Origin of the sequence: Streptomyces sp. NPDC049915 (assembly GCF_040656475.1) — a bacterium.
GTDB lineage: Bacteria > Actinomycetota > Actinomycetes > Streptomycetales > Streptomycetaceae > Streptomyces.
In genome coordinates, this window is sequence record NZ_JBFAMH010000025.1 from 1 (window position 1) to 111729 (window position 111729).

114 protein-coding genes, 3 tRNA genes, 1 pseudogene and 1 riboswitch (1 of these 119 only partly in view) are annotated in these 111729 nt (G+C 70.6%); of the genes and pseudogenes, 46 read left to right on the forward strand and 72 right to left on the reverse strand.

Going from position 1 to position 111729, the window contains the following annotated elements:
* Positions 1-235: 235 nt before the first annotated feature.
* The 7 genes from AB0J12_RS31205 to AB0J12_RS31235 all read right to left on the reverse strand — a co-directional run bounded on the left by AB0J12_RS31205 (position 236) and on the right by AB0J12_RS31235 (position 3850).
* The gene (locus AB0J12_RS31205; protein ID WP_363268037.1) at positions 236-1630 is read right to left on the reverse strand and encodes a DHA2 family efflux MFS transporter permease subunit; all 1395 of its coding nucleotides are present in this window, start codon (positions 1628-1630) and stop codon (positions 236-238) included.
* A gap of 49 nt (positions 1631-1679) precedes the next feature.
* Positions 1680-2240 carry a helix-turn-helix domain-containing protein gene (locus AB0J12_RS31210; protein ID WP_363267914.1) on the reverse strand — a complete coding sequence of 187 codons (561 nt, stop codon included), beginning with the start codon at positions 2238-2240 and terminating at the stop codon, positions 1680-1682.
* Positions 2241-2392: 152 nt separating this feature from the next.
* A complete protein-coding gene (locus tag AB0J12_RS31215) occupies positions 2393-2821 on the reverse strand; it encodes a MaoC family dehydratase (protein WP_363267915.1) in 429 nt (142 codons plus the stop codon).
* An 8-nt stretch (positions 2822-2829) separates the two neighbouring features.
* Entirely contained in the window at positions 2830-3282 is a 453-nt protein-coding gene (locus tag AB0J12_RS31220; RefSeq protein ID WP_363267916.1) for a MaoC family dehydratase N-terminal domain-containing protein, read from the reverse strand.
* 120 nt (positions 3283-3402) lie between these two features.
* Positions 3403-3567, reverse strand: coding sequence for a 50S ribosomal protein L33 (gene rpmG, locus AB0J12_RS31225; protein WP_003948671.1), 165 nt, complete (start codon positions 3565-3567; stop codon positions 3403-3405).
* Between the two features lie 91 nt (positions 3568-3658).
* Positions 3659-3731: transfer RNA gene (locus AB0J12_RS31230), tRNA-Met, on the reverse strand.
* A gap of 46 nt (positions 3732-3777) precedes the next feature.
* A tRNA-Thr gene (locus tag AB0J12_RS31235) sits at positions 3778-3850 on the reverse strand.
* A gap of 212 nt (positions 3851-4062) precedes the next feature.
* On the opposite strand from AB0J12_RS31235, the gene AB0J12_RS31240 reads away from it, so the two are divergent.
* Together AB0J12_RS31240 and AB0J12_RS31245 are read left to right on the forward strand one after the other, a co-directional pair.
* On the forward strand, positions 4063-5304 hold the full coding sequence (locus AB0J12_RS31240) for an amidohydrolase family protein (protein ID WP_363267917.1): 1242 nt from the start codon (positions 4063-4065) through the stop codon (positions 5302-5304).
* Positions 5305-5383: 79 nt separating this feature from the next.
* Complete coding sequence (locus AB0J12_RS31245; protein WP_363267918.1) at positions 5384-6040, forward strand: SDR family oxidoreductase; 657 nt, start codon at positions 5384-5386, stop codon at positions 6038-6040.
* Positions 6041-6076: 36 nt separating this feature from the next.
* On the opposite strand, the gene AB0J12_RS31250 is transcribed toward AB0J12_RS31245, so the two are convergent.
* Positions 6077-6289: a hypothetical protein gene (locus AB0J12_RS31250; protein WP_363267919.1), complete on the reverse strand. Its 213-nt coding sequence runs from the start codon at positions 6287-6289 to the stop codon at positions 6077-6079.
* Between the two features lie 94 nt (positions 6290-6383).
* Here AB0J12_RS31250 and AB0J12_RS31255 point away from each other — a divergent pair, with 94 nt between their 5' ends.
* On the forward strand, positions 6384-6662 hold the full coding sequence (locus AB0J12_RS31255; protein ID WP_363267920.1) for a hypothetical protein: 279 nt from the start codon (positions 6384-6386) through the stop codon (positions 6660-6662).
* 138 nt (positions 6663-6800) lie between these two features.
* On the opposite strand, the gene AB0J12_RS31260 is transcribed toward AB0J12_RS31255, so the two are convergent.
* Positions 6801-6882, reverse strand: a tRNA-Tyr gene (locus AB0J12_RS31260).
* 224 nt (positions 6883-7106) lie between these two features.
* Here AB0J12_RS31260 and AB0J12_RS31265 point away from each other — a divergent pair.
* Positions 7107-7595 carry a YajQ family cyclic di-GMP-binding protein gene (locus AB0J12_RS31265; protein WP_363267921.1) on the forward strand — a complete coding sequence of 163 codons (489 nt, stop codon included), beginning with the start codon at positions 7107-7109 and terminating at the stop codon, positions 7593-7595.
* An 81-nt stretch (positions 7596-7676) separates the two neighbouring features.
* Here AB0J12_RS31265 and AB0J12_RS31270 read toward each other — a convergent pair whose 3' ends face one another.
* The gene (locus AB0J12_RS31270) at positions 7677-7943 is read right to left on the reverse strand and encodes a GlsB/YeaQ/YmgE family stress response membrane protein (protein ID WP_363267922.1); all 267 of its coding nucleotides are present in this window, start codon (positions 7941-7943) and stop codon (positions 7677-7679) included.
* A 150-nt stretch (positions 7944-8093) separates the two neighbouring features.
* Here AB0J12_RS31270 and AB0J12_RS31275 point away from each other — a divergent pair, with 150 nt between their 5' ends.
* Complete coding sequence (locus AB0J12_RS31275; RefSeq protein ID WP_363267923.1) at positions 8094-9368, forward strand: APC family permease; 1275 nt, start codon at positions 8094-8096, stop codon at positions 9366-9368.
* 31 nt (positions 9369-9399) lie between these two features.
* Here the strand turns inward: AB0J12_RS31275 and AB0J12_RS31280 are convergent, their stop codons facing one another.
* The 12 genes from AB0J12_RS31280 to AB0J12_RS31335 form a co-directional block, all read right to left on the reverse strand.
* Positions 9400-9792: a YccF domain-containing protein gene (locus tag AB0J12_RS31280; RefSeq protein ID WP_363267924.1), complete on the reverse strand. Its 393-nt coding sequence runs from the start codon at positions 9790-9792 to the stop codon at positions 9400-9402.
* On the reverse strand, positions 9789-10652 hold the full coding sequence (htpX, locus tag AB0J12_RS31285) for a zinc metalloprotease HtpX (protein ID WP_363267925.1): 864 nt from the start codon (positions 10650-10652) through the stop codon (positions 9789-9791). Before htpX ends, AB0J12_RS31280 begins: the two co-directional genes overlap by 4 nt.
* 184 nt (positions 10653-10836) lie before the next feature.
* Positions 10837-12372 carry an NADH-quinone oxidoreductase subunit N gene (locus AB0J12_RS31290; protein WP_363267927.1) on the reverse strand — a complete coding sequence of 512 codons (1536 nt, stop codon included), beginning with the start codon at positions 12370-12372 and terminating at the stop codon, positions 10837-10839.
* Positions 12369-13943, reverse strand: a complete 1575-nt coding sequence (locus tag AB0J12_RS31295; RefSeq protein WP_363267929.1) for an NADH-quinone oxidoreductase subunit M — start codon at positions 13941-13943, stop codon at positions 12369-12371. Before AB0J12_RS31295 ends, AB0J12_RS31290 begins: the two co-directional genes overlap by 4 nt.
* Positions 13944-13949: 6 nt before the next feature.
* Positions 13950-15944: an NADH-quinone oxidoreductase subunit L gene (locus AB0J12_RS31300; protein WP_363267930.1), complete on the reverse strand. Its 1995-nt coding sequence runs from the start codon at positions 15942-15944 to the stop codon at positions 13950-13952.
* Complete coding sequence (nuoK, locus tag AB0J12_RS31305; protein WP_363267931.1) at positions 15941-16330, reverse strand: NADH-quinone oxidoreductase subunit NuoK; 390 nt, start codon at positions 16328-16330, stop codon at positions 15941-15943. The genes AB0J12_RS31300 and nuoK (AB0J12_RS31305) overlap by 4 nt, the downstream gene beginning before the upstream one ends.
* Positions 16330-16962, reverse strand: coding sequence for an NADH-quinone oxidoreductase subunit J (locus AB0J12_RS31310; RefSeq protein WP_363267932.1), 633 nt, complete (start codon positions 16960-16962; stop codon positions 16330-16332). The genes nuoK (AB0J12_RS31305) and AB0J12_RS31310 overlap by 1 nt, the downstream gene beginning before the upstream one ends.
* Positions 16959-17504 carry an NADH-quinone oxidoreductase subunit I gene (locus AB0J12_RS31315; RefSeq protein ID WP_363267933.1) on the reverse strand — a complete coding sequence of 182 codons (546 nt, stop codon included), beginning with the start codon at positions 17502-17504 and terminating at the stop codon, positions 16959-16961. The genes AB0J12_RS31310 and AB0J12_RS31315 overlap by 4 nt, the downstream gene beginning before the upstream one ends.
* A gap of 2 nt (positions 17505-17506) precedes the next feature.
* Complete coding sequence (locus AB0J12_RS31320; RefSeq protein ID WP_363267934.1) at positions 17507-18475, reverse strand: complex I subunit 1 family protein; 969 nt, start codon at positions 18473-18475, stop codon at positions 17507-17509.
* Positions 18472-19950 (reverse strand): NADH-quinone oxidoreductase subunit C, encoded by a 1479-nt coding sequence (locus AB0J12_RS31325; RefSeq protein WP_363267935.1) that lies wholly within the window; start codon positions 19948-19950, stop codon positions 18472-18474. Before AB0J12_RS31325 ends, AB0J12_RS31320 begins: the two co-directional genes overlap by 4 nt.
* Positions 19947-20570, reverse strand: a complete 624-nt coding sequence (locus tag AB0J12_RS31330) for an NADH-quinone oxidoreductase subunit B family protein (protein ID WP_363267936.1) — start codon at positions 20568-20570, stop codon at positions 19947-19949. The genes AB0J12_RS31325 and AB0J12_RS31330 overlap by 4 nt, the downstream gene beginning before the upstream one ends.
* Entirely contained in the window at positions 20561-20956 is a 396-nt protein-coding gene (locus tag AB0J12_RS31335; protein WP_363267937.1) for an NADH-quinone oxidoreductase subunit A, read from the reverse strand. Before AB0J12_RS31335 ends, AB0J12_RS31330 begins: the two co-directional genes overlap by 10 nt.
* A gap of 240 nt (positions 20957-21196) precedes the next feature.
* On the opposite strand from AB0J12_RS31335, the gene AB0J12_RS31340 reads away from it, so the two are divergent.
* From AB0J12_RS31340 to AB0J12_RS31360, 5 genes are all read left to right on the forward strand, one after another.
* A complete protein-coding gene (locus AB0J12_RS31340) occupies positions 21197-22417 on the forward strand; it encodes a sensor domain-containing protein (protein ID WP_363267938.1) in 1221 nt (406 codons plus the stop codon).
* Positions 22418-22587: 170 nt separating this feature from the next.
* Positions 22588-23925 carry a sensor domain-containing protein gene (locus AB0J12_RS31345; RefSeq protein ID WP_363267940.1) on the forward strand — a complete coding sequence of 446 codons (1338 nt, stop codon included), beginning with the start codon at positions 22588-22590 and terminating at the stop codon, positions 23923-23925.
* 165 nt (positions 23926-24090) lie between these two features.
* On the forward strand, positions 24091-24804 hold the full coding sequence (locus tag AB0J12_RS31350; protein ID WP_363267942.1) for a response regulator transcription factor: 714 nt from the start codon (positions 24091-24093) through the stop codon (positions 24802-24804).
* 197 nt (positions 24805-25001) lie between these two features.
* The gene (locus tag AB0J12_RS31355) at positions 25002-26930 is read left to right on the forward strand and encodes a 2-oxoacid:acceptor oxidoreductase subunit alpha (RefSeq protein WP_363267944.1); all 1929 of its coding nucleotides are present in this window, start codon (positions 25002-25004) and stop codon (positions 26928-26930) included.
* Positions 26923-27981, forward strand: coding sequence for a 2-oxoacid:ferredoxin oxidoreductase subunit beta (locus AB0J12_RS31360; RefSeq protein ID WP_363267945.1), 1059 nt, complete (start codon positions 26923-26925; stop codon positions 27979-27981). Before AB0J12_RS31355 ends, AB0J12_RS31360 begins: the two co-directional genes overlap by 8 nt.
* Positions 27982-27993: 12 nt before the next feature.
* Here AB0J12_RS31360 and AB0J12_RS31365 read toward each other — a convergent pair whose 3' ends face one another.
* The gene (locus AB0J12_RS31365; RefSeq protein ID WP_363267946.1) at positions 27994-28398 is read right to left on the reverse strand and encodes a helix-turn-helix domain-containing protein; all 405 of its coding nucleotides are present in this window, start codon (positions 28396-28398) and stop codon (positions 27994-27996) included.
* Between the two features lie 99 nt (positions 28399-28497).
* On the opposite strand from AB0J12_RS31365, the gene AB0J12_RS31370 reads away from it, so the two are divergent.
* Positions 28498-29352, forward strand: coding sequence for an SDR family oxidoreductase (locus AB0J12_RS31370; protein ID WP_363267947.1), 855 nt, complete (start codon positions 28498-28500; stop codon positions 29350-29352).
* A gap of 292 nt (positions 29353-29644) precedes the next feature.
* Positions 29645-30649 (forward strand): EamA family transporter RarD, encoded by a 1005-nt coding sequence (rarD, locus tag AB0J12_RS31375; protein ID WP_363267948.1) that lies wholly within the window; start codon positions 29645-29647, stop codon positions 30647-30649.
* 39 nt (positions 30650-30688) lie between these two features.
* Here the strand turns inward: rarD and AB0J12_RS31380 are convergent, their stop codons facing one another.
* Positions 30689-31330, reverse strand: a complete 642-nt coding sequence (locus tag AB0J12_RS31380) for a CGNR zinc finger domain-containing protein (RefSeq protein WP_363267949.1) — start codon at positions 31328-31330, stop codon at positions 30689-30691.
* 21 nt (positions 31331-31351) lie between these two features.
* Between AB0J12_RS31380 and AB0J12_RS31385 the strand changes: the two genes are divergently transcribed.
* Together AB0J12_RS31385 and AB0J12_RS31390 are read left to right on the forward strand one after the other, a co-directional pair.
* Positions 31352-31819 carry a VOC family protein gene (locus AB0J12_RS31385; protein WP_363267950.1) on the forward strand — a complete coding sequence of 156 codons (468 nt, stop codon included), beginning with the start codon at positions 31352-31354 and terminating at the stop codon, positions 31817-31819.
* A 135-nt stretch (positions 31820-31954) separates the two neighbouring features.
* Positions 31955-32902: a M28 family metallopeptidase gene (locus AB0J12_RS31390; RefSeq protein WP_363267951.1), complete on the forward strand. Its 948-nt coding sequence runs from the start codon at positions 31955-31957 to the stop codon at positions 32900-32902.
* A gap of 32 nt (positions 32903-32934) precedes the next feature.
* Here the strand turns inward: AB0J12_RS31390 and AB0J12_RS31395 are convergent, their stop codons facing one another.
* Positions 32935-33837: a hypothetical protein gene (locus AB0J12_RS31395; protein WP_363267952.1), complete on the reverse strand. Its 903-nt coding sequence runs from the start codon at positions 33835-33837 to the stop codon at positions 32935-32937.
* A 463-nt stretch (positions 33838-34300) separates the two neighbouring features.
* Between AB0J12_RS31395 and AB0J12_RS31400 the strand changes: the two genes are divergently transcribed.
* The gene (locus AB0J12_RS31400) at positions 34301-34840 is read left to right on the forward strand and encodes an NUDIX hydrolase (protein WP_363267953.1); all 540 of its coding nucleotides are present in this window, start codon (positions 34301-34303) and stop codon (positions 34838-34840) included.
* Between the two features lie 153 nt (positions 34841-34993).
* A complete protein-coding gene (locus AB0J12_RS31405; RefSeq protein ID WP_363267954.1) occupies positions 34994-35581 on the forward strand; it encodes an NAD(P)H-dependent oxidoreductase in 588 nt (195 codons plus the stop codon).
* Positions 35582-35585: 4 nt separating this feature from the next.
* Here AB0J12_RS31405 and AB0J12_RS31410 read toward each other — a convergent pair whose 3' ends face one another.
* The 4 genes from AB0J12_RS31410 to AB0J12_RS31425 all read right to left on the reverse strand — a co-directional run bounded on the left by AB0J12_RS31410 (position 35586) and on the right by AB0J12_RS31425 (position 40212).
* Positions 35586-36575 (reverse strand): ABC transporter permease, encoded by a 990-nt coding sequence (locus AB0J12_RS31410; protein WP_363267955.1) that lies wholly within the window; start codon positions 36573-36575, stop codon positions 35586-35588.
* Positions 36562-37536, reverse strand: coding sequence for an ABC transporter ATP-binding protein (locus AB0J12_RS31415; RefSeq protein ID WP_363267956.1), 975 nt, complete (start codon positions 37534-37536; stop codon positions 36562-36564). Before AB0J12_RS31415 ends, AB0J12_RS31410 begins: the two co-directional genes overlap by 14 nt.
* 44 nt (positions 37537-37580) lie before the next feature.
* Positions 37581-38852, reverse strand: coding sequence for a DUF2092 domain-containing protein (locus AB0J12_RS31420; RefSeq protein WP_363267957.1), 1272 nt, complete (start codon positions 38850-38852; stop codon positions 37581-37583).
* Between the two features lie 349 nt (positions 38853-39201).
* On the reverse strand, positions 39202-40212 hold the full coding sequence (locus tag AB0J12_RS31425) for a polyprenyl synthetase family protein (protein ID WP_363267958.1): 1011 nt from the start codon (positions 40210-40212) through the stop codon (positions 39202-39204).
* A gap of 577 nt (positions 40213-40789) precedes the next feature.
* Positions 40790-40972, forward strand: a riboswitch (cyclic di-AMP (ydaO/yuaA leader).
* A 5-nt stretch (positions 40973-40977) separates the two neighbouring features.
* Here AB0J12_RS31425 and AB0J12_RS31430 point away from each other — a divergent pair.
* Complete coding sequence (locus AB0J12_RS31430; RefSeq protein WP_363267959.1) at positions 40978-41472, forward strand: transglycosylase SLT domain-containing protein; 495 nt, start codon at positions 40978-40980, stop codon at positions 41470-41472.
* Positions 41473-41481: 9 nt separating this feature from the next.
* Here AB0J12_RS31430 and AB0J12_RS31435 read toward each other — a convergent pair whose 3' ends face one another.
* Both AB0J12_RS31435 and AB0J12_RS31440 read right to left on the reverse strand, forming a co-directional pair.
* A complete protein-coding gene (locus tag AB0J12_RS31435; RefSeq protein ID WP_363267960.1) occupies positions 41482-42288 on the reverse strand; it encodes an HAD family hydrolase in 807 nt (268 codons plus the stop codon).
* A 67-nt stretch (positions 42289-42355) separates the two neighbouring features.
* Positions 42356-42725, reverse strand: a pseudogene (locus tag AB0J12_RS31440) (ATP-grasp domain-containing protein); the annotation flags it as partial.
* Between the two features lie 240 nt (positions 42726-42965).
* Here AB0J12_RS31440 and fahA point away from each other — a divergent pair.
* The 8 genes from fahA (at position 42966) to AB0J12_RS31480 (ending at position 52559) form a co-directional block, all read left to right on the forward strand.
* Positions 42966-44180: a fumarylacetoacetase gene (gene fahA / locus AB0J12_RS31445; protein WP_363267961.1), complete on the forward strand. Its 1215-nt coding sequence runs from the start codon at positions 42966-42968 to the stop codon at positions 44178-44180.
* Positions 44181-44334: 154 nt separating this feature from the next.
* Positions 44335-45273 carry a M56 family metallopeptidase gene (locus tag AB0J12_RS31450; RefSeq protein WP_363267963.1) on the forward strand — a complete coding sequence of 313 codons (939 nt, stop codon included), beginning with the start codon at positions 44335-44337 and terminating at the stop codon, positions 45271-45273.
* Positions 45274-45540: 267 nt separating this feature from the next.
* Entirely contained in the window at positions 45541-46329 is a 789-nt protein-coding gene (locus AB0J12_RS31455; RefSeq protein WP_363267964.1) for a GntR family transcriptional regulator, read from the forward strand.
* A gap of 155 nt (positions 46330-46484) precedes the next feature.
* Positions 46485-46712 (forward strand): ferredoxin family protein, encoded by a 228-nt coding sequence (locus AB0J12_RS31460; RefSeq protein WP_053852588.1) that lies wholly within the window; start codon positions 46485-46487, stop codon positions 46710-46712.
* Positions 46713-46728: 16 nt separating this feature from the next.
* Complete coding sequence (locus tag AB0J12_RS31465) at positions 46729-48072, forward strand: ABC transporter substrate-binding protein (protein ID WP_363267965.1); 1344 nt, start codon at positions 46729-46731, stop codon at positions 48070-48072.
* Positions 48069-48950, forward strand: coding sequence for an ABC transporter permease (locus AB0J12_RS31470; protein ID WP_363267966.1), 882 nt, complete (start codon positions 48069-48071; stop codon positions 48948-48950). Before AB0J12_RS31465 ends, AB0J12_RS31470 begins: the two co-directional genes overlap by 4 nt.
* A complete protein-coding gene (locus tag AB0J12_RS31475) occupies positions 48934-49728 on the forward strand; it encodes an ABC transporter ATP-binding protein (RefSeq protein ID WP_363267967.1) in 795 nt (264 codons plus the stop codon). The genes AB0J12_RS31470 and AB0J12_RS31475 overlap by 17 nt, the downstream gene beginning before the upstream one ends.
* Positions 49729-49778: 50 nt before the next feature.
* On the forward strand, positions 49779-52559 hold the full coding sequence (locus AB0J12_RS31480; RefSeq protein WP_363268038.1) for a fumarate reductase/succinate dehydrogenase flavoprotein subunit: 2781 nt from the start codon (positions 49779-49781) through the stop codon (positions 52557-52559).
* Between the two features lie 63 nt (positions 52560-52622).
* Here AB0J12_RS31480 and recQ read toward each other — a convergent pair whose 3' ends face one another.
* Positions 52623-54629 (reverse strand): DNA helicase RecQ, encoded by a 2007-nt coding sequence (recQ, locus tag AB0J12_RS31485; protein ID WP_363268039.1) that lies wholly within the window; start codon positions 54627-54629, stop codon positions 52623-52625.
* Positions 54630-54882: 253 nt separating this feature from the next.
* Here recQ and AB0J12_RS31490 point away from each other — a divergent pair, with 253 nt between their 5' ends.
* Complete coding sequence (locus tag AB0J12_RS31490; protein ID WP_363267968.1) at positions 54883-55467, forward strand: hypothetical protein; 585 nt, start codon at positions 54883-54885, stop codon at positions 55465-55467.
* Positions 55468-55583: 116 nt separating this feature from the next.
* Here AB0J12_RS31490 and nuoN read toward each other — a convergent pair whose 3' ends face one another.
* The 14 genes from nuoN to AB0J12_RS31560 form a co-directional block, all read right to left on the reverse strand.
* Positions 55584-57233 carry an NADH-quinone oxidoreductase subunit NuoN gene (gene nuoN / locus AB0J12_RS31495; protein ID WP_363267970.1) on the reverse strand — a complete coding sequence of 550 codons (1650 nt, stop codon included), beginning with the start codon at positions 57231-57233 and terminating at the stop codon, positions 55584-55586.
* On the reverse strand, positions 57230-58801 hold the full coding sequence (locus AB0J12_RS31500) for an NADH-quinone oxidoreductase subunit M (RefSeq protein WP_363267971.1): 1572 nt from the start codon (positions 58799-58801) through the stop codon (positions 57230-57232). Before AB0J12_RS31500 ends, nuoN begins: the two co-directional genes overlap by 4 nt.
* A gap of 5 nt (positions 58802-58806) precedes the next feature.
* Positions 58807-60771, reverse strand: coding sequence for an NADH-quinone oxidoreductase subunit L (gene nuoL / locus AB0J12_RS31505; RefSeq protein WP_363267973.1), 1965 nt, complete (start codon positions 60769-60771; stop codon positions 58807-58809).
* A gap of 15 nt (positions 60772-60786) precedes the next feature.
* A complete protein-coding gene (gene nuoK, locus AB0J12_RS31510) occupies positions 60787-61086 on the reverse strand; it encodes an NADH-quinone oxidoreductase subunit NuoK (RefSeq protein WP_121405432.1) in 300 nt (99 codons plus the stop codon).
* A complete protein-coding gene (locus AB0J12_RS31515; RefSeq protein ID WP_363267974.1) occupies positions 61083-61925 on the reverse strand; it encodes an NADH-quinone oxidoreductase subunit J in 843 nt (280 codons plus the stop codon). The genes nuoK (AB0J12_RS31510) and AB0J12_RS31515 overlap by 4 nt, the downstream gene beginning before the upstream one ends.
* Entirely contained in the window at positions 61922-62563 is a 642-nt protein-coding gene (nuoI, locus tag AB0J12_RS31520; RefSeq protein ID WP_363267975.1) for an NADH-quinone oxidoreductase subunit NuoI, read from the reverse strand. The genes AB0J12_RS31515 and nuoI overlap by 4 nt, the downstream gene beginning before the upstream one ends.
* On the reverse strand, positions 62556-63920 hold the full coding sequence (gene nuoH / locus AB0J12_RS31525) for an NADH-quinone oxidoreductase subunit NuoH (RefSeq protein WP_363267976.1): 1365 nt from the start codon (positions 63918-63920) through the stop codon (positions 62556-62558). Before nuoH ends, nuoI begins: the two co-directional genes overlap by 8 nt.
* On the reverse strand, positions 63917-66421 hold the full coding sequence (locus AB0J12_RS31530) for an NADH-quinone oxidoreductase subunit G (RefSeq protein ID WP_363267978.1): 2505 nt from the start codon (positions 66419-66421) through the stop codon (positions 63917-63919). The genes nuoH and AB0J12_RS31530 overlap by 4 nt, the downstream gene beginning before the upstream one ends.
* Positions 66418-67767: an NADH-quinone oxidoreductase subunit NuoF gene (gene nuoF, locus AB0J12_RS31535; protein ID WP_363267980.1), complete on the reverse strand. Its 1350-nt coding sequence runs from the start codon at positions 67765-67767 to the stop codon at positions 66418-66420. The genes AB0J12_RS31530 and nuoF overlap by 4 nt, the downstream gene beginning before the upstream one ends.
* Entirely contained in the window at positions 67764-68627 is an 864-nt protein-coding gene (gene nuoE / locus AB0J12_RS31540) for an NADH-quinone oxidoreductase subunit NuoE (protein WP_363267982.1), read from the reverse strand. The genes nuoF and nuoE overlap by 4 nt, the downstream gene beginning before the upstream one ends.
* Positions 68624-69964 (reverse strand): NADH-quinone oxidoreductase subunit D, encoded by a 1341-nt coding sequence (locus AB0J12_RS31545; RefSeq protein ID WP_363267983.1) that lies wholly within the window; start codon positions 69962-69964, stop codon positions 68624-68626. Before AB0J12_RS31545 ends, nuoE begins: the two co-directional genes overlap by 4 nt.
* A complete protein-coding gene (locus AB0J12_RS31550; RefSeq protein WP_363268040.1) occupies positions 69961-70677 on the reverse strand; it encodes an NADH-quinone oxidoreductase subunit C in 717 nt (238 codons plus the stop codon). Before AB0J12_RS31550 ends, AB0J12_RS31545 begins: the two co-directional genes overlap by 4 nt.
* 110 nt (positions 70678-70787) lie before the next feature.
* Positions 70788-71342 carry an NADH-quinone oxidoreductase subunit B gene (locus AB0J12_RS31555; RefSeq protein ID WP_018528252.1) on the reverse strand — a complete coding sequence of 185 codons (555 nt, stop codon included), beginning with the start codon at positions 71340-71342 and terminating at the stop codon, positions 70788-70790.
* Between the two features lie 14 nt (positions 71343-71356).
* Entirely contained in the window at positions 71357-71716 is a 360-nt protein-coding gene (locus AB0J12_RS31560; RefSeq protein WP_003992243.1) for an NADH-quinone oxidoreductase subunit A, read from the reverse strand.
* 766 nt (positions 71717-72482) lie between these two features.
* Here AB0J12_RS31560 and AB0J12_RS31565 point away from each other — a divergent pair.
* Positions 72483-73310, forward strand: a complete 828-nt coding sequence (locus tag AB0J12_RS31565; RefSeq protein WP_363267984.1) for a C40 family peptidase — start codon at positions 72483-72485, stop codon at positions 73308-73310.
* 158 nt (positions 73311-73468) lie between these two features.
* Here AB0J12_RS31565 and AB0J12_RS31570 read toward each other — a convergent pair whose 3' ends face one another.
* On the reverse strand, positions 73469-74761 hold the full coding sequence (locus AB0J12_RS31570; RefSeq protein WP_363267985.1) for a geranylgeranyl reductase family protein: 1293 nt from the start codon (positions 74759-74761) through the stop codon (positions 73469-73471).
* A gap of 97 nt (positions 74762-74858) precedes the next feature.
* On the opposite strand from AB0J12_RS31570, the gene AB0J12_RS31575 reads away from it, so the two are divergent.
* Positions 74859-75365, forward strand: coding sequence for a GNAT family N-acetyltransferase (locus tag AB0J12_RS31575; protein WP_363267986.1), 507 nt, complete (start codon positions 74859-74861; stop codon positions 75363-75365).
* A gap of 93 nt (positions 75366-75458) precedes the next feature.
* Entirely contained in the window at positions 75459-75824 is a 366-nt protein-coding gene (locus tag AB0J12_RS31580; protein ID WP_363267987.1) for a PASTA domain-containing protein, read from the forward strand.
* 38 nt (positions 75825-75862) lie between these two features.
* On the opposite strand, the gene AB0J12_RS31585 is transcribed toward AB0J12_RS31580, so the two are convergent.
* The 19 genes from AB0J12_RS31585 to AB0J12_RS31675 form a co-directional block, all read right to left on the reverse strand.
* On the reverse strand, positions 75863-76558 hold the full coding sequence (locus AB0J12_RS31585) for a demethylmenaquinone methyltransferase (RefSeq protein ID WP_363267988.1): 696 nt from the start codon (positions 76556-76558) through the stop codon (positions 75863-75865).
* A gap of 92 nt (positions 76559-76650) precedes the next feature.
* Positions 76651-77256 (reverse strand): hypothetical protein, encoded by a 606-nt coding sequence (locus AB0J12_RS31590; protein ID WP_363267989.1) that lies wholly within the window; start codon positions 77254-77256, stop codon positions 76651-76653.
* 7 nt (positions 77257-77263) lie between these two features.
* On the reverse strand, positions 77264-78463 hold the full coding sequence (gene mqnC / locus AB0J12_RS31595; RefSeq protein WP_363267990.1) for a cyclic dehypoxanthinyl futalosine synthase: 1200 nt from the start codon (positions 78461-78463) through the stop codon (positions 77264-77266).
* Between the two features lie 102 nt (positions 78464-78565).
* Positions 78566-79324, reverse strand: a complete 759-nt coding sequence (locus tag AB0J12_RS31600) for an A24 family peptidase (protein ID WP_363267991.1) — start codon at positions 79322-79324, stop codon at positions 78566-78568.
* On the reverse strand, positions 79321-82311 hold the full coding sequence (locus AB0J12_RS31605) for a BTAD domain-containing putative transcriptional regulator (protein WP_363267992.1): 2991 nt from the start codon (positions 82309-82311) through the stop codon (positions 79321-79323). The genes AB0J12_RS31600 and AB0J12_RS31605 overlap by 4 nt, the downstream gene beginning before the upstream one ends.
* A 189-nt stretch (positions 82312-82500) precedes the next feature.
* Positions 82501-82956: a hypothetical protein gene (locus tag AB0J12_RS31610; RefSeq protein WP_363267993.1), complete on the reverse strand. Its 456-nt coding sequence runs from the start codon at positions 82954-82956 to the stop codon at positions 82501-82503.
* Between the two features lie 121 nt (positions 82957-83077).
* Positions 83078-83572 carry a hypothetical protein gene (locus tag AB0J12_RS31615; protein ID WP_363267994.1) on the reverse strand — a complete coding sequence of 165 codons (495 nt, stop codon included), beginning with the start codon at positions 83570-83572 and terminating at the stop codon, positions 83078-83080.
* A gap of 23 nt (positions 83573-83595) precedes the next feature.
* The gene (locus AB0J12_RS31620) at positions 83596-84624 is read right to left on the reverse strand and encodes a hypothetical protein (RefSeq protein ID WP_363267995.1); all 1029 of its coding nucleotides are present in this window, start codon (positions 84622-84624) and stop codon (positions 83596-83598) included.
* Positions 84621-85277, reverse strand: a complete 657-nt coding sequence (locus AB0J12_RS31625) for a hypothetical protein (RefSeq protein WP_363267996.1) — start codon at positions 85275-85277, stop codon at positions 84621-84623. Before AB0J12_RS31625 ends, AB0J12_RS31620 begins: the two co-directional genes overlap by 4 nt.
* A 62-nt stretch (positions 85278-85339) precedes the next feature.
* Positions 85340-85984 (reverse strand): hypothetical protein, encoded by a 645-nt coding sequence (locus AB0J12_RS31630; protein WP_363267997.1) that lies wholly within the window; start codon positions 85982-85984, stop codon positions 85340-85342.
* Positions 85985-86039: 55 nt separating this feature from the next.
* Positions 86040-86516 (reverse strand): pilus assembly protein TadG-related protein, encoded by a 477-nt coding sequence (locus tag AB0J12_RS31635; protein ID WP_363268041.1) that lies wholly within the window; start codon positions 86514-86516, stop codon positions 86040-86042.
* Between the two features lie 5 nt (positions 86517-86521).
* Positions 86522-86944 (reverse strand): TadE/TadG family type IV pilus assembly protein, encoded by a 423-nt coding sequence (locus AB0J12_RS31640; RefSeq protein WP_363267998.1) that lies wholly within the window; start codon positions 86942-86944, stop codon positions 86522-86524.
* The gene (locus AB0J12_RS31645) at positions 86945-87325 is read right to left on the reverse strand and encodes a TadE family protein (protein ID WP_363268043.1); all 381 of its coding nucleotides are present in this window, start codon (positions 87323-87325) and stop codon (positions 86945-86947) included.
* Positions 87326-87432: 107 nt separating this feature from the next.
* Positions 87433-87684: a hypothetical protein gene (locus tag AB0J12_RS31650; protein WP_103780267.1), complete on the reverse strand. Its 252-nt coding sequence runs from the start codon at positions 87682-87684 to the stop codon at positions 87433-87435.
* Positions 87685-87760: 76 nt separating this feature from the next.
* Positions 87761-88684: a type II secretion system F family protein gene (locus AB0J12_RS31655; RefSeq protein ID WP_363267999.1), complete on the reverse strand. Its 924-nt coding sequence runs from the start codon at positions 88682-88684 to the stop codon at positions 87761-87763.
* Complete coding sequence (locus AB0J12_RS31660; RefSeq protein WP_363268044.1) at positions 88681-89613, reverse strand: type II secretion system F family protein; 933 nt, start codon at positions 89611-89613, stop codon at positions 88681-88683. Before AB0J12_RS31660 ends, AB0J12_RS31655 begins: the two co-directional genes overlap by 4 nt.
* 41 nt (positions 89614-89654) lie before the next feature.
* Positions 89655-90962 carry an ATPase, T2SS/T4P/T4SS family gene (locus AB0J12_RS31665; protein ID WP_363268000.1) on the reverse strand — a complete coding sequence of 436 codons (1308 nt, stop codon included), beginning with the start codon at positions 90960-90962 and terminating at the stop codon, positions 89655-89657.
* Positions 90959-91807, reverse strand: a complete 849-nt coding sequence (locus tag AB0J12_RS31670) for a hypothetical protein (protein WP_363268001.1) — start codon at positions 91805-91807, stop codon at positions 90959-90961. Before AB0J12_RS31670 ends, AB0J12_RS31665 begins: the two co-directional genes overlap by 4 nt.
* A gap of 17 nt (positions 91808-91824) precedes the next feature.
* Positions 91825-92547 (reverse strand): hypothetical protein, encoded by a 723-nt coding sequence (locus AB0J12_RS31675; protein WP_363268003.1) that lies wholly within the window; start codon positions 92545-92547, stop codon positions 91825-91827.
* Between the two features lie 421 nt (positions 92548-92968).
* Here AB0J12_RS31675 and AB0J12_RS31680 point away from each other — a divergent pair, with 421 nt between their 5' ends.
* The 5 genes from AB0J12_RS31680 (at position 92969) to AB0J12_RS31700 (ending at position 96729) form a co-directional block, all read left to right on the forward strand.
* On the forward strand, positions 92969-93691 hold the full coding sequence (locus AB0J12_RS31680) for a hypothetical protein (protein ID WP_363268004.1): 723 nt from the start codon (positions 92969-92971) through the stop codon (positions 93689-93691).
* A gap of 229 nt (positions 93692-93920) precedes the next feature.
* On the forward strand, positions 93921-94565 hold the full coding sequence (locus AB0J12_RS31685; RefSeq protein ID WP_363268005.1) for a hypothetical protein: 645 nt from the start codon (positions 93921-93923) through the stop codon (positions 94563-94565).
* A gap of 29 nt (positions 94566-94594) precedes the next feature.
* Positions 94595-95608 carry a hypothetical protein gene (locus AB0J12_RS31690; protein ID WP_363268006.1) on the forward strand — a complete coding sequence of 338 codons (1014 nt, stop codon included), beginning with the start codon at positions 94595-94597 and terminating at the stop codon, positions 95606-95608.
* A gap of 55 nt (positions 95609-95663) precedes the next feature.
* Positions 95664-96128: a hypothetical protein gene (locus tag AB0J12_RS31695; protein WP_363268007.1), complete on the forward strand. Its 465-nt coding sequence runs from the start codon at positions 95664-95666 to the stop codon at positions 96126-96128.
* Between the two features lie 37 nt (positions 96129-96165).
* Positions 96166-96729, forward strand: a complete 564-nt coding sequence (locus AB0J12_RS31700) for a hypothetical protein (protein WP_363268008.1) — start codon at positions 96166-96168, stop codon at positions 96727-96729.
* 35 nt (positions 96730-96764) lie between these two features.
* Here AB0J12_RS31700 and AB0J12_RS31705 read toward each other — a convergent pair whose 3' ends face one another.
* Positions 96765-97010, reverse strand: coding sequence for a hypothetical protein (locus tag AB0J12_RS31705; RefSeq protein ID WP_363268009.1), 246 nt, complete (start codon positions 97008-97010; stop codon positions 96765-96767).
* A 114-nt stretch (positions 97011-97124) separates the two neighbouring features.
* On the opposite strand from AB0J12_RS31705, the gene AB0J12_RS31710 reads away from it, so the two are divergent.
* The 3 genes from AB0J12_RS31710 (at position 97125) to AB0J12_RS31720 (ending at position 100061) form a co-directional block, all read left to right on the forward strand.
* Positions 97125-99284, forward strand: coding sequence for an alpha/beta hydrolase (locus AB0J12_RS31710; RefSeq protein ID WP_363268010.1), 2160 nt, complete (start codon positions 97125-97127; stop codon positions 99282-99284).
* A gap of 22 nt (positions 99285-99306) precedes the next feature.
* Positions 99307-99657: a hypothetical protein gene (locus AB0J12_RS31715; RefSeq protein WP_363268011.1), complete on the forward strand. Its 351-nt coding sequence runs from the start codon at positions 99307-99309 to the stop codon at positions 99655-99657.
* A 71-nt stretch (positions 99658-99728) separates the two neighbouring features.
* Positions 99729-100061 carry a hypothetical protein gene (locus tag AB0J12_RS31720; RefSeq protein ID WP_363268012.1) on the forward strand — a complete coding sequence of 111 codons (333 nt, stop codon included), beginning with the start codon at positions 99729-99731 and terminating at the stop codon, positions 100059-100061.
* A 190-nt stretch (positions 100062-100251) separates the two neighbouring features.
* Here AB0J12_RS31720 and AB0J12_RS31725 read toward each other — a convergent pair whose 3' ends face one another.
* Positions 100252-100506, reverse strand: a complete 255-nt coding sequence (locus AB0J12_RS31725; RefSeq protein WP_363268013.1) for a hypothetical protein — start codon at positions 100504-100506, stop codon at positions 100252-100254.
* A 223-nt stretch (positions 100507-100729) separates the two neighbouring features.
* The gene (locus AB0J12_RS31730; RefSeq protein ID WP_363268014.1) at positions 100730-101032 is read right to left on the reverse strand and encodes a hypothetical protein; all 303 of its coding nucleotides are present in this window, start codon (positions 101030-101032) and stop codon (positions 100730-100732) included.
* 182 nt (positions 101033-101214) lie between these two features.
* Between AB0J12_RS31730 and AB0J12_RS31735 the strand changes: the two genes are divergently transcribed.
* The 9 genes from AB0J12_RS31735 to AB0J12_RS31775 all read left to right on the forward strand — a co-directional run bounded on the left by AB0J12_RS31735 (position 101215) and on the right by AB0J12_RS31775 (position 110189).
* A complete protein-coding gene (locus AB0J12_RS31735; RefSeq protein ID WP_363268016.1) occupies positions 101215-101547 on the forward strand; it encodes an SAV_915 family protein in 333 nt (110 codons plus the stop codon).
* On the forward strand, positions 101540-103003 hold the full coding sequence (locus AB0J12_RS31740) for a hypothetical protein (RefSeq protein WP_363268018.1): 1464 nt from the start codon (positions 101540-101542) through the stop codon (positions 103001-103003). The genes AB0J12_RS31735 and AB0J12_RS31740 overlap by 8 nt, the downstream gene beginning before the upstream one ends.
* A gap of 1373 nt (positions 103004-104376) precedes the next feature.
* Positions 104377-104796, forward strand: coding sequence for a hypothetical protein (locus tag AB0J12_RS31745; protein WP_363268019.1), 420 nt, complete (start codon positions 104377-104379; stop codon positions 104794-104796).
* A gap of 150 nt (positions 104797-104946) precedes the next feature.
* Positions 104947-105300 carry a hypothetical protein gene (locus AB0J12_RS31750; protein ID WP_363268020.1) on the forward strand — a complete coding sequence of 118 codons (354 nt, stop codon included), beginning with the start codon at positions 104947-104949 and terminating at the stop codon, positions 105298-105300.
* Positions 105300-106787, forward strand: coding sequence for a C2 family cysteine protease (locus AB0J12_RS31755; protein WP_363268021.1), 1488 nt, complete (start codon positions 105300-105302; stop codon positions 106785-106787). Before AB0J12_RS31750 ends, AB0J12_RS31755 begins: the two co-directional genes overlap by 1 nt.
* 10 nt (positions 106788-106797) lie before the next feature.
* Positions 106798-107106 (forward strand): hypothetical protein, encoded by a 309-nt coding sequence (locus tag AB0J12_RS31760; protein ID WP_363268022.1) that lies wholly within the window; start codon positions 106798-106800, stop codon positions 107104-107106.
* A gap of 10 nt (positions 107107-107116) precedes the next feature.
* A complete protein-coding gene (locus AB0J12_RS31765; protein WP_363268023.1) occupies positions 107117-107851 on the forward strand; it encodes a hypothetical protein in 735 nt (244 codons plus the stop codon).
* A 96-nt stretch (positions 107852-107947) separates the two neighbouring features.
* Positions 107948-108628, forward strand: coding sequence for a hypothetical protein (locus AB0J12_RS31770; RefSeq protein WP_363268024.1), 681 nt, complete (start codon positions 107948-107950; stop codon positions 108626-108628).
* Between the two features lie 124 nt (positions 108629-108752).
* Positions 108753-110189 (forward strand): PE-PGRS family protein, encoded by a 1437-nt coding sequence (locus AB0J12_RS31775; protein WP_363268025.1) that lies wholly within the window; start codon positions 108753-108755, stop codon positions 110187-110189.
* Positions 110190-110196: 7 nt separating this feature from the next.
* On the opposite strand, the gene AB0J12_RS31780 is transcribed toward AB0J12_RS31775, so the two are convergent.
* The 3 genes from AB0J12_RS31780 to AB0J12_RS31790 all read right to left on the reverse strand — a co-directional run.
* On the reverse strand, positions 110197-110775 hold the full coding sequence (locus AB0J12_RS31780; RefSeq protein ID WP_363268027.1) for a hypothetical protein: 579 nt from the start codon (positions 110773-110775) through the stop codon (positions 110197-110199).
* Between the two features lie 58 nt (positions 110776-110833).
* The gene (locus AB0J12_RS31785; RefSeq protein ID WP_363268029.1) at positions 110834-111364 is read right to left on the reverse strand and encodes a hypothetical protein; all 531 of its coding nucleotides are present in this window, start codon (positions 111362-111364) and stop codon (positions 110834-110836) included.
* Between the two features lie 81 nt (positions 111365-111445).
* A protein-coding gene (locus AB0J12_RS31790; protein WP_363268030.1) for a PE-PGRS family protein crosses the window boundary here: on the reverse strand, positions 111446-111729 show its 3' end. The gene runs 1162 nt beyond the window's last position; 284 of the gene's 1446 nt are visible here — the last part of the coding sequence; its start codon lies off the right edge, out of view; the stop codon is at positions 111446-111448.

Sequence of the window (111729 nt, forward strand, 5' to 3'; positions counted from 1 at the left end):
TCCTCGGTCCGGCCGCCCGTTTCCGACGAGGGGCGCCCTGTGCCGGTGCCGGCCGCTGCGGGCGGACACCCCCCACCCCGTCCCCTTCCCGCCGTCGGCGGGTACCGGCCGTCATCGCCTTAGCAGGGGGCTGGCACGCGGAAGCAGCTGCCAGGCGGCACGGGTGGGCGGGGGCGGCAACCCCGTCAGCGCCGGGCCACGCACCCAACCCCCGGCCGCCCGCCGTAGGCCGACGTCAGCGGGTCGACGTTTCCAATGTGCGGGGCTTGCCCAGGGCCGACGGCTCCGGCGTGGTGTGGCGGCGGCGAGGGATCATCAGCGTTGCCGCACCCGCCAGTGCAACGACCCCCGCCCCCGTGAACACCGCCGGCCGCAACCCGTCGACGAAGGCCTGCGCCGACTCGTAACCCCCCTGCGCCGAGAAGATGGACGACATCACCGCGACCCCGAGCGCGCCCCCGACCTCCCGCAGCGCGTTGTTCGCCCCGGAGGCGATCCCCTGCTCGGCCGCCCGGACGCTGGACATCACCAGATGCGATGCCGGGGCGAAGAAGAGGGCCATGCCGATACCGCTGAGGATCAGCCCCGGCAGCTGGGCGGCGTACGACGCGTGGGCCGTGGACGCGAAGGCCAGGTAGCCGAGCCCCGCGGCCTGGAGGAAGAGGCCCACCGCGACGACCGGCCGGCCGCCGATCCGGTCGGCCAGGATCCCGGCGACCGGCGCGACGAGCATCGGCATGCCGGTCCACGGCAGCATCCGCAGCCCCGCCTCGGTCGGCGAGTAACCGAGCACGCCCTGCATGTACTGGCTGAGCAGGAAGATCGACCCGAACATGCCCAGGAACATCAGCATGCTCGCCGCGTTGATCCCCGAGAACGCCCGCGAACGGAACAGCCGCATCGGCAGCATCGGATTCTTCGCCCGCGTGCCGTGCAGCACGAAACCGGCCAGCAGCGCTCCGCCCGCGATCAGACCGAGGAGGACGAGGGTGCTGGTCCAGCCGTCGGCGGGCCCGCGGACCAGGCCGTAGACGATCCCGAACAGGCCGCCGCTGGCGAGCAGCGTGCCGGGGAAGTCGAGCGGTGCCCCCGTGCCGTAGGACTCGGTGAGGCGCAGGCGGGCGAGGGGCAGCAGGGCGATGCCGAGGGGGACGTTCAGCCAGAAGATCCAGTGCCAGGAGATGTGCTCGGTCAGGCTGCCGCCGATCAGCGGCCCGGACGCGACGGCGAGGCCGTTCACCGCGCCCCAGATGCCGAACGCCATGCCGCGCTTGGCGGCGGGTACGGCGGCCGTGAGCAGGGTCAGGGTGAGCGGCATCATGATCGCCGCGCCCACGCCCTGGACCGCCCGGGCGGCGATCAGCGCGCCGATGCCCGGAGCCATGGCCGCGGCCGCGGAGGCGACGGTGAAGACGGTGATGCCCATCTGGAAGAGCTTGCGGCGCCCGAAGCGGTCACCGAGGGCCGCGCCGAACATCAGCAGGACGGCGAAGGTGAGTGTGTAGGCGCTGACCGTCCATTCGAGGTCGCCCAGCCCGCCGCCGAGGTCGTCGCGGATCGAGGGCAGCGCGGTGGTGACGACGAGGTTGTCGAGGGCCGCCATGAATCCGGCGACGCTGGTGATGACCAGGGCCCAGACGGTGCCCCGGGTGGGAAGCCGGCCTCCTTGGCCGCTTCCGTCAGCACGCCGTCCGGCCGCCGGGCAGCGCCAGTCCCGCCCACACGCGATGGTCGGCGGGGAAACCCATCGCCACGAGGCAGTTGATGAGCATGCCGTTCGCCATGAAGGCCGTCGTCTCGCCGGCGTCCGCGCCCAGAGGCAGGTGCACGGTGTCCCACAGCCGCATCCAGCCCTGCCGTACGGCCTCACCGAATTCGTGATCGCCGTCGGCCTCGGCGGCGGCGACCGCGAGGTACATCTGCATCTGCATCTGCATCCGCTCGGGATGATCGGCGATGACCTGCCGGTAGGCCCGGCCCATGGCAGCCACGGCCTCTTCGCCCTTCAGGCCCTCGGCCGCCTCCTCGAAGGTCCGGATGGTGTCCTCGACACAGCGCTCGGCCGCGGCGAGAAAGATCGCCCGCTTGCCGGGGAACAGCCGGAAGAGATACGGCTGCGACACCCCGACCCGCTTGGCGATCGCCTCCGTCGAGGTGCCGTGATACCCACCCCGGGCGAACTCGGCGGTCGCCGCCCGGATGACGCTCTCCCGACGCTCTTCTGCGCTCATCCTGACCATGCGACGTAAGTTAGTACTCAATCACTAACTAAGTCAAGGACCCGGTACGCATGCGCCCTCGTGCAGCATCGGCACCGTGGCCCTGGTGTCACAGACGCGCGTAAGGGGCGCTCCGCTGTGGAGAGCGCCCCTTACGTGAGTGGTGCATTGGCTCAGGCCAGGCGGACCACGGCGCGGGACATGCCGAGGACCTTCTGGCCTGCGCTGGTGGCCGTGAGGTCCACGCGCACGGTCTGGTCGTCGAGCCTGGCGGCGACCTTGGCGCTGACCTCGATCGTGGCGCCCTGCTCGTCGTTGGGCACGACGACCGGCTTGGTGAAGCGGACGCCGTACTCGACGACCGCGCCCGGGTCGCCGACCCAGTCGGTGACCACCCGGATCGCCTCGGCCATGGTGAACATGCCGTGTGCGATGACGTCCGGGAGGCCGACCTCCTTAGCGAACTTCTCGTTCCAGTGGATCGGGTTGAAGTCCCCGGAGGCGCCCGCGTACTGCACGAGCGTGGCGCGGGTCACGGGGAAGGTCTGGGCCGGCAGCTCGGTGCCGACCTCGACGTCGTCGTAAGCGATCTTCGCCGCCATGGCTCTCGTCACACCTCCTCGGCCGCGCGGGCCACGAGCTTGGTCCAGGCGGTCACGACGTGCTCCCCGGCCTCGTCGTGGACCTCGCCGCGGACGTCCAGGATGTCGTTGCCTGCCATCGACTTGATCGCCTCGATGGTCGAGGTGACCGTGAGCCGGTCACCGGCCCGCACCGGGCGCCGGTAGGCGAACTTCTGGTCCCCGTGCACCACCCGGCTGTAGTCCAGGCCGAGCTGCGGGTCGGCGACGACCTGCCCGGCGGCCTTGAAGGTGATGGCGAACACAAAGGTCGGCGGAGCGATCACATCCGGGTGACCGAGCGCCTTGGCGGCCTCCGGGTCGCTGTACGCCGGATTGGTGTCCCCCACCGCCTCCGCGAACTCCCGGATCTTCTCCCGGCCCACCTCATAGGGCTCGGTGGGCGGGTAGGTCCGCCCCACGAAGGACTGGTCGAGCGCCATGGCCCGGCACCTCCTGGTGTGAATCACTCCTGGTGTGAACAACGAACGTTCGCCGCAGTGACGAAACGACGCGAGGCCGCCCCCCAATGTCTCGGGGGCGGCCTCGTGTACGAGCCTGATTTATCGCGTTTCGCGGTGCGCGGTGTGCGCGTTGCAACGCGGGCAGTGCTTCTTCATCTCAAGACGGTCCGGGTTGTTACGCCGGTTCTTCTTGGTGATGTAGTTCCGCTCCTTGCACTCCACGCAGGCCAGCGTGATCTTCGGGCGGACGTCGGTGGCAGCCACAGGAGTGCTCCTTGACGAACGGGTGACTAGAAATTAATGCACATGAAGAGTAGCCGATCGACGGACCGACCCACCAATCGGCTACTTGGAGTAGCGGTGACCGGACTTGAACCGGTGACACAGCGATTATGAGCCGCTTGCTCTACCGACTGAGCTACACCGCTGCGGTGCGATCGATTCCCGCCTCGCGACGAGAACCTCTCTCACCAGAGCCCCAAAACGGAATCGAACCGTTGACCTTCTCCTTACCATGGAGACGCTCTGCCGACTGAGCTATTGGGGCGAGCGAGGAAGACATTACACGGTCGCCCGCCGTTCGCCCAAATCCGATTCCTCCGGCCCCCTCACGGGTCCCAGCAGCCCCTCCCGAGCGCGGACCACAGCCGGTACGACTATTGCGCTCCTCCCTGACGTGCGCGGGCCGCCGCCCTAGGCTCGACTCACTCTGTGTGATCTTGCGCCGCCGCGCGCGGTCCGACGAGCCCCTGGAGCGCGATGCCCGACAGCCAGCCGACGCAGTCGACCCCGTCCTCGGGACCTGCCGAGCAGGGCCTGCTGCTGTGCGGAGCACGGCTCACCGACGGGCGGCAGGTCGACGTACGACTGTGCGGCGGGCGCATCGAGGCCGTCGGCACCGCCGGGAGCCTCGCGGCGGAGACCCGGTGCCGGGGCACGCGCGTGGACCTGCGCGGCTACCTGCTGCTGCCGGCCCCGGCCGAGCCGCACATCCACGCCGACACCGCGATGTCGGCCGACGACGACGGCCCGGCCTCGTCCGACCCCGAGGACGTCCAGCGGCGCGCCACCGAGGCCGCGCTCCTCCAGCTCGGCCACGGCGCGACCGCGTTGCGCGCCCACGTGCGCGTGGGCGACGTGCAGGGGCTCGGCGCGCTGGGCGCGGTCCTCCAGGCACGCCGGGCGCTGCGCGGGCTCACCGAGCTGACCACCGTGGCCGTACCGCGCGTGCTGACGGGCCGGGCCGGGGCCGACGGGCTCGCCATGCTCCGCGACGCGATGAAGATGGGCGCCTCGGTCGTCGGCGGCTGCCCCGACCTCGACCCGGACCCCACGGGCTACGTGGAGGCCGTCCTGGAGGTGGCCTCCGAGCACGGCTGCCCGGTCGACCTGCACACCGACGCCGCCGACCCGGCACGCCTGGCCCGGCTCGCGGCCATGGCGGGCGGCCTGCGCCCCGGCGTCACCCTCGGCCCGTGCGGCGGCCTGGACCGGCTGCCCACCGAGGCGGCCGCCCGCACCGCGGACCAGCTCGCCGCGGCCGGCGTCGCCGTCGTCTGCCTGCCCCAGGGCGGCTGCCCGGGCGCCCAGGGGCGCGACACGGCGCCCGTACGCCTCCTGCGCGCCGCAGGCGTCCACGTGGCGGCCGGCAGCGGCGCGCTGCGGGACGTCTCCAACCCGGTCGGCCGCGGCGACCCGCTGGAGGCCGCCTACCTGCTGGCCTCACGCCACGGCCTGCGCCCCGAGGAGGCCTACGACGCCGTCAGCGCCGCCTCCCGCGCAGTGCTCGGCCTGCCCGGGGTACGCGTGGAGGCCGGCTTCCCGGCCGAACTCCTGGCCCTACGCGCAGACCGCCTCGCCTCGGCCCTGTCCCTGGCCTACAGCCGCATCGTGATCCACCGGGGCCGGGTGGTGTCGCGCACCAGCGCGGTCAGGGAGTTCTGCGACTCCACGGCAGCGGACCTGGACCTGCCCCGCCAGGGCCGCACGGAGCTGTCCTGACACCCGCCGCGCCGGGCGCGGCCACCGACGCGCCCGATGCCGCGGGCACCCGTCACCCACCAGGCGTACGGTCGAAGACATGCGCATTGTCATCGCTGGTGGTCATGGTCAGATCGCGCTGCGGCTGGAGCGGCTGCTCGCCGCGCGCGGGTACGAGGCCGCGGGACTGATCCGCAAGGCCGAACAGGGCGGCGATCTGCGGGCGGCGGGCGCCGAACCGGTCCTGCTGGACCTGGAGTCGGCGTCCGTGGAGCAGGTCGCGGACGCGCTGCGGGGCGCGGACGCGGCGGTGTTCGCCGCCGGCGCCGGCCCGGGCAGCGGGGCGGACCGCAAGGAAACGGTGGACAAGGGCGCGGCGGTGCTCTTCGCGGACGCCGCGGTCCGGGCGGGCGTACGACGGTTCGTGGTCGTGTCGTCGATGGGCGCGGACGCCCGGCACCAGGGCGACGAAGTGTTCGACGTCTACCTGCGCGCCAAGGGCGAGGCGGACGACCACGTGCGCGGCCTTGACGCCCTGGACTGGACGATCCTGCGCCCCGGTTCACTGACGAACGACGCCGGCACCGGCCTGGTCCGCCTGGAGGCACACACCGGCCGCGGCCCGGTCCCCCGCGACGACGTGGCCGCCGTACTGGCGGAGTTGGTGGACACCCCGGCGACGGCGGGCCTGACCCTGGAACTGGTGAGCGGATCGGCACCGGTGTCGGTGGCGGTGAAGTCGGTGGCGGGCAACTGAGGGACCGACAGCCGCCGTCGGAACGAGGGCAGCCGGTCAGAACAACGGCAGCTGGCCCGGGAACTCCGGGACGGCGTATCCGTCCAAGGTCGGCTGCGCCGCACCCAGTTGCGCCGGTCTGCGCGAGCCCGGGCACGAGACGAGCGCGCCGCTCTCCCGCGTGCCGGGCGGGTCGTGCCGGGCGTAGCGTCCCGCCACGACGGCGATCTCGCGACGGCACTCCGGGCAGTGTCTGCGACGGCTGGACATGCGACCAGTGTGCCGGGGACCACTGACAACGACGTTCCGCGCGGCGCGCCCGGCTCGGCGCGCAAAATCCCCGCCGTCTCCTTAGCCTTCGTACGTGGCACACAATTTCGGCGAGCTCGTGGAGAAACAACGCGCGGCCAACGAGGCGCACACGCGCGTGCTCGAGCTGCGCGAGGCCTACGGCCCGCCCACGGCGGCCCCGTGGACGCAGGAGCAGACCTCGACGTACGAGACGGCCTGGCGCGCCTGGCGGGACCTCGCGCGCGACGTGCAGGCATCGGTGTCCGAGTTCGCCAAGGACGAGGGCCGGATGCGCAACGAGGTCGAGGCGGAGGTGAAGAAGGCGTCGACCGAACCCACGGACGGCGGCTGAGCGCCACTCCAGGAGAAGGCGGGCCGCCCACGCGGTTCGCCCTCCCGAAGCTGACCCGGACGCCCCACCCGAGTCGCCGAAACGGCGAGACCCCCCTCGCGCTGCTTTTCAGCAGAACGAGGGGGGTCTCCCTCAGCGTGGCGGCGCCAGGATTCGAACCTGGGAAGGCTGAGCCGGCAGATTTACAGTCTGCTCCCTTTGGCCGCTCGGGCACACCGCCGGGTGATGCTGCCTTCGAGCCGCCTTTCGGCGCTGCTCCCCGGCAACGACGTAAACAATACCCGATGCACAGGGGTGCTTCGCCACCCGATTGATGACCACCCGCGCAGGGCGGGGTGACTAGGCTGGTCGGGATGCGGCCCGGGATCCACGCCGGGCTCGGCGGCAGCCCCACGGACGCCGACACGCACCCCTTTCGCACCCCGATACAAGGAGCCACAGGACATGGCCGACTCCAGTTTCGACATCGTCTCGAAGGTCGAGCGGCAGGAGGTCGACAACGCCCTCAACCAGGCCGCCAAGGAGATCTCGCAGCGCTACGACTTCAAGGGCGTGGGTGCCTCGATCTCGTGGTCCGGTGACAAGATCCTCATGGAGGCGAACTCCGAGGACCGGGTGAACGCTGTCCTCGACGTCTTCCAGTCCAAGCTGATCAAGCGCGGCATCTCGCTGAAGGCCCTGGAGGCGGGCGAGCCGCAGCTGTCCGGCAAGGAGTACAAGATCTTCGCGGAGATCCAGGAGGGCATCTCGCAGGACAACGCCAAGAAGGTGGCGAAGATCATCCGCGACGAGGGCCCGAAGGGCATCAAGGCGCAGGTCCAGGGGGACGAGCTGCGGGTCACCTCCAAGAGCCGTGACGACCTGCAGGCCGTCATCGCGCTGCTGAAGGGCAAGGACTTCGACTTCGCGCTGCAGTTCGTGAACTACCGGTAGGACCGCCGACGGCATGACAAAGGGTGGGCTCCCTCACGGCCCACCCTTCGCGCTGCCCGCCCTTCGCGCCGACGACGGGCGTCAGTCGCGCGAGTTGCCGAACAGGATGCGGTAGGCGATCAGCAGGACCAGCGAACCTCCGATGGCCGCCGCCCATGTGGCGCCGTCGTAGAAGTCCTTGGCGATCGGGTGGTCCAGCCAGCGGGCCGAGATCCAGCCGCCGATGAAGGCGCCCGCGACACCGATGAGGGTGGTGCCGACGAAGCCGCCCGGGTCGCGCCCCGGCAGCAGGAACTTGGCGATGGCTCCGGCCAGCAGGCCGAGGATGATCCAGCTGATGATTCCCATGCCGTGATCCTGCCCTTCCGCGCCGCGCCGGCCCTGTCCGGGTCCTGTGATCTTCGTCCTGACGGGCCTCGTGCGCGTGTTCGTGCGTCGTTGATGAACAGGACGTCACGCGGACGTCCGATGGTTGCGCCGATCAGTAGGGTGCGGGCCATGACACAGCCCGGACCGTCCGTCGGCGGCGAACTGCGGCGCACCCTCGGCGTCGGGGACGCCGTGGTCGTCGGGCTCGGCTCGATGATCGGGGCGGGCATCTTCGCCGCCCTCGGTCCCGCCGCGCGCGCCGCCGGATACGGCCTGCTGCTCGGTCTCGCCCTCGCCGCGGTCATCGCCTGCTGCAACGCCCTGTCCTCGGCGCGGCTGGCGGCCCGCTATCCGGCCTCGGGCGGCACGTACGTGTACGGCAGGGAGCGGCTGGGCGCGTTCTGGGGTTACCTCGCGGGCTGGTCGTTCGTGGTCGGCAAGACGGCGTCGTGCGCGGCGATGGCGCTGACCGTGGGCACATATGTGTGGCCCGGGCAGGCGCACGCCGTGGCGGTCGCGGCCGCCGTGGCGCTGACCGCCGTGAACTACGGCGGTGTGCAGAAGTCGGCGTGGCTGACCCGGGTGATCGTGGCGGTCGTCCTGGCCGTGCTGGCGTGTGTGGTCGTCGCCTGTCTGGGGTCGGAGGCCGCGGACGCGGGGCGGCTGGACGTCGGCGCCTCGGACGGGGCGGGCGGGGTGCTGCAGGCGGCCGGGCTGCTGTTCTTCGCCTTCGCCGGGTACGCCAGGATCGCCACCCTGGGTGAGGAGGTACGCGATCCGGCGCGCACCATTCCGCGGGCGATCCCGCTGGCGCTGGGCATCGCCCTGGCCGTCTACGCGTGCGTGGCGGTCGCCGTCCTGGCCGTACTGGGCGCGGACCGGCTGGGTGAGGCGGGCGCGCCGCTGGCCGACGCGGTGCGGGCGGCGGGCGTGCCGGGGCTGGCACCCGTGGTGCGGGCGGGGGCGGCCGTGGCGGCGCTGGGTTCGCTGCTCGCGCTGATCCTGGGTGTGTCGCGGACGACGCTGGCGATGGCCCGGGACCGCCATCTGCCGGGCGTGCTGGCGGCCGTCCATCCGCGCTTCCAGGTGCCGCACCGGGCGGAGCCGGCCGTGGGAGCGGTGGTGGCGGTGGGAGCGGTGGTGGCGATGCTGGCCGCCACGGTGGACGTACGCGGCGCGATCGGCTTCTCGTCGTTCGGCGTTCTCGCGTACTACGCGGTCGCCAATGCCTCGGCCTGGACGCTGACATCGGCGTGGCACACGCGCGTGGTGCCTGCCGTGGGTCTCGCGGGCTGCGCGACCCTGGCCTTCGCCCTGCCGGGCCTGTCCGTGGCCATCGGCGCGGGCGTCCTGGCGGTGGGTGCGGGGGCGTATGCGGTGCGGCGCCGGTCGCGCTGCGCGTGATCCGCGTACGGCCGGCCGTGCCCGGCCCTCGTCAGCGCGCGGCGAACGGCTCGTCCGTGCGGACGATGTCCCGGCCCAGCGGGAACAGGGAGACCGGGATCAGCTTGAAGTTGGCGACGCCGAACGGGATGCCGATGATCGTGACGCACAGGGCGATGCCCGTGACGATGTGTCCGATGGCCAGCCACCAGCCCGCGAGGATCAGCCACAGGACGTTGCCGACGCAGGAGGGCGCGCCCGCGTCACCGCGCTCCACGGTGGTGTAACCGAAGGGCCACAGCGCGTAGACGCCGATGCGGAAGGCCGCGATCCCGAACGGGATGCCGATGATCGTGATGCAGAGCAGCACGCCGGCGACGAGATAGGCGAGGAACAGCCAGAAGCCGCTCAGGACCAGCCAGATGACGTTCAGAATGGTTCTCACAGCGGGCGACCTGCCATCTTCTCGAGCCGGGCGATACGGTCCGCCATCGGCGGGTGGGTGGAGAACATCTTGGACAGTCCCTGACCTGCGCGGAAGGGATTCACGATCATCATGTGGCTCGCCGTCTCGAGGCGCGGCTCGGGCGGCAGCGGCAGTTGCTGGGTGCCCATCTCCAGTTTGCGCAGCGCGCCGGCGAGGGCAAGCGGGTCGCCGGTGAGGCGGGCGCCGGACGCGTCCGCCTCGTATTCCCGGGAGCGGCTGATGGCGAGCTGGATGAGGCCGGCGGCTATCGGGCCCAGGATCATGATCAGCAGCATGCCGAGCAGGCCGGGGCCCTCGTCGTCGTCCGAACGGCCGATGGGGATGAGCCAGGCGAAGTTCACCAGGAACATGATCACCGAGGCGAGCGCGCCGGCCACCGACGAGATCAGGATGTCGCGGTTGTAGACATGGCTGAGCTCGTGGCCGATGACGCCGCGCAGCTCTCTGTCGTCGAGCAGGCGCAGGATGCCCTCCGTGCAGCACACGGCGGCGTTGCGCGGGTTGCGGCCGGTCGCGAAGGCGTTGGGCGCCTCGGTGGGCGAGATGTAGAGGCGCGGCATGGGCTGGCGGGCCTGCGTGGACAGGTCGCGGACCATGCGGTAGAGCCCCGGCGCCTCGAACTCGCTGACCGGGCGGGCCCGCATCGCGCGCAGGGCCAGCTTGTCGCTGTTCCAGTACGCGTACGCGTTGGTGCCCAGTGCCACCACAACGGCCACGATCAGGCCCGTACGGCCGAAGAAGCTGCCGATGCCGATGATGAGTGCGGACAGCCCCCCGAGGAGTACTGCCGTCCTGAGCCCGTTGTGCCGGCGGTGCACGGTACACCCTCCAAGTGGTGCGGCAGGGGAACCCTTTGCCTTGCTGATCTGCGGTATCCACTGAGGTCGTGGTGTCACGTTCAGTGGACCCTCCCGCACTGGTCAACGCCAGGCGAGGGCCGCCAGTTCCCCGGTGATCGCGCGGGTCCCTGCGCCGCTCGGGTGAGGGACCCCCGCGGCACCGTCAGAAGAGCGCCGTGTCCGCGAAGTGCAGGACCAGCTGCGGTGCGCCGGAGAGCGCCACGGCGACGACCGCGGTGAGGGCGAGCGCCGCGGTGAGCGGGGCCGGAAGGCGGTGCCGGGCGGGCTCGCCCTCGGGGGCGCGGAACAGCAGGGCCGTCCACTGCAGGTAGTAGAACAGCGCGATCACCACGTTGACGGCCATGATCACCGCGAGCCAGCCGAGGCCGGCGTCGACGGCCGCGGAGAAGACGGTGACCTTGGCGAACAGGCCGATGATGCCCGGCGGGAGGCCGGCCAGGCACAGCAGGAAGAAGGCCAGCAGCAGGGCAGTGAGCGGATTGGTGGCGTACAGGCCGCGGTAGTCCGCGACGCGGTTCGACGCGCGCGTACGGCCCACGAGGGCGGCCACGGCGAAGGCGCCGAGGTTCACCGCGCCGTACATGAGGGCGTAGGCGACCGTGGAGCCGATCGAGTGCGCGGGGTCGTCCGTGTAGGCCGCCGCGGCGATCGGCACCAGCAGGTAGCCGGCCTGGCCGACGGAGGACCAGGCGAGCAGTCGTACGGCGCTGTACGCGCGCGTGGCCTGCTGGCGCAGGGCGCCGACATTGCCGACGGTCATGGTGAGAGCCGCGAGCACGGCCAGCGCCGGGCCCCAGGCGTCGGCGTACGACGGGAGGGCGACGACGGTGACGAGGATGAGGCCGGAGAAGCCGACGGCCTTGCCGACGACCGACAGATAGGCGGCGATCGGCAAGGGCGCGCCGACGTAGGTGTCGGGCACCCAGAAGTGGAAGGGGACGGCCGCGGTCTTGAACGCGAAGCCGACGAGGGTGAGGACGACGCCGGTCTGGGCGAGGGTGTGCAGCTGGCCGTCGACGTGCTGGATGCGGTCGGCGATCTGGGTGAGGTAGAGGGTGCCGGTCGTGGCGTACAGGAAGCTGACGCCCATGAGGCTGACGGCGGTGGCCGTGACCGACGACAGGAAGAACTTCAGGGCCGCTTCGGAGGACCGCTTGTCGCCGTGGCGCAGGCCGACGAGCGCGAAGGCGGGCAGGGAGGCGACCTCCAGGGCGACGATGAGGGTCGCGAGGTCACGGGAGGCGGGCAGCAGGGCGGCGCCCGCGGCGGAGGACAGCAGCAGGAACCAGTACTCGCCCTCGGGCATGTCCTTGCGGGCGTCCTTCAGGGCGGTGACCGACAGCAGCGCGGCCAGCAGGGCGCCGCCGAGGACGAGCAGCTGGATGACGAGGGTGAAGCGGTCCGCCGTGTAGCTGCACGCGTCCTGCCGGGTGGGCAGGCAGAAGGTGGACCGGTCACCGTCGAGGATCGGCAGCAGCAGGAGCGCGGAGGCGGCCAGTCCGGCCACGGAGATCCAGCCGAGGACGGCCTTCTTCGCGTCCGGCACGAACAGGTCGGCGACGAGGACGGCCAGCCCGACGACGGCCGTGAGGGTGGGCGGCGCGATCGCGAGCCAGTCGACGGACTGGACGACGGACTCCGCCAGGGGCTGGGCGAGCGGCTGGGCCGGGGAGCTCATCGGGTGCCTCCTGCGAGGAGCTGCTGCACGGCCGGGTCGGTCAGTCCGAGCAGGGCCTTGGGCCACAGGCCCGCGACGACGGTGAGGACGACGAGTGGGGTCCAGGCCGCGAACTCGTACGACGTGACGTCGGCGAGCTTCGGGGTGTCCTGGGGTACGGCGCCCATGCAGACGCGGCGGACCACGACGAGCATGTACGCGGCCGTCAGCAGGGTGCCGAACGCGCCGATCGCCATGAAGGTGAGGAAGGCGGGCCGGCTGAGGTCGGCGGCCGGCTTGAACGCGCCGAACAGCGAGAGCATCTCGCCCCAGAACCCGGCCAGGCCCGGCAGTCCGAGCGAGGCGACCGCGCCGAAGGCGAGCAGGCCGCCGAGGCGGGGGGCCTTGCCGTAGAGCGCGGCGCCGGTTCCCTCGGCCAGGGTGTCCAGGTCGGTGGTGCCGGTGCGGTCCTTCAACGCGCCGACCAGGAAGAAGAGCAGGCCGGTGATGAGGCCGTGGGCGATGTTGGCGAACAGGGCGCCGTTGACGCCGGTCGGGGTCATGGTGGCGATGCCGAGCAGGACGAAGCCCATGTGGCCGACGGAGGAGTAGGCGATCAGCCGCTTGAGGTCGCCCTTCGCACCCTGCTTGGCGAGGGCCAGGCAGGCGAGGGATCCGTAGATGATCCCGACGACGGCGAAGGCGGCGAGGTAGGGCGCGAAGGTGTGCATGCCGTCCGGGGCGATCGGCAACAGAATCCGGACGAACCCGTATGTACCCATCTTCAGCAGGACACCGGCCAGCAGGACCGAGCCGACGGTCGGCGCCGCAGTGTGCGCGTCGGGCAGCCAGCTGTGCAGCGGCCACATCGGCGTCTTCACGGCGAGCCCGATCCCGATCGCCAATACGGCGATGACCTGCACGGACGTGGTCAGTGACCGGCCGTTGTCAGTGGCGAGTGCCACCATGTCGAAGGTGCCCGCTCGCAGGCCGATCAGGAGCAGGCCGAGCAGCATGACCACCGAGCCGAGCAGCGTGTACAGGATGAACTTCCACGCCGCAGTGGCCCGGCCCTCGCCGCCCCAGCGGGCGATGAGGAAGTACATGGGGATCAGGACCATCTCGAAGGCGAGGAAGAACAGGATCAGGTCGAGGACGGCGAAGGTGGCGAGGGTGCCGGACTCCAGGACCAGGATCAGGGCGACGAAGGCCTTCGGGGACGGGCCCGCGGGCAGCTTGAAGTAGGAGTACAGCGCACTGAGGAAGGTCAGCAGCGCGGTCAGGACCAGAAGGGGGAGGGAAATGCCGTCGATGCCGAGGTGGATGCGCACGTCGAGTGCGGGGATCCAGCTGATGTCTGTGCCGGCCTGCATCTTCGACGGGTGGTCGTGGTCGAAGCCGAGCGCCAGGACGATCGCGGCGATGAGGACCACGCCGGTCACGGTCACACCGTGGCGGAGCACGGCCTGCTCCGGGGACTTCCCCTTCAGCCCGGGCGGGGCCGGCAGGAGAGCGGCGACGGCGCCGAGGAGCGGGCCGACGACGACGAATGCCAGAAGGAACTGCATCACGGACTCGTTGATATCGATCACGCCTGCTCACGCTCCCGTGGCGACGAGGACGGCGGCGACCGCGAGGACGACGGTGCCGGCGAGCAGCGCGCTCACATAGGTCTGCACATTGCCGGTCTGGGCGCGCCGCACGGCGGCCCCGAGCCAGCTGGGTAGGGCTCCCGCACCGCGCACGTAGGTGTCGACGACCTCCCGGTCGAGGAACCTGACGAGGCTCGCCCCGGCCTGCACCGGGCGCACGAACAGCGCGTGGTACACGGCGTCGAGGTGGAAGCCGCCGGCCGCGTGCCGGTGCAGCGGGCCGAGCAGCAGGCGTCCGGGGTCGGCCGGGTCGGGGGCGTGGGCGATGTCCCCGTAGGCCGGCGTGTGGGTGGCGATGGCCTCGGCCTCGACGAGACCGGCGTCGCCCTCGGGGTGGGCGGCGACCGCGCCGAGGGGGACGCGGGCGGCGCGTGCGGTGGTGTGGCGCCAGGCGGCGTAGGTGAGGAGGCCGCCGACCAGGGCCACGCCGGTGCCGAGGACGGAGGTGGTCAGGGCCGGGGCGAGGGAGAGTCCGTCGAACCAGTCGGGCAGCAGCCGGTAGGCGAGCCCGCCCAGCGCGAGGGAGGGCACGGCGAGCACCCACAGCACGACGGTCATGGTCAGCGGCTGGCGGCCGTGGTCCGGGGCCTCGGTGCCGTGGCCCCGGAAGGCCAGCAGCCACAGCCGCGTCGTGTAAGCGGCGGTGAGCAGGGCGGTGACCAGACCGGCGACGAGGACGATCCAGCCGGCGGCGCCGGGGGCGTGCTCGGTGTGGCCGGTGACCACGTGCTCGGCGGCGCCGAGGACCGTCTCCTTGGAGAAGAAGCCGCTGAAGGGCGGGATCGCGGCGAGCGCGAGGAGCGCCACGGTCATCGTCCAGTAGGCGTCGGGGACGCGGTCGCGCAGGTGGCCCATGCGGGACATGGCGGCCAGCGAGTTGGTGCCGGCGGCGTGGATGACCGCACCGGCGGCGAGGAACAGCAGCGCCTTGAACGCGCCGTGCGACAGGAGGTGGAAGACGGCGGCACCGCGGTCGCCGACGGCGAGGGCGCCGGTCATGTAACCGAGCTGGCCGATCGTCGAGTAGGCGAGGACGCGCTTGATGTCGTCCTGGGCGAGCGCGGCGAGGCCGGAGCCGGCCATCGTCACGGCGGCCATGACGGCGAGGACGACCATCGCGGCCTGGGAGGCTTCGAAGACCGGGAGGAGCCGGGCGATGAAGTAGACACCGGCGGCGACCATCGTCGCCGCGTGGATCAGCGCGGAGACGGGCGTGGGGCCCGCCATCGCGTCGGGAAGCCAGGTGTGCAGCGGGAACTGCGCCGACTTGCCCGCCACGCCGGCCAGGAGCAGCAGGGCGATCAGCGTGGGGTGGTCCAGGCCGCCGTGCGCGACCGCGCCGAGGATCCTGGTGATCCGGAAGGAGCCGGTGTCACCGGCGAGGACGAACAGGCCGATCAGGAAGGGGACATCGCCGAGCTTGGTGACCAGGAAGGCCTTGATCGAGGCAGCGCGCGCCTCGGGGGTCTCCCAGTAGTGGCCGACCAGGAAGTAGGAGCAGATGCCCATGACCTCCCAGCCGACCAGCAGCACGATCAGGTCGCCGGAGTAGACGACCAGCAGCATCGCGGAGGTGAACAGCGAGACCAGGGCGGCGTACGACGCGTAGCGCGGGTCGTCGCGCAGGTAGCCCGTGGAGTAGATCTGCACGCAGGTCGCGACGACGCCGACAAGGACGGCGACGAGCGCGGCGAAGCCGTCGATGTGCAGCGCGAGCTCGATCGGCACCGAGCCGGTCGGGGTCAGCTCGGTGGCGGCGTCGATCGCGGCGCCCCCGCCCTGCTCCGCGGCGACCGCGACGGCCAGCGCCAGGGCGGCGAGGGTCGGCAGGATCGCGAACGGGCGGACGAACCCGGGTGCGGTGCGGCCGAACAGCAGGCCGGCGGCGGCGCCGAGGAACGGCAGGAGGGGGACGAGGACGGCGAGGGAGGTCGTGGTCACGCGGTGGCCTCAGCCTTCTCGGTCGCGTCGGCCGTGAGGGCGTCGCCGCGGGTGCCGTCGGGCTCGGGGCCCTCGGCGGTGTCGCGGAGCCGGTCGATGTCGGAGGTGCCGCGGTTGCGGTGGACGGCCAGGACGATCGCCAGGCCGATGCCGATCTCGGCGGCGGCGATGGCGATGGTGAACAGGGTCAGGGCCTGCCCGGAGTGCAGGGTCTCCTCGGCGGCCTTGGACAGCCACACGTCGAAGGCGACCAGGTTGAGGTTGACGGCGTTGAGCATCAGCTCGACCGACATCAGCACCAGGATCGCGTTGCGGCGTGCGAGGACGCCGTACAGGCCGGTGCAGAAGAGGAGAGCGGACAGGACGGCGGGACAGGCGAGGTGCATCAGGCGCCTTCCTTCCCGGCAGCCGTGGCGCGGGAGGCATCGGTGCCGGCCTCCGCCGCCGCGTCCGCCACCGCCTCGGCGTTCGCCTTCGCCTTGCGGGACAGGACGATCGCTCCGACGAGTGCGGCGAGGAGGAGCACGGAGAGGGCTTCGAAGGGCAGCACCCAGTTCTGGAACAGACTCGCGCCGGTGACCTCGGTGGAGCCGGCGGCGGGGCCGTCCAGGTCGATCCAGGTGGTGCGGAAGGCGTCGACGACCACCCAGACCAGGGCGGCGGCGGCAGCCACGGCCACGGTCAGGGCGGCCCACCGGTTGCCGGAGTCGGCGTCCGGGGAGCGGCCGATGGGGGCCCTGGTGAGCATCAGACCGAAAAGCAGGAGGACGACGACGGAACCGACGTAGATCAGGACCTGCACCCAGGCGATGAACTCGGCCGTCAGCAGCAGGTACTCGACGGCGAGGCCGCCGAGGGTGACGACGAGCCACAGCGCGGCGTGCACGAGCTGCCGGGTGGTGACGGTGACGAGCGCGGCGCCGAAGGTGAACAGGCCGACCAGCACGAAGGCGATCTCCACGCCGGTCGGGGAGAGGAAACCGTGGGAAGCGGCGACCGCCTCGGCGGCGAGGATCACGACTCTCCCTCCTGCGTCTGCTGTGCGGCGGCCAGCTTCTCGGCGCTCTTGCGGGCGGCCGACAACTCCTTCGGCTCCTCGGCGCCCGGGTCCAGGGCGGGCGGGGCCGGGACGGTCCACATCCACTCGCGCAGCTTGTCGCGCTCGTGGGTGAGGTCGCGGATGTCGGTCTCGGCGTACTCGAACTCCGGGGACCAGAACAGCGCGTCGAAAGGGCACACCTCGATGCAGATACCGCAGTACATGCACAGGGAGAAGTCGATCGCGAACCGGTCGAGGACGTTGCGGCTGCGCTCGCGGCCGCCGGGGGTGGCCGGGGGGACCGTCTCCTTGTGGGAGTCGATGTAGATGCACCAGTCGGGGCACTCACGGGCGCAGAGCATGCAGACCGTGCAGTTCTCCTCGAACAGGCCGATCACGCCGCGGGTGCGCGGCGGCAGCTCGGGCTGGGCGTCCGGGTACTGCTCGGTGACGTGCTTCTTCGTCATCGTGCGCAGGGTGACGGCCAGGCCCTTTGCCAGGCCGCTGCCGGGAATAGCCATAGCTACTGGATCACCACCTTGACGATGCCGGTGAGGGCGATCTGAGCGAGGGAGAGGGGGACGAGGAGGGTCCAGGAGAACTTCTGGAGCTGGTCCTCGCGCAGCCGCGGATAGGTGACGCGCAGCCAGATCACGAGGAAGGCGAGAACCGCGGTCTTCAGCAGGGTCCACACCCAGCCCAGGCCGTCGGCGCCCCAGGGACCGTGCCAGCCGCCGAGGAAGAGGACGGTGGTCAGGCCGCACAGGACGATGATCCCGGCGTACTCGGCGAGCAGGAACAGGGCGAAGCGCAGGCCGGTGTACTCGGTGTACGCGCCGAAGATGATCTCCGAGTCGGCGATGGGCATGTCGAACGGGGGCCGCTGCAGCTCGGCGAGGCCGGCGACGAAGAAGACGATCGCGCCGACGATCTGCCAGGGCAGCCACCACCACTCGAACGCGTCGAGGATGCCGGGGATGGACACCGTGCCGGCCGCCATCGCCACGGAGGCGGCGGTGAGCAGCATCGGCAGTTCGTAGGCCAGCAGCTGGGCGGCGGTGCGCAGGCCGCCGAGCAGGGAGAACTTGTTCGCGCTGGCCCAGCCGGCCATGAGGGAGCCGAGCACGCCGACGCCCATCACGGCGAGGACGAAGAAGACACCGGCGTCCAGCGCCTGCCCGACCGCGCCCTCGCCCGGGCCGATCGGGATGGCCAGCAGGACGAGCAGATACGGCAGCAGGGCGACGGCCGGCGCGAGCTGGAAGATACGGCGGTCGGCGCCCGCGGGGACGACGTCCTCCTTCTGCGCGAACTTCACGCCGTCGGCGATCAGCTGCGCCCAGCCGTGGAAGCCGCCGGCGTACATCGGGCCGAGGCGGCCCTGCATGTGGGCCATGACCTTGTGTTCGGTCTGCCCCACGATGAGGGGGAAGGTGAGGAAGACGACGAAGACGACCACGAGTCGCAGGGCGACGTCGAGAGCGCCGTTCACTGCGGGCCTCCTGCGGGGTCGTGGGGGTCTTCGGTGTCGTGGGGGTCGCGGGCGTCTTGGGTGTCTTGGGGTTCGTCGGCGCCGCCGGTTTTACCGGCTTCGGCTCCGTCGCCGGTACCGGGGGCGGCTTTGCCGGCCGGGCCCGCGTCGTCGCCGGCCGGCTCGGTCGCCGGTTCGGGCTCGGGCGCCGGCTTGGGCTGGGTCTCCCGCTCGGGCTCGGGCGCCGACGCCGGCTGCGTCTCCGGCGCGCGCTGCGTCTCCGCTTCGTCGAAGGCCGGGCGGGCGTGGTGCCACGGGGCGTCCGAGCTCCGGCGGCCGGGCCGGACGGGGCTTTCAGGTGCCGTGGACTCTGTCGCCGTGGGCTCCTGCGGCGTGGGCTGCTCGGCCTCGGTCTGCTGGGAGGCCGAGCCCTGCGAGGCGCTGCGTGCCCGGCGCGGGCGGGCCGGTGCCCGGCCGGGCTCATGCGCCACCGAGGCCTCGGCGGCCGGGCCCTCCGCCGCCGCGCGGGAGGCGTCACCCTCGGCCGCGTCCTGCTTGCGCGTCGCCGCGTCCGCGGGCCCGGCGACGGCGTTGTCGCCGTCCTGCTCCGCCGGACGTGGCGCGGCCTGGCTCGCTGAGCCCTCGCTCGCGCTACGCGTCCGGCGCGGGCGGGCAGACGCTGCGGAGGCGGCTTCCGGGACGTCGGTCCCCGCCGTCTCCGGAGTACCTGCCGCGGCCTGGCTCGCCGAGCCCTCGGACGCCGTGCGCATGCGGCGCGCCGGCCGCTCCCCCGCCGCAGCCGCAGCACGGCCGGCACCGGCGGCACCCGCAGCGCGCCCCGCACCGGCCGAACCCGTACCCGTACCCGCACCCGCACCCGCGGCACGCCCCGTTCGGGCCGGGCGGGCTGGGGCCGGGGGGAGCTGGCCCTTGAGCGGGCCCCACTCGTTGGGGTCGGGGACGCCCGGCGGCAGCATCTGGCGGCGCTTGGGCCCGCCGTGCTCGGACTCCCCCGGCTCCTTGGCGCCGGGCCAGGCCTTGGCGACCCGGGCGGCCAGGACGAAGTCCTTGCGCAGCGGATGGCCTTCGAAGGTGTCGGGGAGCAGCAGGTGGTCGAGGTTCGGGTGGCCCTCGAAGCCGACGCCGAACATCTCGTGCGTCTCGCGTTCGTGCCAGGCGGCGCCCGCGTACACCGCGACGGCCGACGGCAGCACCGGGGCGTCGTGGGGCACGGTCGTGCGCACCAGCAGGCGCCGCACCGGGCCCAGCGCCGCCACGTGCACGGCGATACGGAAGCCGACCCCGGGCTCGTCGACCGCGCTCAGCCAGTCGAAGTAGGTGCAGCCCAGCCGGTCGCGGGCCGTCGTCAGCGCCGCGAGCCAGGACTCCGGCGGGACGTCGACGGTCAGAACGTCGTACGACTCCTCGGCCGTCGCCGCCGTACCGAAGAGCTCCTCGGCGTCGGCGGGCAGCCAGCCGACCGTGCCGGCGCTCATCGGTCCTCCTCCTGCGCGGACTGCGGCGGCCGCACCAGGCCGCTCTGCAGAGCCGCCGGCGAGGGACGGGAGGCGCCGTGGCCGTAGCGCTCGCCGAGGGACTCGCGGGCGATCTTCTCCTGGAGCTTGAGGATGCCCTGGAGCAGCGCCTCGGGCCGCGGCGGGCAGCCGGGGACGTACACGTCGACGGGGATGATCTGGTCGACGCCCTTGGTGACGGAGTAGGAGTCCCAGTACGGGCCGCCGCAGTTGGAGCAGGCGCCGAAGGAGATGACGTACTTCGGCTCGGGCATCTGCTCGTACAGGCGCTTGACCGCCGGGGCCATCTTGTCCGTGACCGTGCCGGAGACGACCATCAGGTCGGCCTGGCGGGGGCCCGGGGCGAACGGGATGACGCCGAGCCGGATGAAGTCGTGGCGGGACATCGACGCGGCGATGAACTCGATCGCGCAGCAGGCCAGGCCGAAGTTGAACACCCACAGGGAGTAGCGGCGGCCCCAGTTCAGGACCACCTTCATCGGCTCGGGGGCCAGGCGGGCGAGCGCGCCCAGCCTCTTCGGCTCGGGAAGCAGCACGGGCTCCGGGACAGCAGGCTCCGGGACAGCCGGGTTCACGTCCATGCCAGGACGCCCTTCTTGTACGCGTACAGCAGACCCACGGCGAGGAAACCGAGGAAGATGAACATCTCCACCAGGGTGGCCGCGCCGTAGCCGGGCGCGGCGAAGACCGTCGCCCAGGGGAAGAGGAAGATCGAGTCAACGGCGAAGATGACGTACAGGAACGCGTAGACGTAGTAGCGGACCTGGGTGTGCGCCCAGCCCTCGCCGACGGGGTCCACGCCGCACTCGTACGTCAGGAGTTTCTCGGGCGTGGGCACGACGGGCCGCAGCAGGCGGCCCGCCCCGAAGGCGACGGCGACGAAGAGCACGCCGACCACGGCGAGCAGTCCCACGACCGAATAGGAGTGGAAGTAGTCCGCCGCGACGACGACGGTGGTTTCCCGCACGTCCGTCTCCTCGCTCCCTGGCTTCGCGTTTCGCGTTTCTCGGCTTTCGACGACCGTCGGCAGTGGCCGACAGTGTTCGACGATCTGTACGCACGGGAGTCTAGGCCCTGATAAAGAGGCGGTAAGCAGCCCGTCACGTCTTGAGACGCGCGGCCCGCGGGGAGGGTGGGGTTTTCCCCACCGGAGCGAGGCCGGGCGACCTCATGGCGCGGCAGGGCGGCGCGCGGCACGCTGACCCATATGACCGCAACCGACCCCGCTCGCCGACCGGCCGACCCTGGCCGCCCGTCGGCCGACGACGACCGTCCGCCGCCGGCCCGCCTCGCCTATGACGCGCGCACCTGGAAGGAGATCGCCCATCTCCTGGCGAACCTCCCGCTGACGCTGATCGGCTTCGTCTATGTCATGACCGTGCTGCTGGTGAGCGGCACGCTGACGATCACCGTGATCGGCTTCCCGCTGCTGGCGCTGGCCCTGATGGGCGCGCGGCTGATGGGACGGTTCGAACGGGCCCGGGCGCGGGCGCTGCTGGGGGTGCGGGTGGAGGAGCCGAGCCGGCTGCCGCTGCACCGTGCGGACGGCTTCTTCGGCCGGATGTGGATGGTGCTGAAGGACTCGGTGGCCTGGCGGACGGCGCTGTACGACCTGGTCCGGCTGCCGTGGGGCATCGTCACGTTCACGGTGACGCTCACCTCGCTGTTCGTGCTGTGGCCGGTGCTGCCGTTCCTGGCGCGCGGGATGAGCAACGTGGACCGGGCGCTGGTGCGCGGGCTGCTGTCGCCCTCGGACGAGCTGGAGCGCCGTATCGCCGAGCTGGAGTCGGACCGCGGGGTGGTCGTGGACACGGCGGCGGCCGATCTGCGGCGCATCGAGCGCGATCTGCACGACGGGGCGCAGGCCCGGCTGGTGAACCTGGCCATGGGGCTCGGCCTGGCGAAGGAGAAACTGCTGGAGGGCCAGGCCGACGAGCACGTGGCCGCGATGGTCGACGAGGCGCACGGCGAGGTGAAGCTGGCGCTGCAGGAACTGCGGGACCTGGCGCGCGGCATCCATCCGGCGGTGCTGACCGACCGCGGGCTGGACGCGGCCCTGTCGTCCGTGGCGTCCCGGTGCACGGTGCCGGTGAAGGTGACCGCCGAGCTGCCGTCGCGGCCGGCCGCCGCGATCGAGGGCATCGCCTACTTCACGGTGTCCGAGCTGCTGCAGAACATCAGCAAGCACAGCGGGGCGAGGTCCGCGACCGTGGAGGTGTGGCGGTCCGACGACCGGCTGCTGATCCAGGTGTGGGACGACGGCCGCGGCGGCGCGTCGCCGGACCGCGGCAGTGGGATGCGGGGGCTGGCGGAGCGGCTGGACGCCGTGGACGGCCTGTTCGTCGTCGACTCCCCGCCCGGCGGTCCGACGACGGTCACGGCGGAGCTGCCGTGGCGCGACCGCACGGATGGTGACGGCCGCTCCTGAGGCGCACGCGCCGGTGAGGCGGGAGAACGCCCGCTCCCGAGGTGGGGAAAACCCCCCGGACAGGACGCCGACGGCCTCCATGGTCCGCCGACCTGCGGCGCAGCAGGCTGGAGGCAGGTGACAGGGCGTGCAGCCGGACGGCGGCCGCGAACAGGAACGGACGGACAGCGATGGCCATGGAGTACCGAGAGCGCTACCGGGCGGGGTACGACGACGGCACCCGGCGGCACCGGATGCCCGCGGCGCTGCGGGCGCCGTTCGAGAGGCGCAGCATGCGTGAGCTGGGGTATGTGCTGCTGGGCCTGCCGATCGGGATCGTGCTGTTCGTCTTCGCGGTCACGATGGTCTCCCTCGGGGCCGGCCTGCTGGTGACGTTCCTCGGCGTCCCGGTGCTGGCGGCGGCGCTCGCCGGCTGCCGGGGATTCGGCGCGCTGGAGCGGGCGCGGGCGCGCGGGCTGCTCGGTGTGGAGGTGGCCGACCCGGAGCCGCTGCGGCCCCGCAAGGACGGCCTGATGGGCTGGATGGGCGCGATCCTCAAGAGCGGCGCGTCCTGGCGGCACCTGCTGTACGCCGTGCTGCAGTTCCCCTGGGCGGTGTTCTCCTTCTGCGTGGCGCTGGCGTTCTGGGCGTACGGCTGGGCGATGCTGACGTACCCGCTGTGGTTCTGGGTCTTCCCGATGTACGCCGGGCAGGGCGGCCTGCAGCTGTACGGCGACGAGCACCACCGCGTCTACCTCGACAACCCCTTCGAGATCACCGTGACGGTGCTGGTGGGGGCGCTGTTCACGATGGCCACGCCGTGGATCGTGCGGGCGCTGACCACGGTGGACCGGCTGCTGGTGCACGGGCTGCTCGGCCCGTCGCGGCTGGGGGCGCGGGTGGTGGAGCTGGAGTCGGACCGCGGGATGGTCGTGGACACGGCGGCGGCCGATCTGCGGCGCATCGAGCGTGATCTGCACGACGGGGCGCAGGCCCGGCTGGTGAACCTGGCCATGGATCTGGGGCTGGCGAAGGAGAAGCTGCGGGAGGACCCGCGGGCGGCCGCGCGAATGGTGGACGAGGCGCACGGCGAGGTGAAGACGGCGCTGCAGGAACTGCGGGACCTGGCGCGCGGCATCCATCCGGCGGTGCTGACCGACCGCGGGCTGGACGCGGCGCTGTCCGCCGTGGCCTCCCGGTCCGCGGTGCCGGTGCGGGTGGAGGTGGACCTGCCGTCACGGCCGGCCCCCGCGATCGAGGGCATCGCCTACTTCACGGTCTGCGAGCTGCTGCAGAACATCGGCAAGCACAGCGGGGCGAGGTCCGCCACGGTCGATGTGTGGCGGGCGCAGGACCGGCTGATGCTCCAGGTCACGGACGACGGGGCCGGCGGCGCGGTCCCCACCCCCGGCTCCGGTCTCACCGGCCTGGCCGAACGTCTCGACGCGGTCGACGGCATCCTCGTCGTCGACTCCCCGCCCGGCGGCCCGACCCGCATCACGGCGGCACTCCCCTGGCGAACCCACTGAGCCCCCGACGGCCGTCAGGCCACCTCCCAGCCGGGCCGGTCCCGTACCTCTGAGCCCCGCCCGCCGGCACCCCGCCCCTTCGCGGCACCCGCCTCCCCGGCCGGAATCCGACACCCGTCCCCCCTCCGCGCCCTGCCGCGTCCGCGGTTCGCCGCCGTTGGTGGAATGCTGGGCCCTGTTGTCGCGCAGTGTGGGGGGAACGGCGTCGTGGAGGTCAGGGTGCGGGTGGTCATCGCCGAGGACTCGGTGCTGCTGCGGGAGGGGCTGACGCGGCTGCTCACCGACCGCGGGCACGACGTCGTCGCCGGTGTGGGGGACGCCGAGGCGCTGGTGAAGACCATCGCCGAGCTGTACGCGGAGGGCGCGCTGCCCGACGTCGTCGTCGCGGACGTACGGATGCCGCCCACCCACACCGACGAGGGCGTACGGGCCGCCGTACAGCTGCGCAAGGCGCATCCCGGGCTCGGGGTGCTGGTGCTGTCGCAGTACGTCGAGGAGCGGTACGCCACCGAGCTGCTGGCCGGTTCGAGCCGCGGCGTCGGCTATCTGCTCAAGGACCGCGTGGCCGAGGTGCGCGAGTTCGTGGACGCGGTGGTGCGCGTCGCCGACGGCGGTACGGCCCTCGATCCCGAGGTCGTCGCCCAGTTGCTGGGCCGCTCCCGCAAGCAGGACGTCCTCGCCGGGCTCACTCCGAGGGAGCGGGAGGTCCTCGGGCTGATGGCCGAGGGGCGTACGAATTCGGCCATCGCCAAGCAGCTGGTCGTCAGTGACGGCGCGGTGGAGAAGCACGTCAGCAACATCTTCCTCAAGCTCGGCCTGTCCCCGAGCCAGGGCGACCACCGCCGGGTGCTCGCCGTGCTGACGTATCTGAACTCCTGAGCACCGCCCGGGACAGCGCCACGGGTGGGGGAACCCGGAGCTGTGACGCGCACGGCCGGCGGCAGCGGCAGCAGGGCGGTCGGGTGACCACCATGCGAAAAGTCAAGGGAAGGCGACCCTTACAGACGTAGGGTTGATCCTGGGAAGGCCCGTGGGAGGGCCGCTCCCGACAGCCGCCTCGAGGGAGGTCCAGTTCAGTGACCAGTCAGGTCAGCAGCCCAGCGGAGCAGGCCGACGACACCGTCGCAGGAGAGCAGCGCAGACCGGCCGGGGGGAAGGACGTCCGCCGGCTGGACCGCGTGATCATCCGGTTCGCGGGGGACTCGGGTGACGGCATGCAGCTCACGGGCGACCGGTTCACCTCGGAGACCGCGTCGTTCGGCAACGACCTCTCCACCCTGCCGAACTTCCCGGCCGAGATCCGCGCGCCCGCCGGCACCCTGCCGGGTGTCTCCAGCTTCCAGTTGCACTTCGCCGACCACGACATCCTCACCCCGGGCGACGCGCCGAACGTTCTGGTGGCGATGAACCCGGCCGCCCTGAAGGCGAACATCGGCGACATGCCGCGCGGCGCGGAGATCATCGTCAACACCGACGAGTTCACCAAGCGGGCCATGCAGAAGGTCGGCTACGACTCCAACCCGCTGGAAGACGGCTCGCTGGACGGCTACAGCCTGCACCCGGTGCCGCTGACCACCCTCACGGTGGAAGCGCTGAAGGAGTTCGACCTCTCCCGCAAGGAGGCCGAGCGCAGCAAGAACATGTTCGCGCTGGGGCTGCTGTCGTGGATGTACCACCGCCCGACCGAGGGCACCGAGGCGTTCCTGCGCACGAAGTTCGCGAAGAAGCCTCAGATCGCCGAGGCCAACATCACCGCCTACCGGGCGGGCTGGAACTTCGGTGAGACGACCGAGGACTTCGCGGTCTCCTACGAGGTCGCGCCGGCGGCGAAGGCGTTCCCGCCCGGGCTGTACCGCAACATCTCCGGCAACCTGGCCCTCGCCTACGGTCTGATCACCGCCTCCCGCCAGGCCGACCTGCCGCTGTTCCTGGGCTCGTACCCGATCACACCGGCCTCGGACATCCTGCACGAGCTGAGCCGGCACAAGAACTTCGGCGTGCGCACCTTCCAGGCCGAGGACGAGATCGCCGGCATCGGTGCCGCACTGGGCGCGGCGTTCGGCGGCTCGCTGGCGGTCACGACGACCTCAGGGCCGGGGGTGGCGCTGAAGTCGGAGACGATCGGTCTGGCGGTCTCGCTGGAGCTGCCGCTGCTGATCGTGGACATCCAGCGCGGCGGCCCCTCCACCGGTCTGCCGACCAAGACCGAGCAGGCGGACCTGCTGCAGGCGATGTACGGCCGCAACGGCGAGGCCCCGGTGCCGGTCGTCGCGCCGAGGACGCCGGCGGACTGCTTCGACGCCGCGCTGGAGGCCGCGCGGATCGCGCTGCTCTACCGCACGCCGGTGTTCCTCCTCTCGGACGGCTATCTGGCCAACGGCAGCGAGCCGTGGCGCATCCCCGAGGTGGACGACCTGCCGGACCTGCGGGTGCAGTTCACGCAGGGCCCGAACCACACCCTGGACAACGGCACCGAGGTCTTCTGGCCCTACAAGCGCGACCCGCACACCCTGGCCAGGCCGTGGGCGGTGCCGGGCACGCCGGGTCTCGAGCACCGCATCGGCGGCATCGAGAAGCAGGACGGCACCGGCAACATCTCCTACGACCCGGCCAACCACGACTTCATGGTCCGCATCAGGCAGGCCAAGGTCGACGGCATCGAGGTGCCGGAGCTGGAGGTCGACGACCCGCAGCAGGCGCGCACGCTGGTGCTGGGCTGGGGCTCCACCTACGGACCGATCACGGCGGCGGTACGGCGGCTGCGGGCGGCCGGGGAGTCGATCGCGCAGGTACACCTGCGCCACCTCAACCCCTTCCCGCGCAACCTCGGTGAGGTCCTGAAGGCTTACGACAAGGTGGTGGTCCCCGAGATGAACCTCGGCCAGCTCGCCACCCTGATCCGGGCGAAGTACCTCGTCGACGCCCGTTCCCACACCCAGGTCAACGGCATGCCGTTCAAGGCGGAGAGGCTCGCCGCGGCTCTGAAGGAGGCCATCCATGACTGACGCCGACACGCTGCTTCAGCTGGTCCCCAAGGCCGAGGCCAAGCAGTCGATGAAGGACTTCAAGTCGGACCAGGAGGTGCGCTGGTGCCCGGGCTGCGGCGACTACGCGATCCTGGCCGCGGTGCAGGGCTTCATGCCCGAGCTGGGCCTGGCCCGCGAGAACATCGTCTTCGTCTCCGGCATCGGCTGCTCCTCCCGCTTCCCGTACTACATGAACACCTACGGGATGCACTCCATCCACGGCCGCGCCCCGGCCATCGCCACCGGCCTGGCGACCTCGCGCCGGGACCTGTCGGTGTGGGTGGTGACCGGCGACGGTGACGCCCTGTCCATCGGCGGCAACCACCTCATCCACGCCCTGCGCCGCAACGTCAACCTCAAGATCCTGCTGTTCAACAACCGGATCTACGGTCTGACCAAGGGCCAGTACAGCCCGACCTCCGAACTCGGCAAGATCACCAAGTCGACGCCGATGGGCTCCCTGGACGCCCCCTTCAACCCGGTGTCGCTGGCGCTCGGCGCGGAGGCCACCTTCGTCGCCCGCACGATCGACTCCGACCGCAAGCACCTCACCGAGGTCCTGCGGCAGGCGGCCGCCCACCCCGGCACCGCGCTGATCGAGATCTACCAGAACTGCAACATCTTCAACGACGGCGCCTTCGACGCCCTCAAGGACCAGCAGCAGGCCACCGAGGCCCTGATCCGCCTGGAGCACGGGCAGCCCATCCGCTTCGGCACCGACGGCGGCCGCGGGGTCGTGCGGGACGCGCGCACCGGTGATCTGCGGGTGGTCGATGTGACGCCGGAGAACGAGGCCGACGTCCTCGTCCACGACGCCCACGCCGCCTCCCCGACCACGGCCTTCGCGCTGTCCCGGCTCGCCGACCCGGACACCCTGCACCACACTCCGATCGGCGTGTTGCGCTCCGTGGACCGGCCGGTCTACGACACCCTCATGGCCGATCAGCTCGACACCGCGGTCGAACAGCGCGGCAAGGGCGACCTCGCCGCGCTCCTGGCCGGCGGCGACACGTGGACGGTCGTCGGCTGACGACGCCTTCCCTCACGAGGCCCGGGACGAGGACACGTCCCGGGCCTCGTCGTATGCCGTGCGGGCCCGTTCCACGTCGGGCATGCGCCGCTCGGTCCACAGGGTCAGTGCGCGGACCTGTTCGGCGGCCTCGCGGCCCAGTTCGGTCAGGGAGTAGTCGACGCGGGGCGGGATGACCGGCTTGGCGTCGCGGTGGACCAGGCCGTCGCGCTCCAGGGTCTGCAGGGTCTGGGTGAGCATCTTCTCGCTGACGGCCCGGCCGACGCGGCTCACCTCGCGGCGCAGCTCGCTGAACCGGTAGGAGCGCTCCAGCAGCGCGATCAGGACGAGCACGCCCCAGCGGCTGGTGACGTGCTCCAGGACGAGCCGGTAGGGGCACATCGCCTCGGCGTCGGAACCCACTGCACTTACTGCCATGTCAGTACCTTACTTCAAAGTGGGTACTTTCCAGAAGTTAGCGCCATCCGTAGGGTGGGTGTCAGACAACGGAGAACGGACACCCCCCGAGGAGATCGCATGAGCATCGTCGTCACAGGAGCCACCGGAAAGCTCGGCCGTCACGTCGTGGAGCAGTTGCTGGAGAAGGTCCCCGCCGACCAGGTCACCGCCGTCGTGCGCACCCCGGAGAAGGCCGCCGACCTCGCCGAGCGCGGCGTGCGCCTCGCGGTCGCCGACTACAACACCCCCGAGAGCTTCGAGGGCCTCTTCAAGGCCGGCGACAAGGTGCTGCTGATCTCCGGCAACGAGTTCGACAAGGGCCGCACGGGCCAGCACCAGGTCGTCATCGACGCCGCGAAGGCCGCGGGCGTCGCCCTCCTCGCCTACACCAGCGCACCCGGCAGCCTCACCGCCGCGCTCGCCGACGACCACCGGGCCACCGAGGAGGCACTGCTCGCCTCCGGCCTGCCCTACGTACTGCTGCGCAACGGCTGGTACCACGAGAACTACACGGAGAACCTGGCCCCGGTCCTGGAGCACCGCGCCGTCGTCGCGGCGGCCGGCAAGGGCCGCGTGTCCTCGGCCTCGCGCGCCGACTACGCGGCCGCCGCCGTCGCCGTACTGACCGGCGAGGGGCACGAGAACCGGACGTACGAGCTGGGCGGCGACACCGCGTGGAGCTTCGACGAGTACGCGGCCGAGCTGAGCCGGCAGACCGGCGAGGAGATCGCCTACAACCCGGTCACCCCGGAGGCGCTCACCGGCATCCTGACCGGCGCCGGGCTGCCCGAGCCGCTCGCCGCGGTCTTCGCCGGCGTGGACGTCTCCATCGAGAAGGGCGAGCTGGAGGTCACCTCCGGCGACCTGTCCCGCCTGGCCGGCCGCCCGACCACACCGCTCGCCGAGGCGATCGCCGCCGCACTGAAGGGCTGAGCGGTCTGCCGGAGGAGCCGAGCGGTCCGCCGGAGGGCTGAGCGGTCTGCCAGAGGGCGGATCAGTCCGCCGGAGGAGCCGAGCGGTCCGCCGGAGGGCTGAGCGGTCTGCCAGAGGGCTGATCAGTGCGCCGGAGGAGCCGAGCGGTCCGCAGGGGGGCTGAGCGGTCCGCGGGAGAGGCCGAGCGTCTCACCCGCCCGCACTGTCATGACCGTATGGCGATACGGACATGACAGCCGGGCGGCGCGGCGCTACCTTCGGGGAGGCATGTGGTGAGGTGAAGGAGGAGCCCGTGGGCGGGACGTCGAAGAGTGAGCAGCGCGTAGGCCTGCTGAACGGCTTCGCAGCGTATGGGATGTGGGGGCTGTTCCCGCTCTTCTTCCCCCTGCTGGAGCCCGCGGGCGCCGGCGAGGTGCTCGCCCACCGGATGATGTGGTCCTTCGTCGTCGTCGCCGCGGTGCTGCTCGTCATGCGGCGGTGGCGCTGGGCCGGTGAGCTGCTGCGGCAGCCGCGCCGGCTGGGCCTCGTCGCGGTCGCCGCGGGCGTCATCAGCATCAACTGGGGCGTCTACATCTGGGCCGTGAACAGCGGCCATGTCGTCGAGGCCTCGCTCGGCTACTTCATCAACCCGCTCGTCACCATCGCCATGGGCGTGCTGCTGCTGGGTGAGCGGTTGCGGCCCGCGCAGTGGGCCGCCGTCGGCGTCGGCCTGGCCGCCGTGGTCGTCCTGACCGTCGGCTACGGCCGCCCGCCGTGGATCTCCCTGATCCTCGCCTTCTCCTTCGCCACCTACGGTCTGATGAAGAAGAAGGTGAACCTCGGCGGCGTGGAGTCGCTGGCCGCCGAGACCGCGATCCAGTTCCTGCCCGCGCTCGGCTATCTGCTGTGGCTGACCGCGCAGGGACACTCGACGTTCACCACCGAGAGCCCGGGGCACACCGCGCTGCTCGCCTCCACCGGCGTGGTCACCGCGATCCCGCTGGTCTGCTTCGGCGCGGCCGCGATCCGCGTGCCGCTGTCCACGCTGGGGCTGCTGCAGTACCTCGCCCCGGTCTTCCAGTTCCTGTGTGGGGTCCTCTACTTCCACGAGGCCATGCCGCTCGAGCGCTGGGCCGGCTTCGCTCTCGTCTGGCTGGCCCTGATCCTCCTCACCGTCGACAGCCTCCGCACGGCCCGCCGCGCGGCCCGCCTGCGGACGACCCTCGCGGCCACGGTGACCGCGCCTGCGGCGGCCGGGATTCCGGCGATCGAGTCGCCGACGGCCGCGACACCGGCAGCGCCCCACGTGGAGGCGTAGACCGGGACACGGGTTCCGCCGACGGGCGCCCAGGCATGCTTACTGCGCCGGGCGGTGGGTCCGGGCCCGGTGGGCGCGGACCTTCTCGCGGTTGCCGCAGTGTTCCATCGCGCACCAGCGGCGGCGGCCCGGGCGGGAGGTGTCGACGAAGAGCAGGTAGCAGTCGTGGGCGCCGCACTCGCGGACGCGGCCGGCGTACGGACCGCTGAACAGGTCGATCGCGTCACGGGCGACCGTGGACAGCAGCTGGGTGGCGGTCGCGCCCAGCGCCCACGCGCGCGTGCCGTCCGGGGCGAGTCGGGGCACCAGCGACGGCTGCGCGGCCGCCTCGTTGAGCGTCGCGACCAGGTCCGGGCGCAGCGGGCGTCCGTGCGCACGGTCGGCGGTGAGCAGGAAGAGCGCGTCACGTACGTCGCGGACCCGGGCCAGTTCCGCATCCGTGACCCGTAGGCCGAGCCCCTGCGGAAGTCGGCCGAGTCGGCTGCGGGCGGCCCAGGCGACCAGGTCGGCAGGCGTGTGCAGCACCTCGTACCGGGCGAAGGCGCCGGGCCCGCCGGTCGTCAGCAACTCCAGGCACAGCGCGCCGGGGTCGAAGCGGTAGGGCCGGCCGTCATGGGCGTACAGGGTCAGACCGGGGGAAGAGCCGGCCGGCTCCGGCGATTCCGTTGCACGCTCGCTCATGTAACCATTATTACTGGTTACATGACCACGACGGCACCGGCTCCGGTGCACTTCAAGATCGTCATTGACGCCGCCGATCCGCACACCCAGGCCGACTTCTGGGCCGCCGCGCTGCACTACGAGGTGGAGGACAACGCCGCGCTCATCGAGCAGCTACTCGCCGCCGGCGCGCTGCCGGGCGCGGCCACCGTGGAGTTCCACGGCCGCCCCGCCTTCCGGGACCTGGTCGCCGTACGGCATCCGCAGGACCCGTACGACCCGCACAGCGGCACCGGGCTGGGGCGGCGGCTGCTGTTCCAGCGGGTGCCGGAGCCGAAGACCGTGAAGAACCGGCTCCACCTCGATCTTCACCCGGGCGAGGGGCGGCGCGCGGACGAGGTGGAGCGGCTGAAGGGGCTCGGGGCGAGCGTGCTGCGGGAGGTGAAGGAGCCGAGCGGGCAGTGGGTGGTGATGGCGGACCCGGAGGGCAACGAGTTCTGCGTGCACTGAGCGTGGGGCTTTCGCGCGGGTCCGGTGAACGATCCGATATGCGAACAGCACTGTCCGGATTGCGCTCTTGACGGAGCGTCAGACCCAGCTTCACCATCGGGCACCCCATTCCTCAAGGAATTCGGAGCCCCCCACATGAACCTCTCCGTTTCCGCGCGGGCGACGGCCGCTGCCGTCGTCGCCGGCGCCACCCTGATCGCCACCGGATCCATAGCCGGGGCGGCGCCCGCCCCCACCGCGGCCGCCGCCGCTCCCGACATCCCCGTCGCAGCCGTCAAGGCCCACCTCGCCCAGCTGCAGTCCATCGCCACCGCCAACGGCGGCAACCGGGCGCACGGCAGCGCCGGCTACAAGGCCTCCCTCGACTATGTGAAGGCCAAGCTGGACGCGGCCGGATTCACCACCACCGTCCAGCAGTTCACCTCCTCCGGCCGCACCGGATACAACCTGATCGCCGACTGGCCCGGCGGCGACACGGGCCGGGTCCTCATGACCGGCGCCCACCTCGACAGCGTGACCGCCGGGCCCGGCATCGACGACAACGGCTCCGGCTCCGCGGCCATCCTGGAGACCGCGCTCGCCGTCGCCCGGACCGGCTACCACCCCGCCAAGCACCTGCGCTTCGCCTGGTGGGGCGCGGAGGAGCTGGGCATGGTCGGCTCCCGGTACTACGTGGGCAGACTGTCCTCGACCGACCGCGCCCGCCTCACCGGCTACCTGAACTTCGACATGATCGGCTCACCGAACCCCGGGTACTTCGTCTACGACGACGACCCGGCCCTTGAGAAGACCTTCAAGGACTACTACGCCGGACTCGGCATCCCCACCGAGCCCGAGACCGAGGGCGACGGCCGCTCCGACCACGCGCCCTTCAAGAACGCCGGCGTGCCGGTGGGCGGGCTGTTCAGCGGCGCCGACTACATCAAGACGTCGGCCCAGGCCACCAAGTGGGGCGGCACGGCGGGGCAGGCCTTCGACCGCTGCTACCACTCGTCGTGCGACACGACCGCCAACATCAACGACACGGCACTGGACCACAACAGCGACGCCATCGCGTACGCGGTGTGGACGCTGTCGTCGTGACGCTGTCGTCGTGACGCTCTCCTGAACGTCCGTCAGCCGCCGTCGGCGGCGCGGGCGGCGAGGCGGTCCATGCGGGCACGGGCCGACCGGAGCTGCTCGGCGTCGTCGGCGGCGGGGCCGTTCCCGGCGGCGAGTCCGTCCCACAGGTCGATCAGCTCACCGCCCAGGCTGAGGCCCTGGCGCGGGTCGCGCACCGCCCGCCACGCGGTGGCCGCGCTCTGCACATTGCCGTAGGCGGCCTCCGGGTCCTGCTGTCGGCGCCGCGCACGGGCCAGGCCGAGGGAGAGGTGACAGGCGCGGGCCGGTTCGCCGGACAGGTAGGCGATGTAGGCGGACAGTTCGCCGAGCCACATCACGTCGGGGTGGTCCGGGCCCAGCCGTTCCGCCTGCGACGTCGCGTGATCAGCCAGGTGAGCAGCCTCTTCTACCCGTCCGCCGCGCACCGCTTCGCTGATGCGGGCCAGCGGTTCGGTGAAGTACGACAGGCCGCCCGGCGACGCACTGCCGGTGTCGTCGGCGAGCACGGCCTCGGCGACGGCGTCGAAGCCGCTGGGCGCGGCGGGCGGGGCGTGGGGCGTCTGCGCCGGCGCAGACGCGATCGGCTGTCCCCGGTTCGGCGCCGGCTGTCCCCCGTTCGGCGCCGGCTGCTCCCTTCCCGGTTCCGGTGCAGGTCGTTGTGTCGCCGGCACCGGCTCGGCCGTCAGAAGGCTCGATCCGTCCAGGTTCACCTGGAGGGGGATGACGCGGCCGACGCGCTCGTCGTGGATCGTCACCCGCACGGGGTGGCCCGCGGCCAGGGCCATGCGGTGCAGGCGCGCCAGAACCGTACGCTGGATCTCCTCGCCCTCCACCGCTGCGACCGGCACGCCGCCGATGAAGGCTCCACCGCCTCCCGGTCCCGCGGGCAGCACCAGGATCTCGATCGGTGCAGCCACGGACCCGTCGGCCGGCAGCTCCGCGGACGCGCGCCCATCCCTTCGCCCCCGGCTGAACCGCGACATGTCGCTCCCTCACTCGCTGGGCCGGTCGGGTCGGCCGGCTGCTCCCTGTCGTCGAGTGTCCCGCCCTTTGCCAGGCCCCGCGTCACCGCGGCGTCACAGCCTCGTCGCAGAAGCCGGGCCGGAGCCCTCACCTGCGGGAAACCGGTGCCGGCGGGGCACCAACGGTTCCACGACCGGCCCGCCCGGCACGGCCCCCGGGACGCCGTCCTCACCGACTCGCCCCGCACGGACGACAGCGCGCGCGTGAGCCGGTGTCACCACCGAGCCTAGCCTGGCCGTCGCCACCGAAGGCACGCGCGCGCCTGGCGATCGGCTCCGCGCCCCGGGCGGGACGAAAACCGTGTACGCCTGTGACGGTGATGCGTGTACGCCTGTAACTGTGATGGAGGAGTCTGCGATGCGATGGACGGTCCACGGGGAACGCTCGCTGTACGACACCCCCTGGGTGCGCCTGCGGTCCATGGACGTCGAACAGCCCGACGGCACGCGGGTCGACTACCACGTGGTCCGGCTGCGCGACGTGGCGGTGACGGCCGCCGTCGACGCCCAGGAACGCGTGCTGATGATGTGGCGGCACCGCTTCGTCACCGACAGCTGGGCCTGGGAGCTGCCCATGGGCCTGGTCGAGGACGGCGAGGAACCCGCGCAGGCCGCCGCGCGGGAACTGGAGGAGGAGACCGGCTGGCGACCGGGTTCGCTGCGGGAACTGGTGTACGCCGAACCCGCGGCCGGCATCACCGACGCCCGCCACTTCCTCTTCCGCGCGGACGAACCCCGCCGGGTCGGCGCCCCTTCGGAACGCAACGAGTCCGACCGCCTGGAGTGGATCCCGCTCGCCCGGATCCCCGGGATGATCACCCGCCGGGAGATCGTCAGCAGCGCCACGCTCGTCGGCGTCATGACCCTGCTGCTGGACCTCGGTCCTGGGGCGGGCTGAAGCGGTCCGGGTCTGATATCGGGAAGGCTCCGTAGGGCCGAACGCCGGTGACACCGGCGGCAGAAGGAGATGTCGTGCACGCCGGGAAGATCCTGCCGGCTCGCCGGGTTCTATGTATGTGCATAGAGATTCACGCCGACACCAGGAGCCCCGATGACGACCCGACGTTTCCTGTTCGTGCTGGGCAGCAGCCGCGACGACGGCAACACCGAACTGCTCGCCCGCAAGGCCGCCGAGCAGCTCCCCGAGGGTGTGGAGCAGGAGTGGATCAGCCTCGCGGAGCACCCGCTGCCCGACTTCACCGACCTGCGCCACGACAGTGACCACGTCCGCCCCACCGGGGACAACACCGCACTGCTGCTGGACGCCACCCTCGCCGCGACCGACCTGGTGATCGCCTCACCGCTGTACTGGTACTCGGTCTCCGCCCACACCAAGCGCTACCTGGACCACTGGTCGGGCTGGCTGCGCACCCCCGGCCTGGACTTCAAGTCCCGGATGGCGGGGCGCACCCTGTGGGGCGTGACCGCCCTCGCGCACCCGGAGGAAGAGGTCGCCGCCCCGCTCATCGGCACGCTCAGCAACTCCGCCGCCTACCTGGGGATGCGGTTCGGCGGCGTCCTCCTCGGCAACGGCAGCCGCCCCGGCGACATCCTGGCCGACCACACGGCGCTGACCCGCGCCAAGACCTTCTTCGCGAGTGAGGCACCGCTCGCCCGCTTCCCCTACGAGCGCGCATGAGCCGCTAGACCGTGATGTCCTTCGCCGTGAAGCGGGCCCAGGCCGCCGAACCGAACACGGCCGCGTACAGGCCCTGGAGACCGAGGTTCTTCACCAGGTCGTCCCAGTAGACCGGTTCGCGCATCAGGTCGGCGAAGGACAGCCAGTAGTGCGAGAAGAGGTACGGCTGTATCGCGTGCAGTTGCGGGAACTGGTCCAGGATCTGCACGGTGATCAGCAGCCCCACGGTCGTCGCCATCGCCGCGATGCCGCTGTTGGTGAGCGTGGAGACGAACAGTCCGAGCGCCGCCACCCCGATCAGGGACGCGGCGACGACCAGCGCGATGAGCAGGGCCCGGCCCAGCCCCTCCGCGAAACTGATCCGGGTGCCGGAGATGGTCGTCAGATCGCCGAGCGGGAAGAGCAGGGCCCCGACCAGCAGCGCCGACACCGCGACGACGAGGGTGGCGAGCAGACAGAACGCCATCGTCGTCGCGTACTTGGCGAGCAGCAGCCGCGTGCGGCCCGCCGGCGCGACCAGGAGGTAGCGCAGGGTGCCCGCGCTCGCCTCGCCGGCGATGGCGTCACCCGCGATCACTCCGACCGCCATCGGCAGGAAGAACGGCAGCGTCGCGGCCAGCGCGGTGAAGACGAGGAACAGGCCGTTGTTGGTGACCTGCGAGATGAACGCCGGTCCCCCACCGCCCTGGGAACCCGACGACGAACCGTCCCCCGTCTCGATCCGCACGGCGATCCCGACCAGGACGGGCACCGCGGCCAGCACTCCCAGCAGCGCGAGCGTGCGCCAGCGCCGCAAGGTGACCAGCAGTTCGCTGCGGAAGAGTCCCAGGGACCACAACGGCCGCACCGCCCGGACCGCCCCGGCGGCGGGGGAGGGAGCGAGGGCTGGGGGCGTAGTGGTTGTGGTGCCGGTGGTGGTTGTGGTCGCGGTGGTCTTGGCGGTCCCGGCGGTTCCGGCGGTCCTGGCGGTCCTGACGTTGTCATCCTGCGACATCGAAGCCCTCCCCGGTCAGCGCCACGAACGCGTCCTCCAGCGAAGCTCGTTCCACCCCGAAGCCCCGCACCCGTATCCCCGCCGCGACCAACGCCGCGTTGATGTCGGCCGGCTCCCCCTCCGGCGGCTCACCCGTCACCCGGTCCTCCGCCACGACGACGTCCCCGACGCCCTGTTCCTTCAGCACCCGGGCGGCGTCGGAGACGTCCGGCGTGGTCACCACCAGCCGCCCGCGCGCCCGCGCCGCCAGGTCGGAGACCGCGCCCTGGACGATGAGACGCCCGCGCGCCATCACCGCGGCGTGCGTGCACACTTGCTCGATCTCGTCGAGGAGGTGCGAGGAGAGGAAGACGGTCGTGCCGTCAGAGGCCAGCTCCCGCACCAGCGCCCGGATCTCGCGCATGCCCTGCGGATCGAGCCCGTTGGTCGGCTCGTCCAGCACGAGCAGGCGACGGGGCTGGAGCAGCGCGGCGGCGAGCCCCAGCCGCTGCTTCATCCCCAGCGAGTACGCCCTCGCCTTCTTGCCGGCGGCCGCCGTCAGCCCCACCCGCTCCAGCGCCGTGGCGACCCGTGTGCGCCGGGTGCGCGGGTCGGCGGTCGGGTCGGCGGCGTCGTAGCGGAGCAGGTTGTCCCGGCCGGAGAGGAAGCCGTACAGCGCGGGCCCTTCGATCAGCGCGCCGACCTGCGGCAGTACCGAGCGGACGGCCCGGGGCATCGGCTGCCCGAGGACGCGCGCGGCGCCGGAGGTGGGCTCGATGAGGCCCATCAGCATGCGGATGGTGGTGGTCTTGCCCGATCCGTTCGGACCGAGGAAGCCGAAGACGCTGCCCGCCGGGACGGTCAGGTCCAGGCCGTCGACGGCGAGCTGCCCGCCGCGGTAGCGCTTGGTGAGGGCGCGGGTGTGGATGACGTACTCGTCGTCCGGCTCCTGCTCACCCCGTGCGGCGGGCGCGTCGTCCATCGGCTCCCCGATCGTTTCCCGTGGGTCGTTGGTGTCCCGCCGGCCTACCTGCCCGCGTCGGCGGCCTTGACGAGGGCGTCCTTGGTGACCGCGCCGACGTAGACCTTGCCGTCGTCGGTGATCAGGGCGTTCACCAGGCGGGTGGAGAACACCGTGCCCTTGCCGAACTTGCCGGAGACCTTGTCGCCGAGCGAGTCCAGGAAGCCGCCGAGGTTGCCGCCGACCTCGCTTCCGGAGGGCACGCCGCCCTTGGCGCCGGTGCTGAAGACCGCTATCGCGTTCCAGCCCTCACCGAGGACCTTGGCGCCGTCGAGCCCCTTGCCCGGCTCCCCGCCCGGTGTGGGCAGGAGGTGCTGCGGGAGGCCGCCCTTCAGCGGGCCCTCGCCCTTGGGGAGGTCTCCCTTCGGGTGCTCACGGTCGCCGCCCTCGGTGACCTTGGCGCCCTTGGGCGGGGTGAAGTCGAAGGTGGAGGCGGCCGGCCGGGCGAAGCCGACCTGCGTGAAGCCGGCGTCGACCACGGCGGCACCGCCGCTCTTCGGGGTCAGGGTGAACTTCAGCGGCACGCCGGTCTTGGCGTCCACGGCGATGGTGATCCCGCCGACGGTGCTCCCGGACTGCTTGGGCTTGATCAGCAGCTTGTAGGCGTCGCGGCCGGCGACCTGGGCGGTGCCGTCCACCGTGACGGCGGTGGTGGAGTCGACGGCCTTGAGGGCCTGCTCGGCGAAGTCCTTGGGCGTGCCGGAGAAGTCGTCCGCGCCCCGGGCGCCCTTGCGGTGGTCCTTCCCGGTGTCGTCCGAGGTGGCGTGGTACACCTCGTTGGACTTGCTGTCGTAGCCCCAGATGTCACTGCCGTTGTGGATGAGGCTGTACTCGGCGGCGTCCTCCAGCACCGACACCTTCTGCCGGTCCGGCCCGTCGGCGGCGACCCGCAACGTGTGCGAGCCGGTGGCCAGTTCGGTGACCTTGGCGGACGGGTCGGCGGCCGAGCCGTCACCGGTGCCGCCCGTTTTCCCGCCGAGACCGCCCGCGAGCCCGCCGAAGTCGGGCAGCCCCAGGTCGGTGGTGATCCGCACGGTGCCGGACATCTGCTGGACGTCCGACGCCGCGATCTTCTCGATGAGCTGCTGCGCGCTGATCTTCGGCAGATCCGGGTCGCCGGAGCTGGCGAGCGCGGGAACGATCCCGATCGTCGCGGCGGCCACCCCCACGACGGTCGCGGGCACGACGTACCGCGCGGCCCTGCGACGCCCCCCGCCCGGCGAGCCGGCCGGCTCCTGCCCGGCCGTCGCCCTGTCATCGCTTCCATACGGTGCCATGTGTGCGCTACCTCCGTCGTCGGCGGCGGCTGTCCGTCCCGTGACCCGCGGCGTGTACTCCCGGCGGGCCCCACCCCAAGCCGCCATTCTCACCCGAATCGGTGAGGAGTGGTGTCTTCCGTGCTTTCCATGAGACCAAATCGGCCGCCGGGAAGCGTCACTCCGTGGACGCAACTGCATGTACTTCTGGGGTATGACGTGGCGGGGGGTCAGGTCCCCCTACCCCTAGGGGAGGTGGGGACCTGGGGAGCTACGGGGCGGGGGTTCGGGCTCCACCCAGGGGTGGGGCCGTCGCCCGCAGAAGAGGGAACGGTCCGGACGGATTCCGTCGGCCGGCCCGGTGCTTCCGTCAGCCCGCCCGGTGCACCACCGCGTCGCACAGCTCCATCAGCGCCGCCTTGGCGCCGCACTCCCGCAGCGGCGCCAGCGCCGCCCGCGCCTCCTCGGCGTACCGGACCGTGTCGCGCCGCGCCTGCTCCAGCGCGGGGTGCGCCCGCAGCGCGGTCAGCGCCTCCGCGTGTCGCGCGTCGTCGCTCAGATCGGAGTCCAGCAGCTCGCACAGCGCCCGGTCCTCCGGCAGTCCCAGGCGCTCGGCCCGCTCCCGCAGCCGCAGCACCGGCAGCGTCGGGATGCCCTCGCGAAGATCCGTTCCCGGCGTCTTGCCGGACTCGTGCGAGTCGGAGGCGATGTCGAGCACGTCGTCGGCCAGCTGGAAGGCGACGCCCAGCCGCTCCCCGTACTGGGTCAGCACGTCCACGACCGTCTCGTCGGCGCCGGACATCATCGCGCCGAACCGGCACGACACCGCCACCAGCGAGCCCGTCTTGCCGCCGAGCACCTCGAGGTAGTGGTCGACCGGGTCGCGCCCGTCCTGCGGCCCCGCGGTCTCCAGGATCTGCCCGGTGACCAGCCGCTCGAACGCCAGTGCCTGCACCCGCACCGCCTCGGGCCCGAGGTCGGCGAGGATCTGCGAGGCCCGCGCGAAGAGAAAGTCGCCGGTCAGTACGGCGACCGAGTTACCCCACCGGGTGTTCGCGCTGGGCACGCCACGCCGTACGGCGGCCTCGTCCATGACGTCGTCGTGGTACAGCGTCGCCAGGTGGGTCAGCTCGACCACGACCGCCGACGGGACGACGCCCGGCGCATACGGGTCGCCGAACTGCGCCGCCAGCATCACGAGCAGCGGCCGGAACCGCTTCCCGCCCGCCCGCACCAGGTGCTGCGCGGCCTCCGTGATGAAGGGAACCTCGCTCTTGGTGGCCTCGAGCAGCCCTTCCTCGACAGCCGCCAATCCGGCCTGGACATCGGCCTCGAGAGCCTGGTCCCGCACGCTAAGCCCGAACGGCCCGACGACGGTCACGAGGGGTCTCCTGTCTGCTGGTGCCGGTAGGCGATTACACGGTTTGTCGATAGGTCGCTGCCATCACTCAAGTCAGCGTATCCGGTCACGTTTCGATCACCGATAGCGCCCACGGTTACAGGCCAGGCGGTATCGGATCACGCCCGATATGTTTATCGATCACATCTGATCAGTTGAAAAGTACCGATATCAACCATGCTCGCGTCGCGAAGACCACCCCCCACCCTCCGTGAACCACCCCGCCCCACCGCGTCACAACACGACCCGACTGCCCGTTTTGCCGTAATTAATCAGCCGATTCGCCTTAGTCACGTTGGCGGCAAATGTGTTGCAGCTGTGACACCAGTGAATTGGGTCACGCGCGCCCCTCACCGGCCCCCGATGCGTCTGCCCCGCATTTCGCCAGTCCCCACAAGCGAGTTGAGGCTTGGCGATCGCAAAGGATCAAGCACCCCAAACAGCCCGACCAAGGTCAACCAGGGCGATAGGTGAAACCAGTACTTGTTCCCGGCATGTGCTCTCGCATAACTTCCCGGCCTGTCGGATGGACGCCTAATCCTGCCGCCGTCCGGCATCCACCATCGGACCAACTCATCCGTGTACGGCAGGAGCGGGGGACCCAGGTAAGTCGCCGAACCGGACGTCGTCGCCCCGACGACGCCCCGGACCGGCTCGGGGTGAAGCCGTGCCGCATCCGCGGCCGGCCGGGCATCTCCAGCCCGAACCCGACAGCTCACCTCGTAGGCGCCGGAGAGGAAGTTCGCCATGCCTGCTGCCGGTCAGCACCGCCGCACCCGCACGTCCCGCCTCGTCCGCACCCTCGCCGTCGCCGGCACCGGTGCCGCCGCCCTCGCGCTGCCGCTCTTCGGCGCGACCAGCGCCTCCGCGGCCACCCCGGCCACCAGCGCCACCGTGATCACGGCCGCCAACTCGGTCTACCCGAACACCCTCGACGGCTGGATCCGCCAGTCGCTGGACATCATGTCCCAGCGCGGCATCCCGGGCACCTACGACGGGATCTACCGCAACATCATCCGCGAGTCCTCGGGCAACCCCGCCGCCATCAACCTGTGGGACTCCAACGCGGCCGCCGGTACCCCGTCCAAGGGCCTGCTCCAGGTGATCGACCCGACGTTCCTCGCCTACCACGTGTCCGGCACCTCCATGGACCCGTACGACCCGATCGCCAACATCACCGCGGCCTGCAACTACGCGGCCGCCCGCTACGGCTCGATCGACAACGTGTTCAGCGCGTACTGAGCCACTGCCTCACCCGAAGAGTCGTTCGAGGACGACGGCGATGCCGTCGTCCTCGTTCGACAAGGTGACCTCGTCGGCCACGGCCTTCAGCTCCGGATGGGCGTTGGCCATGGCCACCCCGCGGGCGGCCCAGGCGAACATCGGGATGTCGTTGGGCATGTCCCCGAACGCGAGGGCCCCCCCGGCGCTCAACCCGAGATGGTCGGCCGCCCGCGCGAGCCCCGTCGCCTTGGTGACACCGCACGGCTGCAGCTCCACGGTCCCCGGCCCCGACATGGTGACCATCGCCAGCGAACCGACCACCGCGCGCGCCGTCGCCGCCAGCTCGTCGTCGGACAGCTCGGGATGGCGCAGCAGCACCTTGCTGATCGGCTCGCCCCACAGATCGTCGCGCCGCCCGACCCGCACCGCCGGCAGCGTCGGGTGCGGCATCCGGTAGCCGGGCTCGATCAGCGTCAGCCCGTCCACGCCGTCCTGGTCGACGGCGGCGTACACCTCTCCCACCTCGGCCTCGATCTTGCCGAGCGCGGTCTCGGCCAGCTCCCGGTCGAGGGTCACCGACCACAGCAGACGGCCGGCCCCCGCGTCGTACACCTGCGCGCCCTGGCCGCACACCGCGAGCCCCGTGCAGCCGAGGTCCTCCAGCAGCGGCCGCACCCGGGGCGCCGGGCGGCCCGTCACCACCAGGTGCAGGGCACCGGCGTCCGCCACCCGTGCGAGCGCGGCCCGGGACCGGTCGGAGAGCGTGTCGTCGCCGCGCAGCAGCGTTCCGTCCAGGTCAGTGGCGATGAGGGCATATGCGAGGGGTGCGGCCATGATCAGAGAATACGGACCCCGCAGGTCACCCGTTCACCGCCCGATCCGACGCCTCCGGTGCGCAGGCCACGCTGTCGTCGTACGACCGCGGGAACGCGGCCGCCGGGCCGGGGACGCCGTGTTCCGCGCACAGCTCGTGCAGCCCGTGCATGCTCGCCGGTCACAATCAGCACGGTCGGCCGTCCGGTCCGGCGCCCGGTCCGCAGCAGCCCTTCGACCAGGTGTCCCGCCTCCTCCGCGCCCGTCGTCGGCCACACGAACGCGCGCCGCGGATAACGGGAGGCGGCGGCCGGGGTGCACGAGTCCTCGGTGATCGCGTCCATGGGCACGCCCGGACGCCCCAGACCGCGGATCGCCCCGGCACCGCCGTGGTGCAGTGGGTAGTGACCGAACTTCACGATCAGGGGCGGTATTTCACGGTCGGCCCGGAACGGCAGGCTTGCGGCCCTGCAGGCCACGGGTCCCCCACGTGTCCCCCGACGGAACGGATGCCCTCCGTCCGGGTTCCCCGCAAGGACACTGAGCCGGAATTGGCACCCGACAAGGACATGACGGACACTGCGGACTCTTCAGACACTGCCCAAGACAGCCGCCTCAGCCGTAACGTGTGCCGCGACCACCTGGATCGCACGGCCCTGGTGCCGTGTCCGACGTGCACGAAAGCGAGGCGGCACCGCATGCCCCCCTTCGACGTCTCCGAGGGCGACCCCTTCGGTGCGCACAACCTTCCGTACGGCGTCTTCTCGCCGGCCGGTTCTCCGGCCGAGCGGCGGGTCGGTGTCCGGCTCGGCGACCACGTGCTCGACGCGGGCGCGGCGGCGATGGCGCTCGGCTCCCCCTATGCCGCGCTGCTCGCCCAGCCCTCGCTTAACCCACTCCTCGCCGCCGGCCGCACCGCCTGGTCCGACGTGCGGCGTGCGCTGAAGGCGTGGGTCACGGTGCCCTCGCACCGCGAGGCCGTCGAACCGTTCTTCCACCCTCTGTCCTCGGTGACCCTGCACCTGCCCTTCGAGGTCGCGGACTACGTCGACTTCTACGCCTCCGAGAACCACGCCCGGAACGTCGGCCAGATCTTCCGCCCCGACGCCGCCGACTCCCTCACCCCCAACTGGAAGCACCTCCCGATCGGTTACCACGGCCGCTCCGGAACCGTCGTGGTCTCCGGCACCGACATCGCGCGTCCCTCCGGTCAGCGCAAGGCCCCGGCCGATGCGGCGCCCGTCTTCGGCCCGTCCGTCCGCCTCGACATCGAGGCCGAGGTCGGTTTCGTCGTCGGCGCTCCCTCCTCGCTCGGCGAGCCGGTCGCCCTCGGTGACTTCCGCGACCACGTCTTCGGGCTGTGCCTGCTCAACGACTGGTCGGCCCGCGACATCCAGGCCTGGGAGTACGTCCCCCTCGGCCCCTTCCTCGGCAAGTCCTTCGCCACCTCGATCTCCGCGTGGATCACCCCGCTGGAGGCCCTGGACGAGGCCCGGGTCGCGCCCCGGGAGCGCACCCACCCGCTGCTGCCCTACCTCGATGACTCCACCGACGAACCCGGCGGCTACGACCTGCGGATCTCTGTCGCCATCAACGGCCACGTCGTCTCCGAGCCTCCCTTCTCCACCATGTACTGGACGGCCGCCCAGCAGCTGGCGCACATGACGGTCAACGGCGCCTCCCTGCGCACCGGCGACCTCTACGGCTCGGGCACGGTCAGCGGCCCCGAGCCCGACCAGCGCGGCTCCCTGCTGGAGCTGACCTGGAACGGCCAGGAGCCCCTGGAACTCCCCGACGGCAAGCGAACCTTCCTGGAGGACGGCGACGTGGTGACCCTGTCCGCCTGGGCGCCCGGCCCGGACGGCGTCCGGGTGGGCCTCGGCGAGGTGACCGGACGGATCGTCACGCGCTGACACCCGCCCCCGCGGGGCCTTCGTTACGGGGCTGACGCACCGCCCCGGGGCCGTCATACTGGCGACGGACGCACTCACCGAGCCGCCGAGTGATCGCGTCCGTCGCCCGCACGACCATCCCCGCCCTGTCCGACCAGGATCCGGAGCCCGTGGCATGACCGTCTGCCTGCTCCTGCTGAGCGTCGTCGTTCTGACGGCCGCCGTGCCGGTCCCGCGCGCGCTGACCCGGGCCGCCTGGCCCGAGCGGGAACCGGTCGTCGCCCTGTGGGTGTGGCAGTGCCTCGTCGCGACCGTCCTGCTGTGCTGTCTGACGGCCCTGACGCTCAGCACCGCCGCCGTCTTCCACACCGTGCGCACCCAGCTCTTCGCGCCCGCGCCGCCCGGCGTGACCGAGGCGTACGACCTGTCTTCGGCCCCGCCCTGGGCGGTCGCACTCACCCTGCTGCTGGCCTGCGGTGCCGCCTGGACCACCGCCATGCTCGCCCGCGAACTGGTCGAGGCGCGCCGGCGCCACGGCGTGACCCGCGCCCACCTGAGCGAACGCGCTCCCGAGCTGCCGGCCGGCCTGGGCCCGGCGCGCGGCCCGCTGCTCGTGCTGGAGGACGAGTACCCCGACGCCTGGTGGATGCCGGGCCATCCGCCCCAGTTGGTCGTCACCACGGGAGCCCTGCACCGCCTCACCGCCCACCAGCTCGACGCGATCCTCACCCATGAGCGCGGCCACGCCCGCGCCCACCACGACTGGCTGCTGCACCTGTCCACCGCCCTGGCCACCGGTTTCCCCCGCATCCCGCTCTTCGCCCACTTCTGCGACCAGACCCACCGCCTGGTCGAACTGGCCGCCGACGACACCGCCTCCCGCCGCTGCGGCCACCTCACCACCGCCCTGGCCCTGATCGAGCTGAACCAGCACCGGGGCGTCCTCTCCTGCGCCTCCAGTCACCGCCTGCTCGGCGAGCGGGTCGACCGCCTGCTGGAGCCACCGCCGCGGCTGGACCGCAGCCGCCGGGCCCTGACGACCACCGTCGCCGCGCTGGTCCCCCTGCTGCCGCTGCTGATCGCCTTCGCGCCCGGTCTGACGGCACTGGCCTGACGCGCGCCCACTCCCGCTGTCGGACGGCACGGCCACCGGACCGACGTGCGCCGGCCGACGTGCGCTGACCGACGGTACGGCGTCGGCCTGACGTGCGCCGGCCGACGGCACCGCACCCGACCGACGCAGCGGCCGCCGCTCTCCCCGGGTGGCAGATCTTCCACGATGCCCGCCGAAAGCCGAGGTCAGCGCCGTATTCGACGGGTCGTCAGGTGGCGCAACATTTCAGCAACCCCCTTTTCCTACCTCCTCGGTATGGTTCCAGCCATGCCAGCCACCGAACGTATCCGGGACCACGCCGGCCAGGGCGCGACCACCGTCGCCGCCCACCGTGCGCGCCGCCGGCTGCGCGCGGACCGAGCCCGGCAGCTCGCCGACCTCCTCCGCCGCCAGCTCCTCACCGGCGGCTTCGAGACCGGCACGCTCCCCCATGAATCCCTCCTCGCCATCGACTACCGCACCTCCCGCAACACCGTCCGGCAGGCTCTCGACCTGCTGCGTTCCGAGGGCCTCGTCGACCGCCTGCCCGGCGTCGGCACGGTCGTCGTCGCCCGTAAGTACCCCCATGGACTGGACCGCCTGATGGGTCTGGCCGAAACCCTGCACGAACACGGCCGTGTCACCAACGAGGTCCGCACCATGGGCCCCGCCCCCGCACCGGGCCCCGTGGCCGACCGGCTGCACGTCCCGCCCGGCGCCGACGTCCTCTACATCGAACGGCTGCGCCGCCTGAACGGCCTACCGCTCTCCCTCGACCTGACCTACATCCCGCTCGACATCGGCACCGCCCTGCTCGGCGCCGACCTGGAGAACACCGACGTGTTCCGTCTCCTGGAGGCCATCACCGGCCGGCGTCTCGGCCACGCCGAGATCACCCTGGAGTCGGTGAACGCGGACGCCCACTCCGCCGCCGTCCTGGAGGCACCGCGCGGAGCGGCCGTCCTGATGCTGGAACGCCTCACGCACCTGTGCGACGGGCGCCCGGTGGACCTGGAGTTCATCCGCTTCCGCGGCGACCGCATCTCCATGAGCGGCCTGCTGCACCGCTCCGCCTGACCTCTCACCGTCCTCATCCCACCCCGCCCCCTTCCGGTCCGTCCCGTCCGGCCCTTCACCTCTTCATCGTTCGGCAGGGCCCGACCGGTTCACGGCGGCGGCGACTTCTCGCGCGGACCTCCCCGCGGACCTTTTCCGGATCTCTGGAGACAGCCATGCCCTTGGTGCCCCAGCGGGCCGACGTGCCCGTGACCATCGACGAGTCGAAGTGCATCGACGGCTGCACCCTCTGCGTGGACATGTGCCCGCTGGACTCCCTCGCCATCGACACCTCCAGCGGCAAGGCGTACATGCACGTCGACGAGTGCTGGTACTGCGGCCCGTGCGCGGCCCGCTGTCCCACCGGAGCCGTCACGGTCAACATGCCCTACCTGCTCCGGTGAGAGGTCACCCCCAGCCATGAAACCCAAAGCCCTTGCCGCCACCGTGCTGTTCCTCGCGCCGCTCACCGCCTGCGGCGGCACCGCCTCCGCCGGCGGTGACAGCGCCACGGTCACCGTGACCGTCGGCTACCAGTCCAAGACCATCAACACCGTCACCGCCGGCACCCTGCTGCGCTCCCTCGGCTCCTTCGAGAAGCAGCTGAACGCCCTGCACGACGGCCACACCTACAAGGTCGTCTGGCAGGACTACGCCACGGGCGCGCCCATCACGGCCCAGATGACCGCAGGAAAGATCGACATCGGCTCGATGGGTGACTTCCCGCTGCTCATCAACGCCGCCCGAGGCAAGCAGCTCGATCGCCCCACCCACCTGGTCTCCGTCACCGGCTACAACCTCCGCGGCGGCCTCAACACCATCGTCACCGCACCCGACTCGAAGCTCGCCTCCGTGACCGACCTGAAGGGCAAGAAGGTCTCCACGTCCGTCGGCTCCGCGGCCGACGGCACCCTCGTGCGGGCCCTGCAGCGCGCCGGCATCGACCCCGACAAGGGCATCGAGAAGCTCAACCAGCAACCGGCCGTCGGCGCCTCCGCCCTGGCCGCGGGCAGCACGGACGCGTTGTCGCAGTTCGTCGCCTGGCCGGGTCTGCTCGCCTACCAGGGCAAGGCCAAGGCCCTCTACGACGGTGCCCAGCTGAACCTGCCCACCTTCCACGGCGTCACCGCCCGCGAGGACTTCGCCAAGAAGCACCCGGCCGTGCTGGAGGCCTTCCTCAAGGCCCAGGCCGAGGCCACCGACTACCTCGGCGCCCATCCCGTGGCCGCCGCCGAGAGGGTCGCCGACGCCACCGGCCTGCCCGCCGAGGTCGTCTACCTCTACAACGGCGCCCACGGCATCGCCACCTTCGACCCGGCCGTCAAACCGCAGCTCGTCTCCGCGCTCAAGCAGGACGTGGCCATCCTGAAGGCCGCGAAACTGACCGGCGACATCGACGTGGACGCGTTCGTCGACGACCGCTACGTGAAGCAGGCCCTCGGCGCCTCCTACACCCGGCGCCTGACCGCCACGCCCGCCCCGGCCGCCGCCGAGGTCTGGCCCAAGGGCGCTGACCAGACCCTCCAGCTGCCCTCCCCCACGGCGCTGCTCAGCCACGTGAAGCGGCACCGCGACACCGTCCGCGCCGCCTACGTCGCCGACGCCACCACCGGCACCCTGTGGTTCGCCGACCAGGCGATCTGGGTGGCCGACGGGAAGAAGCTGCTGCCGTTCGTCGCCCCCGCGACCGCGCGGGCCTACGTCGACGGACACGGCGGCGCACGGGTCATCACGTACGCCGACGCCCTGGAGCGGGCCTCATGACCCGGTACGCGCTGCGCGTCCTCTCCCTCGCCGCCGCCCTCGGCGTGTGGCAGCTGCTGACCAGCCTGGACGTCGACCTGTGGCTGCGCTTCTCGCAGTTCCCCACGGTCACCGACGTCGCCCACGCCTTCGCCCGGCGGCTGTCCGGCCCCGACTACTGGACGGACCTCACCGACAGCCTGACCCGAATCGCCTCCGGCTTCCTCCTCGCGGCCGTCCTCGGCGTCGCCGCTGGCGTGCTCGTGGCCCGCTCGCGGCTCGCCGAGGACCTGCTCGGCACGCTGCTGGAAGTGGTCCGCCCCATCCCCGCCATCGCCCTCGTCCCCGTCGCGATCCTTCTCTTCCCCTCCAACGAACAAGGCATCGTCTTCATCACCTGCACCGCCGCCTTCTTCCCCGTCCTGGTCTCCACCCGGCACGCGGTGCGCGCCCTGGCCCCCGTGTGGGAGGAGACGGTGCGCACCATGGGCGGCAACCGATGGCGTGTGCTCGGCTCGGTCGTGCTGCCGGGGGCCCTGCCCGGCATCTTCGGCGGGCTGTCGGTCGGCATCGGCGTGTCGTGGATCTGTGTGATCTCCGCCGAGATGATCTCCGGCCAGTACGGCGTCGGCTACCGCACCTGGCAGGACTACACCGTCGTCGACTATCCCGGCGTGTTCGTCGGCATGGTCACGATCGGCGTGCTCGGCTGGATCACCTCCACCGCCGTGGAACTCCTCGGCCGCCGCCTGACCCGCTGGCTGCCCCGCACATCCCATGCCGCCACGGGACGCGTCCGCCCCGCCGGATCCGCCGCGTCGAAGGCGCCGGAAGGCGCCGCCGTGGCCGCGGCGTCCGCCGCGCCGAGCAAGGAGGCACGTGATGAGCACTTCGTCTGAAACCCGCACGCCCGCCCCGCCCGTGACCCGTCCGGTGCAGACCGCGCACGGCACCCGGCTCACCCTGCGCGGCGTCACACTCGGCCGCCCGGACGCTCCCGCCGTCGGTGGCGTCGACGTGGACATCGCTCCCGGCGAGATTCTCACCGTCGTCGGCCCCTCCGGCTGCGGCAAGTCGACGCTGCTGCGCACCCTCGCCGGGCTGCTGCCCCCGCTCGCCGGAACCCTCGAGCAGGACGGCCGGCCACTGACCGGGCCGACGGCGGAACGCGCCCTGGTCTTCCAGGAGGACGCGCTGCTGCCCTGGCGCACCCTGCGCGGCAACGTGGAACTCCCGCTCGCCATCGCCGGCGTCCCCCGCCGCGCACGCAGAGCGCAGGCCGAGGACTGGCTGGCCCGCGTCCACCTAGCCGAACAGGCCGGGCAGTTGCCCCACCGTGTCTCGGGCGGACAGCGCCAGCGCGCCCAGCTGGCCCGCGCCCTGGCCGGCCGGCCCCGCGCCGTGCTGATGGACGAGCCGTTCGGCGCGCTGGACGCCCAGACCCGGGCCGGCATGCAGGACCTGCTGGTGGAGGTACTGCACGGCACGGCCGCCACTGTCGTCTTCGTCACCCACGACGTCGACGAGGCGCTGTTCCTCGGCGACCGGGTGGCGCTGATCGGCTCCGGCGAACTGACCGCCGTACGCGATGTGCCGCGCCCCCGTGACCGGACGGCAGGCGACGACCCCGCGCGCGTGGCACTGCGCCGCGACATCCTCTCCTCGCTCGGTACGTGAAAGGCACTCCGGTGACCGTCGTGAACACCACTGTGGACACTCCTCTGGCGATCCCCGCCCTCGGTGACGCCGAGGAGCTGACCTGCGACGTCCTCGTCATCGGCGGCGGCACCGCCGGGACGATGGCCGCGCTGACCGCCGCCGAGCGCGGCGCGGACGTGCTGCTGCTGGAGAAGGCCCACGTCCGCCACTCGGGCGCGCTCGCCATGGGCATGGACGGCGTCAACAACGCGGTCGTCCCCGGCCGTGCCGAACCCGACGACTACGTCGCCGAGATCACCCGCGCCAACGACGGCATCGTCGACCAGTCCACGGTCCGCCAGACGGCGACGCGCGGCTTCGCGATGGTGCAACGGCTTGAGTCGTACGGCGTGAAGTTCGAGAAGGACGAGCACGGTGAGTACGCCGTCCGCCAGGTGCACCGCTCCGGCTCCTATGTGCTGCCCATGCCGGAGGGCAAGGACGTCAAGAAGGTCCTCTACCGGCAGCTGCGGCGGCGGGAGATGCGGGAGCGGATCCGCATCGAGAACCGGGTGATGCCGGTGCGGGTCCTCACGGCGCGGGGGCGGGCCGTGGGAGCGGTCGGCTTCAACACCCGCACCGGCGCGTTCGTCACCGTCCGCGCGGGCGCGGTGATCCTGGCCACCGGTGCCTGCGGCCGCCTCGGCCTGCCCGCCTCGGGCTACCTGTACGGCACCTACGAGAACCCCACCAACGCGGGCGACGGCTACGCCATGGCCTACCACGCGGGCGCCCAACTCACCGGTATCGAGTGCTTCCAGATCAACCCGCTGATCAAGGACTACAACGGCCCGGCGTGCGCCTATGTGGCCAACCCCTTCGGCGGCTACCAGGTCAACCGGCACGGCGAGCGCTTCGTCGACTCCGACTACTGGTCGGGGCAGATGATGGCGGAGTTCGCCGCCGAGGTGGCCTCCGACCGGGGCCCGGTCTATCTCAAGCTCAGCCATCTGCCGGAGGAGTCGGTCGCGGCGCTGGAGTCGATCCTGCACTCCACCGAACGCCCCACCCGTGGCACCTTCCACGCCGGACGCGGCCACGACTACCGCACCCACGACATCGAGATGCACATCTCCGAGATCGGCCTGTGCGGCGGCCACTCCGCCTCCGGTGTCCGCGTCGACGACCACGCCCGCACCACCGTGCCCCGCCTGTACGCGGCCGGCGACCTTGCGTGCGTGCCGCACAACTACATGATCGGCGCCTTCGTCTTCGGCGACCTGGCCGGCGCGGACGCCGCCCGGTACACGGCCTACGAGGGCGAGCTGCCCGAGGACCAGCTGCGCGAGGCGCACGAGCTGATCTACCGCCCGCTGCGCAACCCGGACGGCCCCCCGCAGCAGCAGGTCGAGTACAAGCTGCGCCGTTTCGTGAACGACTACGTCGCCCCGCCGAAGTCGGGCGCCCGGCTCTCGCTGGCTCTGGAGGCGTTCGAGCGGATGCGCACCGACATCGCCGCGATGGGGGCGCGCACGGCGCACGAGCTGATGCGGTGCGCGGAGGTCACCTTCATCCGCGACTGCGCGGAGATGGCCGCGCGCGCCTCCCTGGCCCGCACGGAGTCCCGCTGGGGTCTCTACCACGAGCGACTGGACCATCCCGCGCGCGACGACGCCTCCTGGTTCCACCACCTCGATCTGCACAAGTCCCCCTCTGGTGCGATGGAGTTCACGGCCCGTCCCGTGGCTCCCTATCTGGTCCCCGTGGAGGGGTACGCGCCGGTCGGCGGTTCCCCTCGTGCCCTCGGCGAGGTGCGCCCGCAGGACGTGGCAGCGGCCGGGTCGCGGGACGCGGCACCCCTGGTGGCCACGGGCGTCGCTTCCGAGTGCCCCGTGCCGGAAGCGTCCGCCGAACCCCCTCAGTTCTCGGGCGCCCTCCCCCGCACCGGGCCGTCCGCCGAGCGCCTCCTGGAGCTGGTCGCCCTCGCCGAGGAACAGCCCGAACTCGCCGCTCTGCGCTCCTACTTGGCCGATCCGGCGGCCGCCGTCCGGCGCGAGGCGGTCGCCGTCCTGACCGAGACACTGCCCGCCGGGACCGGGCCCGCCCTCGCCGCCGCGCTGCGCGACCCGGCCGCCGAGGTGCGGTCCGCGGCCGCCGCATCGCTGCGTGAGCTGGTCGAGACCCTGCCGCCCGAGCCCGCCCTGCGCGACGGCCTCGCCGCCGCCCTGGCCGAACCGGACCCCGTCGTCCGAGCCGCCGCCCTCGACATCCTGCGGGCCCTGCGCCTCGGTGACGCCGGCCTGTTCGCCGGCTCGCTGGCCGACACCGACATCGCCGTGCGCATCGCGGCCGTACGGGCCCTCGTCTCCGTCGACGCCGCCGGCGAACTGGCCCGCGCCGCCACCGCCGACCCCTCCCGCGAGGTCCGGGTCACGCTCGCCAAGGCGCTGGCCACGGTGGCGTCGACCCCCCGCGCAACCGACGCCCCGGACCCCGCGTCACCCGGTACCGTCCACGCCGCGCTCGCCGGGCTCACCGAGGACTCCGACGCGCTGGTGCGCGGTGCGGCGTACGAGGCGCTGGGCAGCGCCGGCTGCCCTGCCCCGCTGGCCACACGGGCCGTGGCCGCCCTGACCGATGCGGCCTGGCAGGTCCGCGCCGGTGCCGCCACCGCGCTGTCGGCCGCGGACGCCCCCTTGGCCGTCCCCGCGCTCGCCAGGGCGGTCGCCGATCCGAACGCCGACGTGCGCAAGGCCGCCGTCCTCGCCCTCACCCGGCACGGCGACGCCGAGGGCGCCCGAGCGGCCCTCGCCACGGCCACCGCGGACACCGACGCGGACGTCAGGGCGTACGCGACACGGGGGCTGTGACGAGCAGGGGCCCAGGGCGCGCTTCGGTCCTCGTCGGACGGCGACCGCCGCGCGCCGCACGCCCTATATCCAGTCCTCCGGCTCCGGTTCGGCGTCGGGCCAGTCGTTCTCCGGCTCCGCCGCGCCGGGCCCGCCCTCCCGCGGTGCTGCCGCGCCGGGCGGCCCGCCCAGACCGGCCAGGACCTCGATCACGCCCTCCCCGTACGTCTCCAGCTTCTTCAGGCCCACCCCGCTGACCGTTCCGAGCTCCTGCACCGACGTCGGCCACACCGTGACGATCTCGCGCAGCGTCGCGTCGTGGAAGATGACGTACGCCGGGACACCCTGTTCGCGGGCCTGCTCGGCGCGCCAGGCGCGCAGGGCCTCGAAGGCGGGCTGGAGCGACTCGGGCAGCTCGGCGGCGGCGGTCTTGGGCCTGCCGCCACGGCCGGAGGAGCCCGTGGAGCCCGACGCCGACCGGGAGGCCGCCGGCTTCTTCGGCTCCTTGCGCAGCGGCACGTCCCGCTCGCGCCGCAGCACCGATCCGCTGGCCTCGGTCAGCACCAGCGTGCCGTAGTCCCCCTCGACGGCGAGCAGTCCCTGGGCGAGCATCTGGCGCACCACACCGCGCCATTCGCCCTCGCCGAGTTCCTGGCCGATGCCGAACACCGACAGCTGGTCGTGGTCGAACTGGATCACCTTGCCGGTGCGCTTGCCCAGCAGGATGTCCACGATCTGACCGGTGCCGAACTTCTGCCCGCGCTCGCGCTGCAGGCGCACCACCGTCGACAGCACCTTCTGCGCGGCGATCGTGCCGTCCCAGGTCTCCGGCGGGGTGAGGCAGGTGTCGCAGTTGCCGCATCCCGCCGCGTCCGGCTCCTGACCGAAGTAGGCGAGGAGCTGGCCGCGCCTGCACTGGGAGGTCTCGCACAGGGCGAGCATGGCGTCCAGGTGGGACTGGGCCCGCCGCCGGAAGGCCTCGTCGCCCTCACCGGACTGGATGAGCTTGCGCTGCTGTATGACGTCGTTGAGGCCGTAGGCCATCCAGGCCGTGGAGGGCAGTCCGTCGCGGCCGGCCCGGCCGGTCTCCTGGTAGTAGCCCTCGACCGATTTCGGCAGGTCCAGGTGGGCGACGAAGCGCACGTCCGGCTTGTCGATGCCCATGCCGAAGGCGATCGTCGCCACCACGATCAGACCGTCCTCCCGCAGGAAGCGCGACTGGTGCGCGGCGCGCGTGCCGGCGTCCAGGCCCGCGTGGTACGGCACCGCCTGGATGCCGTTGCGGGTGAGGAACTCCGCCGTCTTGTCCACGGAGTTGCGCGACAGGCAGTAGACGATGCCGGCGTCGCCCGCGTGCTCCTCCCGCAGGAAGCTCAGCAGCTGCTTCTTCGGGTCCGACTTCGACACGATCCGGTACTGGATGTTGGGCCGGTCGAAGCTGGCCACGAAGTGCCGGGCCCGCGGCATGTTCAGCCGCTCGGTGATCTCCCGGTGCGTCGCATGGGTCGCCGTCGCGGTGAGCGCGATGCGCGGCACGTCCGGCCAGCGCTCACCGAGCAGGGACAGGGTGAGGTAGTCGGGCCGGAAGTCGTGGCCCCACTGGGAGACACAGTGCGCCTCGTCGATGGCGAAGACGGAGATCTTCCCCCGGGAGAGCAGGTCCAGGGTGGCGTCGACCCGCAGCCGCTCCGGAGCCAGGTACAGCAGGTCCAGCTCGCCCGCCAGGAACTCGGCCTCCACCACGCGCCGCTCGTCGAAGTCCTGCGTGGAGTTGATGAACCCGGCGCGCACACCGAGCGCCCGCAGCGCGTCCACCTGGTCCTGCATGAGCGCGATGAGCGGCGATACGACGATCCCCGTACCCGGTCTGACCAGGGCCGGGATCTGATAGCACAGCGACTTGCCGCCGCCGGTCGGCATGAGGACGACCGCGTCGCCGCCGGCCACCACATGCTCGACGATCGCTTCCTGCTCGCCGCGGAAGGCCTCGTATCCGAAGACCCGGTGCAGTGTGGCGAGCGCTTCGCTCTCGCCCACGCCCGGCGCCTCGGTCATCTCTGCCATCTCGCTGATCACGCCCGTCCCGGCCATCGTCCCGTCCCCCGTGTGTCGTCCTTCGACCACTGCCTCCACGATAGGGGCCCGCGGTGACAGCCCCCGAGTTATCCACAGGCGCACGGTGTGATCATCCGGCCTCGCCATCGCACTCGCGTGCCGTCGTCGTACCTCAGCCCAATGGCCCGCCCGGCGTGGCGAGCCCCCGACGTGCGGGACATGCTGCTCGGGCGGGGCCGGGGGGACCCGCAGCCGTCGTGTCCGTCCGTCGCCGAAGGAGATGTCCCGCATGCGCCCCCGTCTCGCCAAGGCCGTCCTCGCCCTGACCGCGTCCCTCTCCCTGCCCCTCGCCGCCGCGCCCGCCCACGCCGGTTCCGCGACACCCCACCCTGCCGGGCAGGAGCAGCCCGCCCACGCCGGCCCCACGACCCCGGACCCGGTCCTGCTGGGGCAGCTCGCCCGCACGTACGAGGCGACCGCGAAGTACGGCTACCTGCCGAACGCGCTCGCCGACGGCTACCGGGCGCACATGTGCCTGGCCCGCGACCAGGGCGGGATGGGCTACCACTACTTCAACGAGTCCCGCTTCGGCTCGCTGGACCCGGCCAAGCCGGCCGGTCTTCTCTACGAGGACGACGGCAACGGCGGGCGCCGGCTCGTCGGGGTGGAGTGGGTCGTCCCGACCGCCGACGCCCAGGGCAAGCGGCCACAGATCTTCGGCCAGGACTTCCAGGGCCCCATGGCCGGGCACTACCCCGGTATGCCGCGCCACTACGACCTGCACGCCTGGCTGTACAAGCCGAACCGCAACGGCCTGTTCGCCCAGTGGAACCCCGATGTGACCTGCCCGTCCTCCGACATGCCGAAGGCCTGACGCCCGCGCCCTTCACCGTCGCACGCGCCCTGCGCCGTCCAGGTCCGCACGAACGCGTGGGGCCCCGGTTCCCTGGTGAAGGAACCGGGGCCCCACAGCCGTACGGGACGAACGGCTCAGCGCACGAACACGCCCGCCTGGCTCGCCAGGTCCAGGAAGTACTGCGGCGCCACACCGAGCACCAGCGTGACCGCGACGCCGACACCGATCGCCGTCATCGTCAGCGGCGACGGCACGGCGACCGTCGGCCCCTCCGGACGCGGCTCGCTGAAGAACATCAGCACGATCACGCGGATGTAGAAGAACGCCGCGATGGCCGACGAGATCACACCGATCACGACCAGCGGGGCCGCGCCGCCCTCGGCGGCCGCCTTGAAGACGGCGAACTTCCCGGCGAAGCCGGAGGTGAGCGGGATGCCCGCGAAGGCCAGCAGGAACACCGCGAACACGGCCGCCACCAGCGGCGAGCGCCGGCCGAGCCCCGCCCACTTCGACAGGTGCGTCGCCTCACCGCCCGCGTCGCGCACCAGCGTGACCACGGCGAACGCGCCGATCGTCACGAACGAGTACGCGGCCAGGTAGAACAGCACGGACGAGACACCATCCGGTGTGGTCGCGATGACACCCGCGAGGATGAATCCCGCGTGCGCGATCGACGAGTACGCCAGCAGCCGCTTGATGTCGGTCTGGGTGATGGCGACGATCGCGCCGCCCAGCATGGTGACGATCGCGACGCCCCACATGACCGGCCGCCAGTCCCAGCGCATCCCCGGCAGGACGACGTACAGGATGCGCAGCAGCGCGCCGAAGGCCGCCACCTTGGTCGCCGCGGCCATGAAGCCGGTCACCGGGGTCGGAGCTCCCTGGTAGACGTCCGGCGTCCACATGTGGAAGGGCACCGCGCCGACCTTGAACAGCAGGCCCATCACGATCATCGCGGTGCCGAGCAGCAGCAGCGCGTCGTTGCCCATGGTGCCCGCCAGGGCCGGGTCGACGTTGCTGATCGTGCCGTCGACGACCTGGGCGATCGTGCCGTACGAGACCGAGCCCGCGTAGCCGTACAGCAGGGCGATGCCGAACAGGGTGAACGCGGAGGCGAACGCGCCGAGCAGGAAGTACTTGACCGCGGCCTCCTGCGACATGAGCCGCTTGCGGCGGGCCAGGGCGCACAGCAGGTACAGCGGGAGCGAGAAGACTTCCAGCGCGACGAACAGGGTCAGCAGGTCGTTGGCCGACGGGAAGACCAGCATGCCGGCGACCGCGAACAGCAGCAGCGGGAAGACTTCGGTGGTGGTGAAACCGGCCTTCACGGCCGCCTTCTCGCTCTCGCCGCCCGGCACCGACGCGGCCTGCGCGGCGAAGGAGTCCACCGGCCGGCCGTGCGCCGCCGGGTCCAGGCGCCGCTCGGCGAAGGTGAACAGGCCGACCAGGGCGGCCAGCACGATCGTGCCCTGCAGGAAGAGCGCAGGCCCGTCGACGGCGATGGCGCCCATCGCGGCGATGTGCGCCTTGGTGGTGCCGTAACCGTCCGCCGCGAGCGCGACGATGGCGGCGAAGGCGGCGGCGAGCGCGACGACGGACACGAACAGCTGGGCGTGGTAGCGCGCCCTGCGCGGCACGAACGCCTCGATGAGGACTCCCACGATCGCCGCGCCGATGACGATCAGGGTGGGCGACAATTGCCCGTATTCGATCTTCGGCGCGTCGATCTTGGAGATCGGGTCGGCCGCGGTTGTCCACAGGCTGTGGACGGCTGCTGTACTCACTTGGCCGCCTCCACCTCGGGCCGGGGGTCCTTCTTGTGTACGTCGGACAAGGTCTGCTTGACCGCCGGGTTGACGATGTCCGTGACGGGCTTCGGATAGACGCCCAGGAAGATCAGCAGGACGACCAGCGGGGCGACGACCACCAGCTCACGCACCCGCAGATCGGGCATCGCGGAGACCTCCGGCTTCACCGGGCCGGTCATCGTGCGCTGGTACAGCACCAGCGTGTACAGCGCGGCCAGCACGATGCCGAAGGTGGCGATGATGCCGATGGCCGGGTAGCGGGAGAACGCGCCGACCAGGACGAGGAACTCGCTGACGAACGGCGCCAGGCCCGGCAGCGACAGGGTCGCCAGACCGCCGATCAGGAAGGTGCCGGCGAGCACCGGGGCGACCTTCTGCACACCGCCGTAGTCCGCGATGAGCCGCGAACCGCGCCGGGAGATGAGGAAGCCGGCGACCAGCATCAGGGCGGCCGTCGAGATGCCGTGGTTGACCATGTACAGCGTCGCGCCGGACTGACCCTGGCTGGTCATCGCGAAGATGCCGAGGATGATGAAGCCGAAGTGCGAGATCGACGCGTAGGCGATCAGGCGCTTGATGTCGCGCTGGCCGACGGCGAGCAGCGCGCCGTAGATGATGCTGATCAGGGCGAGGACGAGGATCACCGGCGTCGCCCACTTCGACGCCTCCGGGAAGAGCTGGAGGCAGAAGCGCAGCATCGCGAAGGTGCCGACCTTGTCGACGACCGCCGTGATCAGGACGGCGACCGGCGCGGTGGACTCCTGCATGGCGTTGGGCAGCCAGGTGTGCAGCGGCCACAGCGGCGCCTTCACCGCGAAGGCGAAGAAGAAGCCGAGGAACAGCCAGCGTTCGGTGTTCGTCGCCATGTGCAGCGAGCCGTTGGCGCGGGCCTGGGCGATCTCGGCGAGGGAGAAGTTCCCGGCGACCACATACAGGCCGATCACCGCGGCCAGCATGATCAGACCGCCGACCAGGTTGTAGAGCAGGAACTTCACCGCCGCGTACGACCGCTGCGTGGACGCCGCCTCCTCGCCGTGCTCGTGGGCACGGTCCCCGAAGCCGCCGATGAGGAAGTACATCGGGATCAGCATGGCTTCGAAGAAGATGTAGAAGAGGAAGACGTCGGTGGCCTCGAAGGAGAGGATCACCATCGCCTCGACGGCCAGGATCAGCGCGAAGAAGCCCTGCGTGGGCCGCCAGCGCCGGCTGCCGGTCTCCAGCGGGTCGGCATCGTGCCAGCCCGCAAGGACGATGAACGGGATCAGCAGCGCGGTCAGCGCGACCAGCGCCACCGCGATGCCGTCCACGCCCAGTTCGTAGCGCACCCCGAAGTCCTTGATCCAGGCGTGCGACTCGGTGAGCTGGTAGCGGCCGCCGTCGGGGTCGAAGCGGACCAGGACGACGACGGCCAGGACGAGCGTGGCGAGCGAGAACAGCAGCGCCAGCCATTTGGCGGCGGAGCGCCGCGCGGCCGGCACGGCGGCCGTGGCGACCGCCCCGATGGCCGGGAGCGCCGCCGTCGCTGTCAGCAGAGGAAAGGACATCGGTATCAGACCGCCCTCATCAGCAGGGTCGCGGCAATGAGCAGTGCCGCACCGCCGAACATCGAGACCGCGTACGACCGCGCGAAGCCGTTCTGCAGTCGCCGCAGCCGTCCGGACAGGCCGCCGACCGAGGCCGCCGTGCCGTTGACGACACCGTCGACCAGGGTGTGGTCGACGTACACCAGGGAGCGCGTGAGGTGCTCGCCGCCGCGGACCAGGACGACGTGGTTGAAGTCGTCCTGCAGCAGGTCGCGGCGGGCGGCCCGGGTGAGCAGCGAACCGCGCGGGGCGACGGCCGGGACCGCCTTGCGGCCGTACTGCGCCCAGGCGATGGCCACGCCGATGACGAGGCACACCATGGTCGCGCCGGTGACCGTCGCCGCGCTGAGCGGCGAATCGCCCTCGCTGTGCCCGGTGACGGGCTCCAGCCAGTTCAGGAAGCGGTCGCCGATGCTGAAGAACGCACCGCCGAAGACCGATCCGACGGCCAGCACGATCATCGGGATCGTCATGACCTTCGGCGACTCGTGCGGGTGCGGTTCGCTGTGGGCGCCGCGGGTCTCGGCGGCCGGCTCCACGCTGGGCTCGGCCGGGGACGGCGTCGGCGCGTTGCGCCAGCGCTCCTCGCCGAAGAACGTCATCAGCATCACGCGCGTCATGTAGAAGGCGGTGATGGCCGCGCCCAGCAGGGCCGCGCCGCCGAGGATCCAGCCCTCGGTGCCGCCCTTGGCGAACGCCGCCTCGATGATCTTGTCCTTGGAGAAGAAGCCGGACAGGCCCGGGAAGCCGATGATCGCGAGGTAGCCGAGGCCGAAGGTGATGAACGTGACCGGCATGTACTTGCGCAGGCCGCCGTAGCGGCGCATGTCGACCTCGTCGTTCATGCCGTGCATGACCGAACCGGCGCCGAGGAAGAGGCCGGCCTTGAAGAAGCCGTGCGTCACCAGGTGCATGATCGCGAAGACGTAGCCGATCGGGCCGAGGCCCGCGGCCAGCACCATGTAGCCGATCTGCGACATGGTCGAGCCGGCCAGCGCCTTCTTGATGTCGTCCTTGGCGCAACCGACGATCGCACCGAACAGCAGCGTGACCGCGCCGACCACGGTGACGACGAGCTGCGCGTCGGGCGCCGCGTTGAAGATCGCCGCGGAGCGCACGATGAGGTAGACGCCCGCGGTCACCATCGTCGCCGCGTGGATGAGGGCCGAGACCGGGGTCGGGCCCTCCATGGCGTCGCCGAGCCAGGACTGCAGCGGCACCTGGGCGGACTTGCCGCAGGCGGCGAGCAGCAGCATCAGCGCGATCGCGGTGAGCTTGCCCTCGGTGGCGCCGCCGACCAGGCCGGGCTGCTCGTGGGTGCCGAGGACGGGACCGAAGGCGAAGGTGCCGAAGGTGGTGAACATCAGCATGATGGCGATCGACAGGCCCATGTCGCCGACGCGGTTGACCAGGAAGGCCTTCTTCGCCGCGGTGGCCGCGCTGGGCTTGTGCTGCCAGAAACCGATGAGCAGGTAGGAGGCGAGACCGACGCCCTCCCAGCCGACGTACAGCAGCAGGTAGTTGTCGGCGAGGACGAGCAGCAGCATCGCCGCGAGGAACAGGTTGAGGTAGCCGAAGAAGCGGCGGCGGCGCTCGTCGTGCTCCATGTACCCGACCGAGTACAGGTGGATCAGCGAGCCGACACCGGTGATCAGCAGGACGAACGTCATCGACAGCTGGTCCAGGCGGAAGGCCACGTCCGCCTGGAAGCCCTCGACGGGCACCCAGCTGAACAGGTGCTGGGTCAGGGTGCGGTGTGCGGCGTCCTTGCCCAGCAGGTCGGAGAAGAGGACGAGACCGAACACGAAGGACGCGGCCGACAGAGCCACGCCGATCCAGTGGCCGACGCGGTCCAGGCGCCGGCCGCCTACCAGCAGGACGGCCGCTCCGAGCAGGGGCGCCGCGATGAGCAGCGCAATCAGGTTCTCCACGATTCTTCCGACCCCTTACAGCTTCATCAGGCTGGCGTCGTCGACCGAGGCCGAGTGGCGGGAACGGAACAGCGACACGATGATCGCGAGCCCGACCACGACCTCCGCCGCCGCGACGACCATCGTGAAGAACGCGATGATCTGGCCGTCGAGGTTGCCGTGCAGCCGGGAGAAGGCGACGAACGCGAGATTGCAGGCGTTCAGCATCAGCTCGATGCACATGAAGACCACGATGGCGTTGCGCCGGATCAGCACGCCGGTGGCGCCGATCGTGAACAACAGTGCTGCCAGATACAGGTAGTTGACCGGGTTCACTGCGACGCCTCCTCGGTCCGCTTGAAGGTCGCCGGTGCGATCGCGCCACGCTCCAGGCGCTCCTGCGCGCGCTGCTCCAGCGCCTTGAGGTCGTTGAGCGCCTCGGTCGACACGTCACGGATCTGGCCGCGCTCGCGCAGCGTCTTGCTGACGGTGAGCTCGGACGGTGTGCCGTCGGGGAGCAGGCCCGCGATGTCCACCGCGTTGTGCCGGGCGTACACACCGGGCGCCGGCAGCGGCGGGATGTGCGCGCCTTCGCGGATGCGCTGTTCGGACATCTCCCGCTGGGTCTTGGCGCGCTCGGTGCGCTCGCGGTGGGTGAGCACCATGGCTCCGACGGTGGCCGTGATCAGCAGGGCGCCGGTGATTTCGAAGGCGAAGACGTACTTGGTGAAGATGAGGGACGCGAGCCCCTCCACGTTGCCGTTCGCGTTCGCCTGGCCGGTGCCGTTGAACTCCTTCAGGGAGGCGTTGCCGATGCCGGCGAACAGCAGGATGCCGAAGCCGAGGCCGCACAGCAGGGCCAGCCAGCGCTGGCCGTTGATGGTCTCCTTCAGGGAGTCCGCCGCGGTGACACCGACCAGCATCACCACGAACAGGAACAGCATCATGATTGCGCCGGTGTAGACGACGATCTGCACGATGCCGAGGAAGTAGGCGCCGTTGGCGAGGTAGAACACCGCCAGGACGATCATGGTCCCGGCGAGGCAGAGGGCGCTGTGCACGGCCTTCTTCATGAAGACGGTGCACAGGGCGCCGATCACCGCGACGGTGCCGAGGACCCAGAACTGGAAGGCCTCTCCGGTGGAGGTGGAGTAGGCGGCGAGCTGCGCGGTCATCGCCCGATCACCTTCTCCGACGCCGGTTCCTCCTCGCCGTAGGTGGACGCGGCCTCCTGCGGGACCTCCCCCTTGGAGACGGCGACCTGCCGGACCGTGCCGGGGGCGGCCTCGGTGACCAGGCCCTGGTAATAGTGCTGCTCGTCCATCCCCGGGTAGATCGCGTGCGGGGCGTCGACCATGCCCTCGTCGAGGCCGGCGAGCAACTGCTCCTTGGTGTAGATGAGGTTGGCGCGGCTGGAGTCGGCCAGTTCGAACTCGTTGGTCATCGTCAGCGCGCGCGTGGGGCACGCCTCGATGCACAGCCCGCACAGGATGCAGCGGGCGTAGTTGATCTGGTAGACGCGGCCGTACCGCTCGCCCGGCGAGTAGCGCTCCTCGTCGGTGTTGTCGGCGCCCTCCACATAGATGGCGTCGGCGGGGCAGGCCCAGGCGCACAGCTCGCAGCCGACGCACTTCTCCAGGCCGTCCGGATGGCGGTTGAGCTGGTGCCGTCCGTGGAACCGCGGAGCCGTGGTCTTCTTCTGCTCCGGGTACTGCTCGGTCAGCCGCTTCTTGAACATGGCCTTGAAGGTCACGCCGAAGCCGGCCACCGGGTTGAGGAAACCGGGCTCGGTCTCCTTGGGCTCCTCAGCCATCGGACGCCTCCTTTCCATCCAGAGGTCCGTCACTGTGAGTATCGGACCCACCACTGACAATCAGCTCCCGCTCGCGGCGCGAGCGGCGCCGGGGCACCGGCGGAAGCTCCTGTCCGGGCAGCGGTGGTACGGGGAATCCGCCGGCCATCGGGTCGAACCCGGCCGGCGGCGCGGCGGGCGTCCCGTCGTTCTTCGCCTTCTCGCGGAACATGTCGACGACGAAGGACAGCAGCAGCAGCGCGAGGACGGCGCCGCCGACGTAGAGGGCGATGTCGGCGAAGTCGTAGTTCTCGTTGCGCAGCGCCCGCACGGTCGCGACCAGCATCAGCCAGACCACCGACACCGGGATGAGGACCTTCCAGCCGAGCTCCATCAGCTGGTCGTAGCGGACGCGGGGCAGTGTGCCGCGCAGCCAGATGAAGAAGAACAACAGCAGCTGGACCTTGATCACGAACCAGAGCAGCGGCCACCAGCCGTGGTTCGCGCCCTCCCAGAAGGTGGAGATGGGCCACGGGGCGCGCCAGCCGCCGAGGAAGAGGGTGGTCGACACCGCCGACACCGTCACCATGTTCACGTACTCGGCGAGCATGAACATCGCGAACTTGATCGACGAGTACTCGGTGTTGAAGCCGCCCACCAGGTCGCCCTCGGACTCCGGCATGTCGAAGGGGGCGCGGTTGGTCTCGCCGACCATCGTGACGATGTAGAGGATGAACGAGACCGGCAGCAGCAGGATGTACCAGCGGTCGTGCTGCTGCTCGACGATCGTCGACGTCGACATGGATCCGGAGTACAGGAACACCGAGGCGAACGCGGCACCCATGGCGATCTCGTAGGAGATCATCTGCGCGCAGGAGCGCAGACCGCCGAGCAGCGGGTACGTCGAGCCGGAGCTCCAGCCCGCGAGCACGATGCCGTAGATGCCGACCGAGGCGACCGCGAGGATGTAGAGCATCGCGATCGGCAGGTCGGTGAGCTGCATCGTGGTGCGGTGGCCGAAGATCGAGATCTCGTTGCCGGCCGGGCCGAAGGGGATCACCGCGATCGCCATGAACGCCGGGATGGCGGCGACGATCGGCGCGAGGACGTAGACCACCTTGTCCGCGCGCTTGACGATGACGTCTTCCTTGAGCATCAGCTTGATGCCGTCGGCGAGCGACTGGAGCATGCCCCAGGGGCCGTGCCGGTTGGGGCCGATGCGCAGCTGCATCCACGCGACGACCTTGCGCTCCCAGACGATGGAGAACAGCACGGTCACCATCAGGAAGGCGAAGCAGAACACCGCCTTGACGACGACCAGCCACCACGGGTCGCGGCCGAACATCGAGAGGTCTTCAGCGGCGAGGTACGGGCTCATGCCTCCACCTCCTTCGGGGCGTCGGCGACGGCGGTCGCCGGGCCGATGCGGACGAGCGAGCCGGGCAGCGCCCCGGTGTCGGAGGCGACGCCTCCGCCGACGGAGTTCAGCGGGAGCCAGACGACACGGTCGGGCATCTCGGTGACCTCGAGCGGAAGTTCGGTGGTGCCTGCCGGGCCGGTCACGGCGAGGAGGTCGCCCTCCTTGACGCCCGCCTCGGCGGCCGTGGCGGCCGACACGCGCGCGTGGGCGGCGTGCCGCGTCCCGGCGAGCGCCTCGTCGCCCTCCTGCAGCACGCCCTGGTCCAGCAGCAGCCGGTGCCCGGCGAGCACCGCCTCACCGGCCGCGGGCCGCGGCAGCGGTCGGGCCGTCTCCAGCGGATCGGTGGCGCGCGGGCCGGCCCAGGCACCGAGCCGGTCGATCTCCGCGCGGGTGGTGCGCAGATCGGGCAGGCCCAGGTGGACGTCCATGGCGTCGGCGAGCATCTGCAGCACGCGCGCGTCGGTCGGCTCGATACGGCGGGTCAGGTGGTCGGGCTTGAGGGCGGCCTCGAAGAAGCGGACCCGGCCCTCCCAGTTGAGGAAGGTGCCCGGCTTCTCGGCGACCGCCGCGACCGGCAGGACGACATCGGCGCGCTCGGTGATCTCACTGGGCCGCAGCTCCAGCGACACCAGGAAGCCGACCTCGTCGAGGGCGGCACGCGCGCGTGCCGGGTCGGGCAGGTCGGCGACCTCCACACCGGCCACCAGCAGCGCCTGGAGTTCACCGCCGGCGGCGGCCTCCACGATCTGCCCGGCGTCACGGCCGTAGCGGTGCGGGAGTTCGGCGACGCCCCAGACGGCGGCGACCTCCTCACGCGCGCGTGGATCGGTGGCCGGGCGGCCGCCCGGCAGCAGCGACGGCAGCGCACCGACCTCGATCGCGCCGCGCTCCCCGGCCCGCCGCGGGATCCACACCAGATCGGCGCCGGTCGCGGACGCGGCCCGTACGGCGGCGGTGAGCCCGCCGGCCACCGCGGCCAGCCGCTCGCCGACGACGATCACCGCGCCCGCGGTGCGCAGCGCCTCGGCGGCCCGGGCCCCGTCGTCCTCCAGTCCGGCGCCGCTCGCGAGGGCGTCCAGCCATTCGGTCTCGGTGCCGGGAGCGGCCGGCAGCAGCGTGCCGCCCGCCTTGGTCAGACCACGGGTCGCGTGCGTGGCCAGCGCGAACACCTTCTGCCCGTGCCCCCGCCAGGCCTTGCGCAGCCGGAGGAAGACACCGGGCGCCTCCTCCTCGGACTCGAAGCCGACCAGCAGCACCGCCGGCGCCTTCTCCAGGGAGGTGTACGTCACGCCCGTACCGTCGAGGTCACGGCCCCGGCCGGCGACCCGGGCGGCGAGGAAGTCGGCCTCCTCACTGCTGTGCACGCGCGTGCGGAAGTCGATGTCGTTGGTGTCGAGCGCCACGCGCGCGAACTTGCTGTAGGCGTAGGCGTCCTCGACGGTGAGCCGGCCACCGGTCAGCACACCGGTGCGGCCACGCGAGGCGAGCAGCCCCTGCGCGGCGATCTGCAGCGCCTCCGGCCAGGACGCCGGCTCCAGCTCACCCTCCGCGTTGCGCACCAGCGGCGTGGTGAGACGGTCCTTCTGCTGGGCGTAACGGAAGGCGAAGCGCCCCTTGTCGCAGATCCACTCCTCGTTGACCTCGGGGTCGAAGCCGGCCAGCCGCCGCATGACCTTGCCGCGCCGGTGGTCGGTGCGCGTCGCGCAGCCACCGGAGCAGTGCTCGCACACCGACGGCGAGGAGATCAGGTCGAAGGGGCGGGAGCGGAACCGGTACGCCGCCGAGGTGAGCGCGCCGACCGGGCAGATCTGGATGGTGTTGCCGGAGAAGTACGACTCGAACGGGTCGCCCTCACCGGTGCCGACCTGCTGCAGCGCACCCCGCTCGATCAGCTCGATCATCGGGTCGCCGGCGATCTGGTTGGAGAAGCGGGTGCAGCGCGCGCACAGCACGCACCGCTCGCGGTCCAGCAGCACCTGCGTGGAGATCGGCACCGGCTTCTCGTAGGTGCGCTTCCTGCCCTCGAAGCGGGACTCGGCGTTGCCGTGCGACATCGCCTGGTTCTGCAGCGGGCACTCGCCGCCCTTGTCGCAGACCGGGCAGTCCAGCGGGTGGTTGATGAGCAGCAGCTCCATCACCCCCTTCTGGGCCTTCTCGGCGACCGGGGAGCTGAGCTGCGTCTTGACGACCATGCCGTCGGTGCAGGTGATCGTGCAGGACGCCATCGGCTTGCGCTGGCCCTCGACCTCGACGATGCACTGGCGGCAGGCGCCGGCCGGGTCGAGCAGGGGGTGGTCGCAGAACCGGGGGATCTCGATGCCGAGCTGCTCGGCGGCCCGGATGACCAGGGTGCCCTTGGGCACGCTGATCTCGGCGCCGTCGATGGTCAGTGTCACCAGGTCCTCCGGCGGGACCGCCGCCTCTCCCCCGCCCGCCGGGGCGTTGGTGGTCACGGTCATGCGTTCACCTCCGTGCGGTCGGCCCAGGCCGTCGACTTGGCCGGGTCGAAGGGGCAGCCGCGGCCCGTGATGTGCTGCTCGTACTCCTCGCGGAAGTACTTCAGCGAGGAGAAGATCGGCGAGGCGGCACCGTCGCCGAGGGCGCAGAACGACTTGCCGTTGATGTTGTCGGCGATGTCGGCGAGCTTGTCGAGGTCGCTCATCGCGCCCTTGCCGGCCTCGATGTCCCGCAGCAACTGCACCAGCCAGTAGGTGCCCTCGCGGCAGGGCGTGCACTTGCCGCACGACTCGTGGGCGTAGAACTCCGTCCAGCGGGTCACGGCGCGCACCACGCAGGTCGTCTCGTCGAAGCACTGCAGGGCCTTCGTGCCGAGCATGGAACCGGCGGCGCCCACTCCTTCGTAGTCGAGGGGGACGTCGAGGTGCTCGTCGGTGAACATCGGCGTGGAGGAGCCGCCCGGGGTCCAGAACTTCAGCCGGTGCCCGGGGCGCATGCCGCCGCTCATGTCGAGGAGCTGGCGCAGGGTGATCCCGAGCGGCGCCTCGTACTGGCCGGGGCTGGCGACATGACCGGAGAGGGAGTACAGCGTGAAGCCCGGGGACTTCTCGCTTCCCATCGACCGGAACCAGTCCTTGCCCCGATTCAGGATCGCGGGAACCGACGCGATCGACTCGACGTTGTTCACAACAGTCGGGCAGGCATACAGGCCCGCGACAGCAGGGAAGGGGGGACGGAGCCGCGGTTGGCCCCGGCGGCCTTCGAGCGAGTCCAGCAGCGCGGTCTCCTCACCGCAGATGTACGCGCCGGCGCCGGCGTGCACGGTGAGGTTCAGATCGAGCCCGCTGCCCAGGATGTTCTCGCCGAGGTAGCCGGCCTCGTAGGCCTCGCGCACGGCCTCGTGCAACCGCCGCAGAACGGGGACGACTTCACCACGCAGATAGATGAAGGCATGCGACGACCGGATGGCATAGCACGCGATCACGATGCCCTCGATGAGGCTGTGCGGGTTCGCGAAGAGGAGCGGGATGTCCTTGCACGTCCCGGGCTCCGACTCGTCGGCGTTGACAACCAGATAGTGCGGTTTTCCATCACCCTGCGGGATGAACTGCCACTTCATCCCCGTCGGGAATCCCGCGCCGCCGCGCCCGCGCAGACCGGAGTCCTTGACGTACGCGATCAGGTCGTCCGGCGACATGGCGAGCGCCTTGCGGAGCCCCTCGTACCCTTCGTGCCGTCGGTAGACGTCCAGGGACCAGGACCGGTCCTCGTCCCAGAAGGACGACAGCACGGGCGCGAGCAGCTCCTCGGGGCTGTTCTCCTTCAGTTCGGGTGCCAAGGTCATCACTCCCCCTCCTCGGCTGCGGGCCCCGCCGGGTGGGAGGGGTCGGAGGCCGATGTGTCCTGCGGCGCGTCATGGGAGCTGAGGTGCTCGGCCGGCGACGGCTCGTGCACCCTGTCCTGCTCCTGATGAGGACCGCCGCGCGGATGGACCACGCGCGCGGGTGCGGCCTCTCCCTTGGCCAGGCGGAGGCCCACCAGCGACGCCGGTCCCGCACTGCCGCCCGCCTCGACGGCCCCTGGCCGCTCGTCGGGGAAGCCGGCCAGAATCCGCGCGGTCTCCTTGAAGGTGCACAGCGGCGCACCGCGCGTGGGCGTGACCGGGCGTCCCGCGCGCAGGTCGTCGACGAGACGGCGGGCGCTGTCGGGCGTCTGGTTGTCGAAGAACTCCCAGTTGACCATCACGACGGGCGCGAAGTCGCAGGCCGCGTTGCACTCGATGTGCTCCAGGGTGACCTTGCCGTCGTCGGTGGTCTCGCCGTTGCCGACGCCGAGGTGCTCCTGGAGCTGCTCGAAGATCGCGTCTCCGCCCATCACCGCGCACAGCGTGTTGGTGCACACACCGACCTGGTAGTCGCCGCTCGGCCGGCGCCGGTACATGGTGTAGAAGGTGACGACGGCGGTGACCTCGGCCGTGGTCAGGCCGAGCACGTCCGCGCAGAACCGCATCCCGGTGCGCGTGACGTGGCCCTCCTCCGACTGCACCAGGTGCAGCAGCGGAAGGAGCGCCGAGCGGGAGTCGGGGTAGCGGGCGATGATCTCGCGCGCGTCCGCCTCCAGCCGGGCTCGGACCTCGTCCGGGTAGTCGGGCGCGGGCAGCTCGGGCATCCCCAGGCTGACGCCTCGCTCCGAAGAAGAGGTGGTCACCGGTCGACGCCTCCCATCACGGGGTCGATGGACGCGACGGCGACGATGACGTCGGCGACCTGGCCGCCTTCGCACATCGCCGCCATGGCCTGCAGGTTGGTGAACGACGGGTCGCGGAAGTGGACCCGGTAGGGGCGGGTGCCGCCGTCGGAGACGGCGTGCACGCCGAGTTCGCCCTTGGGGGACTCGACCGCCGCGTACGTCTGTCCCGGCGGTACCCGGAAGCCCTCCGTGACCAGCTTGAAGTGGTGGATCAGGGCCTCCATGGAGGTGCCCATGATCTTCTTGATGTGGTCGAGGGAGTTGCCCAGTCCGTCCGGTCCCAGGGCGAGCTGGGCGGGCCAGGCGATCTTCTTGTCGGCGACCATGACCGGACCGGGCTGGAGCCGGTCCAGGCACTGCTCGACGATGCCGAGCGACTGGCGCATCTCCTCCAGCCGGATCAGGAAGCGGCCGTAGGCGTCGCAGCTGTCGGCGGTCGGGACGTCGAAGTCGTACGTCTCGTAGTCGCAGTACGGCTGTGTCTTGCGCAGGTCGTGCGGCAGGCCGGTGGCGCGCAGGATGGGTCCCGTCGCGCCGAGGGCCATGCAGCCGGCCAGGTCGAGGTAGCCGACGTCCTGCATGCGGGCCTTGAAGACGGGGTTCCCGGTGGCGAGCTTGTCGTACTCCGGGAGGTTCTTCTTCATCTTCTTCACGAACTCGCGGATGTGGTCCACCGCGCCGGGCGGCAGGTCCTGGGCGAGTCCGCCGGGGCGGATGTACGCGTGGTTCATCCTCAGACCCGTGATGAGCTCGTAGATGTCGAGGATCATCTCGCGGTCACGGAACCCGTAGATCATGATCGTGGTCGCGCCGAGCTCCATACCGCCCGTGGCGATGCACACCAGGTGGGAGGAGAGCCGGTTCAGCTCCATCAGGAGCACCCGGATGATCTTGGCTCGCTCGGTGATCTGGTCCTCGATGCCGAGGAGCTTCTCCACGGCGAGACAGTAGGCGGTCTCGTTGAAGAAGGACGTCAGGTAGTCCATGCGCGTCACGAACGTGGTGCCCTGCGTCCAGGTCCGGTACTCGAGGTTCTTCTCGATGCCGGTGTGGAGATAGCCGATGCCGCAGCGGGCCTCGGTGACCGTCTCGCCCTCGATCTCCAGGATCAGGCGCAGCACGCCGTGGGTGGAGGGGTGCTGGGGGCCCATGTTGACGACGATGCGCTCGTCGTCGGCCCTGGCGGCGGACTGGACGACCTCGTCCCAGTCGCCACCGGTCACCGTGTAGACGGTGCCCTCGGTGGTCTCGCGGGCCGAGGCGGCCGACGCGGCGTGTGACTGCGTGTTGCTCACGAGTACGACCTCCGCTGGTCCGGAGCCGGGATCTGGGCGCCCTTGTACTCGACGGGGATGCCGCCGAGGGGGTAGTCCTTGCGCTGCGGATGGCCCTGCCAGTCGTCCGGCATCATGATCCGCGTCAGCGCCGGGTGACCGTCGAAGACGATCCCGAAGAAGTCGTACGTCTCGCGCTCGTGCCAGTCGTTCGTCGGATAGACGGAGACCAGCGACGGGATGTGCCGGTCGCTGTCGGGGCAGCTGACCTCGAGCCGGACGAGCCGGTTGTGGGTGATCGAGCGCAGGTGGTAGACGGCGTGCAGCTCGCGGCCCTTGTCGTTCGGGTAGTGCACGCCGCTGACGCCGGTGCACAGCTCGAAGCGCAGCGCCGGGTCGTCGCGCAGGGTGCGGGCGACGCGGAGCAGGTGCTCGCGCTCGATGTGGAACGTCAGCTCGCCCCGGTCGACGACCGTCTTCTCGATGGCGTTCTCGGGCAGCAGGCCCTGTTCCTCGAGCGCGCCCTCGAGTTCGTCGGCGACCTCGTCGAACCAGCCGCCGTACGGCCTGCTCGCCGGCCCCGGGAGGCGGACCGAGCGGACCAGGCCGCCGTAGCCGGAGGTGTCGCCGCCGTTGTTGGCGCCGAACATGCCGCGCTGGACGCGGATCTCCTCGCCGCCCTCACCGCGCTGGCCGGGAAGGTTGGAGGCCGACAGGTCCTTCTCGGGGTTCACCCCGTTCGACCCGTTGGATCCGTTGGCGCCGTTCGAACCATTCGATCCGTTCGCACCGTTGGCGCCCTCGGCGCCGTTCGCACCGTTCGCTCCGGTGCCGTTCGCGTCGCTCACCGCAGCAGCCCCTTCATCTCGATCGTGGGCAGGGCCTTGAGCGCCGCTTCCTCCGCCTCCCGGGCCGCCTCCTCGGCGTTCACGCCGAGCTTGGAGGACTGGATCTTCTGGTGGAGCTTGAGGATCGCGTCCATCAGCATCTCGGGCCGCGGCGGGCAGCCGGGCAGGTAGATGTCGACGGGGACGATGTGGTCGACGCCCTGGACGATCGCGTAGTTGTTGAACATGCCGCCCGAGGAGGCGCACACGCCCATGGAGATCACCCACTTGGGGTTCGGCATCTGGTCGTAGACCTGCCGGAGGACCGGCGCCATCTTCTGGCTGACCCGGCCGGCGACGATCATCAGGTCCGCCTGGCGCGGCGAGCCGCGGAAGACCTCCATGCCGAAGCGGGCCAGGTCGTAACGGCCGGCGCCGGTGGTCATCATCTCGATGGCGCAGCAGGCGAGGCCGAAGGTCGCGGGGAACACGGACGACTTGCGCACCCAGCCCGCGGCCTGTTCGACGGTGGTCAGCAGGAAGCCGCTCGGAAGTTTTTCTTCGAGTCCCATGTCTTTAAGGCCCCTCAGTCCCATTCCAGGCCGCCGCGCCGCCAGACGTAGGCGTAGGCGACGAAGACGGTGAGCACGAAGAGCAGCATCTCCACGAGCCCGAAAATCCCCAGGGCGTCGAAGGTGACGGCCCAGGGGTAGAGGAAGACGATCTCGATGTCGAAGACGATGAAGAGCATCGCCGTCAGGTAGTACTTGATGGGGAAGCGCCCGCCACCGGCCGGCGTGGGGGTCGGCTCGATACCGCACTCGTAGGCCTCGAGCTTGGCGCGGTTGTACCGCTTCGGACCGATCAGCGTGGCCATGACCACGGAGAAGATCGCAAAGCCTGCCCCGAGGGCTCCCAGTACGAGGATGGGCGCATACGCGTTCACCGCTCCTCGCTCCTCTCAGTCGGCACTGACTGCTGGCGGTTGCGGTCGGCCTCACGGCCGCCTCACCGGCCCCACGAACCCCGCCCGCCCCGGCGAAGATCGGGAACATGTGAAGCAGGTCACAAGCCCAACCGCGTGCATCTTATGCCCGCCGGTCTGTGATCTGCGACACGGGGTATTGCACAAGCTTTGTGATCTCCACCACCTGACGAAGGATCATGAAGTCGGATGAGCAGTGATCTTCGTACAGGAAGCGTCCGAGCGATCACCAGAGGTGACATTTCCGCTCGTCGGGGCAGGTCAGAGGGGGCGTCTCCATATCAAGAGTCTTCGAGACGAGGCAAATTCGCCCTGGACCCGATCTCTTGCTAGAGCCCGCGTTCACACATCAGAGGGACCCGCGGCACGAGCCGTGGACGCGTGCACGCGTTCACGAAGTCGCACCGTCGAGATCGCGCCGTGATCAGGATGTGATCATGATGCGCGGACGCGGGCCGACCGGAGGCCGTTCCGTGACCTCCGCCACACCCTGGAGAGGCGTCCGAGAACCGGGCTTGGCCAACGAGTCCAACCAGTGGTAAGCGGAGGGCAATTCGGGCGTAATAACGAAAGTACGTGATCAAAGCCGTGTTGAGCTGAGTCCGCAATGTCCGTTACGGCGTCAATAAAGAACGACACGCCTGGGATTCGGGACCTCGACTGAGTAACTGTGGCGCAGCACACGTTTCTTGAAGGTATGAAGGAGCCCCTGATACCGGTTGTACCCATGTCCCACACCGCTCACATACGCAGCCACCGGAAACCCCGCCGCAGCGCGTCGAAAATCGCGATGCGGGCCGGAGTTGCCGGTGGCGTCCTCAGCACCCTGGCAGTCGCCGGTGCGTCGGCCTCCTCGGCGAACGCCGCGGAGCCGGTGACGCAGACCCTTGAACTGCCCACCCTGACGGCGGACATATCCGCCCAGGTCGCCCAGTCCGCGGAGGCCACGCAGCTCGCCGCCGCGAACTACGAGCTGCGGGCCGAGCGTGACGCGGCTGCGGCGAAGGCCGCCCAGCAGGCCGAGAAGAACCTCACCGAGGCCAAGAAGAAGGCCGCGGAGGCCAAGAAGAAGGCCCAGGAGGAGGCGGCCCGCAAGGCCGCCGCCGAGCAGGCCGCCCAGCGCGCCTCCCGCAGCTCCGAGCGCCCCACGCTCTCCGCCTCCGTGAGCGCCGACGTCTCCACCAGCTCCTCCTCGGCGACCGGTTCGGCCGCTGCCGTCGTCGATTTCGTCAAGGCGCAGGTCGGCAAGGCCTACGTCTCCGGCGCCACCGGCCCGTCCGCCTACGACTGCTCCGGCCTGGTGCAGACGGCCTTCAAGCAGGTCGGCATCGACCTGCCGCGCGTCTCGCAGGACCAGTCCACCGCCGGCACCCAGGTCTCCCTGAGCAACCTTCAGCCGGGCGACATCCTCTACTGGGGCGGCGCGGGCAGCGCCTACCACGTGGCCGTGTACGTCGGTGGCGGCATGTTCGTCGGCGCGCAGAACCCGTCCTCGGGCGTCGTCGAGCGGGACCTGTCGTACGACCCGCCGAGCGGTGCGGTGCGCGTCCTCTGACACACGCACACGTACAACCGTAAAAGGGACGAAGGGCCGCAGCCGCGCGAGGGCAGCGGCCCTTCGCCGCACCCCGCGCGGCGCCTCGGTGGCCCGCGTACGCAAAGGCCGGCACCCCCGAGGGGAGCGCCGGCCGTCGGTGTCCGTGCGGGCGGCGGCTACGCCTTCGGCGCCACCTTGCTCAGACCGTTGATGATGCGGTCCATCGCGTCACCGCCCGTCGGGTCGGTGAGGTTGGCGAGCAGCTTGAGGGTGAACTTCATCAGCACCGGGTGGGTCAGACCGCGCTGGGCGGCGATCTGCATGACCTTCGGATTGCCGATGAGCTTCACGAAGGCGCGGCCGAGCGTGTAGTAGCCGCCGTAGGTGTCCTTCAGGATGCGCGGGTAGCGGTGCAGGGCGAGTTCGCGCTGGCCGGGCGTGGCACGCGCGTGTGCCTGGACGATGACGTCGGCGGCGAGCTGCCCGGACTCCATGGCGTAGGCGATGCCCTCGCCGTTGAAGGGGTTCACCAGGCCGCCGGCGTCGCCGACGAGCAGCAGGCCCTTGGTGTAGTGCGGCTGGCGGTTGAAGGCCATGGGCAGGGCGGCGCCGCGGATCGGGCCGGTCATGTTGTCGGGGGTGTAGCCCCAGTCCTCCGGCATGGAGGCGCACCAGGCCTTGAGCACCTCGCGCCAGTCCAGCTCCTTGAAGGAGTCGGAGGTGTTGAGCACGCCCAGGCCGACGTTGGAGGTGCCGTCGCCCATGCCGAAGATCCAGCCGTAACCGGGCAGCAGCCGGTCCTGGGCGCTGCGGCGGTCCCACAGTTCCAGCCAGGACTCCAGGTAGTCGTCGTCGTGGCGGGGGCTTTCGAAGTACGTGCGGACCGCGACGCCCATGGGACGGTCCTCGCGGCGGTGCAGGCCCATCGCCAGGGACAGCCGGGTGGAGTTGCCGTCGGCGGCGACGACGAGCGGCGCGTGGAAGGTGACCTCGCGCTTCTCTTCGCCGAGCTTGGCGGTGACGCCGGTGATGCGGCCGGTGCGGTCGTCGACGACCGGACCGGAGACGTTGCAGCGCTCGAAGAGGCGGGCGCCCGCCTTCTGGGCCTGGCGGGCCAGCTGCTCGTCGAAGTCGTCGCGCTTGCGGACCAGGCCGTAGTCGGGGAAGGAGGCGAGATCCGGCCAGTCCAGCTGCAGCCGCGCCCCGCCGCCGATGATGCGCAGGCCCTTGTTGCGCAGCCAGCCGGCTTCCTCGGAGACGTCGATGCCCATCGCGACGAGCTGCTTCACGGCGCGCGGGGTGAGACCGTCACCGCACACCTTCTCCCGTGGGAAGGCGGTCTTCTCCAGCAGCAGCACGTCGAGGCCGGCCCGCGCCAGGTGGTACGCGGTCGTGGAGCCGGCCGGGCCCGCGCCCACGACGATCACATCGGCGGTGTTCTCGGAGAGCGGCTCGGTCACGACACTCACGGCGGGATCTCCCCAAGTTCGAAATCTGTGTGCCGACCGGCACGGGACATGGGCAGTCTATTCAGCGGCATGGATCAAACGGCTGAAGGGCTGCCCCGTGAACCGAACTCTCCCCGTGGTACGGCTGCGTGTCCCCACCGACGAGGACGCGGTGGCCTGGCACCGGGTCTTCGCACATCCGGACGTCATGGAGTTCCACGGCGGCAGACCGGCCGAGCTGTCCGTCTATGAGGAGCTCACCGCCCGCCAGCGCAGACACGACGCCGAACGCGGCTTCTGCCTGTGGACCATGGTCGACGACCAGGACCGGGTCATCGGCTTCACCGGCGCACAACCGTGGCCGCACGCGTGGGGACCGGCCGGCGAGATCGAGATCGGCTGGCGGCTGGGCCGGGACCACTGGGGCAAGGGGTACGTCACCGCGGCCGCGCTCATGACCCTGGAGCGGGTGCGCGCGGCGGGCGTGAACAACGTCGTCGCCCTGGTCGACGCGCACAACGCGCGCTCGATCGCGGTCACGCAACGGCTGGGGATGCGGCTGGCGGAGACGTTCGTGACGCCTGAGTCGGCGCGGAAGGGGCACTGCTACCGACTCGCACTGTAACCCTGAGTAACAGTTCACTACTGACGGCGACACAATGCTTCCGGTGGGCACCTCCGGGCGGTTACCCTGCCAGTACCGCTGGGGGTGACATCTGTGCCCATAACACCCAGAACACCGGAAGTCCGTGTGCCCAGGCTCGTCGGCCTGATGGCCATCGACGCCCGCGAGAGAGCCGCCGCGCACGGCGTGCTGCTCGCCGCTCCCGACCGGCCCGACTTCCGCCGGACCGTCGTGGACTACGTCGTACGGCAGTACCCGCCGCCCGGCGCGGAGGTGCCGCGCGGGGCGGCGGTCACCGTGTGGTTCGACCTGGGCGAGGGCGAGGGGGGCGGCGGAGCGGGCGTGCACGAGCCGCGCCTGCCGCACACGCCGTACGGCGGACTGCAGCGGGAGCTGGACGAGCCGGGGGATCCGTACGCGGTGATCGGGGCTGACGGGCCGCCCCTTCACCACCCGTGACCGCCGCGGAGGCCCCACCCCTGAAACCCCGGGAGCCCTCAGCTCTCCTTGAACCCCCGGTGCAGCGCCACCACGCCACCGGTCAGATTGCGCCAGGCCACCTTCGTCCAGCCGGCCTTGCGCAGGTGCTCGGCGAGGGCGGGCTGGTCGGGCCAGGCACGGATGGACTCGGCGAGGTAGACGTACGCGTCCGGGTTGGAGGACACCGTGCGGGCGACCGGCGGCAGCGCCCGCATCAGGTACTCGGTGTAGACGGTCCGGAACGGCGCCCACGTCGGGTGCGAGAACTCGCAGATGACGATCCGGCCGCCGGGCCGGGTCACCCGGTGCATCTCGCGCAGCGCCGTGTCGTAGTCCTGCACGTTGCGCAGACCGAAGGAGATCGTCACCGCGTCGAAGGTGTCGTCCTTGAAGGGCAGCTTCGTCGCGTCCCCGGCGGTGAAGGGCAGCCAGGAGCGCTTGCGCTTGCCGACCTGGAGCATGCCGAGGGAGAAGTCGCAGGGGACGACATAGGCCCCGGTCCGCGCGAACGGCAGCGAAGAGGTCGCCGTGCCGGCGGCCAGGTCCAGCACCTTCTGCGCGGGCCGGGCGTCGACCGCCTTGGCCACCTCCTTGCGCCAGCGGCGGTCCTGCCCCAGGGACAGCACGTCGTTGGTCAGGTCGTACCGGTCCGCCACGTCGTCGAACATCGAAGCGACTTCGTGCGGCTGCTTATCCAGGGATGCGCGGGTCACCGGACCATTGTGGCAGGGGGCCCCACGGGCGGGAGCGTCGGCTTGTGGCGCGCCGCCACGTCCTCCACCCATCCCCCGCACCCTGGGGATACTCAGCGGCGCCGGTACAGCAGGCGGCCCGCGAGGACGGTCGCCACGCAGGTGGCGGCGCCGCGTTCCGCCAGTTCCGTCTCGTCCCGTACGTCGAAGACGGCGAACCGGGCGGCCGAGCCGGCGTCCCGCTCGGGCGCGAACTCCACGGGCGCCCCGCAGGCGTACGGGTCGAGGGACGCACGCCCCTGCGGCCTGCCGGTGCGGCCCACCACGCCCAGCCCGGTGCGCCGCACCGCGTCCTGCACGGCACGGTTGCGCACCGGCCCGCAGGCCACCGCGACCGTGCCGTGCGCCAGCATGCGCTGCACTCCGCGCCGGGCGCTCGCCCCCCAGCGGGCGTCGTCCAGGGCGAGCATCGCCAGGGCGTCACCGGTCAGCGGCTCGGTGCCGAGCTCGTCGGCCTCGCGCGGGTCCGGGTGGTAGGCCTCCTCCAGCAGCTCGTTGCCGTACAGGTTGACCAGACCGGGGGTGAGGATGCCCGGCCACGCGCGCACGCGCGCCCGCGGATGCGCGGCGCGGACCTCCTCCAGGGGCCCGGCGGCGGTGACCCACTCGCCCTGCACGACCAGCGCGCGGCCCCGGGAGTCGGCGTGAAGCGTCAGCACCGCGGCGTCAGTTGGACGCGAGCAGCTTCAGCTCCGGGTGAGCCGTGCCGCCCTCGATCGCGGTGGAGGAGATGTGGGAGACCACGCGGTCGTCGACGGGGTCCTTCGCCGGGTCGTCGTGCACGACCAGGTGCTCGTACGTCGTCGAGCGCTGCGCCGGGACGCGGTCCGCCTTGCGGATCAGGTCGATGATCTCCATGCGGTTGGAGCGGTGCTTGGCGCCGGCGGAGGACACGACGTTCTCCTCCAACATGATCGAGCCGAGGTCGTCCGCGCCGTAGTGCAGGGAGAGCTGGCCGGCCTCCTTGCCGGTGGTCAGCCAGGAGCCCTGGATGTGGGCGACGTTGTCGAGGAAGAGGCGGGCGATCGCGATCATCCGCAGGTACTCGAAGAGCGTCGCCTGGGTGCGGCCCTTCAGATGGTTGTTCTCCGGCTGGTAGGTGTACGGGATGAACGCGCGGAAGCCGCCCGTGCGGTCCTGTACGTCGCGGATCATCCGCAGGTGCTCGATGCGCTCGGCGTTGGTCTCGCCGGTGCCCATCAGCATGGTGGACGTCGACTCCACGCCCAGCCGGTGCGCGGTCTCCATGATCTCCAGCCAGCGCTCGCCGGACTCCTTCAGCGGCGCGATCGCCTTGCGCGGCCGCTCCGGGAGCAGCTCGGCGCCGGCGCCCGCGAAGGAGTCGAGGCCCGCCTGGTGGATACGGGTGATGGCCTCCTCGACCGGCACACCGCTGATCCGGGCCATGTGCTCGACCTCGGACGCGCCCAGCGAGTGGATCACCAGCTGCGGGAACGCGTCCTTGATGGCCTTGAAGTGCGTCTCGTAGTACTCGACGCCGTAGTCCGGGTGGTGGCCGCCCTGGAACATGATCTGCGTGCCGCCCAGCTCCACGGTCTCCGCGCAGCGGCGCAGGATGTCGTCGAGGTCGCGGGTCCAGCCCTTGGCCGTGTCCTTGGGGGCGGCGTAGAAGGCGCAGAACTTGCACGCCGTGACGCACACGTTCGTGTAGTTGATGTTCCGCTCGATGATGTACGTCGCGATGTGCTCGGTGCCCGCGTACCGGCGGCGGCGCACGGCGTCGGCGGCGGCGCCGAGCGCGTGCAGCGGGGCGTCGCGGTAGAGGTCGAGCGCCTCCTCGGGCGTGATCCGTCCGCCCGCGGCGGCACGGTCGAGGACGGACTGGAGGTCGGCCTTCTCGGTCACCGGAGCGTCCCTTTCGTAAGGGGTGTAACGGACCGAACCAGCGTACGCCAGGGGGCTGACGCCGCTGACCTCAGGCCGTCCGCGATCCGCCGGGGATCCAAGTCACGCCGTGTACGCCCCCACCAGCACCCCCGCGAACGCCCCCGCGAGCAGGAACGGCCCGAACGCGATGGCCGTACGCCGCCCGGCGCCCCGCGCGACGACCAGGAAGCCGCCGTACAGCGCGCCGAACAGGAACCCGGTGAAGGTGCCGAGCAGCAGCGTCGGCCAGCCGTACCAGCCGAGGGCGGCGCCCGCGCCGAGCGCCAGCTTCACATCGCCGAAGGCCATGCCGGCCGGGTTGATCAGGAACAGCAGGAAGTAACCGCCGCCCAGCGCCAGGGCGCCGAGCAGGGCCGTCGTCCAGTGCCCGGCGTGCTCGGGCAGCAGCGCGGCCAGGCCCAGCAGCACGGCGGCGGCGCCCGCCAGCGGCAGGGTGAGCGGGTCGGGCAGCCGCTGCACCCGCAGGTCGACCACGGCGAGCAGGACACCGACGGGTGCGAGGAGCAGCCAGACGCCCAGCTCGGGCCGGGTGCCGGTGGCGGCGGCCAGGGCGGCGCACAGTACGGCGGTGACGACGGCCGGCCCCCGGGCGTGCGGGCCGTACGACGCCGTCGCGGGCGGACACGCGCGGCAGCGGGCCGGGCCGAGCCAGCCGCGGACCGGGTGCCCGTGCGGACAGGCGCGCCGCCAGCCCTCCTGCTCCTCGTCCTCCTGGGCGGAGGGCACGCAGAAGCGGTAGGCCGCCCGCGGAAGCAGGGCGCCCGCCACCGCGCCCCACAGTGCGGCGGCCAGGACGATCAGATCGCCCGGGTCGCTCATCCGACGGCCGCGGCGCCCTCGCGCCACGTCGGCAGCAGCTCGTCGAGGAGGGCCTCGGTGCGCGGCGGCAGACCGCGGGCCCCGCTGCGGGCGACGAGGTCGGCGGCGAGCACCGCGAGCCGCTCCGGGTCGCCGGTGGCGTGGGTGGCGCGCAGCAGCTCGTGCCACAGGCGCTCGTCGTCGGGGGCGGTCTTCAGCGCGGCGTTCAGCGCCTCGATGGCCCGCTCGGCGCGGTCCTTCTCCAGGTGGAACTCCGACAGCGCGAGCCCGATGTCGGCGACCAGCAGCGGCAGCTGGGCGTCCACGATCTCGTGGGTGAGCCAGCGGTAGCGGCCGGCGGGCCGGTCGGCAAGCAGCGGCCCGCGCACCAGGACGAGCGCGTCGGTGAGCAGCCGCCCGCGCACGGCGCGGCTGTCGACGCCCCGCCCCTGCGTGGCCTCGTGGTACAGGGAGCGCAGCACGTCCAGGTCGGAGACGACCGACTTGGCGAGGACGAGCCGGCCGGTGGCGTCGGTGGTCAGCCGCGGTGTGCCGTCCGGGTCGGCGCCGAGCCAGGCGCGCAGCCGCTCCAGCAGCGCCTCGCGCACGTCGTCGGTGACGCCGCGCGGCCACAGCGCGGAGGACAGCACGCGCGGGTGCACACCCTCGCGGTGCAACAGCAGCAGGGCGAGCGCCTCGTGCAGCAGCGCGCTGCGCTCGTCGTCGGGCGCCTCCAGGCCGATGATCTCGTACGACCCGACGAGGCGGGCGTAGACCGCGGGGCGGCCCTGCTCGCTGATGTCGACGAGGAACGGCGGGGTGGTCGTCGGTCCGTCCGGGCCGCGGTGCTCGGGGTCGGCCTTGACGAACAGCTCGACGACGGCCTGCCGCAGGGCGGCGGGCAGCATCTGCGCGTCCAGTTCCAGGCCGAGCAGCGGGGCGCGCAGCTTGCCGTCACCGGAGATCTCCATCTCCCAGGCGGCGCCGGGCAGTTCACCGCCCTCACTGCCGACGAGGTAGCCGATGCCGAGGCGGCTGGCGTCGGCGGCCAGCTCGGCGAGCCGGCGGGCGTCCTCGGCGGAGGGCTGCGCGGCGAGCAGGACGAGGTGCGGCGCCCAGCGGGCGTGCTGCGCGGGACCGGTACGGCCGGTCAGCACCGAGTCGTGCCCGGCGGCACCCAGGGCGCCGCGCCGCTGCCGGGTCTCGGCCTCCATGGTCTCCAGCAGGGCCTCGATGCCGTCGAGGTGACGCAGCCGGTTGGGGGCGAGCGCGGTGAGGTCCTCGCCGAACCCGACGAGGGTGATGGTCATGCGGTCCGACCAGCCGTTGGTGGCCAGTTCGGCGGCGACGGAGGCGAAGACGGCGTCCCGGTCGGCCTCCCGGCCGCTCAGCGAGACGATGCCGGGCACGGCCTCCAGGTTGAGCAGGAGACGGGAGTCGTCCATGGTGCCGAGGCTGACCAGGCCCGGGTAGGGCGCGGCCGTGTCGCTGTCGCCGTAGGAGCGGGCGTCGCTGCCCGCCAGCACCCAGAAGGTCTGATCCTGACCGAGCTGCCACGGCGCGGGCGGCTTGCCGGAGGGCTGGGCGAGCTGCAGGTGCAGTTCGCCGCCGGTCAGCCAGGCCGCGTAGACGACCGGCAGCGGCCGCGACTCGGCGGCGAGGGCGGCGGCGAGGCCGCGCAGCGAGCGGTCGAGGAGGCGTACGCCCTCGGGGTCGGCGCCGACGAGCAGCGCGTCCTGTGCGTCGAGCGCGTCGCCGCTCGGCGTGGGCGGCTCCATGCCGCGCCCGCGCACCGTGCTGATCGCCGACTGCCACAGCGCCTGCCGGCGGCGCCGGCCGAGGGCGCCGAGCAGACCGGCGGCGAGGAGGGGGGCGCCGAGGAGGGCCTGGCCGAGCCGGAAGGAGGAGTCGTCGGCGGCCTGCTGCCGCTGGTCGTGCTGGGGAGCGTGCTGGTGCTGGTCGGGCGCGGGGCGCTGCTCGGGCACGGAGACGTGGCCGCCGCCACCGTGGGCGCCGCCCTGCGCGCCGCCGCCCTGAGCGCCGCCGCCCTGAGCGCCGCCGCCCTGGGCGTGGTCGCCGCCCTGGGCGTGATGGCCGCTCTTGGCGTAGTCGTGGATCTGGTGCTGGATCTCGGGCGAGACCTGGGCGGCGTCGTCGGGCATCTCGACGAGGTCGCCGCCGCGGGCGTCGCCGGGCATCTCCATGATCCAGCCGGGCCGGATGAGACTGGCCTCGGACAGCCGGGAGCCGTCGGGCTGGATCCGGTCCTTGTTCAGCTCGTAGATCTCCTTGTACCGGCGGCCGTCACCGAGGTGGCGCTGGGCGATCTCCCACAGGGAGTCGTGGTGGCGGCCCTCCGGCGGCTGGATCCGGTAGTACTTCGTGTCCCCGTGCTTGGCCTGGCTGTCGGCACGCGCGTGTGAGGCCTGCTCGGCGATCGCGGAGGCCGCGTCGGCGGTCTGCTCCTGCGTCTGCGCGAACAGTCCCGGCGTCTGCTGGGCGGCGGCGACGGCCGGCTTCTGGTTGCCCTCCAGGCTGTGCCCCAGCTGCGACAGCCCCGGCGTGAGGCTGGCGGCGGTGGCGCCGACGAGCAACAGCGCGGCGACGAGCTGCCGCGCGAGCAGCTGGCTCGGCCCGGCACCGGGCACCCGCCCCGGCACGCCGACCCCCGACACCGCGGCCTTGACCTCGACGAGCACACACGCGGTGAACTGCGCCCACGCGAGCCAGACGACGACGGTGAGGATATGCAGGAACGTCTGGACGGTGATCTCCTGCTGCAGCCAGTCCAGGCTGGGCACACCGCTGGGCAGCGGCCAGCCGACCTGTGAGGCCAGCGCGAGGGGAACCCCGACGACGAGCGCGACGAGGGCGACAAAGGCGAAGAACGCCTTCACGAAGTCCCCGAAAGAGCGCCGCCGCACCCGCACCGGCTGCGGAGTCCGGTTCCGCGGGCCCGTCGAATTGCCCGAGCTTCCCGTCGAGCTGGAAGTCCTGCGTCGCGCCATGGCGGATGTCCTGGGGTCGAGTGTGGAGGGGTGGTCTGGTGCGTGGGGGTGGGTGGTTCGAGCCTACAGAGATCTTATGGACTGGGACCGACAGCACGAGGGACCGGGACGGAACCGGAACAGAGGCCGGGGCATTGCTCATACGACGCCGGATAAGCCGGAGTTGTCCGTCCACGGCGCTCACGACTCCTATGCCAGATGCGGCTGGGCGTAGACGAGTACGGGCATCTGGGGTGCGAAAGCGTCCACCGCGGCCTGGAGCCGCTCCGGGTCGAGCCGCCAGAGGTGGACGGGACGGCTCGCCAGAAACAGCTCGTGGTCGACATGCGGGGCCAGCCTCGCGGTCGCCTCCGGACCGAGATGGCTGTTCATCCCGGGCAGAGCGGGTGATCCGGGCTTGCGTTGCACCCCGATGTGGTTGATCACGTTTCCCGCGGTGCGCAGGTGCCACACCACGAGGGACGTGATGTCGTGCCAGGGGACGAAGGCGAGCTGACGCCGGTACCGCGCGGGAGCACCTCCCAGCAGCACTCCCTCACCGTCGACGCGGAAGGCGACGAGCTTCTTCCATCCCATGCCACTGAACAACTGCAACGGAGTCCGCAGGAAGTGCGCTTCGTAGACGGGTGAGTTCGGATCGGTCATCGAGAACCTTCGGTCGCGCGGCAGTGATGTCGCGTCGGTGGGAGGTGCTGAACGGCCACGCCTCCACCGATGGAAGCAGTGGTTCGAGGGCCGGCGTCGTGAGCCGCCGGCCCGCTGCCCGCTACCGGGCGCCGACGGCTCTGCCCAGGGCCGTCAGGAACGCCGTGCGGTCGCGGGTGGCGATGGTCAGGGCCTCGCCGCGGCGGGTGGTGAGGACCACGCTGTCCATCCCCATGGGCACGCTCCAACCGCCCCCGACCAGACGGGCCTCGACGGGCGCGTTGGTGTTCAGCGACGTCGCGTAACGCTGCGGGGCCGTGGGCACCGCCTGCCGGGACGCCGCGTGCACACCGGCCGGGTCGAGGTCCGCGAGGGGGATGCGCTCCCGGCCGACGCGCAGGGTCTGCGCGTCGATCCGGATGCGGTTGAAGAAGTACTTCGACAGCGGTACGGCGTTGAACGGCACCCAGATCAGCACCAGGAACATCGCCGACAGCCCGAGCCACAGGCCGATGTCGTCGGGCAGGCTGCCCGCGCCCATGGCGGCGATACCGACCAGGTAGAGCACGGTGGTGATCGCCAGCCAGGTCTTGGGGATCTTCTCTTCGTACAGCATGGGTTCCTTCCAGCCCTGCTCGCTCAGCGGTTCACCGACTGGATCTCCCGCACGGTCACGTTCTGCGTGGCGCCGAAGGTGCCGTCGGGAAGCCGGTCGCCCTCACCGGTGGTGCTGGTCCAGGTGATCTTCCAGGTGACCGTGGCCTTCAGGGCGTAGGAGCCGTTCGCGCCGGTCGAGCGGAGGTAGCGGACGCCGCAGGGCGGGGTCTGGTTCGCCTTGCCCTTGGCGTACGGCTCGCCGATGGAGCCGCCGGTGAACGTGCAGTCACCGGAGGCCGGGAAGGTCTCGGCGTCGCTCGTACCCGGGTCGATGTGCAGGGAGACCGGTTCGGCGGTGGTGGTCGCCGACAGGCCCGTGCCGGGCAGGCTGGCGGTGACGGACACCTTGTGGAAGTCGGCCTTGTCCAGCCAGATCCAGGTCGGCAGATTCACCGTCGACGTCCCGGCGGGCGCCATGTTGACCTTGGTCTCCGGGATGGGCAGCTCGTCGTAGGCGTACTCGGCGAGGACCTTGGCGTTCACGGCGAGGGGTTCCGACGGAGTCTTGCCGTTGTCCACCCAGAAGGGCATCTTGTCGCAGGCGCTGGCCTCGGGATCGTCCTTGCGGTTCGGATTGACGACGGCGGCCCAGAACATACCCTCGCCCTGCTTGTCGAGGTTGTAGTCCTTGTAGGGGTGGCCGTCCTTGTAATACAGGTCCAGCATGTCGCCGACCACGCTGCCGATCCCGAAGAAGGTGAACGAGCGCCAGGTCTTGACGTCCGCCTCGATCTCCTTGGGCGAGAAGGCCGGCTCGTACCAACAGGCAGGCGGCGTCCAGTTGGAGTCCGTCGAAGTCAGCGAGCCGGTCTTGCTGCCCCCGCTGCCACCGTTGACGGTGGTCTGGATCTTGGTCTCCACGGTGATCTTGTTACCGCTGCGGTTGCCGTTCGCGGTGCCGAGGCTGGTTCCACCATGCGTTTTGTCTCCGGCGTACGACACCGCCGGGATCAGAGCCAACGGGACTGCGAGGAACGCGGCGATGCGGATTCGTGTCTTGGTACGGCTCACGGCTGGCACTTCTTGGCCCCTCGCTCCGACGTAACGTTCACGGTCTGCCAAACGCCCTGGGCGTTCTTCTGCATGCGCGCGCTGTAGGCGACGTAGTCGTCCGCGTCACCCGGCGACATGGTGATCTTCTTCGTCTTGCGGTCCTTGCTGTAGGACTTCGTCTCGTCGCTGCAGTACGTCATCGTGGCCGCAGTCGCGCCCTTCAGCGTGACCTCGCGGTTGTAATACCGGGTTTCTCCCGTCCACGTTGTCCCCGAGTCGTAGAAGGACTGGATGTACGAGGCGGCAGAGATCAGCGCGTTGCCCTTGTTGTAGAACTTCAGGGCCGGGTGGTCCTTGGCGTCGACGGTGACGGCCTCGTCGATCGAGTTGATCATCCGTTCGTTGTCCGCAAGGACGGCGTCCTTGACGGGATCACCGGTCGCACCGCCCTCGAAAACGTTCTTTACATCGCTCGGCAGCTTGATCGCCGGCCGGTCGATCCCGTCCGCGCTCGCCGAAGGCGACGGTGACGCGCTCGCCGACGCCCCCGTGTCCACGCCTGCGATCTTGTCGTTGTCGCCGGAGTCCGAGCCGCCGCCGCAGGCGGACAGCAGCAGGACCGCCGCCGTCGTCGTCAGGGCAGCCGCTGCCGCCGTGGTGCGTGTGCGCATGGGGTTGTACCTCCGTAGGGGTTCGCGCAGGGAAGAGCAAGGGGAGCCCACCGGACGATGCATCACATGCACCTCTTCGCCGACCCGGTGGAGGACACGCTCGTCGTCTGCCACACGCTTCGGCCGTCGCGCTCCAACCTGGTGACGTAGTTGGCGTAATCACTGGCCGACCCCTTGATGGAGCGGTCCACCGCGCCTGTCTTCCGGTCCTTCGGGTAGGTCTGTGTCCCGTCCTCACAGTAGGTGACCTGGGCGGCGCCGTCCGCGAGCAGCTTCACCTCGCGGTCGTAGTAGCGCGCCTTGCCGACGTAGCTGCGGTCCCTGTCGTAGAACGACTTGACGAACAGGGCGGCCGACGCGAGAGCGTCACCCTTGGAGTAGAACCTCAGAGCCGGGTGTTCCTTGGCCTCCACGGTGATCGCCTCTGTGATCGAGCTGATGCGCTGGGCGTTGTCCGCCAGGACGGCGTCCTCGGTCGGGTCACCGGTCGTGCCGCCTTCGAAGACGTCCTGTACATCGCTCGGCAGCTTGATCTCCGGCCGGTTGATGCGGTCACCGGCGGGCGCTGCCGTGGACGTCGCAGCGGCGGTCGCGTCCGGGCTGCGGGGCTCGACCTGCGGCCCCTGGGAATCCGAGCCGCCGCAGGCGGTGAGCAGCAGGGCCGCCACCGTGGGGAGAACGGCTGCGGCCGTCGTTCGTGAGCGCATGAGGGTGAGACTCCGTCGGGGTTGAGCGAGTAGCACAGCAACGGTGAAGGAGACGTCAGCCCACCTCGTTCTCCGCCACCGACCGGCCGTGGACCACCAGGTCGCCGCCGTAGAACATGCCGGTGAAGACCGGGCTGTACGTCAGCTGGACCTCGACCTCGACCTGCTGGGCGTCGGCGGCGACGCAGTGGGTCGCGGCGATGTCCGCGCCGGTCATGTCCATCTCGCGGGCGAAGGCCTTCACGCGGGCGTCGCAGTTCTGGTAGTTGATCGGCGCCGGCCCGCCCTCGTTGTCGTAGAGGGCTTCCTTGTCGATGTCCTGGGCGGCGTACCGCGCCGCCTGTTCCGCGATGTCGGCCGCCCGCTCCCGCTTGGAGATGGACAGGCCACCGTCGATGACGAACGCCGACAGGGAGAGGAAGACGATCGCGAAGATGATGACGGCGCCGGCACCGGAGCCGCGGTCGTCGAGACGGCTTCGGCGCGAGGCGATCCAGCCGCGCAGGGCGCCGTACGCGCCCGCTGCTCTCACCACGCTCACCCGGCCTTCCTCTTGAACGGGTCCAACGGGGCGGTGAACGAACTCGACAGGCGGGTCGGTACGTCCAGACCCAGCATGGCCAGTCCTCGCACCTGGCAGCTCACCTCCACCGTGAACAGGTCCGCGTCCTTGAAGCCTGCACTGGTCTTGGTCACGCTGACCGGGCCGGAACAGACGTCCGTCAAGTCGGCGTTCGCCGCCTTGCGCGCCTCGGCCATGGCGTTGCCCACGTCCCACTGCAGCGATCCGGCCCGCGCCGCGTCCCGGGCGGCTCCGTCGAGCGCGCCGCGGCCCTCGACCAGCTGCCCGAAGGCGACCAGGACGAGGATGAAGAGGATCATCACGGGGGCCAGGATCACGACCTCGACCGTGGACAGCCCCCTGTCGTCGCGCCGCAGGCGTTGTCTGAGGGAGCCCATCTACCTCTCCCCCTCCCGCACGAACCGCTCCACCGGGCCCACCGACTGTGCGTGCACCGTCAGGTCGAAGCCGGGGAAGACCGTCGGGATACGGGCCGAGATCTCCACGCCGACCGTGTTCTGCTCCGGCTGGAGCATCCTCACGTCCGGTGACAGGACCAGCTGCGGACCCAGCTGGCTGATGTAGCTGTCGACCACGTCTCGCGCCTGGCCCCGCCACCCACCGGGCTGGTCGTGCGCCGTCGCACGGGCCTTGCGGGCGCCGGCCTGGGCGGCCGCCTGGGCCACGTGGTCGGCGAAGAAGTACAGCGCGAACTGCACCGTGGCGAAGATCATGAAGAACAGGACCGGGGTGAGCAGCACGAACTCGATCGCCGTCATACCGGAGTCGCCGCGGCCGGCCGTCGCCGTACGCGCGGCCGACACTCTGCGGCGCACCCATCTGCCCACGCCCACGTGAATCCCCGTCAACCCCGTAGTTACGGCACTCAGCAGGTCTTGCCCGCGTCCGCGCCCTTGATGCAGTCGCCGACCTTGTTGGCGCCCTCGCTCAGCGCGGCGTTGATGATCGCGGCCACCACGCCGACGATCGCCACGACGACCGCGGAGATGATGACCCACTCGACCGCGGAGGCACCGCGGTCCAGCTCGCCGGAGCGGGCGCGCTCGACGCGGCCGCGCAGGAAGGTGACCAGGAAGTCCACGGCAGGGATGCCGGTGGAGAAGTTCCGTCCGTTCATGGTGAGTTGTCCTCTCGAAGTCCTGTCGAAGGCTGGCAGACGGTTGGCTGAAGGCTGTGTGCAGAGGTGAGACGCGTCAGACCTGGAACACCCGCATCGCCGCCGGGAAGATCAGGAACACCAGGAAGCCCGCGCACAGCAGCAGCTGGGCGACGAGCATCGACTGCGACTTCTCGCCCGCGCTGCCCTCGATCTCGGAGAGCTCGCGGTGGCGCATGGTCTCGGCGCGGGAGGCGAGCGACTCGCGGACCTTGGCGCCGTCGTCGGCGACCAGGGCCAGGGAGGCCGAGAGGTCCTTCAGCTCCTCCACGCCCAGTTCCTCACCGAGCGCTCCGAGCGCCTGCCACTGGCTGACACCCGTGATGCGGGCATCGGCCAGGGCGTGCTTGATGCGCTGGTTGGCCCAGCCGTCGGAGATCTCCGCCGCCGCCATCAGCGCCTCCGGCAGACCCCGGCCGCCGGCCAGGCTCATCGACACCAGGTCGAGATACGCCCCGATGACGCGCCTGAGGTCACGCCGCTTGTCGGCGGCGTCGCGCCGTACCTCCAGGTCGGGCAGGAAGAAGAACACCGCGCCGCACATCAGCGCCAGCCACACCGGGATGATCGGGCTGCGGCTGAACCCCAGCGTCCAGACCACCGCGAACAGGAACGGGCCGAAGAACAGGCCCGCCACCCCGAGCAGCGCCTTGGTCGCCAGGAACTTCTCCCAGCTGCGGTCCAGCACCGCCAGGTCCGCGCGCAGCGAGCGCTGCTCCCAGCCCTGCTGAAGGTAGAACTCCGATACCCGAGCGCCGACTTGGGCCCGCAGCGACCCGAGCCGCCCGCTGGTCTCCTGGGCCCGCGTCTGCGTCTCGTACGCCGAGCCGCGCGCCCGCATCGCGTCGATCCGCGCGACCTGCTGCAGCGCGCTGCGCCTGCTCGGCATCAGGGCGCGGACGAGGGCGTAGACACCCAGGCCGACGACCACGCCGACCAGGATCGGCATCGTGAGGTTCACCGGCGTACCCCTTCCTCCTGCTGCTGCACGGGCGTGCGGGGACGGACGAACTGCACCGACGACTCGTCGCGCACCAGGAAGCGCTCGGGCGTGTCGATGGTGGACAGCTTGCGCAGCCACCAGAAGCCGAGCGCGAACAGGCCGCACACGCAGGCGAGGACGAGCTGGCCGACCGGCGAGCTGTACGGGGAGACGAAGTCCCGGTTGAAGATGGCCAGGCCCAGAACGAAGGCGACGGACACCGCGACGACGATCTGGACCGAGCGGCGGGTCGAGGAGCGCTGCGCCATCACGCGCTGGCGCATGTCGACCTCCTCCCGGGCCGACTTGGCGAGCGCGCCGAGCACTTGGCGCAGGCCGGGGCCGCGCAGCCGGGCGTTGAGGATGAGGGCGGCGACGATGATGTCGGCGGAGGCGTCGTCGATCTCGTCGGCGAGCAGCTGCAGCGCGTCCGGCAGCGGGGTGCGGGAGCGCAGCCGGTCGACGAGGGCGTCCAGGTGGGGCCGCAGGGCGGGCGCGGCGGCGCGTGCGGACGCCGGGATGGCCTGTTCCAGGCCGACCGCGCCGGCGATGGTGTCGCGCAGCGACTCCGTCCAGGAGGCGAGGGCCTCCACGCGGCGCATGGCGGCACGTTCCTCCGCCGCGCCGCCGAAGAGGCGGTCCCAGAAGAAGACGAGGACGGCCGCGGCGGCGCCGGCCACGACCCAGCGGGTCAGCAGCAGCACGGCCAGGCCGATGATGACGGCGAGCGAACCGCGCTGCCCGGCGAACCGGATCAGCTCGTTCGCGCGCTCGCTCGCTTGTCGCTTCTCGTGCTCGGGCTTCGCGGGCAGGCCGCGGATCGCCAGCATGAGCAGCGCCAGTCCGCCGCCGACGGCGACGCCGCAGCCGAGGGCGTACAGGACGGTCGTGGAGAACAGCCCGCCCATCGCGCCGAGCGAACCGAGGGCCATGGTGGTCGTCATGCCGCTCACCCCCACGTTCCGTGCGGCTGGTAGCCGTGTGCGATCAGGTCCTCCAGGCAGGCGATGGGCGCATGCGGTACGACGCGGGCGTCGGGGGCCTCGGCGAACACCTCGCTGGACAGCACGCGCCCGTCGACGCCGTTGACCTCGCGCACGGAGGTGACCATGCGCTGCAGGCGGCCGCCCGACTGGTAGTTGTTGCGCCGCTGGATGAAGACGACGAAGTTCACCGCGCCCGCGATGAGCATCTGGCTGGCCTCGATGGGCAGCCGCTCGGTGGCCTGCAGGGCGTAGGTGGAGATGCGGTTGAACACCTCGTGCGAGCTGTTGGCGTGGATCGTGGACAGTGAGCCGTCGTTGCCCTGCGACATCGCGTTCAGCATGGTGACGATCTCGTCGCCGAGGACCTCGCCGACGATGACCCGGGAGGGGTTCATACGCAGGGAGCGGCGGACGAGTTCGGCCATGGAGATGGCGCCCTGGCCCTCGGAGTTGGGCAGCCGCTCCTCGAACGCGACGACGTTCGGGTGGAGTTCGGGGAAGGTGTCCAGGCCCAGCTCCAGCGCGCGCTCGACGGTGATGAGGCGCTCGTGGGGCGGGATCTCGTTGGCGAGGGCGCGCAGCAGCGTCGTCTTGCCGGCGTTGGTCGCGCCCGCGATCATGATGTTCTTGCGGGCGCGGACCGCGCACGCCAGGAAGTGCCCGAGCTCCGGGGTGAGGGTGCCGTTGCCGACCAGGTCGGAGATGAACACCTTGCCCATGCGGGCGCGCCGGATGGACAGCGCGGGCCGCCGGGCGACGTCCATGACGGCCGACAGACGCGAGCCGTCCGGCAGCCGCAGGTCGAGCTGCGGGTTCGCGGAGTCGAAGGGGCGCGAGGACAGACCGGAGTACGCGCCGAGCACCTGGATCAGCTCGATGAGTTCCTCGTCGGTCTCGGCGACCGACTCGCCCTTGGCCTCGCGGCCGTCGGCGTAGCCGATGAAGACCTGGTCGCAGCCGTTGATGTCGATGTTCTCGACCTGCGGGTCGTCCAGCAGCGGCTGGAGCCGGCCGACGCCGAACAGCGCGGCGTGCACGGCCGCCGCGTACTGCTCCTCGGTCTCCGCGTCCAGCGGAGTACGGCCCGCGTTGATCTCCGCGCGGGCGTACTCCTCGAGTATCTGGGCGATGACGGCGCGGGCGTACTGCCGCTCGTCCTCGCTGGACATCGGTGTGACGCCGCTGGCCTGGTCCAGGCGCCGCTGCTCGGCGATGCGGTCACCGGCGTCCTGCCGGAACCGCTTGACCAACTGGTGGTCGACAGCGGTCATCGCCCGGCCCCCGCGTGCCCGTTCATCTGGCCGTTCGCGGGTACGGACCAGGCGGCGCCGTAACTCTGGTAGAGGTCGGCGGTGACCTTGCGGGCCGAGCGGATCAGCAGCGACTTGTCGAGGCGGCCGCGCCGGCGGCCGGCGAGCTGCTCGGCGCCGGCCGGGTCGTCGGCGATGGTGCCGACCACCCGGGCGCCGGTCTGCGCGTGGACGAGCATGTCGTTGACCTGGTTGACGAGCTTTCCCGCGTTGCCCGGGTCGGCGACCAGGACGACGCCGATCACCGGGTTCGCCAGGCTCGCGGCACCGCGCGGCCCGCCGTGCAGCTTGGCGGCGAGGGCCGCGGCCCGGTCCCGGACGCGGGCCAGGGACTCGGCCTCGGTCCGGGCGATCAGGAGCACCAGCGCGGCGTGCGGGAACAGTTCGACGGCCGGGGTGTCCCCGCTGATGCGGCCGCAGTCGGCGATGACGTCGGCGGGGGCGTGCGGGGAGTCGGCGAGCGAGGCGAAGGCGTGCCCGAGGGTCGGCCACAGACCGGTCAGGCCGGCGGCCTGCTCGGCGACACCGAGGCCGACGAGCACCTCCAGGCCGCCGCTGAGCGGCTGGACGTGGTCCCACAGCTGGTCGGGGACGAGGCCGCGGCGCGCGGTCGCGGCGATCGACAGCATGCCGAGGTTCGGGTTCAGCGGTCCGCCGTGCGCGGCGGCACTGCGGTAGACGAGGTCACCGCCGGCCGGGTCGGTCTCGGCCAGCAGCACGCGCCGCGGCCAGACCGCGGCGAGGGCGACGGCCGCGGTGGTGACGCCGGGGGAACCCTTGTCGGCGGCGAGGGCGATGAGGGCCATGGGTCGGGTGCCGCCTTCTAGTTGCCGGGAACGCGCACGATGGCGACCGCGTTCGCCGAGGCGGCACGCGCCACGGCAGCGGCGTCCGCCTGGTCGACGAGGAGCGTCAGCGAGAGGTTGCCGGTGCTGACGGTGGCGTCGCTGCTGTCCTTGACGTTGTTGACGAGCGCGTTCGGCACGAGCGGGCCGCCGCCGGAGGACGACGAGGAGGAACCGGTGCCGGTCTTGCCGGAGGAGGCGGAGCCGGAGGCGTCGACGTTGTAGACGGCCACGTGGTCGCCGGACTTGATGTCGGAGGGGTACTGGCCCTCCTTCAGCGCGACACCTACGGAGGCCTTGCCGGCGGGAAGCTCGGCCGTGGCGGCGAACATGTCACCGACGACGACCGTGCCCGCGTAGATCGTGGTCTTGGCCTTGAGCTTCTTCAGGGAGTCCAGCTGCGTCCACTTGACGTAGTGGATGCTGTCGTCGTCGGCGACCATCACGGAGGTGGTGTTGTCGCTGCTGACGGACTCACCGGGCTGGATGTCCTTGGTCACCTTGACGACCTCGATCCGGTCGCCGGCGCGCAGCACGAGCATCGTCGCCCCCAGCGCGCCCACCAGGATCAGCAGCACGGCCAGCGCCGCGAGCGCCGGCTTGCGCTCCCGCGGCGGCGTGGGAAGCCGGTTACCGACCGACGGCTGAGCCGGAGCCGCGGAACGTCCCGCGCCCGCCCCCGTACGCTCCTGGATCTTCACGCAACCGCTCCCCGTACACCCAAGCTGTTGTCGGCCAACTTCTTTGCCTTCATTGCCAATCCGGACACTTCACCAAAGACCCACAGAGATCCATAGAGATCTACCGAGATCCGCGCGTTTAACCGGCGCGAGCGTGAGTGTCAAGCGATCGCACGGTATCAGCCGCACATAACGCCCTCAAGGCGAGCCCGATGCCTTGAAGCACCCCGCTGTCCGGCGGTACTTCTGCAACCACCCATGTGTAACGCGGCGTTGAACACTGGACGGCGGACCGTCTCCCCTCTGTGCGCCAGTAAATGGACGCCCGCGCCAGGCGCCTTGCGACCGTTGCACCCCGGCGACTCTTCGTCACCTGCCACGCAACATTTCTGCACTGTTCGCTCACAGCGGCACCGATCGGGCATGCCACCATCTGATGCCCATGACGAAGAAGCGAGCCGCGCTGACCACCGCCGCCCTCACCGCCTGCTGCCTGGCCGCCCTCACCGCCTGCTCCGGCGGTGGTGCGGACGCCTCCGACAAGCCGAGCACCTCGGCCGCACAGGCCCGGCAGGCCGGACCCGCCGGGCGACTGGCACAGCTGATGGTGACCCCGGCGGAGGTGACGGGCCACACGGTGAAGGAGGCCGACGCCGAGTTCCGCTTCGCCGCGTCCCCCAGTGAGGTCAGCGTCGACAAGGCCGCGTGCGCGCCCCTGGCGTACGCGATGAACCAGCTCCCCCTGGGAGAACCACAGGCCGACCTCACGCGGTTCGTCTCGACGGGCCGCATGAACGACGCGGCCACCTACATCACCCTCGCGAGTTACGCCCCCGGCGGCGCCTCCTCGGCACTCACGGACCTGTTCCGGGCGGTCACCGCCTGCCGCGGCGGCTTCACCGCCAAGGCGAAGAACGGCAGCACCATCTACACCTCGGTCGCGTCCGAACAGCCCGTGAGGCCGGCCGGCGGCCAGACGGTCGCCTTCAAAGCCACGATGACCGTCAACGGCGTCACTCACACCCTGCACACCGAGGCCGTCCGCGCCGACGACGTCGTGGCGGTGTACTTCTCGGTCAACGGCATGGCGATCGCAAGCGGAACCCCGAGCGACGCGAAGCTGGACGCGACTGCGGTCGGGGCGCAGAACGCGAAGCTGGGCTGAGCACCGGGCAGTGATCTCGGACACCTGAACAGTCTCAACTCCCGGGCCTGGCCCACACATGAGTACGGATACTCATGCGCACGTCCGGCCTCACCCGGAACGCTCATCGGACATGCGGCCGCCGTGCGCGGGCCGCATTCGCTTCGCCGGATTCGCTCTGGCGAAACCAAGAAGCACACCGGTAACGTCCCTGTCCCTGACTTGACCCTCGCCCCACCGGGAGCTGACCGTGAACCGCCGTTCTCTGCCCGTTGCTGCCGCGCTCGCCGCAACCGCAGCTCTGCTGCTGACGGCATGCGGGAGCGGGGATTCACCGAAGGGCAACGACAAGATCGCAGGCGCAGACCAGGGCGAGACGACGAAGGCGTCGCCGACTCCGACGGCGCGGACTGCACGCCCCGATCTGTCATTGCCGAGCGATGTCACGGAGTCCTTCGAGGGCTGGAAGACGGGGGATGCGACGAAGGATGCGGTCCTGGCGGACGCCGGGCATGCCCAGACCGCCGTCACGCACGCCGTCGTCCAGGGCGACCCCGAGGATGCCGCCCTGAAGTTCTACCAAGTGGGTACGGCCCTGGCGGGCAGCCAGGACTGGGTCAAGTCGATCGTCGGCTCCGGCGCCACTTTCACGGGCGCCGTCCGTTACTACGCGCCCAGGATCAGCGTGTTCGACAAGAACACCGCTGCGGTGACCTACTGCTCCGACGAAAGCAAGGCCTTCAACAAGAACCGCAAGACCAACAAGGTCGACAAGACCCCCGTCACCAACGACGCGTACGTGCTGTACAGCACGCGCCTGGAGAAGAGCGCGCAAGGGGTCTGGCAGACCACGAAACTCCAGTCCGAACGGGGGAACAAGACATGCACGCCCTGAGCCGGCGAAGCAGATGGCTTGCCGTTGGCGTGACGGCCGGAGTCCTTGCGCTGGTCCCGGGCACGGCGATGGCCGGCTGGGGCCCAGCGGGCACGTCCAACGGCAGCAAGACCGAGACGGGCGGTGGGCAGTCCGGCGGTGATCTCGTCTCCATGGTCCGCTTCTCCGGTGCCACCGGCGGCGGCACCAAGGGCGGCGGCACCGGCAACGTCACCCCCGTGAGCGACTGGACGCCGCCCGCCTGCTGGTACGAGCCGCGAACGGCCCAGCAGTTCTCGAAGTACATGGAGGACATGTACAACGAGACGATCAACACCCCTGGCCAGCACAGTTACGCCAAGGCGGCCGTCGGCATGATGCGCGCCGACTACAAGGACGGCACGTACAAGAACTACAACCTCGACAAGGCGGACGAGGGTGCCTGGTGGGTCGCCGTCCGTGACGAGGACCGGTGGATGGAGCCGGAGGCGCAGGTCTGCGACAAGATGCCGTTCTGGGTGAAGAACGGCGACACTCCCGCCGTACCCAACGCCGTCACCCCGCAGGTCCTCGCCGAGCTGGCCTACAACCGGATCCACCTGCCCGACACCGAGGTCACCCTCGCGCCCGCGAACGTCACCAAGGTGAACCTGGCGACCTGGGCGTGGCTGGACCGGACCAGGTTCCAGCCGGTGCAGGTGACCGCCAGCCTGAACGTGGGCGGGGTCGCCATCGAGGCCGCCACCACCGCCAAGCCCGTCTCCCTCAAGCTCGAACCCGGCACACCGGACGCGGAGACCTACCCGGGATCCGGTGAGTGCCGCTTCGGCGCCGACGGTTCCATCGGCGAGCCGTACGCCAGGGGCAAGGCCGACAAAACACCGCCGTGCGGTCTGAAGTATCTGCGTTCGTCGGGCGACGGCACGTACCAGCTGCGCGCCACCGTCACCTGGGAGATCACCTGGACGGGGACCGGCAACCCGGGCCCGCACGACCTGCCCAGCGGGACGTTCGGGAACACTCAGAACATCAAGGTGCAGGAAATCCAGTCCGTCAACCACTGAGACGCACGGGGCGCCCCGTCATCCCGATGTCCGGGGTGCCCCCTTGGGAGTCACCGTGAATCGTCGTGCCCCGCTCATCACCGCAGCATTAGCCACCACTGCCGCACTCGCACTCGGCGCATGCGGCAGCAAGGGAGACGATGCGGCCAAGCCGGTCAGCGCCCAACAGGTCAAGACGGCCCTCTCGGCCGAGCTGCATGCGGCGATCAAGGCCGCGACCCCCAAAGCCGTCCATCCGAAAGACGAGTTCGGCACGGCAACCGCTGGCTCGGGTTGCTCCGGCACCCGGCTGACCGTCCGCATCGCCGGCTGGGACCCGGACGAGGCGCAGTCCAACGAGGAACTCCTCACCAAGAGCACCGCGTATCTGGAAAAAAGGGGCTGGAAGATCCATCCGCTGCCGACCGACAGCGAGGACCAGGCCGCGAGGATCGACAAGGCCGGCTACGCGGAGGGTCTCCTCGACGCGTCGAACCAGAGCCTCACCTTCGCCGGAAACACCGCCTGCCTCGGGACCTGACCGCCCGGGCAGCCGCATGCAACAGGGGGAACTTGAGATGCGAGCCCAGCACATGGCGAGGACGGCCGCGGTCGTCATCGCGCTGATCTGCACGGTCGCCGGATGTTCGGTGCTGCCCGGGAAATCCGGCGGGGACAAGAAGCGGGAGTCCGGGCCCGCCTACACCGATGCTCTCGAGGCGATGAGGCCGGACGTCGTCAGCGCCTTGCAGGCGACCATGCCGCATGTGCAGCTGGACGAGAGTTCCGGCGCCGACGACTGCGGGGGCCGCGACGTGCTCGACAGCAAGGACGGCAGCAAGCGGACGGGCACGCTGTACCTCACAGTCCCCGGCGATCCCACGGACACACGGCAGTCCAAGGAGCTGGTGGAGGAGGTCGTGAAGCACCTGACCGGTCGGGGATGGACCGTGCAGCAGGGAGCCACCGTCTCACCCGACGAACCCGACGGCTATGTACGGAAGGTGACCAAGAGCGGCTTGCTCGGCAGCGTCACCGTTTCCGCCTCACCCTTCAAGCTCACCTCGGGCAAGATCAGCCAGACTCTGGGCGCAACAGTCGTCACCGACTGTCTGCGCAATCCGGACTGGCACAAGGGCTGACCGGGGGCCGGCGGATGGCCGGGCGATCAGGCCGATCAGTTTCCGCCGCCGTCGCCTTCCTTGCCTCGCTGCGTCGCCGATTTCTCCAAGGTGTCGGCCATTGAGCCCAACCGGCCCTTCCTGACCTTCAGCTCACCGCGCACCTTTTCCGCCGTGGGCCCCGCCCAACGCTCATCCGGTTTGGCCTGGCGATCCGCAGCGATCTCGATCGGCTGATCAAGCAACGTGCGCACATCCTCGGCCAGCTGCCGGATCTTGCCTGCTTCTTCCTGTGCTCCCACAAAAATCCCCCGCTTTCTCCACACAGTCACCGGCGTCGGTTCCGATTCCCGACCGCAGTAGCCTATCGATGGGACAGCGTACTAGACATGGCGTTAGTTTATGCGGATCCAGACATGCTCGACCGGCTCGCGAAGTCTCTGGACAGCAAGGCCGGAGAGATTCCCCATCTGAAGTCGCGAGCCTCCACCCTGGGTGTCACCGCAGACCTGTCCGGCTTACCCGCGATTGCCACGTGGTTGGGTGAAACCGCGATCGATCTGCGCAGGCGTGCCAATATCCTCAGAGCACCCGCCGAGTCTCCGTTCGACTCGCTCTCCGCATTCGGCCTGCCGACTTCCCTCGCACGGAAGCCGGGCGCCGGCAAGGAGTTCGAGTCGGGGCTCAAGGGCGTCATCGCCGCACATCGGGACGGTACGCCACAAGAGCAGGCCCAGGCTGTCAAGGACTACTTCGCCACGCTCTCACCTGACCAGCAGGCGGCACTCGCGGTGACCAATCCGAGCCTCGTGGGAAACCTGGACGGAGTCCCGGTCAACGTGCGCTTCGCCGCAAACCGGGTCTCGATTCAGAACGAGTTCCAGGAAGAATCCGAGCGCCTCAAATCCATGGCGGACACCGATCCCGCGTACAAGCGGACCAAGGACCGCGTGGAAACGCTGCGCAGCTTTCTGAGCCCACGGGTGAAGAAATTCATCGATCCCAAGACCAACAGAGCGACCGAGGTGGAAGTCCCTCGGCAGTTCCTGGTGTTCGACGCGAAGTTCGGTTCGACCGCCGATCCGAAGGCGTCACCCTACCCGGACGGCCGGGTCGCCGAGGTCGTCGGCGACCTGCAAACCGCTACGAACGTGGCGTTTCGCGTTCCAGGCATCACCAATCGCCTCGACAACTTCAACGGTTTCTCTTCCGGGGGTTACGCACTGGCCACGGACAAGCGGGGGTACGAGCAGCCGGACACCGCGGTGGTCAGCTGGTTAGGGTACGACACACCGGAGATCGGCGACTCCGTCAACCCTGAGAAGGCGGAAGTCGGCGGGCGACAACTGAACGCCTTCCGCCAGGGCATCGCGGTTAATCTGAAACCGGACGCGAAGACAAGCATCTTCGCGCACAGTTACGGAACCGTCGTCACCAGCAAAGCCCTGCAGAACGGGCTGACGAACATCGACAACGTCACGTTCATGGGAAGTCCCGGGCTCGGTCCCAACATCCACTCGGTTGCGGACTTCCACATGCCGAACACCAAGTTCTACGCCATGCGTGCCCCCGAGGACCTCGTCTCCTACACGCAGGGGCACGGCGACGATCCGGCCGACTTCAAGGACATCACGCGGCTCGAGACGAACGGTGCCACCGGACATTCCCAGTACTACAAGGAGGGCACCGATGCCCTCACGAACATGCGGGGCATCTTCTTCGGCGGCGGGAAAGCACTCACCTTCGAACACACCACGCTCGACCAGGAGATGCCCGGCGCTGCAGAGGTACGCGACCTGGTCACCTTCCTCCACAAAAAGGTGCCGCCCGAGGTCGTCAACAAGATGGGCGCCGACCTCGATCCCATCGTGCAGGGTCTGCTCAACGGCAGGAGCAAATTCGCCGACGTGGCCCTCCCTCTCCACGCGGTGCTCAACAAATACAACATGCTCGACCGCGTGAAGCCGCACGAACTGATGGGCGAGGTGTCGACACTGGCCTCCCGGTTCGCGTACAAGCAGGCCTACAAGGCGGCGAAGGACCACGGCGCTCCCGACTGGGTGGCGGCCTCTGCCGCGGCCACCGCGGCCGGCGCCTCCAAGGCGACGCTGGACATCGCCACATGGCCGGTGGTCAAGGCCATGGAGCTCGACCGCCTGCAGAACGACACCCGGCAGTTGTTCGGCATCCTCGGCGACGGCGCGGGCAAGATCTCCGCCGACGCCTCCGCCCTGGCCGACAGTCTCGGCCGGGACGGTGGCCGCGTCTTCTCCGCCGGAACCGACATGGCGGGCAGTGTCCTCGACACGGGCGGTCACCTGGTGACCGGTCTGGGAGACACCCTGGCGAACCCCTCCCATGCGTTCAAGAACGCACAGGACATCGCCAAGTCCTTCCAGTCGACCAGGGAATCCTTCGCCCGCGGTGGCGCCGAGATCGTCAACTCCGTGGACGATGCCTTCGAACAGACCGTGGACAAGGGCGGGGACATGCTCGCCAGCGGTCTGGACACCGGAAAGAAGGCACTGAGCAAGGGCGGCGACGTCGTCGACTCCGTCGTGAACTTCGTCTTTTAGAGCCAGCCGAGAGGAAGCCACCGTGGCTGAACAGAAAAACCGCCTAGCCCTGACCGAAGAGGTCACGTCGGTCATCCGGACCGTGCTCCCGGGGGCGACGGTCATGGATCTGCCGTCCGTGATCTCGTCGGACGCCATCGCCCTCACCGCGTTCGACGCCTCGGAACCAAGGTCGGCCGACGAACTGGCCGACGCGCTCGTCTCCCGGTTGCGTTCCAGGGGCTGGGTCGTCGACGAACGTATGCGCGGCGAGGCGGAGTCGGAGACCGGAACGGAGTCCACCTTCCATGCAGCCAAGGACGGGCTCGGCGGGGGTGCCTTTTCGACCGGGAAGACCGCGGTGTCGTTCCACGGGCTGGTGCAGGACTCCTGACGCGCGGCACGACCCGGCCGGGCAAACCGACAGGGACAGCATCCGACGAGCGAGGACAGAGGCGTAACGCCATGACCATCGAAGAGATCCAGCAGGACGTCGCCGCCGAGATCCGCGCGGCGATCAAGGCCGCGACCCCCAAGGCGGTCCACCCGGACGACGAGTTCGGCTCGGCGGCCACCCCGTCGATCCGCGTCGCCGGCTGGGACCCCGACGAGGCCCGGTCCAACGACCGCCTGCTCAAGCTGAGCACCGGCCACCTCGCCCAGCACGGCTGGCGGATCTTCTCGGAAGCCACGGACAGCGACGATCGCTCCGCCCGCGTCATGAAGCCGGGCGTGGCGAGTGGCCGCCTGTACGCCGCGAACGGGGGCCTGACCTTCACGGGCGCCGTGGAGCCCTGACCCCTTAGGTCCTGTCGTTCGGATCAGGCCGGCTATGAGGTGCGGTACCTATGGGTCGACCCGAGCGGGGCCTGGTGCGTGCAACTGCAAGGCGGAGGAGGGAGTCGACGCGGAGCGTCAGGGACCGACGACAACGCCGCAGATGGGCGTGCCAGACCCCGCGACGCCGGAGTGATCCGAACGACAGGGCCTAGTCGCCGAGCCGGTCCATCAAGCGCCCCGGTGCCGAGATCAGCGCCCCGCGCAGCGACAGGTTGCGCGTGTACACGCCCTCGAACAGGATGGCGAGGCTGAGGTCGACCGAGTCGGCGGAACCGTGGGCCGTACCGGAGATGCGCTGCGGGTCGTTCGCGCTGGAGCGGTCCATGACGGTCCGGGACTCGGGGCGCTCCAGGATGTGACGGCGCGGGTTACCGACCTCCGCGTACCGGTACTGCGGGCCCACCGCCCAGATCGTCAGCGCCCGCCCGCTCCGGCTGGTCCGCAGCGTCTTACGCGAGACTCTTGGTCCCGTCTGCGAGCTTCCCCGCGCCCTCGCCGATCTCCTCACGGCCCAGGCCCAGGCCCCGGGAACCGGCGACCTCGCCTGGCTGAAGTACGAGCAGTGCAGACTGCCGGCGAGAATGCTCCTTTCCCTTAGCCCACCGCACTTGCCCGGGACCCAGAGCTCAGATTGCCTTGTGGTACGAGCGAGCCTCGCTTGCGGAAACCTTCTCCGGCTCGGCCCGGATGGCGGCATCCACGATTGGGAGAAGCTTGTCGACCTGCTCACCCAATCGCTTGTGCCGTCCTTCCAATTCGCGATGCCAGGCACGCGCGTTCTTCCCGACCCAGACCTCGCTGCCGCCGATCTCTTCTGTCGGACCTTGCAAGGCCTTCTTGAGTGCGTCCACCTCTTTGGAAAGATCACTGCGCAACCGTTCCAGATCGGCCCTTCTCGGATTGGCTACCTTCGGCTCGGGATCCGTCACATGACTCACCTCTGATTCATTACATATTTGACGAAGCGTTGCCGGACGACTCGTCCGCGTACGCCCGGAGTTGCCGGAGCCGTCGGGGGTCGCGCGTCATTACGGAACACAAAGGTACCGGGCTCTTCATGCGACCCAAAGGTCGCATTGCTTGCCGCCTCGCGACCCCATAACCTGAGGTGATGACCTCAACTGACACCGCAGAGGGCGCTCCGGAAGTCCTCGTACTGCCTACCATCACGGAGGTGCCGCAGGGGCCTGACGGGGCTCCGCTCGTGGACGGCACCGTCGAGGTGACTCTCATCCCTGTGGCCGACGACAGCGGCAAGGAGCGACTCGCCGCTCTCGCATTCACTACCGTTCCGCTGCTCGTGGAGGCCATGGGCGAGCATCAACCCTGGGTCATCGTCCCCGTGAACGAAGTAGGTATCGCCCTCAGCGGGTCGGGTGCCCAAGCGGTACTCATCGACCCACAACTGGCCGACGGCATGGAAGAGGATTCAACGAGTGGTTGACCCCAACTTCTCCGGCATCAACCCGGACAACCTTCAAAGGACGATCAAGAACCTCGAATCGAGCAGCGAGACCCTGCACGGTGTCAAATCATCCTATATGAGTAGATTTCAGAAGTTCGGTCTCGATACGGGTAACTTCACTGAAATCGGTAAGATCGCAAGCTGGGTGGATGACGAGCTGCCCATGCTGCGCCGCCGCCAGGCACTCGCCGCTGCCATGGAGTTGGATCAACAGGGGATCCGCAAGCCCGGCACAATGGTTCAGCTGCCGGAACCCATCCTCACAATCAGTGAGGCCCGAGAGGCCGGCAAAAAGCTCGCGGAGGACACCAACAAGGCTGCCGACCTCGATCCAACCGAGGCCGGCCCAGAATTCCATCGGATCGCAGAGGAGTTGGCGAAACGAAAGGGCGATCCAGATTTCACGTCGGCCTTCTTTGCTAAAATGAACCCGGCTCTCGCCAAGAATCTTCCGATGGTCGTTGCCGCCGCCGATGCCCCAACGGCAGAGAATGATGTCAAAGTCTTCGGGTCCGCTTTCACGACTGCAGTCAACGCGGACGCTCCAGCACCTGGCTTCGAGAAGACCGCGGCGCTCTTCCACGGAGAGTTCTCGAAGGACGAGCCGAGCGCAGCGCTCAATCGTGCGCTCATGCAGGGTGACGATCCAGATCTCTGGGACATCGCCTGGAAGCATACAAAGATCGCGGCGCAGAAGCTGACCGATCCTGCTGACACCTGGTCCGACAGTGCGGGCCTATTGGCCAGCGTGATCGGGATGCAGGCGAAATACGCCGGCAATTACTGGGAACAGTCACAGAAGTTCAGTGACGAGGCGAGTCAACTGTATGATCGACGCATCAACGCCATGAGTAAGGCAGACAAAAGGGCCTTCAAGAACGCCACCAAGCGTGCCGCTCGGGCCTCCAAGCAGTCCGCCCGCGAAGCCGAACGCATTCTCGCCAAGTACGGCATGGGTTCCTTCTCTCGGCTGATGGAAGCCTCCGTCGCCGACGGCGGCAGTTGGCTCATCGGAAAGGTTCCAGGCCTGAGGCCGCCCAGCACTACCACACTCTTCGGTCGGGCTGTCAGACTCGGCGGCAAGTTGCCCCTGGTCGGCACCATCCTCACCATTGGTGCCACCGCGTGGGACATCGGCCACGGAGAAGAAAAGGACGTTGCGATCGCCGCGAACGTCGGCGGTATGGCGGCCGGGGCTGGTGGGACGTGGGCCGCCACCGCGGCGGTTGCCGCTGTCGGAGGGCCGGTCGGATGGGGAATCGCGGCAGGTGTCGTGGTGGGTTTCGGTGTCGGTTATGCAGCCTCCTATCTCATCAAGTCTCCCATCGGCAGGAAGGGTGTCAATGCGGTTACCGGTGCCGTCAAAGACGCCGGCAAGAAGATCGGCGATGCGGCTTCAAGTGTGAAGGACACGGTGTCAGGATGGTTTTCATGAAGTTGACCTACAATGACTGAAAAAAAGAGGAAACGCCCCTCGGACGACTACCGGCTTCCCCCTGGCGTGGAGAAGTCGCGCCAAGCTGCCGCCAGAGTCGCGGAGTGGCGACCACGACCCAAGCTCCCACGGCGACGGGTAATCTGGGGAACATTCGGCGTATCTCTGTTCTGCATCGGAATGGCCCTCACCTTTTGGCTCCCATCCCGCTCCTTGGTGAGAGATCTACGGTCCCACGGAATTACAGCTGCTGCCACGGTGGTCGGGGTGGACTCCAAGCCGAGGTATGTGAAGGTCCGACTCCTGAGCAGCCGACGAGCGGGCACCGAGATGAAGCTCTCGGACTATGCCGGGATGTACCCCGACACACACACTGGTGCTTCGATGATCGTCACCTACGATCCTACGGATCCGTCGCGGGTTCTTGAGCGCAGTTGGGTCGAGGAGCCGCCCCCGAACCTTCCGGCGTACGGGACTTCGGCGCTGGCGCTCGTATGCCTTGGTTTGACTTCCGCCGTAGTCGCCCGCCGTCGTCGGGTCCTTCGCGCGTTCCCAGAAGCATCACCAACCGCATCCGACCGCACCCAAAAGTCGAACGCCGGAAGTGTTCGCCTCTCCAAGCCATAGCATCCCTGTCACAGCCTGGAGTCTGAGGTTCTTCTGCTTCAGCCTTCTTGCCGGCTGAGGTCTCCAGTAGCGGTTCTCCAATGCTTCGGGCCGCGCCATGCAAGAAGCAAGGTTGACGTTCACGGCGCCCGTTCCTGGCGGGTACGTCGAGTGGGCACAGTGAAGCAAGGCAATCGGCGCGTCCGGGACGTCCTCCGTCTGCCACCTCCCTCATCTTTTGACACCGGCGCGAGCGACGCCGCAGAACTGGTAACGAGACGGCGCAGTATTCTCTGGCCCTCGTTTCCAACCCATGCTCGAACGCACCTTTCGTGCAGTGCCCCCCATGAGGGAAGAGACCCACAAGCTGGAGTCCTTCAAGGGCTTGGGACTGGCCGGATAGCAGGGGCTGCTCGGGAGCTCGGGGCATGTGACCGTTCAGCGGCAGAACGGTGCCCCCAGCGCCTACCGTGGTTTTGCCGAGCTGTTCGGTGAGCGGTTGCCGCGCGTCGCGTACTCGGGCCGGGGCCGGTTTCCCGAGTCTTGCCGAGGGGCGGCGGACGGTCGAGGGCGTAGACGTCGCGCTGCACCGCAACGCTCGTGGTTCCACGAAGGGTTCTCAGGCATTGAGGACGGAGTACCTGAGGCGCTCCTTTTCCTGCGCCCGCATCCGCGCAACGGCGGATATGAGTAGAGGGCCGGTGCACTCACGCGGATGAGTAGCCGTACTCACGACGCTCACCACCGCCGCGGCCCACGCTGCGTGTATGCCATCGATTCCGTCCTCCTCCGTGCCGCCCGCTCCCCGCCGCAGTTCCCCGGCGCTGCGGCCGCGCGCAGGCTGGTACGCCGTGCCCGGCGTTCTGCTCGGTCTCGCGGTCGTGAGCGCGGGATGCGTCGGACTGCAGGTGCTGCACCTCCTTGCGGCCGAGGTCGGGGGGTACATGGCCGGGAAGGCAGACCGACTGCTGGACGGCCTGCGCGACGTCTCCGTGTACGGAGACGGGAACCCCGTGCCGCCGCACGTCCATGAACACGCGCGCGCACGGCCCGGCGTGAAGGGGCCCAGTCCGTCCCCCCTCCTGACCTCCGCCGTGCTCGCCGGCGCGTCGCTCGCCGGGTTCGCCGGGATCGCGGTGGCGCGTGCGGGGAACCGGCGTGCGAGGTACGCCGGGCACGCCGCGTGAGAGATGTGCGGAGCATTCGTGGCGAGCTTGTGCTCGCGCGGGGAGATTCCCGACGCCGATGAGGACGCCTTGCCCGGCCCTCATATGCTTCCCCAGCACTACTGCTGACCACAGAGCCACGAGCAGCAGTCAACGGGGAGGAAGACAGACGTGGGCCCGACCGCCGACGACGGCGCCGAGTTGAAGAAGAAGGCCGAGCAGCTGAGGGCGTGCGCGCGCGAGGCGCGGTCGCTGGCGCGGCAGCTCGGTCCGTACCTCGACGACGTGGTGAAGCGGGCCTCCCCGCGCGCCGCCGCGTTCCGTACCGGAGGTGACGAGGGCGCGATCTGGCAGGGCCCCTTCGCCGACGAGTGCACCGGCAAGCTGAAGCAGCGCCAGGCCACACTGAACGGCATGGGCACCTCCCTGCTGGCGGACGCCACCCGCTGGGAGAGCCAGGCAGACGAGCTGGACCGGCAGGCCAAGGAGAAGGACAAGGCCAAGGCCGGAACGGGCGGCAACTGATGGCCTTCCGAGGATTCGATGCGGGCAAGCTGTCCACGCTCGCGAACGACCTGGACACGCTGGGCCGCAACTCCGGCAAGCTGCACTCCCGCCTCGCCACCCTCCTCACCACCGCCCAGCAGAATCTGCCGCCCGGCCAGAACGCCTCGCGCAACCCCGACCTGCAGGACCTCGTCGGCGACCTCGTACCGATGCCGTTCTTCGGACGCCGGCGCCTGCCGGGCTCGCTCGGCGGCGAGCTCGGCGACATGCAGACGTCGATGAAGCGCCGTATCAAACAGCTCGAAGGGCTGCAGGAGCTGGAGCGGCGCGGCTACCCGGTCGGTGACGGAGCCCTCTTCCTCGACGAGCAGCCGCCCGACCCGAAGAAGATCGACGACGCGCTGCGTCATCTGCAGGAGCTCCAGGGCAAGGACTTCGGCACCAACGGCAACCGCGACGACCTGGAGAAGGTCTCCGGTGAGCTCGACGGGCTGACCGCCGCCGAACTCGACGCACTGGTGACGAAGGCCTCCCCGAAGGACCTCGCCTTCTACAACCAGCTGCTGACGAACACCGACGACTCCGGCTGGAACCCGTTCGACGAGAACGGCCTGCCGGAGGACCGGCGCCGGGACACCCTCAGCCGGATGCTCGCGAAGATCAGCCCGGAGAACGTGCCGAAATTCCAGGCGGCCTTTCCCGGCACGCAGCCGACGTTCACCAACACCGGGGCGTACGAGGACGGCGGCAACAACCAGAACGGCCAGAGCAACAGCGGCATCCACTGGGCGACCCCCAGCGATCCGCTGTTCAAGGACGGTGTGTCCGCCGACGACGTCAACCAGCACCAGTTCGGGGACTGCTGGTACGTCGCCTCGCTCGCCGGACTGGCCCAGAAGGACCCGAAGTTCGTCCAGGACGGCATCAAGCAGAACCCCAACGGCACCGTCAGCGTCCGCGTCTGGGACAAGTCGGGCAACTACCAGTGGGTCACCATGACCGCCGATCTGCCGACGGACCAGAACGGCAACCCGATCAGCACGTACGGCAACGGGGAGTCCTGGCCCGCGTACTACGAGAAGGCCTTCGCGATGGTCTACTCGGACGACGGCGACGGTGAGCGCGGCTACGGCGGCATCGAGGGCGACGACCCGAAGAAGTCCTCGCCGTACCTCACCGGCAAGGAGGGCGAGGACCTCACCGCCGGTGGCTTCCTGGGCATCGGCGAGCACGACGACAAGAACATCGCCTCGCTGAAGAAGGCCTTCGACTCCGGCAAGGTCGTGACCGTCTCCACCCCGGACGACGAAAGCCTGGAGAAGAACCACCCGCCCGAGTGGGAACCCTCCTACTGCACCAACCACGCCTACTACGTCCGTGGCTTCACCGACGACGGCAAGATCATCCTGGGCAACCCCTGGGGCTCCAGCTACCCGCCCATCACCGTGTCGCAGGATCAGTTCAACAAGTACTTCCAAGGCCCCGAGGCGTTCGATGCTCCCTGACCGACCGCATGTGAAATACCCCTTCGAGGTCGCCGGGCGCTGGCCGCTGCGCTACCACCGGCCCTACACCATCGAGCACGAGGGGCGGCAGCACCGGGTCGTCGCGGGCATCTTCGCGAGTCCGTCGGTGCACGGTCAGATCAAGGTCAGCTGCGAGGGCCGCCTGGTCGCGGCGTACGACAACCTCACCCCCGGGGACGTCGTGGAGATCACCGGCGACAGCTGGCGGGTCGCGGAGGTCGACTACCGTACCCGTGTCGTACTGGAGCGCGTGGCCGGCGGGGGCGAGGAGGACAGTGGTGTTCAGGCGGGTCAGTAGCCAAGCCGTCATGGGTGCCGCGGCGCTGCTGGCGCTGACGGGATGCGGCAGCTCCGACGAGGGCGGCCACCAGCAGCCGGCGGCAGCGTCGGCCGCGGACAAGGGTCCGGTGTGCGTGGGGCAGGCGCCGGCGGACGGGCTGCACGTCCTGCGCGGCGGCGGCTTCCGCCTCCCTGGGGGCGGGGGTGTGCAGTACGCCGCCGCGGAAGCCGACGGCACGACCCGTACGGCCGTCCTGCGCGAGGGCGCGAAGTACCAGGCGGGCCAGCGGCAGCAGACCGTACGCACCGGGCAGCGGATCACGGCCGCGGGACACGCTTTCACGGTCTCCCAGATCTGCTCCTACCGCGTGGTACTCGAACCGACGGACGCGAAGGACAAGGGGGCGGCCGCCGCGGCGCCCCGGTCGCTGAAGCCCGTCGGAGGCGAGGCGGACAACGGCCTGTGCTTCACGAACAACCCGTCCGTCCTGGCCGCCGCGGGCAAGGGCTTCCCGCCCCGCGGCCAGACCCTCTCCGTACTCCGCAACGGCGGCGTCTGGCGCTTCCCGACCGGCCTGTCGATCACGGTGTCCTACATCGACACCGACACCGGGGTGGCCGGCTTCACCGGGGTCTGCGCGGCGATCCCTGTGGCCCACTACAAGGACACACGCGTCGGCGACACCGTCGAGTTCGCGGGAGTGCAGTTCAGGGTGTCCCAGCTGACGGAGACGGCGGTACGGCTGACGCGGACGAGCGCGTAGCCCTGCGGGTGAGGGCCGACGCCCGGCCGCACGGCCGGGCGCGAGCGGCTGCGGCTATGGTCGGACCAATCCCCACAGCGACCTGGAGAGGCCCTGGTGTTCGGCAGGAACAAGCACGTCGACGAGCCCCCCGTCCCCGCTGTCCCCTGGACCGACGCGTGGGAATTCACCATCAGCGACGAGGAACGCCCGGCGGGCGCGCAGCGCAAGCACCCCGTGCTCGGCCCGCGCGCCTTCCGCGTGCCCCACGGCGGCGGCGCCCAACGGGTCAACGCTCCCTGCGCCTTCTTCCCTCGGCAGTCACCGGCGCAGGCGACCGACCTGCGCCTGTACGAGGACGCCGAGGGACACCGGCTGCTCTGTGCCGTCGACGAGCCCCAGGACGTGGACGGTGAGCGCCGCTACGCGGTCCGCGACGGGCAGGGCCAGGTCATCGGCACGATCCGGCGTATCCCGCCCCTCAAGCACGCCCTCAAGCCGACGTGGCGCATCGACCAGCCGGGGCACGCCGAGATCGTGAGCAGTGCGGAGTGGGCCGCGGGCGGCCGCAAGGAGATGGTCCAGCGCGGCGCCGGCAAGCTGCTGCTCGGTGTGGTGCAGGCGGTGGCCGACATGGGCGCCGAGGGCGGCGACCAGCCCGGCAAGTCACGGCCCCTGGAGTGGAAGTCGGACGGCGAACTCGTCCTGACGTCGGCCGGCCACCACCGGTTCCTGGTCCGGGCGGCATGGCTCGACCGGCGCCTGGTCTTCGCCTACGCGCTGCTGCGGACCGGGTGACACCACAAGGGTGAGGCCGGATGGTCCTCGTACGGCACCAGCGGTCCCATCCATAGCATGAAACCGATTCGGTCCCTCGGCCACAGGTTCCGGGGACGCACGCAATGGGGGATGGATCATGGGCATGAGGAACGTCAATCCGGACGACCTCGACCAGCTCGCGAAGCTGCTCGACGGCCGCGGTGGCGTGCAGGAAAAGCTGGACGAGGCGTTCACCAGAGCGTCCCGGCTCGGCGTCTCCAGCAAGGTGGCCTCCCTCAAGCCCCTGCGCAGTTGGGTCTCGGACACCGCCCCCGACCTGCGCAAGCGTGCGATCTTCGCCCGCCTGGAGAGCGGCGATCCCCAGGCCGGGCTCCTGTGGGCCGGTTTCAGCCCCAAGGACATCGAAAAGTACAAGGGCAAGGAGATCGGCCCCGACGCGCTGCTCCTGGCGAACTCCGTCGCGGCCAGCGACGACCCGAGCGCCTACAAGTTCAAACGGCAGCCCGACGAGTCGCTGGCGGACTGGATCCAGCGGCTCCAGGCCCACGCCATCGCGCAGATCCCCGGGCTCCAGCCGCACGAGGAGACGATCGCCTCCATGATCGGTCTCTACGGCGACTGGGGTTCCGTGACCGCCGCCACCGCCGTCGTCACCATGCAGGGCACCTCGCTCACCAAGGTCCTGCTCGGCAACTCCTTCAAGGCCGGTGCGCTGCGCGTCTGGAAGACCCGGCTGGGGGTGGTCCTGCGCGGCTCCAAGAGCGGCCTCATACGGTCGGCCGGCAACGGTCTCATCAAGTGGTCCCCGAAGATCCGCTCCCTCAGCGCGCCCGGAAGCTGGCTGCCCGGTCAGCTCGGCAATCTCTTCGGGCGCAGCACCGCGTACCAGAGCCTCTCCCGCATCCCGCTCACCAGCGGCCTGCGCGGCGACCTCATCGGTCAGGGCTACAACTGGGCCCGCGCTACACCGTTGGTGAACACCCTGCGGGCCAACGGCGTCATCGACTTCCTGGTGGGTTCGGACGATGTCGCCAAGATGTACGGCGGCTTCACGCACTCCGGCCAGGCCGTCGCCCGCGCGGGGAACGCGAGTCTGGTCAAGGTGTTCACCAAGGCGGCCAACAGCCAGCGGTTCGCCAACTCCGTCGCCGAGGCCACGGACGCCGCGCGCGGCGCGGGCGCGCTGCGCACGGGGCTCGGCGCCGCGGCCAAGACGGCCGGCTTCCTGCGCGGCGCCGGCATCGTCGGCGGCGTGGCGTCGACCGCCTTCAGCGCCGCCAACGTCATCTCCCAGGGCAATCCCGTCGACGCGTTCAAGAAGAAGGGCGCGGCCTACGTCGCCGACGTGGCCGAGGTCGGCTTCAACGCGTCACTGACGGCGGCCATGGTCGCGCCGAACCCGGTGACCATCGGTCTGGCGGTGGGAACGGGCATCGTCTACGGCGGCGCCAAGATCGTCCAGCACTGGGACGACATCAAGGAAGGTGCCGGCAAGGCGGCCGACTGGGTGGGGAACAAGGCGAAGGACCTGGGCAAGAGCATCGCCAAGTCCAAGGCCAATCCGATGAACTGGTTCTGAGCCGCGGCTACGGGCGGCGCCTGCGCAACCGACCGTACAGGATGAACGCCTCCATGCCGGCGAACAGAGCCGCGGACGTCCACACCAGATACGGCGCCACGCCCCCGACCTCGGTGCCGAGCCGGGGCGCCAGCCAGCCCTCGGGGTCGACGACGAGCGTGACACGGCTGCCCCGTCCGAGGCCGTCGGCGCAACCGTCGGTGCCGTCGACGTCGTAGGAGAGGCGCTGGGCGGTGTCGGTGGGCACCACGCTGCAGGTGCGCCCCTCGCCGTGCTTGCGGTGATACGAGCTCGTGTCCACGACCACGGCGTCGTGCCGCACGCCGCGGTGGTCGAGGACGTAGTCGTTCATGGCGGGGCCCCAGAAGAGGCCGAAGGCGAAGCCCAGGACGGCCACGAACGTGCCGGGTCCGGCGCCGCACATGGCCCATGCCACCACGAGCACGAGCAGGGACAGCAGCGCCCCGATTACGACGAGGAACGTCCCCTGCCGCTGAGCGAGCCAGGCGCAGCCGGTCAGCGCCAGCGGGGTGACGACGAGAGTGCCGACGGTGCCGGGCCAGCGGCGGGATCGCCTGGTGGCCATCCATGGCGGCGTGCAGTCCGCCGCCAGTCCCCCGGCGGGAGAAGTGGCTGTCATGGGGTCACCCCTCGTCCCGTCCGTTCCCCATGAGGAAGCCTTTCGGAATGGCCAGCAAGGCACCTGTGAGTGTCAGGCACGCCGTGTCGACCTGTTCGAAGACGATGGCGATGGCCAGGTCCGTCGCGTCCGCACCACCCTCGGCCCTTCCCATCCGCTCGACTCCGGGTTTCCCCACGGCACGATCGATGGTGATGGTGACCGGCCCCCGGCTCAGGACCGCTTCCTTGCCCTGGCCGGCCGACCTGTAGGTGTACTGCCGGTCGAGGTACCACATATCCAGCCAGCGGGATCCCTTACGCACCCCCTTGACGCGCAGGTCGATGCGTACGGGGATGCCGTCGATCTGGAGCCACCCCCCGTCGAGAGAGGGCACCCCACCGCTTCCCCCACCGCTGAACACGGTCTCCGGGAAGTGTTCTCCCTTCAGCACCGCCTCGTTGTGCCGGGTCGCCCCGCTGGTCAGCATCGACCGCACGTCCACGTCTCCGAAGGGCCCGACACTGCCTCGGTATCCCTGTACGTCACGCGTCATGATCGGGGCCAGGTCGAATTCGAAATCAGTCACTGAAGATCTTTCCTTGGCGCCTGCAGCAGGCGATGGACCGGCAATCGGCTAGAACCAGTTCATCGGGTTGGCTTTGGATTTTGCGATGCTCTTCCCGAGATCCTTCGCTTTGTCACCGGCCCAGTCGGCGGCCTTCCCGGCGCCCTTCTTGATGTCGTCCCAGTGCTCAACAACCTTGGCGCCCGCGTATACGGCGCCCGTGACCGCCACCGCACCGATCGTGAAGGGGTTGGGTGCCACCGTGGCAGCGGTCAGCGACGCGTTGAACCCGATCTCGGCGACGTCGGCCACATAACCTGCGCCCTTCTTTTTGAAGGCAGCGGCCGGGTTCC

What these genes read in the sequence shown, in the direction of transcription:
- AB0J12_RS31380 (WP_363267949.1), bottom strand. Translation starts at nt 31,330, where the DNA reads ATGAGCGAGCGTGCAACGGAATCGCCGGAGCCGGCCGGCTCTTCCCCC.
- AB0J12_RS31640 (WP_363267998.1), bottom strand. Translation starts at nt 86,944, where the DNA reads ATGGGCTCCCTCAGACAACGCCTGCGGCGCGACGACAGGGGGCTGTCC.
- AB0J12_RS31630 (WP_363267997.1), bottom strand. Translation starts at nt 85,984, where the DNA reads ATGCGCTCACGAACGACGGCCGCAGCCGTTCTCCCCACGGTGGCGGCC.
- AB0J12_RS31420 (WP_363267957.1), bottom strand. Translation starts at nt 38,852, where the DNA reads ATGGCACCGTATGGAAGCGATGACAGGGCGACGGCCGGGCAGGAGCCG.
- AB0J12_RS31660 (WP_363268044.1), bottom strand. Translation starts at nt 89,613, where the DNA reads ATGGGCGGGCTGTTCTCCACGACCGTCCTGTACGCCCTCGGCTGCGGC.
- AB0J12_RS31615 (WP_363267994.1), bottom strand. Translation starts at nt 83,572, where the DNA reads ATGCTGTACGAAGAGAAGATCCCCAAGACCTGGCTGGCGATCACCACC.
- fahA (WP_363267961.1), top strand. Translation starts at nt 42,966, where the DNA reads ATGCCCCCCTTCGACGTCTCCGAGGGCGACCCCTTCGGTGCGCACAAC.
- AB0J12_RS31625 (WP_363267996.1), bottom strand. Translation starts at nt 85,277, where the DNA reads ATGCGCACACGCACCACGGCGGCAGCGGCTGCCCTGACGACGACGGCG.
- AB0J12_RS31600 (WP_363267991.1), bottom strand. Translation starts at nt 79,324, where the DNA reads ATGAGCGACCCGGGCGATCTGATCGTCCTGGCCGCCGCACTGTGGGGC.
- AB0J12_RS31435 (WP_363267960.1), bottom strand. Translation starts at nt 42,288, where the DNA reads ATGGCCGCACCCCTCGCATATGCCCTCATCGCCACTGACCTGGACGGA.
- AB0J12_RS31645 (WP_363268043.1), bottom strand. Translation starts at nt 87,325, where the DNA reads ATGACGGCGATCGAGTTCGTGCTGCTCACCCCGGTCCTGTTCTTCATG.
- AB0J12_RS31340 (WP_363267938.1), top strand. Translation starts at nt 21,197, where the DNA reads ATGACCGCAACCGACCCCGCTCGCCGACCGGCCGACCCTGGCCGCCCG.
- AB0J12_RS31755 (WP_363268021.1), top strand. Translation starts at nt 105,300, where the DNA reads ATGGCCTTCCGAGGATTCGATGCGGGCAAGCTGTCCACGCTCGCGAAC.
- AB0J12_RS31515 (WP_363267974.1), bottom strand. Translation starts at nt 61,925, where the DNA reads ATGACCGCGCAGCTCGCCGCCTACTCCACCTCCACCGGAGAGGCCTTC.
- nuoI (WP_363267975.1), bottom strand. Translation starts at nt 62,563, where the DNA reads ATGGCTGAGGAGCCCAAGGAGACCGAGCCCGGTTTCCTCAACCCGGTG.
- AB0J12_RS31275 (WP_363267923.1), top strand. Translation starts at nt 8,094, where the DNA reads ATGACACAGCCCGGACCGTCCGTCGGCGGCGAACTGCGGCGCACCCTC.
- AB0J12_RS31490 (WP_363267968.1), top strand. Translation starts at nt 54,883, where the DNA reads ATGCGCCCCCGTCTCGCCAAGGCCGTCCTCGCCCTGACCGCGTCCCTC.
- AB0J12_RS31530 (WP_363267978.1), bottom strand. Translation starts at nt 66,421, where the DNA reads ATGACCGTGACCACCAACGCCCCGGCGGGCGGGGGAGAGGCGGCGGTC.
- AB0J12_RS31455 (WP_363267964.1), top strand. Translation starts at nt 45,541, where the DNA reads ATGCCAGCCACCGAACGTATCCGGGACCACGCCGGCCAGGGCGCGACC.
- AB0J12_RS31430 (WP_363267959.1), top strand. Translation starts at nt 40,978, where the DNA reads ATGCCTGCTGCCGGTCAGCACCGCCGCACCCGCACGTCCCGCCTCGTC.
- AB0J12_RS31350 (WP_363267942.1), top strand. Translation starts at nt 24,091, where the DNA reads ATGCTGGGCCCTGTTGTCGCGCAGTGTGGGGGGAACGGCGTCGTGGAG.
- AB0J12_RS31365 (WP_363267946.1), bottom strand. Translation starts at nt 28,398, where the DNA reads ATGGCAGTAAGTGCAGTGGGTTCCGACGCCGAGGCGATGTGCCCCTAC.
- nuoK (WP_363267931.1), bottom strand. Translation starts at nt 16,330, where the DNA reads ATGCACCTCGCCTGTCCCGCCGTCCTGTCCGCTCTCCTCTTCTGCACC.
- AB0J12_RS31240 (WP_363267917.1), top strand. Translation starts at nt 4,063, where the DNA reads ATGCCCGACAGCCAGCCGACGCAGTCGACCCCGTCCTCGGGACCTGCC.
- AB0J12_RS31250 (WP_363267919.1), bottom strand. Translation starts at nt 6,289, where the DNA reads ATGTCCAGCCGTCGCAGACACTGCCCGGAGTGCCGTCGCGAGATCGCC.
- AB0J12_RS31315 (WP_363267933.1), bottom strand. Translation starts at nt 17,504, where the DNA reads ATGGCTATTCCCGGCAGCGGCCTGGCAAAGGGCCTGGCCGTCACCCTG.
- AB0J12_RS31475 (WP_363267967.1), top strand. Translation starts at nt 48,934, where the DNA reads ATGAGCACTTCGTCTGAAACCCGCACGCCCGCCCCGCCCGTGACCCGT.
- recQ (WP_363268039.1), bottom strand. Translation starts at nt 54,629, where the DNA reads ATGGCCGGGACGGGCGTGATCAGCGAGATGGCAGAGATGACCGAGGCG.
- AB0J12_RS31290 (WP_363267927.1), bottom strand. Translation starts at nt 12,372, where the DNA reads ATGAGCTCCCCGGCCCAGCCGCTCGCCCAGCCCCTGGCGGAGTCCGTC.
- AB0J12_RS31385 (WP_363267950.1), top strand. Translation starts at nt 31,352, where the DNA reads ATGACCACGACGGCACCGGCTCCGGTGCACTTCAAGATCGTCATTGAC.
- AB0J12_RS31785 (WP_363268029.1), bottom strand. Translation starts at nt 111,364, where the DNA reads ATGACGCGTGACGTACAGGGATACCGAGGCAGTGTCGGGCCCTTCGGA.
- AB0J12_RS31720 (WP_363268012.1), top strand. Translation starts at nt 99,729, where the DNA reads ATGACCATCGAAGAGATCCAGCAGGACGTCGCCGCCGAGATCCGCGCG.
- AB0J12_RS31345 (WP_363267940.1), top strand. Translation starts at nt 22,588, where the DNA reads ATGGCCATGGAGTACCGAGAGCGCTACCGGGCGGGGTACGACGACGGC.
- AB0J12_RS31775 (WP_363268025.1), top strand. Translation starts at nt 108,753, where the DNA reads ATGAGGAACGTCAATCCGGACGACCTCGACCAGCTCGCGAAGCTGCTC.
- AB0J12_RS31210 (WP_363267914.1), bottom strand. Translation starts at nt 2,240, where the DNA reads ATGGTCAGGATGAGCGCAGAAGAGCGTCGGGAGAGCGTCATCCGGGCG.
- AB0J12_RS31400 (WP_363267953.1), top strand. Translation starts at nt 34,301, where the DNA reads ATGCGATGGACGGTCCACGGGGAACGCTCGCTGTACGACACCCCCTGG.
- AB0J12_RS31680 (WP_363268004.1), top strand. Translation starts at nt 92,969, where the DNA reads ATGACGAAGAAGCGAGCCGCGCTGACCACCGCCGCCCTCACCGCCTGC.
- AB0J12_RS31215 (WP_363267915.1), bottom strand. Translation starts at nt 2,821, where the DNA reads ATGGCGGCGAAGATCGCTTACGACGACGTCGAGGTCGGCACCGAGCTG.
- AB0J12_RS31370 (WP_363267947.1), top strand. Translation starts at nt 28,498, where the DNA reads ATGAGCATCGTCGTCACAGGAGCCACCGGAAAGCTCGGCCGTCACGTC.
- AB0J12_RS31360 (WP_363267945.1), top strand. Translation starts at nt 26,923, where the DNA reads ATGACTGACGCCGACACGCTGCTTCAGCTGGTCCCCAAGGCCGAGGCC.
- AB0J12_RS31330 (WP_363267936.1), bottom strand. Translation starts at nt 20,570, where the DNA reads ATGGACGTGAACCCGGCTGTCCCGGAGCCTGCTGTCCCGGAGCCCGTG.
- AB0J12_RS31605 (WP_363267992.1), bottom strand. Translation starts at nt 82,311, where the DNA reads ATGGCGCGACGCAGGACTTCCAGCTCGACGGGAAGCTCGGGCAATTCG.
- AB0J12_RS31220 (WP_363267916.1), bottom strand. Translation starts at nt 3,282, where the DNA reads ATGGCGCTCGACCAGTCCTTCGTGGGGCGGACCTACCCGCCCACCGAG.
- AB0J12_RS31465 (WP_363267965.1), top strand. Translation starts at nt 46,729, where the DNA reads ATGAAACCCAAAGCCCTTGCCGCCACCGTGCTGTTCCTCGCGCCGCTC.
- AB0J12_RS31665 (WP_363268000.1), bottom strand. Translation starts at nt 90,962, where the DNA reads ATGACCGCTGTCGACCACCAGTTGGTCAAGCGGTTCCGGCAGGACGCC.
- AB0J12_RS31410 (WP_363267955.1), bottom strand. Translation starts at nt 36,575, where the DNA reads ATGTCGCAGGATGACAACGTCAGGACCGCCAGGACCGCCGGAACCGCC.
- AB0J12_RS31745 (WP_363268019.1), top strand. Translation starts at nt 104,377, where the DNA reads ATGCCATCGATTCCGTCCTCCTCCGTGCCGCCCGCTCCCCGCCGCAGT.
- AB0J12_RS31470 (WP_363267966.1), top strand. Translation starts at nt 48,069, where the DNA reads ATGACCCGGTACGCGCTGCGCGTCCTCTCCCTCGCCGCCGCCCTCGGC.
- AB0J12_RS31670 (WP_363268001.1), bottom strand. Translation starts at nt 91,807, where the DNA reads ATGGCCCTCATCGCCCTCGCCGCCGACAAGGGTTCCCCCGGCGTCACC.
- AB0J12_RS31390 (WP_363267951.1), top strand. Translation starts at nt 31,955, where the DNA reads ATGAACCTCTCCGTTTCCGCGCGGGCGACGGCCGCTGCCGTCGTCGCC.
- AB0J12_RS31555 (WP_018528252.1), bottom strand. Translation starts at nt 71,342, where the DNA reads ATGGGACTCGAAGAAAAACTTCCGAGCGGCTTCCTGCTGACCACCGTC.
- AB0J12_RS31565 (WP_363267984.1), top strand. Translation starts at nt 72,483, where the DNA reads ATGTCCCACACCGCTCACATACGCAGCCACCGGAAACCCCGCCGCAGC.
- AB0J12_RS31405 (WP_363267954.1), top strand. Translation starts at nt 34,994, where the DNA reads ATGACGACCCGACGTTTCCTGTTCGTGCTGGGCAGCAGCCGCGACGAC.
- AB0J12_RS31270 (WP_363267922.1), bottom strand. Translation starts at nt 7,943, where the DNA reads ATGGGAATCATCAGCTGGATCATCCTCGGCCTGCTGGCCGGAGCCATC.
- AB0J12_RS31700 (WP_363268008.1), top strand. Translation starts at nt 96,166, where the DNA reads ATGCGAGCCCAGCACATGGCGAGGACGGCCGCGGTCGTCATCGCGCTG.
- AB0J12_RS31780 (WP_363268027.1), bottom strand. Translation starts at nt 110,775, where the DNA reads ATGGCCACCAGGCGATCCCGCCGCTGGCCCGGCACCGTCGGCACTCTC.
- AB0J12_RS31245 (WP_363267918.1), top strand. Translation starts at nt 5,384, where the DNA reads ATGCGCATTGTCATCGCTGGTGGTCATGGTCAGATCGCGCTGCGGCTG.
- AB0J12_RS31735 (WP_363268016.1), top strand. Translation starts at nt 101,215, where the DNA reads ATGACCTCAACTGACACCGCAGAGGGCGCTCCGGAAGTCCTCGTACTG.
- nuoH (WP_363267976.1), bottom strand. Translation starts at nt 63,920, where the DNA reads ATGAGCCCGTACCTCGCCGCTGAAGACCTCTCGATGTTCGGCCGCGAC.
- AB0J12_RS31450 (WP_363267963.1), top strand. Translation starts at nt 44,335, where the DNA reads ATGACCGTCTGCCTGCTCCTGCTGAGCGTCGTCGTTCTGACGGCCGCC.
- AB0J12_RS31500 (WP_363267971.1), bottom strand. Translation starts at nt 58,801, where the DNA reads ATGTCCTTTCCTCTGCTGACAGCGACGGCGGCGCTCCCGGCCATCGGG.
- AB0J12_RS31325 (WP_363267935.1), bottom strand. Translation starts at nt 19,950, where the DNA reads ATGAGCGCCGGCACGGTCGGCTGGCTGCCCGCCGACGCCGAGGAGCTC.
- AB0J12_RS31650 (WP_103780267.1), bottom strand. Translation starts at nt 87,684, where the DNA reads ATGAACGGACGGAACTTCTCCACCGGCATCCCTGCCGTGGACTTCCTG.
- AB0J12_RS31460 (WP_053852588.1), top strand. Translation starts at nt 46,485, where the DNA reads ATGCCCTTGGTGCCCCAGCGGGCCGACGTGCCCGTGACCATCGACGAG.
- AB0J12_RS31765 (WP_363268023.1), top strand. Translation starts at nt 107,117, where the DNA reads ATGGGTGCCGCGGCGCTGCTGGCGCTGACGGGATGCGGCAGCTCCGAC.
- AB0J12_RS31610 (WP_363267993.1), bottom strand. Translation starts at nt 82,956, where the DNA reads ATGACCGATCCGAACTCACCCGTCTACGAAGCGCACTTCCTGCGGACT.
- AB0J12_RS31710 (WP_363268010.1), top strand. Translation starts at nt 97,125, where the DNA reads ATGCTCGACCGGCTCGCGAAGTCTCTGGACAGCAAGGCCGGAGAGATT.
- AB0J12_RS31415 (WP_363267956.1), bottom strand. Translation starts at nt 37,536, where the DNA reads ATGGACGACGCGCCCGCCGCACGGGGTGAGCAGGAGCCGGACGACGAG.
- AB0J12_RS31265 (WP_363267921.1), top strand. Translation starts at nt 7,107, where the DNA reads ATGGCCGACTCCAGTTTCGACATCGTCTCGAAGGTCGAGCGGCAGGAG.